At 68.7% G+C, this 113835-nt stretch carries 108 protein-coding genes (1 of these 108 only partly in view); 45 read left to right on the forward strand and 63 right to left on the reverse strand.

Annotated elements, in window-relative coordinates; genetic code table 11:
• Positions 1 to 119: 119 nt before the first annotated feature.
• Together EV137_RS14925 and EV137_RS14930 are read right to left on the reverse strand one after the other, a co-directional pair.
• The gene (locus EV137_RS14925) at positions 120 to 737 is read right to left on the reverse strand and encodes a RodZ family helix-turn-helix domain-containing protein (protein ID WP_134129630.1); all 618 of its coding nucleotides are present in this window, start codon (positions 735 to 737) and stop codon (positions 120 to 122) included.
• Positions 730 to 1218 carry a SigE family RNA polymerase sigma factor gene (locus EV137_RS14930; RefSeq protein WP_134012198.1) on the reverse strand — a complete coding sequence of 163 codons (489 nt, stop codon included), beginning with the start codon at positions 1216 to 1218 and terminating at the stop codon, positions 730 to 732. The genes EV137_RS14925 and EV137_RS14930 overlap by 8 nt, the downstream gene beginning before the upstream one ends.
• A 72-nt stretch (positions 1219 to 1290) precedes the next feature.
• Here EV137_RS14930 and EV137_RS14935 point away from each other — a divergent pair, with 72 nt between their 5' ends.
• Positions 1291 to 1800 (forward strand): DUF2207 domain-containing protein, encoded by a 510-nt coding sequence (locus EV137_RS14935; RefSeq protein ID WP_134129632.1) that lies wholly within the window; start codon positions 1291 to 1293, stop codon positions 1798 to 1800.
• A gap of 3 nt (positions 1801 to 1803) precedes the next feature.
• On the opposite strand, the gene purD is transcribed toward EV137_RS14935, so the two are convergent.
• Positions 1804 to 3081: a phosphoribosylamine--glycine ligase gene (purD, locus tag EV137_RS14940; RefSeq protein WP_134012194.1), complete on the reverse strand. Its 1278-nt coding sequence runs from the start codon at positions 3079 to 3081 to the stop codon at positions 1804 to 1806.
• 76 nt (positions 3082 to 3157) lie between these two features.
• On the opposite strand from purD, the gene EV137_RS14945 reads away from it, so the two are divergent.
• Genes EV137_RS14945 through EV137_RS14955 form a run of 3 tightly spaced genes read left to right on the forward strand, consistent with a single transcriptional unit; the run spans position 3158 to position 6332 of the window.
• Positions 3158 to 4075, forward strand: coding sequence for a carbohydrate ABC transporter permease (locus tag EV137_RS14945; protein ID WP_238175341.1), 918 nt, complete (start codon positions 3158 to 3160; stop codon positions 4073 to 4075).
• Positions 4072 to 4914, forward strand: a complete 843-nt coding sequence (locus EV137_RS14950; protein ID WP_134129634.1) for a carbohydrate ABC transporter permease — start codon at positions 4072 to 4074, stop codon at positions 4912 to 4914. Before EV137_RS14945 ends, EV137_RS14950 begins: the two co-directional genes overlap by 4 nt.
• Positions 4915 to 4928: 14 nt before the next feature.
• Complete coding sequence (locus EV137_RS14955) at positions 4929 to 6332, forward strand: ABC transporter substrate-binding protein (protein WP_134129636.1); 1404 nt, start codon at positions 4929 to 4931, stop codon at positions 6330 to 6332.
• On the opposite strand, the gene EV137_RS14960 is transcribed toward EV137_RS14955, so the two are convergent.
• Positions 6322 to 6648: a hypothetical protein gene (locus EV137_RS14960; RefSeq protein ID WP_238175342.1), complete on the reverse strand. Its 327-nt coding sequence runs from the start codon at positions 6646 to 6648 to the stop codon at positions 6322 to 6324. The genes EV137_RS14955 and EV137_RS14960 overlap by 11 nt on opposite strands.
• 11 nt (positions 6649 to 6659) lie before the next feature.
• The gene (locus EV137_RS14965) at positions 6660 to 7520 is read right to left on the reverse strand and encodes an alpha/beta fold hydrolase (protein ID WP_134129638.1); all 861 of its coding nucleotides are present in this window, start codon (positions 7518 to 7520) and stop codon (positions 6660 to 6662) included.
• Between the two features lie 80 nt (positions 7521 to 7600).
• Here EV137_RS14965 and EV137_RS14970 point away from each other — a divergent pair, with 80 nt between their 5' ends.
• The gene (locus tag EV137_RS14970) at positions 7601 to 7972 is read left to right on the forward strand and encodes an FKBP-type peptidyl-prolyl cis-trans isomerase (RefSeq protein ID WP_133785989.1); all 372 of its coding nucleotides are present in this window, start codon (positions 7601 to 7603) and stop codon (positions 7970 to 7972) included.
• 76 nt (positions 7973 to 8048) lie between these two features.
• Here EV137_RS14970 and EV137_RS14975 read toward each other — a convergent pair whose 3' ends face one another.
• On the reverse strand, positions 8049 to 11750 hold the full coding sequence (locus EV137_RS14975; protein WP_134129640.1) for a S8 family serine peptidase: 3702 nt from the start codon (positions 11748 to 11750) through the stop codon (positions 8049 to 8051).
• A gap of 93 nt (positions 11751 to 11843) precedes the next feature.
• Between EV137_RS14975 and EV137_RS14980 the strand changes: the two genes are divergently transcribed.
• Both EV137_RS14980 and EV137_RS14985 read left to right on the forward strand, forming a co-directional pair.
• A complete protein-coding gene (locus EV137_RS14980) occupies positions 11844 to 12875 on the forward strand; it encodes a hypothetical protein (RefSeq protein ID WP_134012182.1) in 1032 nt (343 codons plus the stop codon).
• 86 nt (positions 12876 to 12961) lie between these two features.
• On the forward strand, positions 12962 to 13612 hold the full coding sequence (locus tag EV137_RS14985) for a DUF2238 domain-containing protein (RefSeq protein ID WP_134129642.1): 651 nt from the start codon (positions 12962 to 12964) through the stop codon (positions 13610 to 13612).
• Positions 13613 to 13762: 150 nt separating this feature from the next.
• Here the strand turns inward: EV137_RS14985 and EV137_RS14990 are convergent, their stop codons facing one another.
• Complete coding sequence (locus EV137_RS14990) at positions 13763 to 18781, reverse strand: AAA domain-containing protein (protein ID WP_166679894.1); 5019 nt, start codon at positions 18779 to 18781, stop codon at positions 13763 to 13765.
• A complete protein-coding gene (locus EV137_RS14995) occupies positions 18778 to 19944 on the reverse strand; it encodes a M48 family metalloprotease (protein ID WP_166679895.1) in 1167 nt (388 codons plus the stop codon). Before EV137_RS14995 ends, EV137_RS14990 begins: the two co-directional genes overlap by 4 nt.
• Before the next feature lie 63 nt (positions 19945 to 20007).
• On the opposite strand from EV137_RS14995, the gene EV137_RS15000 reads away from it, so the two are divergent.
• A complete protein-coding gene (locus EV137_RS15000) occupies positions 20008 to 20718 on the forward strand; it encodes an MBL fold metallo-hydrolase (protein WP_134129648.1) in 711 nt (236 codons plus the stop codon).
• On the opposite strand, the gene EV137_RS15005 is transcribed toward EV137_RS15000, so the two are convergent.
• Genes EV137_RS15005 through EV137_RS15015 form a run of 3 tightly spaced genes read right to left on the reverse strand, consistent with a single transcriptional unit; the run spans position 20715 to position 23726 of the window.
• Entirely contained in the window at positions 20715 to 21620 is a 906-nt protein-coding gene (locus tag EV137_RS15005; protein WP_134129650.1) for an ABC transporter ATP-binding protein, read from the reverse strand. The genes EV137_RS15000 and EV137_RS15005 overlap by 4 nt on opposite strands.
• Before the next feature lie 4 nt (positions 21621 to 21624).
• Positions 21625 to 22662: a FecCD family ABC transporter permease gene (locus tag EV137_RS15010; protein WP_134129652.1), complete on the reverse strand. Its 1038-nt coding sequence runs from the start codon at positions 22660 to 22662 to the stop codon at positions 21625 to 21627.
• Positions 22659 to 23726, reverse strand: a complete 1068-nt coding sequence (locus tag EV137_RS15015) for a FecCD family ABC transporter permease (RefSeq protein WP_134129654.1) — start codon at positions 23724 to 23726, stop codon at positions 22659 to 22661. The genes EV137_RS15010 and EV137_RS15015 overlap by 4 nt, the downstream gene beginning before the upstream one ends.
• 115 nt (positions 23727 to 23841) lie before the next feature.
• Here EV137_RS15015 and EV137_RS15020 point away from each other — a divergent pair, with 115 nt between their 5' ends.
• Complete coding sequence (locus EV137_RS15020) at positions 23842 to 24648, forward strand: siderophore-interacting protein (protein WP_134129657.1); 807 nt, start codon at positions 23842 to 23844, stop codon at positions 24646 to 24648.
• 45 nt (positions 24649 to 24693) lie between these two features.
• Here the strand turns inward: EV137_RS15020 and EV137_RS15025 are convergent, their stop codons facing one another.
• The 3 genes from EV137_RS15025 to EV137_RS15035 form a co-directional block, all read right to left on the reverse strand.
• Entirely contained in the window at positions 24694 to 25881 is a 1188-nt protein-coding gene (locus tag EV137_RS15025; protein WP_134129659.1) for an alginate lyase family protein, read from the reverse strand.
• A 159-nt stretch (positions 25882 to 26040) separates the two neighbouring features.
• A complete protein-coding gene (locus EV137_RS15030) occupies positions 26041 to 26436 on the reverse strand; it encodes a PPOX class F420-dependent oxidoreductase (protein ID WP_166679896.1) in 396 nt (131 codons plus the stop codon).
• Between the two features lie 16 nt (positions 26437 to 26452).
• Positions 26453 to 27037, reverse strand: a complete 585-nt coding sequence (locus EV137_RS15035; protein WP_134129663.1) for a TetR/AcrR family transcriptional regulator — start codon at positions 27035 to 27037, stop codon at positions 26453 to 26455.
• 88 nt (positions 27038 to 27125) lie between these two features.
• On the opposite strand from EV137_RS15035, the gene EV137_RS15040 reads away from it, so the two are divergent.
• Positions 27126 to 27827, forward strand: coding sequence for an SDR family oxidoreductase (locus EV137_RS15040; protein WP_134012158.1), 702 nt, complete (start codon positions 27126 to 27128; stop codon positions 27825 to 27827).
• Here the strand turns inward: EV137_RS15040 and EV137_RS15045 are convergent.
• A complete protein-coding gene (locus tag EV137_RS15045) occupies positions 27816 to 28412 on the reverse strand; it encodes a DJ-1/PfpI family protein (RefSeq protein WP_134012156.1) in 597 nt (198 codons plus the stop codon). The two genes, EV137_RS15040 and EV137_RS15045, sit on opposite strands and share 12 nt — an antisense overlap.
• A gap of 176 nt (positions 28413 to 28588) precedes the next feature.
• On the opposite strand from EV137_RS15045, the gene EV137_RS15050 reads away from it, so the two are divergent.
• Together EV137_RS15050 and EV137_RS15055 are read left to right on the forward strand one after the other, a co-directional pair.
• Positions 28589 to 30586 carry a sialate O-acetylesterase gene (locus EV137_RS15050; protein WP_134129665.1) on the forward strand — a complete coding sequence of 666 codons (1998 nt, stop codon included), beginning with the start codon at positions 28589 to 28591 and terminating at the stop codon, positions 30584 to 30586.
• 65 nt (positions 30587 to 30651) lie between these two features.
• Positions 30652 to 32487: a serine/threonine protein kinase gene (locus EV137_RS15055; protein ID WP_134129667.1), complete on the forward strand. Its 1836-nt coding sequence runs from the start codon at positions 30652 to 30654 to the stop codon at positions 32485 to 32487.
• A 21-nt stretch (positions 32488 to 32508) separates the two neighbouring features.
• Here the strand turns inward: EV137_RS15055 and EV137_RS15060 are convergent, their stop codons facing one another.
• A complete protein-coding gene (locus tag EV137_RS15060) occupies positions 32509 to 33789 on the reverse strand; it encodes an adenylosuccinate synthase (RefSeq protein ID WP_134129669.1) in 1281 nt (426 codons plus the stop codon).
• A gap of 268 nt (positions 33790 to 34057) precedes the next feature.
• Positions 34058 to 34543, reverse strand: coding sequence for a VOC family protein (locus tag EV137_RS15065; RefSeq protein ID WP_134129671.1), 486 nt, complete (start codon positions 34541 to 34543; stop codon positions 34058 to 34060).
• Between the two features lie 57 nt (positions 34544 to 34600).
• Here EV137_RS15065 and EV137_RS15070 point away from each other — a divergent pair, with 57 nt between their 5' ends.
• Positions 34601 to 35419, forward strand: coding sequence for a helix-turn-helix transcriptional regulator (locus EV137_RS15070; RefSeq protein ID WP_134129673.1), 819 nt, complete (start codon positions 34601 to 34603; stop codon positions 35417 to 35419).
• On the opposite strand, the gene EV137_RS15075 is transcribed toward EV137_RS15070, so the two are convergent.
• From EV137_RS15075 to EV137_RS15085, 3 genes are all read right to left on the reverse strand, one after another.
• On the reverse strand, positions 35406 to 36611 hold the full coding sequence (locus EV137_RS15075; protein WP_134129675.1) for an MFS transporter: 1206 nt from the start codon (positions 36609 to 36611) through the stop codon (positions 35406 to 35408). The two genes, EV137_RS15070 and EV137_RS15075, sit on opposite strands and share 14 nt — an antisense overlap.
• Positions 36612 to 36783: 172 nt before the next feature.
• Positions 36784 to 37530 carry a 2-phosphosulfolactate phosphatase gene (locus EV137_RS15080; protein WP_202870998.1) on the reverse strand — a complete coding sequence of 249 codons (747 nt, stop codon included), beginning with the start codon at positions 37528 to 37530 and terminating at the stop codon, positions 36784 to 36786.
• Positions 37531 to 37573: 43 nt separating this feature from the next.
• The gene (locus EV137_RS15085; RefSeq protein WP_134012133.1) at positions 37574 to 37981 is read right to left on the reverse strand and encodes a DUF3151 domain-containing protein; all 408 of its coding nucleotides are present in this window, start codon (positions 37979 to 37981) and stop codon (positions 37574 to 37576) included.
• Positions 37982 to 38124: 143 nt separating this feature from the next.
• Between EV137_RS15085 and EV137_RS15090 the strand changes: the two genes are divergently transcribed.
• From EV137_RS15090 to EV137_RS15100, 3 genes are read left to right on the forward strand one after another with little or no spacing between them, the layout of a single operon-like run.
• Complete coding sequence (locus tag EV137_RS15090; protein ID WP_131335989.1) at positions 38125 to 38574, forward strand: HNH endonuclease; 450 nt, start codon at positions 38125 to 38127, stop codon at positions 38572 to 38574.
• A gap of 12 nt (positions 38575 to 38586) precedes the next feature.
• Positions 38587 to 39351: a GNAT family N-acetyltransferase gene (locus tag EV137_RS15095; protein ID WP_134012131.1), complete on the forward strand. Its 765-nt coding sequence runs from the start codon at positions 38587 to 38589 to the stop codon at positions 39349 to 39351.
• 45 nt (positions 39352 to 39396) lie between these two features.
• Positions 39397 to 40368, forward strand: a complete 972-nt coding sequence (locus tag EV137_RS15100) for a type IV toxin-antitoxin system AbiEi family antitoxin domain-containing protein (RefSeq protein WP_238175343.1) — start codon at positions 39397 to 39399, stop codon at positions 40366 to 40368.
• Positions 40369 to 40434: 66 nt separating this feature from the next.
• Here EV137_RS15100 and fbaA read toward each other — a convergent pair whose 3' ends face one another.
• Both fbaA and EV137_RS15110 read right to left on the reverse strand, forming a co-directional pair.
• On the reverse strand, positions 40435 to 41460 hold the full coding sequence (fbaA, locus tag EV137_RS15105; RefSeq protein WP_134129679.1) for a class II fructose-bisphosphate aldolase: 1026 nt from the start codon (positions 41458 to 41460) through the stop codon (positions 40435 to 40437).
• Between the two features lie 192 nt (positions 41461 to 41652).
• Positions 41653 to 42372, reverse strand: coding sequence for a GntR family transcriptional regulator (locus EV137_RS15110; protein ID WP_130388014.1), 720 nt, complete (start codon positions 42370 to 42372; stop codon positions 41653 to 41655).
• 139 nt (positions 42373 to 42511) lie between these two features.
• Between EV137_RS15110 and EV137_RS15115 the strand changes: the two genes are divergently transcribed.
• Together EV137_RS15115 and EV137_RS15120 are read left to right on the forward strand one after the other, a co-directional pair.
• Complete coding sequence (locus EV137_RS15115; protein WP_134129681.1) at positions 42512 to 43531, forward strand: SIS domain-containing protein; 1020 nt, start codon at positions 42512 to 42514, stop codon at positions 43529 to 43531.
• Positions 43532 to 43613: 82 nt separating this feature from the next.
• Positions 43614 to 44033: a VOC family protein gene (locus tag EV137_RS15120; protein ID WP_134129683.1), complete on the forward strand. Its 420-nt coding sequence runs from the start codon at positions 43614 to 43616 to the stop codon at positions 44031 to 44033.
• Positions 44034 to 44039: 6 nt separating this feature from the next.
• On the opposite strand, the gene EV137_RS15125 is transcribed toward EV137_RS15120, so the two are convergent.
• Both EV137_RS15125 and EV137_RS15135 read right to left on the reverse strand, forming a co-directional pair.
• Positions 44040 to 44975, reverse strand: coding sequence for a DUF1905 domain-containing protein (locus tag EV137_RS15125; RefSeq protein ID WP_202870999.1), 936 nt, complete (start codon positions 44973 to 44975; stop codon positions 44040 to 44042).
• Positions 44976 to 45039: 64 nt separating this feature from the next.
• On the reverse strand, positions 45040 to 45822 hold the full coding sequence (locus EV137_RS15135) for an IclR family transcriptional regulator domain-containing protein (RefSeq protein ID WP_134129685.1): 783 nt from the start codon (positions 45820 to 45822) through the stop codon (positions 45040 to 45042).
• A gap of 64 nt (positions 45823 to 45886) precedes the next feature.
• Between EV137_RS15135 and EV137_RS15140 the strand changes: the two genes are divergently transcribed.
• The 3 genes from EV137_RS15140 to EV137_RS15150 are packed head-to-tail and all read left to right on the forward strand — an operon-like array spanning position 45887 to position 49621.
• Positions 45887 to 47005, forward strand: a complete 1119-nt coding sequence (locus tag EV137_RS15140) for a maleylacetate reductase (protein ID WP_134129687.1) — start codon at positions 45887 to 45889, stop codon at positions 47003 to 47005.
• Between the two features lie 16 nt (positions 47006 to 47021).
• Positions 47022 to 47894 carry an intradiol ring-cleavage dioxygenase gene (locus EV137_RS15145; protein WP_134129689.1) on the forward strand — a complete coding sequence of 291 codons (873 nt, stop codon included), beginning with the start codon at positions 47022 to 47024 and terminating at the stop codon, positions 47892 to 47894.
• Positions 47891 to 49621 carry an FAD-dependent monooxygenase gene (locus EV137_RS15150; protein ID WP_134129691.1) on the forward strand — a complete coding sequence of 577 codons (1731 nt, stop codon included), beginning with the start codon at positions 47891 to 47893 and terminating at the stop codon, positions 49619 to 49621. Before EV137_RS15145 ends, EV137_RS15150 begins: the two co-directional genes overlap by 4 nt.
• On the opposite strand, the gene EV137_RS15155 is transcribed toward EV137_RS15150, so the two are convergent.
• The 3 genes from EV137_RS15155 to EV137_RS15165 all read right to left on the reverse strand — a co-directional run bounded on the left by EV137_RS15155 (position 49610) and on the right by EV137_RS15165 (position 51717).
• Positions 49610 to 49798, reverse strand: a complete 189-nt coding sequence (locus EV137_RS15155; protein ID WP_134129693.1) for a hypothetical protein — start codon at positions 49796 to 49798, stop codon at positions 49610 to 49612. The two genes, EV137_RS15150 and EV137_RS15155, sit on opposite strands and share 12 nt — an antisense overlap.
• 93 nt (positions 49799 to 49891) lie before the next feature.
• Positions 49892 to 51070 carry an alpha-amylase family protein gene (locus EV137_RS15160; RefSeq protein ID WP_134129695.1) on the reverse strand — a complete coding sequence of 393 codons (1179 nt, stop codon included), beginning with the start codon at positions 51068 to 51070 and terminating at the stop codon, positions 49892 to 49894.
• A gap of 20 nt (positions 51071 to 51090) precedes the next feature.
• On the reverse strand, positions 51091 to 51717 hold the full coding sequence (locus EV137_RS15165; protein WP_134130799.1) for a TrmH family RNA methyltransferase: 627 nt from the start codon (positions 51715 to 51717) through the stop codon (positions 51091 to 51093).
• A 60-nt stretch (positions 51718 to 51777) separates the two neighbouring features.
• On the opposite strand from EV137_RS15165, the gene EV137_RS15170 reads away from it, so the two are divergent.
• On the forward strand, positions 51778 to 52476 hold the full coding sequence (locus EV137_RS15170; protein WP_238175344.1) for a DedA family protein: 699 nt from the start codon (positions 51778 to 51780) through the stop codon (positions 52474 to 52476).
• Here the strand turns inward: EV137_RS15170 and EV137_RS15175 are convergent.
• The 5 genes from EV137_RS15175 to pyrE form a co-directional block, all read right to left on the reverse strand.
• Positions 52470 to 52880 carry a hypothetical protein gene (locus EV137_RS15175; RefSeq protein WP_134012113.1) on the reverse strand — a complete coding sequence of 137 codons (411 nt, stop codon included), beginning with the start codon at positions 52878 to 52880 and terminating at the stop codon, positions 52470 to 52472. The genes EV137_RS15170 and EV137_RS15175 overlap by 7 nt on opposite strands.
• 92 nt (positions 52881 to 52972) lie before the next feature.
• Positions 52973 to 55954: an AfsR/SARP family transcriptional regulator gene (locus tag EV137_RS15180; RefSeq protein ID WP_134129697.1), complete on the reverse strand. Its 2982-nt coding sequence runs from the start codon at positions 55952 to 55954 to the stop codon at positions 52973 to 52975.
• A gap of 217 nt (positions 55955 to 56171) precedes the next feature.
• The gene (locus tag EV137_RS15185; RefSeq protein ID WP_134129699.1) at positions 56172 to 57029 is read right to left on the reverse strand and encodes a LemA family protein; all 858 of its coding nucleotides are present in this window, start codon (positions 57027 to 57029) and stop codon (positions 56172 to 56174) included.
• A gap of 39 nt (positions 57030 to 57068) precedes the next feature.
• A complete protein-coding gene (locus tag EV137_RS15190) occupies positions 57069 to 57839 on the reverse strand; it encodes a hypothetical protein (RefSeq protein WP_238175345.1) in 771 nt (256 codons plus the stop codon).
• Positions 57839 to 58384 carry an orotate phosphoribosyltransferase gene (gene pyrE / locus EV137_RS15195; protein ID WP_134012107.1) on the reverse strand — a complete coding sequence of 182 codons (546 nt, stop codon included), beginning with the start codon at positions 58382 to 58384 and terminating at the stop codon, positions 57839 to 57841. The genes EV137_RS15190 and pyrE overlap by 1 nt, the downstream gene beginning before the upstream one ends.
• A gap of 149 nt (positions 58385 to 58533) precedes the next feature.
• Between pyrE and tdh the strand changes: the two genes are divergently transcribed.
• The 5 genes from tdh (at position 58534) to EV137_RS15220 (ending at position 63411) form a co-directional block, all read left to right on the forward strand.
• Positions 58534 to 59583, forward strand: coding sequence for an L-threonine 3-dehydrogenase (gene tdh, locus EV137_RS15200; protein WP_134012105.1), 1050 nt, complete (start codon positions 58534 to 58536; stop codon positions 59581 to 59583).
• Positions 59584 to 59594: 11 nt separating this feature from the next.
• Positions 59595 to 60767, forward strand: a complete 1173-nt coding sequence (locus tag EV137_RS15205; RefSeq protein ID WP_238175512.1) for a glycine C-acetyltransferase — start codon at positions 59595 to 59597, stop codon at positions 60765 to 60767.
• Positions 60768 to 60819: 52 nt separating this feature from the next.
• Positions 60820 to 61407, forward strand: a complete 588-nt coding sequence (locus EV137_RS15210; RefSeq protein WP_134129703.1) for a hypothetical protein — start codon at positions 60820 to 60822, stop codon at positions 61405 to 61407.
• 31 nt (positions 61408 to 61438) lie between these two features.
• The gene (locus EV137_RS15215; protein ID WP_134012099.1) at positions 61439 to 62524 is read left to right on the forward strand and encodes a winged helix DNA-binding domain-containing protein; all 1086 of its coding nucleotides are present in this window, start codon (positions 61439 to 61441) and stop codon (positions 62522 to 62524) included.
• A gap of 62 nt (positions 62525 to 62586) precedes the next feature.
• Positions 62587 to 63411 (forward strand): aldo/keto reductase, encoded by an 825-nt coding sequence (locus EV137_RS15220; RefSeq protein ID WP_134012097.1) that lies wholly within the window; start codon positions 62587 to 62589, stop codon positions 63409 to 63411.
• A 29-nt stretch (positions 63412 to 63440) separates the two neighbouring features.
• On the opposite strand, the gene EV137_RS15225 is transcribed toward EV137_RS15220, so the two are convergent.
• Positions 63441 to 64334: a LysR family transcriptional regulator gene (locus tag EV137_RS15225; RefSeq protein ID WP_166679897.1), complete on the reverse strand. Its 894-nt coding sequence runs from the start codon at positions 64332 to 64334 to the stop codon at positions 63441 to 63443.
• Positions 64335 to 64647: 313 nt separating this feature from the next.
• Between EV137_RS15225 and EV137_RS15230 the strand changes: the two genes are divergently transcribed.
• Together EV137_RS15230 and EV137_RS15235 are read left to right on the forward strand one after the other, a co-directional pair.
• A complete protein-coding gene (locus EV137_RS15230) occupies positions 64648 to 64902 on the forward strand; it encodes a hypothetical protein (protein WP_134129707.1) in 255 nt (84 codons plus the stop codon).
• Positions 64859 to 65758 (forward strand): LysR family transcriptional regulator, encoded by a 900-nt coding sequence (locus EV137_RS15235; RefSeq protein WP_134012536.1) that lies wholly within the window; start codon positions 64859 to 64861, stop codon positions 65756 to 65758. Before EV137_RS15230 ends, EV137_RS15235 begins: the two co-directional genes overlap by 44 nt.
• Here EV137_RS15235 and EV137_RS15240 read toward each other — a convergent pair whose 3' ends face one another.
• Positions 65759 to 66430, reverse strand: a complete 672-nt coding sequence (locus tag EV137_RS15240) for an NAD(P)-dependent oxidoreductase (RefSeq protein ID WP_134130800.1) — start codon at positions 66428 to 66430, stop codon at positions 65759 to 65761.
• Positions 66431 to 66529: 99 nt separating this feature from the next.
• Between EV137_RS15240 and EV137_RS15245 the strand changes: the two genes are divergently transcribed.
• Positions 66530 to 67168, forward strand: a complete 639-nt coding sequence (locus EV137_RS15245; protein ID WP_134129709.1) for a TetR/AcrR family transcriptional regulator — start codon at positions 66530 to 66532, stop codon at positions 67166 to 67168.
• On the opposite strand, the gene EV137_RS15250 is transcribed toward EV137_RS15245, so the two are convergent.
• Complete coding sequence (locus EV137_RS15250) at positions 67089 to 67886, reverse strand: SDR family NAD(P)-dependent oxidoreductase (RefSeq protein ID WP_134129711.1); 798 nt, start codon at positions 67884 to 67886, stop codon at positions 67089 to 67091. The two genes, EV137_RS15245 and EV137_RS15250, sit on opposite strands and share 80 nt — an antisense overlap.
• Positions 67887 to 67938: 52 nt before the next feature.
• Between EV137_RS15250 and EV137_RS15255 the strand changes: the two genes are divergently transcribed.
• The 4 genes from EV137_RS15255 (at position 67939) to EV137_RS15270 (ending at position 71821) form a co-directional block, all read left to right on the forward strand.
• Complete coding sequence (locus EV137_RS15255; protein WP_134129713.1) at positions 67939 to 68577, forward strand: pyrimidine 5'-nucleotidase; 639 nt, start codon at positions 67939 to 67941, stop codon at positions 68575 to 68577.
• 92 nt (positions 68578 to 68669) lie between these two features.
• The gene (locus tag EV137_RS15260; protein WP_134129715.1) at positions 68670 to 69368 is read left to right on the forward strand and encodes a FadR/GntR family transcriptional regulator; all 699 of its coding nucleotides are present in this window, start codon (positions 68670 to 68672) and stop codon (positions 69366 to 69368) included.
• Positions 69365 to 69796: a GNAT family N-acetyltransferase gene (locus tag EV137_RS15265; protein ID WP_134129717.1), complete on the forward strand. Its 432-nt coding sequence runs from the start codon at positions 69365 to 69367 to the stop codon at positions 69794 to 69796. Before EV137_RS15260 ends, EV137_RS15265 begins: the two co-directional genes overlap by 4 nt.
• A 72-nt stretch (positions 69797 to 69868) precedes the next feature.
• On the forward strand, positions 69869 to 71821 hold the full coding sequence (locus EV137_RS15270; protein ID WP_134129719.1) for a glycosyl hydrolase family 28-related protein: 1953 nt from the start codon (positions 69869 to 69871) through the stop codon (positions 71819 to 71821).
• Positions 71822 to 71842: 21 nt separating this feature from the next.
• On the opposite strand, the gene EV137_RS15275 is transcribed toward EV137_RS15270, so the two are convergent.
• Positions 71843 to 73402: an MFS transporter gene (locus EV137_RS15275; protein ID WP_202871002.1), complete on the reverse strand. Its 1560-nt coding sequence runs from the start codon at positions 73400 to 73402 to the stop codon at positions 71843 to 71845.
• Positions 73403 to 73496: 94 nt separating this feature from the next.
• On the opposite strand from EV137_RS15275, the gene EV137_RS15280 reads away from it, so the two are divergent.
• The gene (locus EV137_RS15280) at positions 73497 to 73928 is read left to right on the forward strand and encodes a MarR family winged helix-turn-helix transcriptional regulator (protein WP_134012077.1); all 432 of its coding nucleotides are present in this window, start codon (positions 73497 to 73499) and stop codon (positions 73926 to 73928) included.
• Between the two features lie 3 nt (positions 73929 to 73931).
• Positions 73932 to 75095 carry a pyridoxal phosphate-dependent aminotransferase gene (locus EV137_RS15285; protein ID WP_134129721.1) on the forward strand — a complete coding sequence of 388 codons (1164 nt, stop codon included), beginning with the start codon at positions 73932 to 73934 and terminating at the stop codon, positions 75093 to 75095.
• Here EV137_RS15285 and EV137_RS15290 read toward each other — a convergent pair.
• Both EV137_RS15290 and EV137_RS15295 read right to left on the reverse strand, forming a co-directional pair.
• Positions 75076 to 75426 carry an ArsC/Spx/MgsR family protein gene (locus tag EV137_RS15290; protein WP_134012073.1) on the reverse strand — a complete coding sequence of 117 codons (351 nt, stop codon included), beginning with the start codon at positions 75424 to 75426 and terminating at the stop codon, positions 75076 to 75078. The two genes, EV137_RS15285 and EV137_RS15290, sit on opposite strands and share 20 nt — an antisense overlap.
• A 14-nt stretch (positions 75427 to 75440) precedes the next feature.
• Entirely contained in the window at positions 75441 to 75905 is a 465-nt protein-coding gene (locus EV137_RS15295; RefSeq protein WP_134129723.1) for a hypothetical protein, read from the reverse strand.
• Between the two features lie 102 nt (positions 75906 to 76007).
• On the opposite strand from EV137_RS15295, the gene EV137_RS15300 reads away from it, so the two are divergent.
• On the forward strand, positions 76008 to 76559 hold the full coding sequence (locus EV137_RS15300; protein ID WP_134012069.1) for a dihydrofolate reductase family protein: 552 nt from the start codon (positions 76008 to 76010) through the stop codon (positions 76557 to 76559).
• A gap of 40 nt (positions 76560 to 76599) precedes the next feature.
• On the opposite strand, the gene EV137_RS15305 is transcribed toward EV137_RS15300, so the two are convergent.
• The 8 genes from EV137_RS15305 to dnaK form a co-directional block, all read right to left on the reverse strand.
• Positions 76600 to 79218 carry a hypothetical protein gene (locus EV137_RS15305; protein WP_134129725.1) on the reverse strand — a complete coding sequence of 873 codons (2619 nt, stop codon included), beginning with the start codon at positions 79216 to 79218 and terminating at the stop codon, positions 76600 to 76602.
• Positions 79215 to 79814 (reverse strand): hypothetical protein, encoded by a 600-nt coding sequence (locus EV137_RS15310; protein ID WP_134129726.1) that lies wholly within the window; start codon positions 79812 to 79814, stop codon positions 79215 to 79217. Before EV137_RS15310 ends, EV137_RS15305 begins: the two co-directional genes overlap by 4 nt.
• 239 nt (positions 79815 to 80053) lie before the next feature.
• Positions 80054 to 82633 (reverse strand): ATP-dependent chaperone ClpB, encoded by a 2580-nt coding sequence (gene clpB, locus EV137_RS15315; protein ID WP_134129728.1) that lies wholly within the window; start codon positions 82631 to 82633, stop codon positions 80054 to 80056.
• 162 nt (positions 82634 to 82795) lie between these two features.
• Positions 82796 to 83332, reverse strand: coding sequence for a GNAT family N-acetyltransferase (locus tag EV137_RS15320; protein ID WP_238175346.1), 537 nt, complete (start codon positions 83330 to 83332; stop codon positions 82796 to 82798).
• 205 nt (positions 83333 to 83537) lie between these two features.
• Positions 83538 to 83993, reverse strand: coding sequence for a heat shock protein transcriptional repressor HspR (locus tag EV137_RS15325; protein ID WP_134012059.1), 456 nt, complete (start codon positions 83991 to 83993; stop codon positions 83538 to 83540).
• Positions 83993 to 85156, reverse strand: coding sequence for a molecular chaperone DnaJ (gene dnaJ, locus EV137_RS15330; protein ID WP_134012056.1), 1164 nt, complete (start codon positions 85154 to 85156; stop codon positions 83993 to 83995). The genes EV137_RS15325 and dnaJ overlap by 1 nt, the downstream gene beginning before the upstream one ends.
• A 27-nt stretch (positions 85157 to 85183) precedes the next feature.
• Positions 85184 to 85879 (reverse strand): nucleotide exchange factor GrpE, encoded by a 696-nt coding sequence (gene grpE, locus EV137_RS15335; protein WP_134012053.1) that lies wholly within the window; start codon positions 85877 to 85879, stop codon positions 85184 to 85186.
• A complete protein-coding gene (gene dnaK, locus EV137_RS15340; RefSeq protein WP_134012050.1) occupies positions 85876 to 87744 on the reverse strand; it encodes a molecular chaperone DnaK in 1869 nt (622 codons plus the stop codon). Before dnaK ends, grpE begins: the two co-directional genes overlap by 4 nt.
• Positions 87745 to 88169: 425 nt before the next feature.
• Here dnaK and EV137_RS15350 point away from each other — a divergent pair, with 425 nt between their 5' ends.
• Positions 88170 to 88631 (forward strand): GNAT family N-acetyltransferase, encoded by a 462-nt coding sequence (locus tag EV137_RS15350; RefSeq protein ID WP_134129730.1) that lies wholly within the window; start codon positions 88170 to 88172, stop codon positions 88629 to 88631.
• A 175-nt stretch (positions 88632 to 88806) separates the two neighbouring features.
• Positions 88807 to 89721, forward strand: a complete 915-nt coding sequence (locus tag EV137_RS15355) for a DUF559 domain-containing protein (RefSeq protein WP_134129732.1) — start codon at positions 88807 to 88809, stop codon at positions 89719 to 89721.
• 17 nt (positions 89722 to 89738) lie between these two features.
• Here the strand turns inward: EV137_RS15355 and hutI are convergent, their stop codons facing one another.
• From hutI to hutH, 9 genes are all read right to left on the reverse strand, one after another.
• Positions 89739 to 90902 carry an imidazolonepropionase gene (hutI, locus tag EV137_RS15360; protein WP_134129734.1) on the reverse strand — a complete coding sequence of 388 codons (1164 nt, stop codon included), beginning with the start codon at positions 90900 to 90902 and terminating at the stop codon, positions 89739 to 89741.
• Entirely contained in the window at positions 90899 to 92209 is a 1311-nt protein-coding gene (locus EV137_RS15365) for a formimidoylglutamate deiminase (RefSeq protein WP_134129736.1), read from the reverse strand. Before EV137_RS15365 ends, hutI begins: the two co-directional genes overlap by 4 nt.
• A complete protein-coding gene (locus EV137_RS15370; protein WP_134129738.1) occupies positions 92206 to 93393 on the reverse strand; it encodes an allantoate amidohydrolase in 1188 nt (395 codons plus the stop codon). Before EV137_RS15370 ends, EV137_RS15365 begins: the two co-directional genes overlap by 4 nt.
• 7 nt (positions 93394 to 93400) lie before the next feature.
• Positions 93401 to 94324, reverse strand: a complete 924-nt coding sequence (locus EV137_RS15375; RefSeq protein WP_238175347.1) for an ABC transporter substrate-binding protein — start codon at positions 94322 to 94324, stop codon at positions 93401 to 93403.
• A gap of 80 nt (positions 94325 to 94404) precedes the next feature.
• Complete coding sequence (locus EV137_RS15380) at positions 94405 to 95055, reverse strand: ABC transporter permease (protein WP_134012038.1); 651 nt, start codon at positions 95053 to 95055, stop codon at positions 94405 to 94407.
• 1 nt (position 95056) lies between these two features.
• On the reverse strand, positions 95057 to 95713 hold the full coding sequence (locus EV137_RS15385) for an ABC transporter permease (RefSeq protein ID WP_134012036.1): 657 nt from the start codon (positions 95711 to 95713) through the stop codon (positions 95057 to 95059).
• A complete protein-coding gene (locus tag EV137_RS15390) occupies positions 95710 to 96708 on the reverse strand; it encodes an ABC transporter ATP-binding protein (RefSeq protein ID WP_134129742.1) in 999 nt (332 codons plus the stop codon). The genes EV137_RS15385 and EV137_RS15390 overlap by 4 nt, the downstream gene beginning before the upstream one ends.
• Positions 96709 to 96846: 138 nt before the next feature.
• A complete protein-coding gene (gene hutU, locus EV137_RS15395) occupies positions 96847 to 98502 on the reverse strand; it encodes a urocanate hydratase (protein WP_134129744.1) in 1656 nt (551 codons plus the stop codon).
• A 16-nt stretch (positions 98503 to 98518) separates the two neighbouring features.
• Positions 98519 to 100060 (reverse strand): histidine ammonia-lyase, encoded by a 1542-nt coding sequence (hutH, locus tag EV137_RS15400; RefSeq protein ID WP_202871003.1) that lies wholly within the window; start codon positions 100058 to 100060, stop codon positions 98519 to 98521.
• Between the two features lie 107 nt (positions 100061 to 100167).
• On the opposite strand from hutH, the gene EV137_RS15405 reads away from it, so the two are divergent.
• The 3 genes from EV137_RS15405 to EV137_RS15415 are packed head-to-tail and all read left to right on the forward strand — an operon-like array spanning position 100168 to position 102036.
• Entirely contained in the window at positions 100168 to 101064 is an 897-nt protein-coding gene (locus EV137_RS15405) for a GNAT family N-acetyltransferase (RefSeq protein WP_238175348.1), read from the forward strand.
• Entirely contained in the window at positions 101061 to 101252 is a 192-nt protein-coding gene (locus EV137_RS15410) for a hypothetical protein (RefSeq protein WP_134012028.1), read from the forward strand. Before EV137_RS15405 ends, EV137_RS15410 begins: the two co-directional genes overlap by 4 nt.
• A 25-nt stretch (positions 101253 to 101277) precedes the next feature.
• The gene (locus tag EV137_RS15415; RefSeq protein ID WP_134129746.1) at positions 101278 to 102036 is read left to right on the forward strand and encodes an IclR family transcriptional regulator; all 759 of its coding nucleotides are present in this window, start codon (positions 101278 to 101280) and stop codon (positions 102034 to 102036) included.
• Between the two features lie 96 nt (positions 102037 to 102132).
• Here EV137_RS15415 and rpmG read toward each other — a convergent pair whose 3' ends face one another.
• A complete protein-coding gene (gene rpmG, locus EV137_RS15420) occupies positions 102133 to 102300 on the reverse strand; it encodes a 50S ribosomal protein L33 (protein WP_134012024.1) in 168 nt (55 codons plus the stop codon).
• Between the two features lie 74 nt (positions 102301 to 102374).
• Here rpmG and EV137_RS15425 point away from each other — a divergent pair, with 74 nt between their 5' ends.
• The 3 genes from EV137_RS15425 to EV137_RS15435 all read left to right on the forward strand — a co-directional run bounded on the left by EV137_RS15425 (position 102375) and on the right by EV137_RS15435 (position 105318).
• The gene (locus EV137_RS15425; protein ID WP_134129748.1) at positions 102375 to 103454 is read left to right on the forward strand and encodes a GTP-binding protein; all 1080 of its coding nucleotides are present in this window, start codon (positions 102375 to 102377) and stop codon (positions 103452 to 103454) included.
• Positions 103451 to 103696, forward strand: a complete 246-nt coding sequence (locus tag EV137_RS15430; RefSeq protein ID WP_134129750.1) for a type B 50S ribosomal protein L31 — start codon at positions 103451 to 103453, stop codon at positions 103694 to 103696. The genes EV137_RS15425 and EV137_RS15430 overlap by 4 nt, the downstream gene beginning before the upstream one ends.
• Positions 103697 to 103896: 200 nt before the next feature.
• Entirely contained in the window at positions 103897 to 105318 is a 1422-nt protein-coding gene (locus EV137_RS15435; protein ID WP_134129752.1) for an aromatic amino acid lyase, read from the forward strand.
• Here EV137_RS15435 and EV137_RS15440 read toward each other — a convergent pair.
• The 7 genes in view from EV137_RS15440 to kdpF are tightly spaced (at most 56 nt apart) and all read right to left on the reverse strand, a layout consistent with a single transcriptional unit that may run on beyond the window.
• Positions 105315 to 106157 carry a hypothetical protein gene (locus EV137_RS15440; protein ID WP_134129754.1) on the reverse strand — a complete coding sequence of 281 codons (843 nt, stop codon included), beginning with the start codon at positions 106155 to 106157 and terminating at the stop codon, positions 105315 to 105317. The two genes, EV137_RS15435 and EV137_RS15440, sit on opposite strands and share 4 nt — an antisense overlap.
• A gap of 56 nt (positions 106158 to 106213) precedes the next feature.
• Positions 106214 to 106891 (reverse strand): response regulator, encoded by a 678-nt coding sequence (locus tag EV137_RS15445; protein WP_134129756.1) that lies wholly within the window; start codon positions 106889 to 106891, stop codon positions 106214 to 106216.
• Positions 106888 to 109467 (reverse strand): sensor histidine kinase, encoded by a 2580-nt coding sequence (locus tag EV137_RS15450; RefSeq protein ID WP_134129758.1) that lies wholly within the window; start codon positions 109465 to 109467, stop codon positions 106888 to 106890. The genes EV137_RS15445 and EV137_RS15450 overlap by 4 nt, the downstream gene beginning before the upstream one ends.
• 17 nt (positions 109468 to 109484) lie before the next feature.
• The gene (gene kdpC, locus EV137_RS15455; RefSeq protein WP_134129760.1) at positions 109485 to 110117 is read right to left on the reverse strand and encodes a K(+)-transporting ATPase subunit C; all 633 of its coding nucleotides are present in this window, start codon (positions 110115 to 110117) and stop codon (positions 109485 to 109487) included.
• Between the two features lie 13 nt (positions 110118 to 110130).
• The gene (gene kdpB, locus EV137_RS15460; RefSeq protein ID WP_134129762.1) at positions 110131 to 112152 is read right to left on the reverse strand and encodes a potassium-transporting ATPase subunit KdpB; all 2022 of its coding nucleotides are present in this window, start codon (positions 112150 to 112152) and stop codon (positions 110131 to 110133) included.
• Positions 112149 to 113810 (reverse strand): potassium-transporting ATPase subunit KdpA, encoded by a 1662-nt coding sequence (gene kdpA, locus EV137_RS15465; protein WP_134129763.1) that lies wholly within the window; start codon positions 113808 to 113810, stop codon positions 112149 to 112151. Before kdpA ends, kdpB begins: the two co-directional genes overlap by 4 nt.
• On the reverse strand, positions 113810 to 113835 hold the 3' portion of the coding sequence (gene kdpF, locus EV137_RS15470; protein WP_130388079.1) for a K(+)-transporting ATPase subunit F. 64 nt of this gene lie beyond the right edge of the window; only the last 26 of its 90 coding nucleotides appear in the window; the start codon falls outside the window, past its right edge — the gene reads right to left on this strand; its stop codon occupies positions 113810 to 113812. The genes kdpA and kdpF overlap by 1 nt, the downstream gene beginning before the upstream one ends.

A 113835-nucleotide genomic window follows, 5' to 3' on the forward strand; every position in this document is an offset into this window, starting at 1 on the left:
CGGAGTGCTGGGCAAGGCGGAGGAGGGAGGCAGGACGGAGTCCTGTCGACCGACGACAACGCCGCCCAGTGCCCGCGGGGCGGCGCGCAGCAGGCACCACCGCTCCGCGCGACCTCTTACTAGTTGACGGTCACCAGACCGCAGAGCAGCGAACCGGACAGGGTGCACACCCGGTACGAGCCCGACGGCAGGCCCTTCGGCATCGCCAGCGTGTACGGACCGGCGCCCTGGTACGACGGGATGCTCATCCCCATCTCACCTGTCATCCGGATCGCGTACGGCGTGGTCGCGTCCCCCGGGACCTTCGCGACCAACGTGTACAGCGCGACCTCCGGCTTGGACGCCGAGGACAGCGAGAAGGTCACCGCGCGGACCTGCTTGTCCGGAAACGAGGCGACAAACTGGCCGCCGGCTGCCTTGGTAAGCGCGGTCACCGACTTCAGGCCCAGCGGACCGGCCTTCTGGATCGCCGGGGCGGACGGCACCGACTCGACCGACGGCGGAACCACGGCGTTCGTCGGCACCGGGCTGTCGGCCACGGGCGTGTTCGAGGCCGGGCGAAGCGTCGGGACGATCGCGACGGCGCCGACCACAGCGGCCGCACCGATCACGGTCAGACCGGCGGTCCGGCGGCGCTTGCGGGTCTTGGCCGTGGTCAGAACGGAGTCGAAGTCTCCGGCTGACTCGGCGGCGCGGCGGTCGGCCAGCGCCTGCAGGTCCTCCTGCAGATCAGGCATGGTCGTCACTCCTCAACAGCAATGATTCGGACAGGGCGTCCCGGGCGCGGGACAGGCGCGACTTCACCGTGCCTTCCGCGATACCGAGCGTGTCCGCCACCTGAGCCACGCTCAGGTCACAGACGTAATGGAGGACGACGACCTGCCGGGTCGGCATCGGCAGGCCGGCGAGAGCCTGCTCGAGGTCACCGGCGTACCGGTCGGCGGGGTCCGGGACGTGTTCGGCCGGCAGCCGGTGGAACAGCTGTGTGAACCGATTTCCGTCCCGGTGCCTGTTCGCGGCCAGCCGCACGGCGACCAGGCGGACCCAGGCCTCCGGAGCGTCGTACCGCGACACCTTCTCCCAGCGGGGCACGAGCCGGACGAACGCCTCCTGGACGATGTCCTCGGCCTCGGCACGTGACCCGGTCAGCAGCGAGATCACACCCACCAGCCGCGGCTGGTGGGCGCTGTAGAACTCTCGCAGCCCCTCCGTCTCCATACCCACCAACACCCCCGACCCGGCGATCCGGTTCCCTGTTTTCGTGACCCTATCCAAAGTCACTGTGTGTACATGAACAAGTTGACCACGTATGAGGCCGCATGGCTGATCGGCGGCGCCGAGCGAGCAGCACTGGTCATCTTCGTGGCGCTCGCCACGGACTGCCGGCTGGAGGTGGCGGACAAGCGGCAGCGGGTCAAGCTCGTCCGCTCCGAGGCGGCGTACCCGGTGGAGGCGGCCGCGCTCGCGCTGGTCCCGGAGAGCGGCCTCGGCGTCGCGGACTTCCGCACGCGGATCGCGGCCACCGAGGCGGTCAAGGAGCTCGAGGCGGCCGTCCGCGCGAAGGGACAGCTCCGGATGCTCCGCTGGTTCAGCCCGACGTACCGCGACCTGTTGCAGCACCCTGGCACCGGCGTACGGCGGGTTGCGGTGCTCGGCGTACCGGGAATCGAGGACGAGCGGCTCCGGGACATGCTGGAGCACCCGTTGCCGGCGATGCCGAAGATCGATCCGTTCAAACCGGTGCGGGACAACACGATCGACGGCACGCTCGGCCCGACGACCGGGAGCGGGTACCTCTGAGGTTCAGACGGTGATCTCGCCGCGCTCGGCCTTGAGGGCGATGTCGGTGCGGTGCTGGGAGCCCTTGATCCGGATCTGACCGACGGCGGCGTACGCGCGCTGGCGGGCCTCGGCGAGGTCCTTTCCGACAGCGCTCACCGCGAGGACGCGGCCGCCTGCCGTGACCAGTTCCTCGTCGTTGAGCGCAGTACCGGCGTGGAAGACGCGGACGTCGTCGTTCTCCGCCTGCTCGACGCCCGTGATCGCGTCGCCCTTGCGCGGGCTGGCCGGGTACTTCTTCGCGGCGACCACGACCGCGACCGACGACGCGTTCCGCCAGCTCAGGGCACCGTGGTCGGCGAGCTTGCCGGTGGCGGCGGCGTACAGCAGGCCGCCCAGCGGGGTCTTCAGCATCGGCAACAGCGCCTGCGTCTCCGGGTCGCCGAAGCGGCAGTTGAACTCGATCACGCGGACACCGCGCGACGTCAGCGCGAGACCGGCGTACAGCAGGCCGCTGAACGGCGTACCGCGGTGGCGGAGCTCGTCGATCGTCGGCTGCAGGACGTGCTCGGTGATGTCGGCGACGAGGTCGTCCGGCGCCCACGGCAGCGGCGTGTAGGCGCCCATCCCGCCGGTGTTCGGGCCCTCGTCGTTGTCGCCGAGGCGCTTGAAGTCCTGCGCCGGCTGCATCGGCAGCACGGTCGTCCCGTCGGTGATCGCGAACAGCGACACCTCGGGGCCGTCCAGGAACTCCTCGATCAGCACCTGGTCGCACTCGGCCGCGTGCGCGAGCGCCGCCTCACGGTCGGAGGTGACGACCACACCTTTGCCCGCGGCGAGCCCGTCGTCCTTCACGACGTACGGCGGCCCGAACGCGTCGATCGCCGTCGCGGCCTCCTCGGGTGTGGTGCACACGTACGCCCGGCCGGTCGGCACGCTCGCGGCGGCCATCACGTCCTTGGCGAACGCCTTCGAGCCCTCGATCTGCGCGGCTTCCCGGGACGGTCCGAAGACCGCGAACCCGGCGTCCCGCAGCGGGTCGGCCAGGCCGGCCACCAGCGGCGCCTCCGGTCCGACGACCACCAGATCGACGTCCAGCTCCCGGGCCAGCGCGACGACCGCGTCGTGGTCGGAGATGTCCACCGGACGGCAAACGATTGTTTGCCCGTCGTACGCCGGACGCAACACGGCGATGCCAGGGTTGCCCGGGGCCGCGACGACCTGCTCGACCTCCGAATCCTGGGCCAGCGCCCAGGCCAGAGCATGCTCGCGGCCACCGGAGCCGATCACCAAGACCTTCACGGGCGCTCAGCCTAGCGTGCCCCGGGTACAGAGGCCTCAAGCGGTGCAAGACTGCGCTTTTACTGGAGGTGAGCGATTGACTACCAACTCAGTACCGGCGCGTGCCGGCCGCCGCCCGACACCGGTCTCTCTGGTGTCCTGGCTGATGCTCGTCCCCTGCCTGGTGGTGTTCGCGCTGTTCATCATCTGGCCGCTGGGCAAGTCCGTCTCGCTGTCGTTGCACGGCTCGGACCTGTTCGGCCGGCCGGACGCGTACGTCGGGCTGCAGCACTACAAGGACATGCTCGGCTCGGCCGAGTTCCGGCACATCCTCTGGGTGACGTTCGCATTCGTGCTGCTGACCGTGATCCCCGGCGTGCTCGGCGCGCTGGTCGTCGTACTGCTGCTCGAGCAGCACATCAAGGGCATCCGGATCTTCCGGACCGCCTTCGCGCTGCCGTTCGCGTTCTCGGTCGCCAGCGCCTCGGTCATCTTCGCCACCATCTACAACCCGGCGATCGGGCTCGCGAACGGCCTGCTCGGCCGGTTCGGCGTCGACCGGATCGGCTGGCTGACCGACCCGTCCTGGGCGCTGATCAGCGTCGCCATCACCACGGTCTGGATGAGCATCGGGTACAACGTGCTGGTCCTGTCCGCGGGCATCGGCGCGATCCCGGCCGAGATCAACGAGGCCGCCACGCTGGACGGCGCCGGCGGGTTCAGCGCGTCGCGCTACATCACGATCCCGCTGCTCGGCCCGCAGCTGTTCTTCCTGATCGTGATCTCCACGATCCAGTCCCTGCAGGGCTTCGGGCAGATCAAGATCCTGACGCCGGAGGGCGGACCGGAGCAGTCGACCAAGACGCTCGTCTACTCGATCTACCACACCGCCTTCGCGAACAACGCCAGTGACTTCGGCGCCGCGTCGGCCCAGGCGATCGTGCTGCTGGTGATCCTGCTCGCCTGTACGGCGATCCAGTTCGGCGTCCTGGAGAGGCGGGTGCACTACAAGTGAGAACAGGTCGTGTCGTCACCTACGTGGTGCTGATCGGGGCCGCGCTGCTGGTGATCTTCCCGGTGTACTACGTCATCGCCGGGTCGGTCATGTCCCCCGGCCAGATCTCGTCGTACCCGCCGGATCTCGTCCCGCACGGGCTCTTCACCGGCAACTACAAGGGCGCGACCTCGTCGGGTACGCCGATCGGGCAGCAGTACCTGAACTCGATCCTGCAGACGTCGATCATCACGTTGTCGCAGCTGATCACCAGCGTGCTGGCGGCGTACGCGTTCGTCTTCATGAAGATGTGGGGCCGCACCGTTCTCTTCGGGCTCTTCCTGGCCACGCTGATGGTGCCGTGGGAGTCGATCGTGCTGCCGAACTACCTGACGATCACGAGTTGGGAGCTCAACGGGCACGGACTGACCAAGACGTACGCCGGGACGATGATCGCGCTGGTGCTGCCGTTCCTGGCGAACGCGTTCGGGGTGTTCCTGCTCCGGCAGTCGTTCCTGCAGTTCCCGGTGGAACTGCGCGACGCGGCAACGATCGACGGCGCCGGGCACTGGCGGTTCCTCAGCCGGATCCTGCTGCCGCTGAACAAGCCCGCGCTGACGGCGGTCGGGCTGTACGTGTTCCTGTCCGCGTGGAACCAGTTCTTCTGGCCGTTGCTGATCGGCGACACGGCGTCCCGCCGTACCTTGCAGATCGGCATCAGCCAGCTCAACGACGCGGAGGCCGCCGACCCGGGACTCATCCTGGCCGGCGTCACGCTGTCGATCCTCCCCACGCTGGCCATCGTGATCTTCGGCCAGCGCTTCATCGTCCGCGGGCTGACCGCGGGTGCGATTCGCTAGAAAGGTTGGTTCTCATGAGATCCGTCCGACGTACGGCGCGTGCCGCGGCACTGCTGGCGGTGCTGGCTCTGGTCGCCGCCGGCTGTGGTGACTCCTCGGATTCCAAGGACTCCGGCAACGGCGGGCAGGACGTGCCCGACGCCAGCGCGCTCGACAAGGCCAGCGGGGTCACGAAGGTCACCTTCTGGCACGGCATGAAGGGCGCGAACGGCGCGGCCGTCGACAAGCTGGTGAAGGCGTTCAACGCCGCGAACTCCGGCAAGATCGAGGTCACCGCGGTCTACCAGGGTGACTACGACGACACGATCACGAAGTACAAGACCTCGGTGCAGCAGGGCAACACGCCTTCCGTCGTACAGATCTACGACATCGGGTCGCGGTTCATGATCGACTCCAAGCAGACCGTGCCGGTGCAGAAGTTCGCCGACAAGGACGGCTACACGCTGGACTCGATCGAGCCGAACATCGCGAACTACTACTCGATCGACGGCGCACTGAACTCGATGCCGTTCAACTCGTCGATGCCGTTGCTGTACATCAACAAGGAAGCCTTCGTGAAGGCCGGCCTCGATCCGAACAAGCCGCCGACGAACCTCGACGAGATCATGGCGGCGGCGAAGAAGCTGACCGTCAAGCAGGGTGGGAAGACCGTCCAGTACGGCTTCAACGCGGCGATCTACGGGTGGTTCGTGGAGCAGCTGATCGCCCAGTCCGGTTCGACGTACTGCGACAACGACAACGGCCGCAAGGACCTGGCGACGAAGGTGAACTTCGCCGACGAGCAGGGCGTGAAGATCGCGACCTGGTACCAGGAAATGGTCAAGCAGGGTCTGATGCCGAACACGGGCAAGAAGACCGACGACGCGCAGGCCGTCTTCAAGTCCGGTACGTCGGCGATGCACCTGGAGTCGACCGGTGCGCTGCGGGGCTACATCGACGCCGCGAAGGGCAAGTTCACGGTCATGACCGCGCCGTTCCCGCACCTGACCGCCTCTGACAGCGGCGGGCCGATCATCGGCGGTGCCTCACTGTGGATCGACGGCCCCGGCCACTCGGACGCCGAGAAGCGCGCCTCGTGGGAGTTCGTGAAGTTCGCCTCCTCCCCTGCCCAGCAAGCAGCCTGGCACACCGGAACGGGCTACTTCCCCATCAACAAGAAGGCGCTGGACGAGCCCGCCGACAAGGCGTGGGTGGCGCAGTACCCGCAGTTCACCACGGCGATCACCCAACTCCACAACACCAAACCGACCAACGCCTCCTCCGGCTGCATCCTCGGCGTCATGCCCCAAGCCCGCAAAGCCGCCGAAGACGGCCTGGAAAAAGCGGTCCTGGGCACCGACCCAGCCACCGCCATGAAGGCAGCCGCAGACTCCATCAAGCCCCAAATCGACCAGTACAACAAAACCGTCAAGAAGTAGCCCGAGCGGATGGCGGGTTGTTTGAGCGGTAGCGGGTAGCCGGCGGCGGGGATGGTCCACTTGACGTAGTGCTGGCGGCCGGCGTTGGGCGGGATGGGTTGCTGGTCGGCGGCCAGGCCTTCGGGTCACCCCAGGAGATGTCGGACTCCGTCGTACTCAACGGAGTCCACGCCCACTGCCCGGCCGCCGTCCCGCCGGCGAAGTACTGCCCGGCGGACTTCTCGAACATCAGCGAGTACTGCGCATAGGTCTCCGCCGGCGCCTGCGGTACAGGTGCCGTCGACAGCCCGATCACCACAACGAGCGCCCTGATCACAGAGCGCAACTCTAGCCGAGCACCTCGCGTAGCTTGGCGGCGAACTCGACCGGCTTGCCCGGCTGACCGTACTCGTTACCGAGGAAGCCACCGTGCCCACTCGGGAATACGACCGGCGTCAGCCCGAGCCTCTCGGCCACTGCCTTCCCGCCCCGACCCGCGAGCGCGTTGCCCGACTCCTCGCCGATCCCGATGACGATCCGGTCGGTCGCCTTGCCCAGGGCGTCGAAGTCCGGCTGGTACGACGTACAGCCGCGAAGGTTCTGCCCCAGCAGAGCATCCGTCCGCGTCCCGTCGTCCTCCGAGGGCAGGCCGAACATCGCCGGATCCGGCGCGGGCTGCTGCGTGTAGTCGGCCGGGATCTCGCCGTCGTACGACACCAGCGTGATGAACTTCGCCATCCCGGCCCCCATGCCGTCGCGCTGGTAGGTCTCGTACATGTCCGCGACCGCGGCCAGTGCTGCCTCGCTGTCCGGGAGGATCCCGGCGAGCGGTGGCTCGTGCGCGACCAGCGTGTTGATCAGGTCAGGGCGACGGGCTGTCAGCGCCAGCGCATTCACAGCACCGCCACTGCTGGCGAAGATGTCCACAGGCCCCGCGTCCAGGTGCTCGATGAGCGCGGCGAGGTCACCGGCGTGGTCATCAGGCGAGAGCTCACCCAGCTCACCACTACGGACGCTGCGCTCGACACCCCGCGGGTCGTACGTCACCACGGTGCGGTCCTCGAAATGCGAGGCCAGCGTCGGGAATCCGCTGGCGCCCATCGGCGAGCCGATCATCAACAACACCGGCCGTTGCGCCAGGTCACCGCGCACGTCGTACGTCAGCGTCGCCCCCGGTACGTCGAGCGTCTGCGTCACAGGCTCCGGCATCACAGCACCTCCAGGTCCGGCCCACCCCCACTGGTCGGCCTCATGATCGAGAGCCTAGGGCAATCTGGTTAGCTGGTGGCATGACTGAGAAGCCAGAGATCGACTTTCCGGACGGGCCGCCGCCGGCGGATCTCGAGATCACCGACATCACCGTGGGCGAGGGCGACGAGGCCAAGGCCGGTTCGCGGGTGAACGTGCACTACGTGGGCGTTGCCCACTCCACCGGCGAGGAGTTCGACGCGTCGTACAACCGCGGCGCCCCGCTGGCGTTCCAGCTCGGCGTGGGCCAGGTCATCCAGGGCTGGGACACCGGCGTCCAGGGCATGAAGGTCGGCGGCCGGCGCAAGCTCGTCATCCCGCCGCACCTCGGGTACGGCGACCGCGGCGCGGGCGGCGCGATCAAGCCCGGCGAGACCCTGATCTTCGTCGTCGACCTGATCAGCGTCAGCTGACGACCCACGCAGCACACCGGCAACAGCAGCCGGCGGTGACCAGGAACTCCTGATCACCGCCGGCTGGTTCATTTCGTCACCGGATCGCGGCCGCCCGAATCACTTCCTGGCTGACCTTGTTCCCGGCGTCGTCGGTGGCCGTCGCGCGCAGCGAGAGGTACGACGCACCCTTCGGCAGCCGTACATTCGCCGACCAGTCGGCACCGGTCCGCGAGAGCGGAGTCGCGCGCCAACTGGCGCCGTCGTCGTACGAGACCTCCAGCGTCGCGCCGTTGACCTTGCCCGCACCCTCGACGCCGGCGAACTGGAACGCGGACAGCCCGATGCGCTGCCGGCTGCCACCCGCGAACGCGCCGTTCAGGTCCGTCGCCAGGTGGTAGTCGAGCTGGATCAGCGGCAGGTAGACCCAGTCGCTCGACTCGGTCGTCTGGGCCCGGAAGTCCCACGCACTCGTCGTCTTCGTCCCGAGGCTCCACACCTCCGGACGAGCGGTGTCCATCTCGAACCGGTAGTTCGCCCAACCGGACGTCGCCGGTACGCCGGTCTGCACCGCCTGGAACGAACTCTTCCGAACCAGCCTCCCGTTCTGGAACAGCCGCGTCTCCACGGTCGACTCGTCGTCCATCGAACCGGTGACACCCTGGTCGCCACTGCTCGCCGTCGGCACGTTCACCGCGAAGAAGTCACCGCTGCGGCGCGGGTTCCAGTACCCCGAGCCGACCCGCGGCCGGGCGGCCGGAGCGAACCACGAGTTCGTCTGCAGAGTCCGCGGCTGGTAGGCGTGCTGCTCGCCCCGCTGCTCCCAGCCCCGCGGGCGGTTCGTCTGCTCGTACCAGTCCGTCCCCTCCTGCGTGGACACGTAGTCGATCCGCTGAGTCCCGAGGTGGATCGGCTCGGTCACCTGCAGACATGGCGGCCAGAACCCGATCCGGCAGTCGGCGCGGCTCTCGAACGCGAGCTCGCCGGTCGGCCCGACGAACCGGTTGACGACCGTGGCCAGCTCCCCGGCCCGCGGTGCGTACCGCAGGTCCGCGGGAAGCGCACCGGTGTAGGCCTTCACCAGGTCATACAGGTACGGCGGCGCCTCGGTACCCGTCACCCGCAGCCGAACGTTGCCTCCGGCACCGATCCGCGCAACCAGCGGACCACCCTCGGCGGCCGTCAGCGAGTACACGGGCAGATCGGTTCCTCCGGCGAGGTCGTAGTACTTGCCCGCACCGTTGTTCACCACGACGAGCAGCCGAGCTCCGGCATCGCGAGCAGCCGTCGCCCGCGCACTCGGCGGCACCGCATCGCTCGCCGTCACGAACACGGCCTTCCCTCGAACATCCTTGCCCACGTAGTTCGCCGCCGCACCAGCACCGACGTACGCCGCAGTCAGCGTCGCCTTGCCGTCCCAGCGCTTCGAACCGCGCTGCAGCAACGGGTGCAACTGCTTGTCGTCGACGGTCATCGACACGAGCGGCGACGTACGGCGCCAGCGGGACGAGAAGTCGTACACGCCACCAGCCACCGCGCCGGTCGGAGCGGCGTACACCTTGGTGACGAGCGGCGTCGGCACGTACTGGGTGAGGAAGGTCGCGTAGTCGCCGCCGATCCCCGAGTCGTGGTACCAGCCGGACCGGCGATAGACGTCATCGCCGGGCAGCGGCGTGCTGAGGGTGATCGGGTTCGCCTGGCGCGCGTCGAGCTCGAGGCCGGCGTTCTTCTCGATCACAAGGTGCGGGTTGCCGACCAGCGCGACACCGTCGCCTCCGTCGACCGGCAGCCAGGAGTACGCCGCGTACACGCCAGGCGTCAGGCGCTGGCCGGAGACGGTCCCGGTGGCGGGATCGATCTCGAACGTGTTCACGAACTGGTCGCCGTACTTGTACAGCGTCAGGAACCCACCCGCCGGCTTGCCGTCACGACCGGTCGCGTGCACGTCGAGGTCGTACCGCTCCCCTTCCATCACAAGGCCGACCGCTGTCTGCGCGATCTGCTTGCCGTCCTGCTTGGCGATGATCGTGCCCGAGTAGGTCAGTCCCGGCGTGGCCAGGTTCGGCGTCGCGGTGACGGTGACCGAGGCGGTCCCGTTCGCGGGCACGGTGACTTGGCCCGATCCGAGCGTGAACAGTCCGGCGGGCGCGGGCGTCGTACCGTCGCTGGTCACGTCGGCCGACAGGTCGAGCGTGGCCGGGGTATCGCCGAGGTTCGTGTAGGTGATGGTGCGTGCGACCGGCGCGTCGTCACCGTGCGGCCAGGCGTGGAACCCGAAGTCGCGGGTCGCGGTCGCGACCACCTTCCCGAACGCAGCCGCCGGTACGTCGAGCCGACCACCGCCGACCTGGTACGCCGTCTCGCCGGCAAGTGGCTTCGCCGTACTGACCAATGCGGCCTTGACCTGCTCGCCCGTCCAGTCGGGATGCTTCTGGACGAGCAGCGCCGCGGCACCGGCCACGTGCGGCGTCGCCATCGACGTACCGCTGAGCGACTTGTAATACCCCGTGCCCGAGGACTTCGCCGCGCGGGCCGCCAGCACGTCGACGCCCGGCGCCACGATCTCCGGCTTCACCGTGGCGTCGCCGAGGCGCGGACCCATGTCCTGGAAGTAGGCCCGCTCGTCGTTCTTGTCCACCGCGCCGACGGTGAGCGCGGACGCTGCCGCACCCGGCGAGCCGATCCCGCTGACCCGGCCGTAGTTGCCTGCGGCAATGACGAACAGCGCGCCGGTCTCGGCACTCAGTTCGTCGACCGCGAGCGCCATCGGGTCGGTGCCGTCGCTGGCCTCGGTGCTGCCGAGGCTCATGCTGACCACCTTGGCGCGGTGCGCGGCCCACTCCATCCCTTCGATGATCCAGGACTCGGCACCCGAGCCGCTGTCGTTGAGCACCTTGCCGATCGCGAGCTGCGCGGCCGGCGCGACACCCTTCTCGACGCCGTTCGACGCCGCGCCGGTACCGGCGACCGTGGAAGCGACGTGCGTGCCGTGACCGTTGACGTCGTCGGTGGTCTCACCCGGGACGAAGCTCTTGGTCTCGGCGATCCGCCCGGCTAGATCGGGGTGGGTCTGGTCGATGCCGGTGTCCAGGACGGCAACCGTCGTACCGGTGCCGTCGAGGCCCTGGGCCCAGGCGTCCGGCGCGCCGACCTGGGCGACGCTCTCGGCCAGGCTGGCTTCGACCTTCCCGTCGAGGAACACCTTCTGGATCCCAGCGCCGAACTGGCCCGGCGTCGCGGACCTAGCAGTGCTAGCGGACCTAGCGGTGCTAGCGGTGATTCCGGACCAGAACTGCGCGGCCTCCGCCTTGCGCGCGGACAGGCCGAGGCCGCCGATGCTCTCCAGCGTGGCGCCACGGTCGGCGTGCTGCGGGGTCGCGACGGCGGCACGCAGGCCCGGGCGGTACTGCACGATGAGCGGGATCGACTTCACCGAGGCGTCGTCGTACCCCTGGTCGACGAGCGACGTGACGTTGAAGAGTTCGGGGTCGAGACGGCCCGCAGCGAGGTACGGCAGCGCGACGTCCGGTACGACGTGCAGGTCGTCGCCGACCTGCTGGATCTGGACCCCTCCGGCGTTGCCGGCGGCCTGATCGACGGCGGCCGTCGGCGGCCCGCCCGCGGTTTCGGTCAGGGTGACCACGTCGCCAGTGAGAAGCGTGACGCGGTGGGTCGACTGGGTAGATGGTACGGCATCAGGTACGGCGGCACCGTCGGCCTGCGATGGAGTCGTCGTCACCGCGGCGAGGGCCACGAGTACGGCGAGCCCACCGGCGACGGCGCGGGCGGATCGGGACATGGGCGGACCCTTCCTGGGGGACCTGGCGGAACAGATGGCATGAACATGCCATGTGGCCGTAGACTGCTCAATGGCGGGATTGCGGCATGACAGGTGTCCGCCACGCTGTACGTCACCGACGGGCCCTCGAAGGAGCGCACGATGCTCGACGTGCTGGGATTGGATGCGATCGAGGAAGGCGCCTACCGGCGGCTGATCGCCCTGCCGTCGGAGTCGCTCGAGACCTTGGCTGCCGCGATGGAGGCGGAGGTCGCGGACGTCGCCGCTGCCCTCGACGGGCTCGAGGAGAAGGGCCTGGTGGCGCGGTCGACCGCGACGCCGGGTCATTTCGTCGCGTCTCCGCCGACGCTCGCGCTCGGCTCGCTGATCGTGCAACGCCAGGAGGAGATCCGGCGGGCGCAGCTCGAGCTCGGGCGGCTCGCGGAGCAGTACCGGGGCGTCATGGCCGATCGCTCCGACACCGACGTGATCGAGGTGGTCCGCGGCGCGCAGGCCGTGGCGCAGCGGTTCGGTCAGATGCAACGTGGGGCGTCGGAGGAAGTGCTGGCGCTGGTGAAGGCCTCGGTCGCGCTCGTGCCCGCGGACGAGAACGTGGACGAGGACGCCGCGCTGGCTCGGGGTGTCGCCTATCGGGTGGTCGTCGAGCGGGCGGCGTTCGCCAAGCCCGGATTCGTCGACCTGGTGGCCGAGTCACTCAAGGCCGGCGAGCAGATCCGGGTCACCGGCGATCTTCCGCTCCGGCTGATCATCGCCGACCGCTCGCTGGCCTTGTTGCCCTTGGCCCCTACTGCGGCGAATGCCGCCGGTGGCGCACTGCTCGTGCATCCGTCCGGGCTGCTGGACGCGCTCCTGCACCTGTTCGACCTGGTCTGGGCGACCGCCAACGAGGTGCTGCCCACCGCCGAAGGCACCACCGAGCTCGCCGCCGAACGCCTCGACGACATCGACGCCCGCATCCTCACCCTGCTGCTCGCCGGCCTCACCGACCACGCCATCGGCGGCCAGCTCGGGATGTCGCTCCGCACCGTCCAGCGCCGGGTCAGCCAGCTCATGGACCGGGCGCAGGTCGTCACCCGCTTCCAACTGGGCCACGAAGCCTCCCGCCGCGGCTGGCTGGGCGTCTAGGGTCCTGTCTGGTAGTCCAGCCAGGACCCTAATCATCGCGTAGTTGTACTCATCCGCCGTACGCCGCGGCCCGATTGACTGGTGGTATGACGACAATGGTTGCGAGATCGGCGCCCGGAGTGCGGGTGCAGTGGACGCGGTACGCCGCCCTGCTCGCGAAGGTGCTGCTGCTCGGGTTGTTGCTTTCGGCACTGATCTGGCCGGACCTCAGCGGCATCAAGGGGAAGGCGTCGACCGCTCGCCTGATCGTGTACCCGCTCGGCGGGATGATCCTGCCGCTGTGGTGGTGGGCCTACGGACGAACGCGGAGCAAACTGCACCGCACGTTCCCGTGGGCGGCGGATCTGCTGATGACGCTGCCCTGGTTGATCGACCTGGTCGGCAACCGGCTCAACCTGTTCGACACCGTCAACTGGTGGGACGACGCCATGCACTTCGTCCTGTGGGGCTTCCTCACCGGCGGCGTACTGCTGGCGTTCGCACCCCGCGACCTCACCCGCGCCCTGACCACCTTCGTCGCTCTCGGCTTCGGCACCACCGCCGCGGTGGTGTGGGAGGTCGGCGAGTACGTCACCTTCGTCCGCAACTCACCCGAACTCCAAACCGCCTACACCGACACCCTCGGCGACCTGACGCTGGGCACTCTCGGCGCGCTGCTCGCCGGCCTCCTCGTCCACCAAGTGACCAAGGCTGATGCACTGCCACTGGCAGGTAATGTCACCGATAGCCCGCTATAACCCGCCAGTGCGCAAACACCTCGCGATCGATGCCCTCAGCAACCATCGGCCGGCGTTGGGGAGTTCTGCTGGTCGTTCCAGGTGGGTAGGAGTCCCCGAACCGGGCGTCACCTGCGCTCGCGGGCGTGGACCAGGCGCACGTGGTGGTCATTAGGCGTCGACCGGGCGGCGCAAGGCGTCCATCAGGTGGGTGATGACGGTGTCGGGTGACCGGATCCAGTCGGTGGTCAGGACGTGGTGGACTCGCCAGCCTGTGGTGCTCAAGGCCGTGGGATGGGTGGTCAAGCGTTCCAGGAGGGTGTCGGCCGCGACTCGTTCGGGCGTGTCCACGAGGACCGCGAGGCGATACCCCGTATCCCCGGGGACCTTCAACGCGAGGTCACATCGGAACACGGACTCGCCGACCGCGAGATCGACTTCCACGCCGCGAGCCTCCAAAGCGGCGGCGAGTTGTTCGACGACCGGAGTAGGACGCGTGCCGGCCGCGCGCGTGGTCCTCAGGTTGTACGACGTGAGCGCGGACTTCGCGGCAACCTGATCTCCTCGGGACACGGCAGCGGCGTACCCGAGGAATCGGCGCAGCGTGTTCGCGCCGTCGTTGTAGGTGTTGGTGATCGCGTCGGGCTCGATGCTGCTGACGATGACCATGTGTTCGCGCGCCCGGCTGAAGATCACGTTCAGCCGCTTCTCGCCGCCCGACGTGTTGATCGGGCCGAAGTTCATCAGCATCCGGCCGTCGGGGCCGGCGGCGTAGCAGACGCTCATCAGGATGATGTCGCGCTCGTCACCCTGCACGTTCTCCAGGTTCTTCACGAACAACCCGGCGTCCTGCTCGCCGTGCGTGCGCACCTGCTCCGCCTCGTACAGCGCGGCGAACGACGGGTCGCGCTCGGCGAGTTCGTCCAGCGCCCGCTCGATCTCGCCCTGCTGCGCCTCGGAGAACGCGACGATGCCGAGACTCTTACCGGTCCCCCGCACCAGCAACTCTTGCACCAGCGAAGCAATCCAGCGCGCCTCGGCCGGATTGGTACGCCGGACGTACACCCCGTCGACGAGCCGAACCGCCGTGATGCTCCCAGCCAGCACGCTGTCGCACACCTCGGACACCGGTGAGTCGGCCCGCAGCGTCCACGGCGGCGCGGTATTCGGCGGCAACCGATCGGGAACCGTGGCCAGCTTGCCCTGGTAGAACGCCGCGTTGCTGAACGAGATCAACGCCTCCGAGCGACTCCGGTAATGCCAGGTCAGCATTGTCGACGCGAGCCGCAACGCACTGATCGAGAGGAAGCTGTCCTCGGTCAACGCGATCCCGACCTGTTCGGCGGCCTCCTCGTCCGCCTGGAGATCATCGGTTTCGCTCCGCACCCGGAAGTACGTCGTCGGTGGCAGCTGCATCTGATCGCCGACGACGATCACCTGCGGCGCACGGTGCAGCGCCGGGATCGCCTCCTCCACAGGGATCTGACTCGCCTCGTCGTACACCACGACGTCGAACGAAGTGGTCAACGGCAACGTGTCGGACACCGAGGACGGGCTCATCAACCACACCGGCCGCAGGACGGACACCACCGCGCCGGGGGCACCGGACGCCACGTCGCGGATCGACCGGTACCGCATCACCTTGCCGAACTCGTGTTCCAGCTCGCGCCGCCCGGTCGCGAACGTCTTCTTGCGTTCGCGGTCCTCCGGCGACATGCCGGTCACGCTGCGCTCGGAGTGGTCGACCTCGGCGAGGAACCGGCGCCGGACCTGGGCGACGACGACCTCCGCGTTGAGCGCGGTGAGGTCGTCGTACACCATGCTCAGCTCGCCGACGATCGCGTCGACGCGGTCCGAGGACAGCTGCAGCGGGGCAGCCGAGCGGGCGCGATCCCATTCCGCGGCACATACGGCGTACTCGAGCTGGTCGGGCGTCGCATGCAGCCGGCGGAGAGCGGTGAGCGCGGCAGGCGTCAGCTCCCGAAGCTTGGGGCCGACAGCACGTACGACGGGCCCCTCGGACGCCAGCCGATCGGCGAGGTCGCGGAGACCGTCGACTGTCAACGTGTCCCAGTGATCGACCAACAGGTCGCTGGTGACTTCCGAGGCGTCGTCGAGGGCATCCGCCAAGCGCGCGAGCTCGGCCGGGGCGCCGTCGTCGAGGACGAACCGCCAGTCGGGGATGCTCTTGCGCGCGGCGGCGAGTTGGTCGATCAGCTCGCGCGGGTCGTCGGCCGCCCAGTCGTGGCGGGTCTGCTCGGTGTGTTCCGCGACGGCGGCCGAGGCGGACTGGGCGGCGACCAGGTCGGTGAGGATCTCGGTGACGGACGGCTGCACGGAGCGCACCGTACTGTCGAAGCGGCTGCGGACAAGGGTCTTCACGCGGCGCCAGTCGCCGCTGAGGAACGAGAAGGCACCACCCTCCTTGCTCTGGGCAACCTTCAAAGCCGATCGCGCGTCGGCCGGTGCGAGCGGCTCCTGCCAGCCCGCGGCCTCCTTCCACGCGGCCCGCTCGGCGGCGACGAGGTTCTTGCGCTCCGCGCCGGCTGCCGACAGCTCGCGAGCCGTCGCCGACCTCGGAACGATCGCCTCCACCTGGTCCAGCGCAGCCAACGGCTCGACCAACCGTCCCAATCGAGCCAGTGCCCGAACGTCCCGCACGGTCGCCTGCTCGACCGCGGCCTCCGGCCTCGCGGACTCGCCCAGCGGCACGTCCACCAGAGCGGCTGCGACCGCATCCCACTTCGCACGGAGCTCCCTGGCCGCCTGGCTCACGTCGGAGTCCCACCGCGCAAGGAAGGCGAGCGGGCTCCGCGCCAACACCCCACCGGTCGAAGGGTCGGCCGCCGCCAGCGCCTGCGCAACCTCCCGCACAGCTCCCTCGGCCGCGAACCACTCATCCACAGCAGGCAGCTCGGATCCCTCAGGCGGGTTCCACGCGTGATCGTGCAGCGAGGCGAGGCGGTTGACGAGGTCTCGGAGGCGTGGACTGCCGGTCGCCAACTGTTTCTCGAAGGCATCCACAGTGGCCAGCAGACGATCGACGCGCGCGACCAGCTCAGCACGCCGCTCAGTCAACGCGTCCAGGTCGTCCTCTCCGGACAGCCAGGACTCGTAGGTCTCCCGCAGACCGTGGATGAACGCCTTCTTGTCACCCTGCGAGTCGTGGATCAGCGCACACAGCCCGTCCAGGCGCCGACTCGCCAACCGCGCGTGGACGACGTCCAGCGCCGCCCGCTTCTGGCACACGAACAGCACCCGTTTCCCGCGTGCGACGAAGTCCGCTATCAGGTTGGTGATCGTCTGCGACTTCCCCGTCCCCGGCGGCCCCTGGATCACGAAGCTCTCGCCGCGTCGCGCCCGCGCGATCGCCGCCACTTGCGAGCCATCAGCAGGTACGACGAGATGCCGGTCGGCAGGAGGCAGCTCCGGCAGCGCGCTCCCCACTGGTCGCGGCCGATCCGAGAACAGCTGGTCGAACGACGCCGCGGACTCCCCGGTCGTCAGCAGCTCGTCGTAGTCACGAACCAGCCCCAACGTCCGGTAGTTGAAGTTCGCCAGCGACACCGCGCAGAGATCGACGTCCCACGAGTACGGTCCGCCCTCGGTGTCGAGCGAGTACACGTCGGTCTCGAGCGCCCCCGGCCGCCGCGGCTCCGCACCGAGCGCGATCCCGAGCGGCAGCGACTGTTGCGCGATCTGGGTCCGGAAGATCTGCACCCCGAGCGGCTGATAGTCCGTACGCCGGTACGAGTACGGGTACTGCTTCCCGCCGAACCCGGTCGCCACGTTCCCATGCCGCCGCCGGTTGTACGTCCGCAGCCGCGTCATCGCCCGCTGCCGCACCAGATCGATCCGCGGCTTCTCGCGCAGATGCAGCTGCAGCCCGGGCTCGGTCGCCTGGATCTCCTTCGCCAGCCGCTCGTGCAACTCCCGCAGCGCACCAGGAGCCGACAAGTCGACAGTTTCCGGCAACGAGATCCCGTACAGCTGCCGCAGACTGTGCCGCAGTGTCGGATTCACCTCGGCGATCGGATCAGTGACTCGCAACGTATAGGAGTCGCGCACACCACGCTTACGAGTCAGCTCCACCTTCGCCAGCACCAACGGCGACGCCAGCCGGGTGTCCCGGTCGTTCTTCAGATCGTGCCAACGCAAGAACGCCGGAACCAGCCGCAGCTGATCCTGCCCGTAGTCGGCGCGGTCCCGGCGCGCCGTGGAGATCAGCTTGTCCAGCGTGTTCGCGGCGTACGGCGCCTCGTCGTACCGGATCCACTTGCCCAGCGGCTGGGCCTTCTTCAGCAGATGTTCCGCGATGTCGTCGCGCCAGGTGAACAGTTGCTCCGAGCGAATCGTCCGTACGTCGAGCATCAGCGGCACCGAGACCTCGGTGAGGTTCAGCGTCTGCGCGGTGGGGCGGAAGTTGATCAGCCGGTTCCGCCGGGAGAGGTCGAAGAGCCGGTCGCGGAGCGCGCCGAGCACCGCCGTACGCCGGTCCGCGGCGCCTTGGACGATCGCCTCGACATCGAAGTCGAGCGGCTGGTCGCGGTAGTTCTCCAGCTGTTCGATCAGCGAATGCAGGTCCTGCGCGCGCCGGTGCCGGTCGGGCTCGACCATCTGCGCGGCGACCGAGACGATCACCGGGTGCAGGTCGGGATCCAGCCGGTACAAGTTGCCTCGAGCCTCGATCAGGGACGCGACATCCGATGTCCTGGACAGGTCGAGACCGCAGCCGAGCGCGAGCAGCAACTGCCCCAGACTGAAGGTGTCGGTGAGCTGATCGTGGTGCCCGACCACGTGCTCCCAGCTCTGCCACCCGGCCACCAGCGTCGGTGCCGCGATCGCGTCCGGAACCGGCTCGGGTACGACGGTGGTCTCCTGGCCGCCGCTCTCCCCCAGATCGATGTCGGCCTGTCGATGCGCCACAACCTCAACAGCTGAAGGGCGTTTCCCCTGCCGGGTATCGATCTCCTGAGTGGCCAGCGTCGGCCGGCCCGCGTCCTCCGGCGCGAATCCCAGCCTGTTCTGCTCGTCGACGACGATCCGATCCAGACCGCGCAGCGGCGCGACCAGTCCACGCTCGTGCACTGCCGCTGTCTCGTGGAACAGCGGCAGCACCGCCGCCAGCAACGCGTCGTTGCCCAGACCGCCCTGCGAGACGGCCAGCGCGACGAGATCCTCCGCGCTCATCCGACAACCTCCGCGGCGGCCTGCACGAAGCGTCCGCGTTCTTTGTCGCTCCATCCGAGCTCGTCGTCCGCGACGTCGACGTACCCCGGTAATCCGAATCGTCGCGCAACAGCCAGTGACGCGATCAACCCGGCATCGCCGACGTCGGGATCAGCCGTGGCGAGATCGAGCAGCAGGTAACACAGATAGCGTTTCGTGGCCGCGGTCAGCGGGCGTGGTCGCGGCAGTGGCGCCCCATCGACCGGTCGCACCGCCAACGGCTCGTCGAAGCGCACCGCTCCACCAGGCACGCCGAGAGGTCCAGGCGGATCCGCGAAGCCCGCGGCCGCCGTGGCGATCGCATCGGTCCGCAGACCGTCTGTCTGCGCGATTACCGCGGCGAAGTCCCGGCTCAACTCACGCAACAACACAGCGTCGAGCAGGTCCGGCGCGTCCACGTCGAGCGGACCGGTCACCAGGACCTCGACGTCCTCGCCGTCGAGCCAGTTCTTCAACGCCCACGCTCGTCCGACGGCCTCCGGGTGCGACGTCCCTCGACTGCCGGAGCGGAGATCCAGCGACTCCGCCTGCCGCAGGTACGCCGCGGGATCCGCCGTACTCAGGCCCGTCTCCAGCTTCAGCAACGCGCGGATCGCCGTACTCAGATCACCGCACGCCGTCAGCGCTCCCCGGTCCGCGAACAGCTCCGTCGCCAGCGACCAGCGCCGATGCGTCTCGAGGTACTGCGAGGGCGTCCGAGCGTCACCTGCCGCCGCGTCGAGCAGGCGATCGACAGCGAGGTACCCACCGTCCTCGGCCTGCCACAACAGCCGATGCGCCAACTCGTGCCCGATGACCGCCGTCAGCTCGTCCTCGTCCAGCCGGTCGAGCAACGCCCCTTGAAAGAGGATCGCCGCCCTGCCGGCCTGGTGCCGGTACGACGCATTCGGCTCGCCGTTCACCTGGTAGAAGTCGACACCCTCGTCCAGCCCCAACGCACGAGCCGCCCGCTCCCCTGCCCGGAAGACATCCGGATGCGCGTCGGCCTCCAAGCGGTACGCATTCCGCAGCAAAAGCTCGTCGAGCGACCCTTCGGGCCCACCGTGCAACGCCGCCCAGGCGCGCTCGTCCACCTGGCGGACAACCGCCAGGACGGACCGGTGGTACCCGAGCGCTGACAACATGCCCGCAACCATAACCACCCCCACCGACGAAAACAGACCCCCAATCTCTGAGACTGTGGACAAGTGGACGTGACAGTCGTCGGTAGCGGAGACGCGTTCGGATCGGGCGGGCGTTTCCAGACCTGTATCGCGATCGGTACCCAGACGCTCGTCGACTGCGGCGCGACCAGCCTGACCGCGCTCCGTCAGCAGTCCATGGATCCGAACGAGATCCGCACGATCGTGATCACCCACCTGCACGGCGATCACTTCGGCGGACTGCCGTTCCTGATCCTCGACGGCCAGTTTCGCCGCCGCACCGAGGATCTAACCGTCGTCGGCCCACCCGGCACCCAGGCCCGTCTGACCGCCGCAATGGAGACGCTCTACCCCGGCTCGTCCGAAGTACGCCGCCGCTTCGACGTACACGTCCTCGAACACGCCGACCGCCGTCCACAGCAGCTCGGCGACCTGACCGTCACGCCGTACGAGGTAAGACACGCGTCCGGTGCACCGGCGTACGCCGTGCGGCTCCAGACGCCGGACCGCTCGATCGCCTACTCAGGTGACACCGAGTGGACCGACGCGCTCCTGGAAGCGGCGGACGACGTCGACCTCTTCCTATGCGAGGGCTACAGCCCCACACCGATCCGCTGGCACCTCGACCTGACCACGCTGAGTCAGCAACGCGACAGATTCACCAGTCGGCAACTGGTGCTCACCCACCTCTCACCAACTGCGCTGGCAGCAGACCTGGGTGACTGGGCCGTCGCGTACGACGGCCTGCGGCTCTAGCGGTCTGAAGGACGGCAGACCCCGTTGGCCGCCGCACTGGCGGCCAGAGCCGCAGCCACGGGGCTGGTCCTGGTCGGCGTGTCCTGCGCCGAGGTGTGTCGGCCGATCGGGACCACCATCGGGGTGCCGGCGACCGGGTCGGGGACGACCTTGACCGCCAGCCCGAACACGTCCTGGACCACGTCCTCGGTGATCACCTGCGACGGGTTGCCCTCGGCAACGATCGCGCCGTCCTTCATCGCGATCAGGTGGTCGCCGAACCGGCAGGCCTGGTTCAGGTCGTGCAGCACCAGCACGATCGTCCGGTCCTCCGACCTGTTCAAGTCGACCAGCAGGTCGAGCACCTCGAACTGGTGCGTCAGGTCGAGGAACGTCGTCGGCTCGTCCAGCAGCAGGATGTCGGTCTCCTGCGCCAGCGCCATCGCGATCCACACCCGCTGCCGCTGCCCGCCGGACAGCTCGTCGATCGGCCGGTCCGCGATCGACAGCACGTCGGTCGACGTCATCGCCTCCGCGACTGCTTCGTCATCGGAGCGCGACCATTGCCGGATCCACCTCGTCCGCGGGTACCGTCCGCGCCCGACCAGGTCCGCGACCGTGATCCCTTCCGGTGCGGTCGGCGACTGCGGCAGCAGGCCGAGCTTGGTCGCCACCTCCCGCGTCGGGATCTGCTGGATGCTCTTCCCGTCCAGCAGCACCGTGCCGCGCGACGGCTTCAGCAACCGCGCCAGCGCCTTCAGCAGCGTCGACTTGCCGCAGGCGTTGGCGCCGACGATGACCGTGATCTTCCCGGTCGGGATCCGCACCGACAGGTCGTGGATGATCTCCCGCTGGTCGTACCCGACCGCGAGACCGTCGGCTGCCAAGCTGTGCTGTGTCACGGGTTCCACAGGGTTCTCCATCTTTTCAGCCACCACTCCCGACACGATTGGCCCGCGCCAGCAGGAACATCAGGTACGGCGCCCCGACCACGCCGGTCACCACTCCGACCGGCAACTGCGTCTCTCCGAAGGCGTGCTGCGCGACGAGGTCCGACAGCCCGACCACGAGCGCCCCGAGCAGGCCGGACGTGATCATCGCCGGCCCCGGCGACCGGGTCAGCCGGCGCGCGATCGGCGGCGCGACGAACGCCACGAACCCGATCGGCCCGGCCGCCGCCGTCGCCACCGCGGCCAGCAGTACGGCGACCACGATCAACCCGAGCCGCGCCACCTCGACCCGAAGCCCGAGCCCGTACGCCGTCTCGTCGCCGAGCTGCAGGATCCGCAGCTGCCGCACCAGGAACGCCATCACCGGCAGCAGGACGACGAACGTGATCGCCAGCGACCGTACGTTGGACCAGTCCCGCCCGTTCAGGCTCCCGGTCAGCCAGATCAGCGCCTGCTGCGCGATCTCCACCCGGGCCTTCGTCAGCAGGTACGACGTGATGCTGGTGGCGATCGCGCCGATGCCGATCCCGATCAGGATCAGCCGGTAACTCGACACCCCGTGCCGCCACGCCAGCACGTACATGATGAACGCGGTCAGCACCGCGCCGACGATCGCGAACGCCGACACCGCGACCCCCGTGAGCCCGAGGGTGACGATCGCGAAGACGGCGAACGCGCTGGCTCCGTACGTCACGCCGATGATGTCCGGGCTCGCCAGCGGGTTGCGGGCGATGCTCTGGAAGATCGCGCCCGACAAGCCCAGCGCCGTACCGACGAGCAGGCCGGTCAGAGCCCTGGGCAACCGCAGCCGGTTGACGATGAACTCGGTCGCCCGGTCGCCGCCGCCGAACAGGGTCTTCACCACGTCGATCACCGGGATATTGAAGTCCCCCAGCGACAACGACACGCAGAAGATCGCGAACACCACGACCGCGAGCACGACGATGACGACCAGCGAACGCGTCTGCCGTGCCCTGCGCGCCTGCGCGATGACATGGACTGCTTCAGCGGTCATAGATCGGCCAGCTTTCGGCGTCGTACCAAGGCGATGAAGAACGGGGCGCCCAGGACCGCGGTCACGATGCCGACCTGCAGTTCGCCGGGCTGCGCGACTACGCGGCCGATCACGTCGGAGCCGAGCAGCAGGATCGGCGCGAGCAGCATCGAGTACGGCAGGATCCACCGGTAGTCCGGGCCGGTCACGAGCCGCGCCACGTGCGGGATGGTCAACCCGATGAACCCGATCGGCCCGGCCGCTGCGGTCGCCGCACCACAGAGCAGCACGACGACCACCGCGACGAAGGCGCGGGCGAGCCCCACCCGCTGACCGAGTGACTTGGCCACGTCATCCCCCAGCGACAACGCGTTCAGCACCCGCCCGCAGAACATGGCCAGCACGATCCCGACCAGGATGAACGGCGCCACCTGTTTCGCGATGTCGGGGCCGCGACCGGCGAACGATCCCACCGACCAGAACCGGAACTGGTCGAACGTGTCGACGTCCCCGATCAGCAAGGCGGTCGTCAGCGACCCGAGCATCGCGGTCAGCGCCGCACCGGCGAGCGCGAGCTTCACCGGCGTCGCCCCCTCGCGCCCCATCGAACCGAGCAGGTAGACCGCGACCGACGCCGCCGCCGCGCCGAGAAAAGCCAGCCAGACGTACGCAGTCAACGACGACAACCCGAACCAGTAGATGCCCCCGACAACGAACAACGCGGCGCCACCGTTCACCCCGAGGATGCCCGGATCGGCCAGCGGGTTCCGGGTCACGCCCTGCATCAGCGCCCCGGACAGCCCGAGCGCGGCGCCGACCATCAGACCGATCAGCGTCCGCGGCACGCGCAGTGACCGGACGATCACGTGGTCGGTGTCGGACTCGTTGTAGTGGCGCAGGGCATCGATCACCGTGGACAGCGGGATCTGCTTGGACCCGATCGCGATGCTGAGCAGCGACACGAGGACCAGGAGGACGACGCACCCGAGCAGCCCGAGGATCAGCGTGGTCCGCCGGGCCCGGCGTGGACGCGAGGGCGCGACGGTGTCCGGGCCGGCGTCGGCCGTGGCAGTGGGCGGGGGCATTGGACTTTCGGGATCCTCTTAGGTAAGGCTAACCTCTAGACACCTCAGAATAACCCGGCCGCCCATGGGTCTGCACGTGAGGCTCCCCTGCCAGAGTTTATGGAGAAACCACAGCATGACGACTGTGCTCGAGCGACCGATCGTGTTCGACTCGCTCCTGGCCACCGTGGCGGCCGTCGAGGACCTTAGCCCGCACCTGCGCCGCGTGACGTTCGTCGCACCGCGGATCGCGGAGGCGGTCACCGCCGGCCCGGACCAGCGCATCAAGGTCCTGCTCACTCCGCCCAACGGCAGCGCGATCAAGCTGCCCTCCGGACCCGAGTGGTACACCGAGTGGTGCGCCCAGCCGGAAGAAGAGCGCTTCATCATGCGGACCTACACCGTGCGAGCGCTCCGGCCGGAGGTGGCCGAGCTGGACGTCGAGTTCGTACTGCACGGAGTGAACGGACCTGCGTCGGCTTGGGTGAGTGAAGCCGAGCTGGGCGACCAGGTGGGTCTCCTGCTGCCGTTCGCGGTCGACACGACCAGCACGAAGGGCCTGCTGCATTCTGGCGTCGACTACGTCCCGCCGACGACCAGCGTGCGCCGGATCCTCGTAGCGGACGAGACGGCGTTGCCGGCACTGGCCGGGATCCTGGAGGAGCTGCCGGCCGCAGTACAAGCCGCGGTGTTCATCGCCGTACCGGATGCTGCTGACGTGCGTCCGCTGGCCGGCTCGGCTGAGGTCACGTGGGTGACGGACGGCTCGTTGGTGGATGCGGTGAAGTCAGGAGCGCTGCCTTTCGACCCTGACTACGCGTGGGTCGCGGGTGAGTCGTCGATGATCAAAGAGGTACGTCGCCATCTCGTGAACGCCGTCGGGATGCCGAAGTCGGCGATCTCGTTCCAGGGCTACTGGAAGCGCGGCGAGGCGCACTGCTGATCCGGGAGAGCCGGAGGGCAGAGTTCCGGCCCCCCGGAAGTTCTCCTAGGACGGGTTCTCCGCGTGGGTCAGCGTCTCCCACGCGACGAACAGGTTGTTGGAGCCCGCCGGCCGGCGCGACTCGGTCAGGGCCTGGGTGTTCGTCATCGCGATCCCGAGGCGGGTGTGCAGTGCGTTGTAGCCGACCTCGGTGATCGGTCCGAGCCCGCGATTGAGCGTGCCCTTGCAGAGCCACGACGGTACCGGCTCCAGGTTGCGCTCCCACTTGGACTGGAAGCCGAGCGCCTGACGGAGCCGCTCCCCGAACTCGGGGTACATGTCGATGCCCTGGATCCGCGCCGTCTCCAGCACGTGGGAGATCGACGAGATGCCGTAGCCGGTGTGGGTGAAGTCGCGGCAGGTCTCCTGAGTCAAGCCTGTCACGAAGGTCCCCTGGCCCTGCCAGTAGCTGACGATCTTGTCGCGGGTGTTGAGGTTCTGGCTCGGCACGGTCTTCGGCAATGCGCCATCGGACTCCAGATACACGTACGCCGGTACGCGCAGCCGGTAGAGCGCGATCGCCTTGTCGTAGATCGCCTTGTCCTCGAGGAACACCCCGATGCCCTGTAGTGCCTCGATCATGCTCAACTCCCAGTTCCCGTTGGAGTTCGAGCCGTTGATGATCTCCGGGACGTAGACATTGCGGAGCATGGTGGCGAAGCGGCCGGAGTTCGGCCAGTTGCCGTACACGTGCTTGATGATCTCCGCGGCCTTCGGCCACGAGGACGCGGACCAGGCTGTCTGCAGGGGTGCGTTGCTGTTCGTGTGGTCCTGGATGGCCGCGGACCACGCATCCATCAGCTGGATGGACTTCTGCGCGTACCGGTCGTCGCGAGTCAGGTACCAGAGCAGTGCGTCGGTGTACGCCGCGATGGCGTCCTCACGTTCGTCGGTGCAGCCGTAGTTCGGGTTCGAGTACGGACCGCACTCCACGACCGCGCGTGGTTTCGGCGTACGGGACAGGGACGCGTACGCGCTGTTCTTGGCCTGATTGAAGGCATCGGTCCACGGCTGCGCGCCGGCCTGCACCTTGGCCCGGACGAAGTCGAGCTGAGCCTGACTCGACCCGACGCCGGGATGGGTGAACGTCGCAGGTGCGTCGACCGACTGAGACGAAGCGGCCGCCGGACCGCTGAGGGTCCCGGCGACCAGCGCGGTGCAGGCGGCGGCCAGGACGAAGGGCATCTTTCGCATGGGCGGTGTCCTGTCTTCGGGGGCGGTAGGACAGCGGTTTCCACCGCAGTTTCACGACGCCCGACGACCACGGTCAAGACCTCGCCGGTACCGGAACTTCCCTGGAACACAGCGCTCTTCTGTCCCATTTCCCATGGAACAAAAGGCGTTCCCGTCCCATCAGTGACCGAGTTGGCTGGTGATGCGGTCGACGATCACGCTGGTCGCGAACCGCGCCGTACCCGGCGGCTCGACGTCCGACCAGCTGCCGGTGTACTTCCGCGCGATCGCCTGCTCCAGCGCGAACTCCGGATCGGCGACCAGCTCGTCGATCCGGCCGCGCAGCTCGACGTAGTACGTCGGCCGCGCCGGATCGACGACCACCACCGAGATCGCCGGATTCCGCCGCAGGTTGCGCAGCTTCTGCCGCCCGTCCACCAGGCTGATGCGGACCCGCTCGCCGTCCCACAGGAACCACAGCGGCGTCACCTGCGGCTCGCCGCGCTTGCCGATCGTCCCCACCAGCGCGATCGCCGTCGAAGCCAGCAGGTCATGAAACTCGCCAGGAATCTCCACGATGGCGAGAATAAGCTCAGCTGAGGGCGAGCTCACCCGCCTGGACACCGGCCGCGTCGAGCAGGGCGGCCGCGGTGGTCGCACCGATGCCGCCGAGCGGCTGCGCACGGACGACCGCACGGGCGGCCGCGCCGTCGAAGATCATCGTGAGCTGGACGGCCAGCATGGCCGGATCCTCCGCGCCGGCCTTCACCAGCTCGCGGTGGAAGAAGTCGGTGAGCTGCTGCTTGAAGTGCCGCGCCACCACGGACCCCGGGTGCTCGGGGTTCTTCAGCTCCACCGCCGTACTCACATAGGGGCAGCCAAGGTAGTTGCCCGCCGCAACCATGGCGTCCTGCCGGTCGAACACGGTGAGGATCCGCTCCCGCGGCGGGCGGTCGTCCTCGGCCCCCGGGTGCAGCATCGTCTGGTACGCCGGACCGCGGCTGGCCAGGCTCTCCGCGATCAGCTCGTCCTTCGACCGGAACAGCTGGTACATGGACTTCTTCGACACCCCCGCCGCCTTGCAGAGCGCGTCCACGCCGATGTTGACTCCGTCGCGGTAGAAGAGTTCGCCCGCGGCGTCCAGCAGCCGCTCACGGGGAGTTGCGGAAGTGCTCATGTCATCGAGGGTACCGGCTGGATTTGAAATCAGAAACCGATCGGTTTACTGTGCTGGAAACAGATCGGTTTCCATGAAGGAGTTCCAGATGACCACACTCGAAGGCGCCGTCGTCCTCGTCACCGGCGGGCAGCGCGGGATCGGCAAGGCGATCGTCGACGACCTGCTCACCCGCGGCGCGGCCAAGGTCTACGCGACCGCCCGTGATCCCCGCCCGAGCACCGACCCACGCGTCGTACCGCTGCCGCTCGAGGTCACCGACCAGGCCTCGATCGACGCGCTGGCCGCAGCCGCACCGGACGTCACGGTGCTGATCAACAACGCCGGCGCGAGCTCGCCGGACACCTACCTCGACGCCCCGATCGAGGACGTCCGCGCGGTCTTCGAGGCGAACTTCTTCGGTCCGCTCCAGCTCACCCGGGCGTTCGTCCCGATCATCGAGCGCAACGGCGGCGGCCACCTCCTGAACGCCCACTCGGCCCTGTCCTGGGTCGCCCGGCACGGCGCGTACTCCGCGACGAAGGCGGCGTTCTGGCTGCAGACCAACGCGATCCGGCTCGAGCTGCTGAACCGCGGCATCGGCGTCACCGGCCTGCACATGGGGTACGTCGACACCGACATGGTGACCGCTGTGACCGCACCGAAGTCCCGCCCCGAGGACATCGCCAAGCAAGCCCTCGACGGCATCGAGTCCGGCGCGTACGAGGTTCTCGCCGACGACACCGCCCGCGGCGCGAAGGCCGCCACGGCCCTCGACCTGACCGCCGTCTATCCCGAGCTAGCCGGCTGACACGTGGACGTCGCGGTCGCGGGTGTACTCCATGGCACCCGCGATCCCGTCGGCCACATCGGCGCCGAGTTCGCGCTCGACGACGTACAGCGCCAGATCGATCCCCGCGGTGATGCCGCCGGCGGTGACCAGCGTGCCGTCGTCGACGACGCGGTTGGTCTTCAGTTCGGCGCCGAACGCCTCCAGTTCGGCCCACGCGCCACGGTTCGTCGTCGCCGCTCGACCCTTCACCAGGCCGGCCTCCGCGAGCAGCATCGAGCCGGTGCAGACCGAAGCGATCCACTGCAGCGACGGCGCCAGCTCGGCGATCCGCGCCGGCATCACGCCCCGACGTGCCTCGGCCCACGCGCCCTTCTCGGCGCGATTCATCCAGCCGCCCCCCGGAACGAACAGCGCCTCCGGCTGCCCGAGACCCTCAGGCGCCTTGAACTGCAGCCCGTGCAGCCCGGTCACCTCGGCCGGACCGTCCAGCCCCACCAGCGCCATCTCGAACCCGGGCCGCCGCGACGCGTGACTCCACACCTCGAACGGCCCCATCACGTCCATCTCGTCCACACCGTCGAACACCAGAACCTCGATCCGCATACCTCAACCCAACCGGAGGGCGCGGAGGGGAGCCAGTGGCCACGAGGCCGGTGTTCGCAAGGTTCTGGCCAACCTCTCGGCGCAGGGTTGGCACCGCTGAGCGCTTGCCGCTCGCACTTGGGGTGATCGGACCGCTACATGTGGAGAAGACACCCCCGCCGCCCCGGAGGTCCACAGTGAGACGTCCTGCCGCTGTTGTCCTGACTCTGCTCGCCGCATCCCTTGTCATCGTTCCGACACCCGCTGGTGCAGCCACTGCGTGTGATGCCGCAGCCGCCGGGTTCACACCCGTCCTGCAACTGGATCTGCCCGAACAGGCCAACTACCTGAACACGACCCCGCCCTACAGCCTCGATCGGACTGCGGAGATCGGGTCCAACTTCGACCGTGTCGGCTACTGCCTGGAACTCGACGGCCAGTGGGTATGGACCGCGATGGAACCGTTCAGCACGGATGCCCGCCGGATCGGCCTGCCGACCCGGCCGGGCGAGATCGTGCGCCAACGCGTCGGCGACCTCGAGGTGCGGTCCAATGTGCCCGGCGTGACCGAAGGCACGGGTCAGTCCGGCTACCTGGAGATGTGGCCGAACCAGTACGCGAAGACGGCGAGTGCCCAAGTGGCGAACGCGTCGGCGACTTCGTACGACGCCGACGACAGCCCGACCACGCCCCTCGGTTACGGCTCGTTCCAGGTCTCGCAGGTTGGGCCGACGCGGCCGTCGACCGTGCCCGCGAAGCCGGTGCTCGCGATCAACACCTTCACCCAGTCGGACACCAGTCTGCTGTCGCTCGGCATCGGCGCGAGGCCCACTGCCGATCCGGACTGGACATTCGCCGGCAACGCAGCGCAGTACACCCAGCGTCGGCTGACGGCGTACGTGCGCACCTCGATCGTCACACTGACCGAGTCGCCTCAGGACCGTCAGTTGGTGCCGCGTGACAGCAAGGGTGGCGCGACGGTGCCTGTGGCGGGTCGCATGACGGATCCACGGGTCAAGAGCGTGCAGTTGGTGGTGACCAGCAACGGCAAGACGGACCTCTACACCTCGGCGTCGAGGCAGTTCCGGTTCACGCCGCGGATCCGTGCTGGGTTGCGCGAGTACACGTTCGAGCTGCGGGCGCTCGGCCGGGTGGTGGCTCGCCGCGAGGGCATCGTGTCCGGTGATGCGTACGTCGTCCAAGGGCAGTCCAATGCGGAAGCGTCGATGTACAACGGCGCCGCGAGTGGCGAGGAATCGCCGTACCTGCGCAGTTTCGGCAGTCCGGTCTCCGATCCGACGATCTCCGCCGCGGACCGCGTGTGGGGCTACGCGACCGGCGACGTGTCCCGGCAGTCCGGCTCGGTCGGGCAGTGGGCGATCCGGATGGGCAGGCAGCTCGTCGACAAGTACAAGGTCCCGATCGCACTCGTCAACGGCGCGCACGGCGGTCAGCCGATCAGCTTCTTCCAGCGCAACGACGCGAACCCTGACGACATCGCCACCAACTACGGCCGGCTTCGGCAGCGCCTGACGGCCGCAGGCGTCATCGGGCAGCTCCGCGGCGTTCTCTGGTACCAGGGCGAGTCCGACAACGACAACGCGGCCGTGCACGTCAGCGGCTTCACATCACTCTTGCAGGACTGGCGCTCCGACTTCGGCACGACACCGAAGTACTACGTCTACCAAGTCCGTACGTCGCCCTGCGGGAACTCGACCAGCACGAGTCTCCGCGAGGCACAGCGTGAGATGGGTGACACGCTCGGCGTCACCGTGCTGTCGACCACCGGGCTGTCCGGTCACGACGGCTGCCACTACGCGTACGCCGGTGGATACCGCGACATGGGTGACCATACGTACGCCGTACTGGCTCGCGACCTGTACGGCGGACCGTCCGCCGGCGTGGCTCCGCCGAACCCGCGCAGTGTCACGGTCAGTGGCTCACAGCTCACGGTCCAGCTGCGATCAACCGATCCGCTCACCGTGGAGGAAGGTGTTGCCGCTGACTTCCGAGTGGATGGCGCTGCGGTCACAGTGACATCTGTCGCGTACCAGCCGGGCAAGCTGGTGCTGCAGCTGTCCGGTCCGCCAACCGGAGCGACTGCCCTCACCTATCAGGCTCATCTGCGTGCGGGCCCGTGGATCACGAACACCATCGGAACGGGTCTACTGACCTTCACCCTGCCGATCAGCTGACCTCAGCGAAAGGGCGGCCGGTGCACCGGCCGCCCTTGGTCTGATGTCGACGTACCGTAGAAGGCATGTCAGTGACAGGGGGGCCGCCTTCCACCCACGAAGAGGAGGTGGAAGAGCGGGTCGGGCCGTACCGGCTGATCCGACGGCTCGGACAGGGTGGCATGGGTGTCGTCTACCTGGCCGAGGGACCCGAACACCAAGAGGTGGCGCTGAAGGTACTGCGCTCGCACGTGGCGCACGACCCGATCGCACGGGCCCGGTTGCAGCGCGAAGCGACCACACTGCAGAAGGTGAACCACCCTGGCGTGGCAGGCATCCTCGACCACGATCTGGAGGGTGAGCGGCCGTACCTGGTGACCCGCTTCGTTCCTGGTCGCCCGCTGGACGAACAGGTGGACGAGCGTGGACCGCTGACCCCGCGCAAGTGGCTCCCACTGGCCGGCTGCCTCGCCGAATCGCTCCAGGCGATCCACGCGGCCGGAGTGATCCACCGCGACCTCAAGCCCGGCAACGTGATGATGTGCAACGGCAAGCCGGTGATGATCGACTTCGGCATCGCCCAGGCCGCCGACGACCTGCGGCTCACTCAGACCGGTCTGGTGATCGGTACGCCGGGCTACCTGGCACCTGAGCTCATCGAAGGCGAGATGGTGTCGCAGTCTGCGGACTGGTGGGGCTGGGCGGCCACTGCTGCGTTCGCCGCGACCGGACGCCGGCCGTTCGGCAAGGGGCCGTTCGAGGCGGTCCTGGCCCGGGTGCACTCGGGACAGGCCGACCTGGAAGGGCTGGACCCGCGGCTGAAGTCACTGCTCGCCGCAGCGCTCTCACCGAACAAGGCCGACCGGCCGACGCAGGAAGAGATCATGACCGGCCTCAGCCGGTACGCCGAGGGTCGCGACGCGCTCCCGCCACGTGAGGCTCAGACCGTGGCCGCCGTACCGCCGACCAAGTTGGTGACGCGGCTCATGCCGACGGAGGGGCCCGCGGTCGAGGAGCCGACAGGCCCGACGCCGACCGAGGTGGCGCAACTGGTTCCGCCGGTGATTCCGCCGCTGTCCGCGTTCACCCCGATCCGGGACAAGATCCGCGACGCTGCCGCGAAGAAGCCAGTTGCTGAGGCACCTCCGGCGCAGCCTTACGATCCGTATGCGCCCTATCAGAGTGCGCCGCCGTACCAGAGTGGTCCGCCGGTGCCCTACCAGCAGCCTGCTCAACCGGTGCCTGTCCAGCCGGCCCAAGCGGTCAAAGCTCCACCGACTGGTCGGCGTACTGCGATCATCGTCGGCTGCATGCTCGCGCTCACCGGCCTGGTCGCTCTGACTCCGGGCTTCGGCACAGTTGTGGCCATCCTGCTGCTGGTGCTTGCCCGGACGGTCGATCGCTCGAGTACGGCGCTCATGCGGCGCCGTCAGATCCGTGGCCGGTCCGGGAAGTCGGACGGCCTTGTCGCGCTGGCCGCCAGCCCGGTACAGCTCGCCACGGCAGCCCTGATCACGCTGCCGTGCCTGATCCTGCCGCTGCTCACGGCGGTTGTTGTCGGCGGCATCGTCACCGGCGTCGCCGCCTCGGCGTACGGGCTCGAGTGGGAGCCGCTGTCGGCCGTCGGCTTCGGTACGGCGGCGTTGACCGCCCTGTTCTGTTGCTGGTGGGGTCCTGGCGGCAGCTCACTGCGCCGCGGTGCGCACATCACGGCACGCAACACGTTCCGGGCGCACTGGTTCTCCGGCCTGATTGCCGTCGTACTGCTGGCGATCGGCGGCCTGACGTTCTACCTGGCCACGCAGGGCGAGGGCGCCGGCTGGGCGCGGAGCCCGATCCAGACGCCGAACATCGAACGTCCGACCCTCGGCGACCTGCGCAACGCCCCGTTCATCCGGGACCTCCCCATCATCGGCAACTGACGGGGAGGTCCTCGGCTCGTCTCAGAGCTGGACGATCTGGCTGCGCTCCGGACCCACGCCGATGGCGGAGATGCGGGCGCCGCTGAGCGACTCGACCGCGCGGACGTAGGTCTGCGCTTGTTTCGGCAGGTCGTCGAACGCGCGGCAGCCGGTGATGTCGTCGGACCAGCCGTCGAACTCCTCGTAGACCGGGACCGCGTGGTGGAAGTCGGTCTGGGTCATCGGCATCTCGTCGTGCCGGACGCCGTTCACGTCGTACGCGACGCACACCGGGATCCGCTCGCGACCGGTGAGGGTGTCGAGCTTGGTGAGGACGAAGTCGGAGACACCGTTCACGCGGGCGGCGTACCGGGCGATGACGGAGTCGTACCAGCCGCAGCGCCGCGGACGGCCCGTGGTGACGCCGAACTCGGCGCCCTGGGTCCGCAGCCATTCGCCGTCCGCGTCGAGCAGCTCGGTCGGGAACGGCCCCTCGCCGACGCGGGTGGTGTACGCCTTCACGACGGCCATCACGCGGTCGATCCGGGTCGGCGGGATGCCGGTGCCGGTGCAGGCGCCCGCGGAGATCGCGTTCGAGCTGGTGACGAACGGGTAGGTGCCGTGGTCGACATCGAGGAGCGTGGCCTGACCGGCCTCCATCAGCACGGTCTTGCCGTCGTCGAGCGCCTTGTTCAGCAGCAGGCTCGTGTCGGCGACCATCGGCCGCAGGCGGTCGGCGTACGCGAGCAGCTCGTCGAGGACCTCGCGGATCTCGACGGCGCGCCGGTTGTACACCTTCACCAGCAGCTGGTTCTTCTGCTCCAGCGCACCGGTGACCTTCTGCTCGAGGATCTTCTCGTCGTACAGGTCCTGGATCCGGATCCCGATCCGGTTCATCTTGTCGGCGTACGTCGGACCGATGCCACGGCCCGTCGTACCGATCCGGCGGCTGCCGAGGAACCGCTCGGTGACCTTGTCGAGAGTCCGGTTGTACGGCGGGATCACGTGTGCGCTCGCACTGACCACCAGCCGGGATGTGTCCACTCCGCGCGCCTGCAGCGCGTCGAGCTCCTCGAACAGCACGCTGAGGTCGACCACGACCCCGTTGCCGATCACCGGGGTGACACCCGGTGTGAGGATGCCGCTCGGGAGCAGGTGCAGCGCGTACTTCTCGGACCCGATCACGACCGTGTGGCCGGCGTTGTTACCGCCGTTGAACTTCACCACGTAGTCGATGACCTCGCCCGTGTTGCCGAGCAGATCGGTCGCCTTGCCTTTGCCCTCATCGCCCCACTGGGCGCCGACGAGCACGATTGCGGGCATCTCAGCCCTCCTGTGCTTTGAAACGGTGAAGCCCGGAGACGTTCACCGGACATTCATCCGGCAACGCATCCAGGCTCTTGCGACCAAAGCCTACCGGACCGGAGCTCACTCGTTACGGGCTTGTCCACAACCCTCCAGCGACCGTTTCAAGTCACTGTTTCATCAGGTGACGGGTTGCCAATTTCCGTGATCGCGTGCACACTCTTAGTCAGCGGCCCGCCGAAACTGCCGCAGGGGACGGTTCCGGCGGGCCGCTTCCTCTTTTCGGCTAGTCCAGGCCCTCGGGGTTGGAGGCCAGCCACTCCTTCACCCGCCGGTCCGCTTCCTCGCGCGAGACGTCCTCGACCTTCGTCAGGATCGCCCACCGGTGGCCGAACGGGTCGATGACCGTGCCGAACCGGTCGCCGGTCATGAACGTCTGCACCTCTTCGACCGGCTTCGCCCCGGCTGCGACGGCCTTCGCGTACGTCGCGTCCACGTCCGGGACGTAGTGCACCAGCGAGGAGTGCACCCACTCGCCGTTCGGTGCCCGCAGCCCGATCTGCGGCATCTGGTCGCTCAGCTGCAGCATCGAGTTGCCGAACTTGAGCTCCGCCTGACCGACCCGCCCGTCCGGCATGTCCTGCCGGCTGATCACCTCGGCCCCGAAGACCGACTGGTAGAACTCGATCGCCTTCGGCCCGTCCGCGACGGCGAGGTACGGGGTCAGCGAGTGATAACCGTCGGGGATGGGGTTTACCGTGTTCGTCGTCATGACTCCTAGTCAATCCGCCGACCGCCGGACGGTCTTGTAAGAAAGCGACAGCCCGCGTTGACCCAGCCAGCCGACAGCGAGAAGGGCATCCTGCATCCGCGCGAGCAGGCCCGCCATCGTTCGCTGAACCGGCTCGCGCCGGGGCCGGAGGCAGGGCGGTTCGTCGAGTGGTACTGGATCGTGGAGTGGGATCTCGACGAGCCGTACACGGCCGAGGTGCTGCCGTTCCCGGCGGTGAACGTGACGTTCGAGCAGCCGGGCGGCGCCTTCGTGAACGGCGTCTGCACGCGCAAGTTCGAGCGGGAGCTGCGCGGTCGCGGGCGTGCGTTCGGGGTGAAGTTCTGGGCCGGCGGCTTCGGCGCGATCACCGGTCTCGACGTCGGCTCGTTCCGCGACGAGGTGCTGCCGCTGACCGCGGTCTTCCCGGACGGCGATCGGCTCGCGGACCTGATGTTCGAGGCCGAGTCCGACGTACGGCGGCGCGCGGTGTTCGAGGCGTTCCTCCGCGATCACCTGGCGCCGCCCGATCCGTCGTACGAGCTGGTCCGGGAGATCGTGTCGACGATGGCGGCCGACCGCTCGGTGGCCCGCGTCGACGAGATCACCGAGCGTTTCGGCGTACCGATCCGCACACTGCAGCGGCTCTTCCGGCGGTACGTCGGGGTGGGTCCGAAGTGGGTGCTGCGGCGCTATCGGCTGCACGACGGCGCGGAACTGCTAGCCCAGGGCGAAGTCGCCGAGCTCGCGGAGCTGTCCGCATCCCTCGGCTACTTCGACCAGGCCCACTTCTCCAAGGAGTTCAAGCAGCAGATCGGACTGACGCCGGCCGAATACGCAGCACGCGCCGCAGCCGAACGCCAGATCACCTACCGCTGAGCTTCACGGTCACCGCCATCGTCGTTGCCATCAGGGCCGCTCCGAGTGCGACGGTGAAGCCGTGCTGCGGGCTGTGCCCGTCGACGACCCAGCCGGCGAACGCCGAGCCGAGCGCCATGCCCGCGGCGCCGCCCGAGTTCACCCAGGTGAAGGCCTGGGTCAGCACCGCGGATTCGACCGCCGACTCGGTCAGCACCGCCGACAGGGTCTGGAACGGCGCTATCGCCAGGCCGGGGAGCGTCAACGCGAAAGCTGCGGCCAGTGGGCTGTGCACCGCGATCAAGGGCAGACAGCTCAGGGTCAGCCAGACGAAGGCGATGACGAACTGCGTCTCCGGAGCGATCCGCCAGCGCCTCGCGCCGTACAGGAGACCGGCGAACAGACTCACCAGGCTGGTGATGCTGTAGAGCGGCCCGGCGATGCCCGGCGTACCTCGTGCGACTGCGAACGCTGTGACCGAGACCTGCATGCTGCCGAAGAACAGGCCAATGCCGACGTTCGTGCCGACCAGGCCGACGAATCGCTTGTGCAGCAAGCGTTTGGGACTCTGATGATGACCTGGCGCGCTCGGCGGCGGCGCAGTACCTCGCTGCACTGCCAGGAGGAAGCCACCGGACAGCAGGAGACTCGTGGCGAGGACCGAACCGATGGCCGGGCTGGTGGACGAGCTCACGATGCCGACCAGTCCAGGGCCGACCATGAAGGCGACGCCGACGCTGAACGCCTCCAAGGCGAACGCTGTGGACAGGAGCGGCGTGTCCCGGAGTGCGTGCGACCAACGGGCCCCAGTCTGCGCACTCAGCTGCGGTAGCGATCCGCCGGCGAGGACGCCGGCCACGACAAGTGACCACAGGGAGGCGTGCGAGACCGTGAGGCCGATGAGCAACGCCATCGTCGTGGCGTGTGCCAGCAGTGTCACGGGCAACATCCGGGTCTGACCGAAACGGTCGATCAGCCGGGCGACCTGCGGTCCGGCGACCGCTTCGGCGACGGCGAAGCCGCCGGTGACGCTACCTGCCGCGGCGTACGAGCCGGTCGATCCGTGGACCAGCCAGACGATTCCGAGGCCGGTCATGGCGATCCCGATCCGCGCCGGGGCCGCTGCTAGGTAGAACTTCCACGCGCCCGGAGTACGCAGTACCGCTGCGTAGGTGTTGGTGGGCGTGTCGATCCGTCCGGTGAGAGCCGGCACGGTGAGACCTTCCGCTGCCCTGTTGGGGCGGGGACCCGACCGTGGGCGTCCAGCTTCGCCGGTCTGTCCGTCCGCCAAGAACCGTCCATGTTCGGCAGACAGTTTCCCTTCGAGAGGATGGGGGGACGCTCACCGCCTGCCGGCACTGTCAACGGGCAGAAACCTCGATGGTTCAAGTTGACCGGAACATCATACCGTCCCGGAGCACGGGCACACTGCGACTCTCATCCACCTCGGCCGCGATCGCGACGTCCTCCGGATAGCCGTACTGCGTGAGTTCGCGACCGCCGGCGCACTCGTGCAGCAGCCGCGGGAGCTCACCCGCCGCCGCGTCGTACGCCGCAACTGCCGCCCGTGCTTCCGGGGAAAGGTTGTCACCCTGGAGCGCACTCAGGAACCCACCGGCACCCCAGAGGTCCTCGACCGCGGGTCTGAGCGACCCGTCCTTCCATCGCTCGCCCGCGGCAATCGCCACGACCTTCGCCGTCGGCCGCTCGCTCAACTGCTTCGTCACCCACTCAGCAGCCGCGGCTCGGTTACGCAGCGACACCGCAACCACCACAGCACCGCTGTCACTCAACTGCTTCGCGATGGTCGATCCGTTGGGCGAGGGCAGCACCAACCTGGTGATTCCCGTCACTTGCCTGATCGACACCGGCGAGAGGCTTACGTCGTCAGGACCGGCCGCAGAGCGCCCGACCGCGAGCGTGGCGCCGTACTGCTCGGCGTACGCGACCGCCGTCTCGTCGCGCCATCGATATGGATAGACGTCGATCCCGAGGTCGGCCGCGACGGTCACCGCTGTGGTGAACGACAGCACGTCGACGACCGCGACGATGTCGCCGGAAACGACCCCGGCGCCGACCGGCCCCCATTCGAACCCGATGCCGAATCCGGCCTGCGCGTAAGGGCTGGTCACCCGGCAGATCATTCCGCCGGGCGTCCAACCCCACAAGCAGGTTTCAGCGCAGAGCGTCGGCAGCAGCCGGCGACGAGTCGCGCAGGAACGTGGCGCAGCGCTCGGCCTCGTCCTTCTCGTCGATGAGCGCCGCGGCCTTGCCCAGCGCCGCCAGCGCGCGCAGGAATCCACGGTTCGGCTCGTGCTCCCACGGCACCGGCCCGTGGCCCTTCCAGCCGTTCCGGCGGAGCAGGTCGAGGGCCCGGTGGTAGCCGGTGCGCGCGTACGCGTACCCCTCGATCGTGCGCCCGTCCGCGAGCGCCCCCTCGGCGAGCACCGCCCAGGCCAGCGACGACGTCGGGTACTTGGCCGCGACGTCGGCCGGAGCGGCCCCGTCGGCGAGTTCCGCCGCGGCCGGGTCGACCGGTAGTAGTGTCTCGGGTGGACCTGAGAGCAGATTGTTCAATTCCATAAGCACATCTTCGCCGATCACGCAGCCGTACCGGCACGTGACCGTCTGGCGAAATCCGTTGACCGTTCACCCGGCGGCCACGGATGCTTGAGACCCTGCATCAACCGCCGTGGTTCCCAGCTACGGCCGGAAGGAGGCACCGGATGAGCGTCATAGTCCTGAACGCGTCGTACGAACCGCTGCACACCGTCTCGATCCAGCACGCCATCCGGATGCTGGTGCGGGAGGTCGCAGTCGTCGAAGAGTCGCACGGAGAGCGAACTATCGGCCCGTTTCCGGTTCCTCGAGTCCTCCGCCTGGTCCGGTACGTCGTGACCCACTGGCGTTACGCGGCCGGCCGGATGAAGTACAGCAAGCACGGCGTCCTGCGGCGGGACAAGTTCCGGTGCGCGTACTGCGGTCTCGAGAACGCCGACACCATGGACCACGTCCAACCCAGGTCCAGAGGCGGCCGCACCGAGTGGCTGAACGCTGTCGCCGCCCATGCCTCCTGCAACGAGCGGAAAGGCAACCGCACCCCGTCCGAGGCCGGCATGCCCCTCCTCTGGCAACCCTGGGTACCAACCCGCGCAGAGCTCGTCATAGACACATGACGGGCCTTTTTTATGCCCGCTTCCAGGCACCGGCTGCCCTCCGGGCGCACCCTCGAGATCACCACCGTCGCTGACCGCCCGGACCTCGCCCACGCCGACATCGACGTGGGCGACTGGCCGGCCTTCATGCGCCACAACCGCGTCTCCGAGGCCTACTTCGCCCAGACGGTCGAGACGTTCGCCGAGACCTGCCTGATCGCCACCTCGGACGGCAAACCCGTCGGCGATGCCCACGCCGTCCAACTCTCCGACGGCAACTTTCCCGCCGGAGGCTGGGAACAGTCGGTCGTTCGCGCCTTCACCGACGTCCGCCACGGCGTCCAGCCTGACACCGCCTGCGCCCTGAACATCAGCGTCGCCCGAAACTTCCAGGGCGAGGGCGTCGCTGCCCTCCTCCTCACCGCACTCCGCGAGGCAGCCGCTGGGCTCGGCCTCAACGCTCTCGATGCGCCAGTACGCCCGACGCACAAGCATCTCGAGCCCTCGGTCGCGATGGACGACTACGCCGTCCGCACCCGCCCCGACGGTCTCCCCCTCGACCCATGGCTGCGCACCCACGTACGCGCCGGCGGCCGAATCGCCGGCGTCGCACCGGCATCGTGGGTGATCGCGGGATCCCTGGCGGAATGGCGCTCCTGGACCAGGCTTCCGTTCGACCGCAGCGGTCCCGTCGAAGTACCGGGCGCGCTGGTTCCGGTGGAGTGTGACGTCGTCGCCGATCGCGCGGTGTACGTCGAGCCGAACGTCTGGGTGCGGCACGAGTTCTCCACAGGTTGAAAGTCGTGGGTCCGAGCGGGGTCGGATCGCGGCACGTTCTTGGGCATGAATCCTCAACTTGCCGTGATGGCGTCGATCCGGGGTGGCGTGTTCACCCGGGCCGACGCACGTGCCTCCGGTTACCACGACGCTGATATCGACTCCCTGCTGCAGTCCGGCTCCTGGCGACGGATCCGGCGCGGGAGCTATGCCGCTCACCGTTCACTCATGCTCGTCACCGACGAGGTGCTCTACCTGCGCCGGATCTACCAGGTCCTGCGCGCCAGCGGCTCCGGCGTGTTCGCCAGCCATCAGTCGGCCGCGGCTCTGCATGCCTTGCCTGTCTGGGGTCTCGACCTCACCCGCGTCCACGTCACCGCCTCGGACGGTCGCTCCGGCCGGCTACGCGGCGTCCACCGCCACATCCGCGACCCAGTGGGCCCGGGCGTCCAACTCTGGAACAGGCTGCGAATGGCCTCGCCCGCCCGGGCAATCGCCGAGGTGGCCGCGACCGCACCACCCGCGCCCGCGATTGTGCTCGCCGACGCCGCGATGTACGCCGGACTCGTCAACCGGCGCACGTTGAACCGTGAGGTCGCGACGCTCGACCACGGTGCCAGACGGGCCTCCAGAGTCCTCGACCAGCTCACCGGATCGGCCTCGATCGCCGAGTCCCGCCTGCGCGTCATCCTCGCCGACGCGGGTCTTCCCGCACCCAGCTCGTCACCACCACCCGATTCCGAAGCAGCTGATCCCGACGGATCCGCAGCCGAAGGTCTGTGGTTCCCCGACGAGCGCACCGTCGTCGAGTTCGAACCGCGTTTCCCCTTCTGGTGCGAGGAATTCGAGCCTTCCGCCGAGGAGCCGGTCCCCGAGCCGGCCGCCGCCGACCCCGACGGACCGCAACCCGTCGAGCACTGCTGGATCTCCTGGGCCGACCTCGCCGACCCACCGACCGTGGCCGACCGCATCCGTACCACGTTCACCCGAGCCGCCCGCCGCACCGGAGTCCGGCATTTCGACTTGGCCCGGATGTGACAGAAGGGCCCACCGCCCGATGGCGGTGAGCCCTTCGCAGACCCCCTACAGGAGGACCAGATGATGTCAGGCGTTCAGCGACGTGCCCGTCGAGCGAAGGTCCTCGCACGCCTCGGCGACGCGCTTCGCCATACCTTCCTCGGCCGCCTTGCCCCACGAGCGCGGGTCGTAGGCCTTCTTGTTGCCGACCTCGCCGTCGACCTTCAGCACGCCGTCGTAGTTGGCGAACATGTGACCCGCCGCCGGCCGGGTGAACGCGTACTGCGTGTCGGTGTCGACGTTCATCTTGATGACGCCGTTGTCGACCGCTGCCCGGATCTCCTCGAGCGTCGACCCGGATCCGCCGTGGAACACCAGGTCGAACGGGCGCTCCTTGCCGACCTTGGCGCCGACCGCCTCCTGGATCTCCGCGAGGATCTCCGGCCGCAGCTTGACCGCGCCCGGCTTGTAGACGCCGTGCACGTTGCCGAAGGTCAGCGCGGTCAGGTAACGGCCGTGGTCACCGGTGCCGAGCGCCTCGACCGTGGCCAGGCCGTCCTCGACGGTGGTGTACAGCTTCTCGTTGATCTCGTTGGCGACGCCGTCCTCCTCGCCGCCGACGACGCCGACCTCGATCTCCAGGACGATCTTCGCCGCGGCCGTCTGGGCCAGCAGATCCTTGGCGATCTCCAGGTTCTCGGTCAGCGGCACCGCCGAGCCGTCCCACATGTGCGACTGGAACAGCGGGTTCTCGCCCCGGGCGACGCGCTCGGCGGAGATCGCCAGCAGCGGCCGGACGAAACCGTCGAGCTTGTCCTTCGGGCAGTGGTCGGTGTGCAGCGCGATGTTCACCGGGTAGTTCTTGGCCACCTCGTGCGCGTAGGCGGCCAGGGCGACCGAGCCGGTCACCATGTTCTTCACGGTGGAACCGGACAGGTAGTCGGCACCGCCGGTGGAGACCTGGACGATGCCGTCCGAGCCCGCCTCGGCGAAACCACGGATCGCGGCGATCAGCGTCTGCGAGGAGCTGACATTGATGGCCGGGTAGGCGAAGCGGTTCTGCTTGGCCTTGTCCAGCATCTCGGCGTAGACCTCAGGGGTTGCAATAGGCATGTCTCGCGGTACTCCTCACAACACAGTTCTCGGGGGTTCGGCTCCAGTATTGCCGCTGGGTGCTTCGTCGGATCCGGCGGCCCACCTGCCGAGCCGGCCCGGTGGCCGGGGAGCGAACGGCAGGGATGTAGACCAGTTGATGAACAGGACAGGTCCAGTTCGTTGCGGCCCGATGACGACCGCGCGTCGGACTCAGGCCGACCCGGTGCGCGGGCCGCGGGGGGTCAGGGCCATGTGCAGCCGGTAGCGGTCAGCGCGGTAGGCCGACCAGGACAGTTCGACGACCTTGCGGCCGGCGAAGGTGGTGCGCTCGAGGACCAGCAGGGGTGCCCGCCGGGCCACGCCGAGCACCCGGGCGACATGACCGTCGGCGTTGTCCGCCCGGACGGTCTGCTCACCGGAGGTGACGACGACGTCGTACTCACTGGCAAAGACGTCGTACAGAGTGCCGAGCTCACGGCCGAGCAGGCCGGGGAAGAGCGCGGACGGGTAGTAGCCGACCTCGTAGGCCATCGGCGACGCGTCGGCCGTGCGGAGCCGCTCGACCCGGATCACCTTGGTGCCCTTCGCGACCCGCAAGCCCTTCGCGGTCTCGTCGGAGGCCTCGATCTCGCTGGCCGACAGCACCACTGTCCCGGGCTCGAGCCCACGGGCCCGCATCTCCCGGGAGAACGAGGTCAGGTGCAGTTGCGAGTCGACCTGCGGACCGGTGACGAAGGTCCCCTTGCCGTGCACCCGTTCCAGGGCGCCGGACTCGACCAGGTCGCTGATCGCCTGCCGGACTGTCACCCGGGAGACGTTCAGCTTGTCCACCAGGGCCCGTTCGGAGGGGATCGGGTCCCCGGGATGCAGCTCGACGTCGATCAGCCGTTCCAGCACCGATCGGACCTGGGCCCGCTTCGTCGCCACCATGGAATCTCGATCCTCCAGACCTGGGCGGGTCTCGGGGGTGCCCCGGGACGCCGCTCACTGCTATCGTGCGCAGCATACCTGTTAAGACCAGATAGGACCAGTGATCGTAGTGGTGTCTGTCCCCGCCCAAGAGACCCGGATGGCGGCCGAGATCGCCGAGCAGCCGGCCGCGCTCGCCGCGACTTTCGAGCATGTCCTGCCGCTGCGGCACGACATCACCCGGCTGGCCGCCGGGCGCCGGAACGTGATCTTCGTGGCGCGCGGATCGTCCGACAACGCGGGCGTCTACGGCCGCTACCTGACCGAGATCCACGCCGGCCGGCAGGCGTCGCTGGCCGCTCCTTCGGTGGCCACGCTGTACGGCGCGAACCTGGACCTCTCGAACTCGCTGGTGGTCGCCGTCAGCCAGTCGGGCGCGACCCAGGAGATCGTCGACACGGCCGAGTGGGCGAAGCGGAACGGCGCGGCGATCGTCGGCATCACGAACGACGGCAGCAGCCCGCTGGCCTCGACGGCGGACGTCGCCCTGATCACGCAGGCGGGCCAGGAGCTCGCCGTACCGGCCACGAAGACATACACGACGCAGCTGGCCGCGATCACGGTCGCCGTGGACGCGCTCGCGCCGCGGCCGGGGACGCTCGACGCCGACATCGCGCGAGTCCCGGACGCCGCGACCAAGATGCTGTCGGGGTCGGTCGAGGCGGCGGCGGACCTGTTGGCGGCGGCGCACGACGTGCTCGCGAGTGGTCGCGGACTGACGTTCGGCACGACGCTCGAGGTCGCACTGAAGCTCGAGGAGACCTGCCTGCAGCCGGTCCGCGGACTCTCGTACGCCGACCTGAAGCACGGCCCGATCGCGGTCGTCGACTCCGACCTGGTGACGATCCTGGTCGCGGCGGGCGAAGGCCCTGCGCTGGCCGGTATGACCGAGCTGGCCGGCATCGTCCGCGAGAAGGGCAGCAAGATCCTCGGCATCGGCGGCGACCCGACCTTCGCCTCCCGCTGCGACGTGAACTTGACCGGCCCCGACCTCCCTGAGACGCTGGCGCCGCTCGCCCTGGTCATCCCGGCCCAACGCGCCATCGAGCTCCTGGCCCGCAAACTCGGCCTCGACCCCGACGCCCCCCGCGGCCTGCGCAAGGTCACCCAAACCGACTGAACAAAGTGCTCACTCGGTGAGCACTTTGGGTGGAATCGTGGTGGTCATCAACCGGGGCAACACCTGAGAGAGGACCACCACGATGTTGCGAGGGCTTGCGACTGTCAGCTTCTACGCGGGCGACGTGAAGGCGGCACGGACCTGGTACGAGGAGTTGCTGGGGATCGAGGCGTACTACGCCGTGCCGACCGCGGAGGAGCCGGCGTACGTCGAGTTCCGGTTCGGGGACTTCCAGTGCGAACTGGGAATCATCGACGCCAAGTACGCGACGCACCAGGTCGGGCCGGTGGCGGCCGGGGCGATCGTCAACTGGCACGTCGACGACCTGGAGGGCACGCTCGCGCGGCTGCTCGAGCTCGGGGCGACGCTCAACGAGGGAATCGTTGAGCGAGGCAACAACACGGGCTTCCGCACCGCGTCGGTCGTCGACCCCTTCGGCAATCTCGTCGGCATCATGAACAACCCGCACTACCTGCAGATTCTCGAAGAACTGAAGGCCTGAGGCTGTTCAGAAGTCGATCCGCAGGACAGCGCGGCGTTTGCCCGGGCGGCTCACCTCGACGAAGCCGGCGTCGGCGAACGTGCCGAGAGTGCCGACCGATCCGCCGTCGACGAAGTCCGGGTAGCCCTCCACGGCGCGGGCGCCGCGTTCACGGGCGAAGTCGGCGGCGGCTCGGGCGAGCGCACGACTGATGCCGCGGCGCCGATAGCCCACGCGGGTGACGAAGCAGGTCACGGCCCAAACAGTCCTGTCGGCCTTGTCCTCGTTGCGGCCCAGCCAAGGGACACGGTTGTCGCGGCGCAGCCTCGGGTGGTCGGCGCGCGAGGCGACGGCGCACCAGCCGACGGGCTCGCCGTCGAGATACGCGACCAGGCCGCTCGTGGTCTTGGCCTCGGGGTTTCCGCAGGCGGTCTGGTCGCGCAGCCGGGCGGCGAGCTCTTCGGGTCCTTCCGAGGCCCAGGACTCCTTGGGCAGCATCCGGAACCGTTGGCACGAGCAGCGTGCGGTGTCTCCGCTGGTACCGAAGATCGCCTTGAGATCCTCGGCGGTCGCCTGGTTCGCCGGGACGATCGTGAGTTGTTCCGCGGCGATCGGTTCTCGGGAGCCCGATGGGCGGGGCATCCGTGGAGGTGCGGGGCGTTTCTCCCTCTCGGGCAGCGCGTCCAGCATGAGCCGGACATCCACGGTGTCGCCCGCGTCCAGTCCGTGCGGCTTGCGTACTGCGTCCTTCAGCGGGAGCAGGTAGCTGCCGTCCTTCGGGTACAGGGACGTCTTCCACTCGGTGCTGCCGATCCGGGCGCGGATCGGCAGCATTCCCCAGCCGTAGCTGGCAGCTGAGGCGACGGCTCGTAGCGCGTCGCCTTCCTCCTCCGGCACGGGGACGAAGAAGTACGGCGCTGGACCGCGCCACTCGATGACCTCGCCGCTGAACGACTGATGCATGGGTCAGATGCTAGGCCGGGTTCCGGACAGCCCGCTTCCGGATTCGGCACCGATTTCCGGTCGATCAGAAGTTGCCGCGGTGGGTCAGCGCCGTAGTGATCTGGGTGGCGGCTTGCTGAAGGTGCGGGAGGAATTCCTCGCAGAGGGACGTCGGGGTCGATCGGGAGGCGTGCGCGGAGACGTTGAGTGCGGCGATAACGCGGCCGCGGGAGTCGTGGATGGGGGCAGCGATGGAGCGGAGGCCGAGTTCGAGTTCCTGGTCGACAAGGGCGTAACCGTCGGCGCGGGCCTGGGTGATGCTGGCGCGCAGCTCGCCCGGGGCCGTGATCGTGCGATCGGTGAGCGGCTCGGCCTGCAAGGTTTCGAGGTACGCCGTCAGCTCGTCGTCGGGCAACGCGGCCAGGAGAACACGGCCCATCGAGGTCGGGTACGCCGGCAGCCGGGCGCCGACTCCGAGCGCCACTGTCATGATCCGGCTGGTCGGCACGCGGGCGACGTACACGATGTCCGGGAGGTCGAGGGTTGCGATCGAGCAGGACTCGCGGGTCTTGGCGCTCAGTTCCTCCATGAACGGGCCGGCAAGTTCGCCGAGGTCCAGGGAGGAGAGGTACGCCCAGCCGAGGGCGAGGACGCGCGGGGTGAGGGAGAAGCGGCGGTTGTCGCTGCGTACATAGCCGAGTTCCTCCAGCGTGAGCAGGATCCGGCGCGCTGTCGCGGGCGTGATGCCGACTGCGCGCGCCACCTCGCTGAGGGTCAACGACGGCGCCTCGGTGGAGAACGCGCGGATCACCGCGAGGCCTCGCTCCAGACCCTGCAGAAACGTGCCTGTAGACGCGTCACCCGGCATCGGCTAGCCTACTTTTCGTTGAAAGAAGAACTATTCGCTGAGCGAAATCCTAGCGGAGCTGCCGATGCCACGTCCAGTCGAGCCTGAGGCGGCGCTTGGCGCTGGGTTCGTGCACACCTTCCTGCCCGGGCGGGTGGTGTTCGGAGCCGGCGCGCTCGACCGGGTCGCGACCGAGGTCGAAGCCCTCGGGGTACGGCGGGTGCTCGTGATCGCGACGAACTCCGCGCGGGCTGCGGCTGACGTGGTCGAGGCTCAACTGGGTGACTTGTTCGCCGGCCGGATCGACGGCGTGGCACAGCACGTCCCCACCGAGGTGGCCGAGGACGCGCGGGCGAAGGCACGCGAGGCCGGAGCTGACGCGGTCGTCGCCATCGGTGGCGGCTCTGCAATCGGCCTCGCCAAAGCAATCGCCCTCACCACCGCCGCCCCACCCGCAAGCGAGGCGGTCGACGGGCGTGCGGTGGTGGTTGTTGCTGTGCCCACGACCTACGCAGGGTCTGAGATGACGCCGGTGTGGGGCGAGACGACAGATGGCCGTAAGAGCACCGGGACTGATGTGCGGGTGTTGCCTCGGGTGGTTGTTTACGACTCGGTGTTGAGCCGGGAGTTGCCGTTGAAGGTGACGGCGGCGAGTGTCGCGAATGCGATCGCGCATTGTGTGGAGGCGGTCTGGACACCGAAGGCCGATCCGATCACCGAGCTGACCGCGGTGGAAGGGCTGCGGGCGTTGAGCAACGGAATGCGGGACGTGTTGCGAGCGCCCGGCGACTTAGATGCTCGAAGCAACCTTCTGTACGGCGCCTGCTTGGCGGGCTCGGCATTGGCGACAGCTGGGACCGGCCTGCATCACAAGCTGTGCCATCTGCTGGGTGGCACCTACAACCTGCCGCACGCAGAGACGCATGCGGCGGTACTTCCTCAGGTTGCTCGCGTCAACGCTTCCTCAGTTCCACAAGCGAAAACACGGCTGGAAGCCGCACTGGGCACAACAGATCTGGCAGGCGGACTGTTCGACCTGTTTCAGGCAGCGGGAGTGCCGACAAGTTTGCGGGAGCTGGGCTTGACCGAGGCGCAGGTCGCGGAAGCAACCGCGGCGTTCAAACCCACGGACAATCCGATCCCGGTGACGGAGGACCTGGTGCGGGAAATCCTGACCCGCGCCTGGTCCGGTACACGACCTTGATGAGCGAGGAGACCGGATGGACCTGCAAGGCGATGATCTGACCGCAGCCGTGGTGGCCAGCTTCGGGGACAGCCCGAGCGACCGCTACCGGGAGGTGATGAGCGCCCTCGTGCGCCACCTGCACGCGTTCGCACGCGAGGTCGACCTCACCGAGGACGAGTACTTCACCGCGATCGACTTCCTGACCCGGACCGGTCAGACCTCAACCGGCACGCGACAGGAGTTCGTGCTGCTGGCCGACGTACTCGGGCTGTCGATGCTCACCGTCGGTCTGGGGAACCGGAAACCGCCCGAGGCCACGCAGTCCACGGTGTTCGGGCCGTTCTTCGTCGAGGGATCTCCCGAAGTACAGCTCGGCGGTGACATCTCGAACGGTGCCCCTGGACAGCCGTGCCTGGTGAGCGGGCGTGTCCTCAACATCAAGGGCGAGCCGATCCCGGGCGCGCTCGTCGAGACCTGGCAGGCCGACGAGGACGGGTTCTACGACGTACAGAAGGAGCTCGACGGCCCGCAGAACCGCGCCCATCTGACGACCGATGCCAACGGCCACTACCGGTTCTGGGCGGTCAAGCCGGTCGCCTATCCGATCCCCGACGACGGTCCGGTCGGCGAGCTGCTACGCGCCGGCGGTCGCGGTCCGATGCGCCCGGCGCACATCCACTTCATGGTCACGGCGCCTGGTTACAGCCGCCTGATCACGCACGTCTTCGCGGCAGGCGACGAATACCTCGACACCGACGCGGTTTTCGGCGTCAAGCAGTCACTCATCGCCGACTTCACCGAGCACCCGCCCGGCACCGAGGCCCCCGACGGCAGTACGCCGGACCAGCCCTTCTACACCGTCGACTACGACCTGGTGCTCGCCACCACCCAGGAGGCCCAGCAATGATCACCACAGACGTTCTTGTCGTCGGTAGTGGCCCGGCCGGTGGCGCCGCCTCCCTCTTCCTGTCCACGTACGGCGTCGACAACATCGTCCTCACCCGGTACGGCTGGACCGCCAACACGCCCCGCGCGCACATCACCAACCAGCGCACGATCGAGCTGATGCGCGACGTAGGCATCGAGGACCAGGTGACCGACAAGGGCACCCCGCACGACCTGATGGGTCAGACCGCGTTCTGCACCAGCCTGGCCGGCGAGGAGATCGGCCGGATCCGCACCTGGGGCACACATCCACGCCGTCTGGCCGACTACACAGAGGCAAGTCCCTGTCTCCCCATGGATCTCCCCCAGACGCTGTTCGAGCCGATCCTGGTCAGTACGGCGGCCAGTCGCGGCGCGCGGCTCCGCTTCGACACGGAGTACGTGAGCTTGGAGCAGGACGACGACGGCGTCACCGCCACGGTGCGGGACCGGCTGAGCGACACGACGTACCAGATCCGCGCCAAATACCTGATCGGCGCCGACGGCGGGCGGAGCAAGGTTGCCCAGGACCTCGAGTTGCCGATGGCCGGTGCGATGGACATCGAGGGCTCGATGAACATCGTGTTCGAGGCCGACCTGAGCCGGTACGTCGCGCATCGCCCGAGCGTTCTGTACTGGGTACTGCAGCCCGGTGCGCAGATCGGCGGGATCGGCGCGGGCCTCGTCCGGATGGTTCGCCCGTGGAACGAATGGCTCGTCGTCTGGGGCTACGACATCAACCAGCCCGCCCCGGTCGTCGACGAGGCGATGGCGACCGAGATCGTGCACAACCTGGTCGGCGACGACACGATCGACGTGAAGCTGAAGAGTACGTCGGTCTGGAGCGTCAACCACATGTACGCCGAGAAAATCTCCAAGGGCCGCGTGTTCTGTATGGGTGACGCGATCCACCGGCACCCGCCGAGCAACGGGCTCGGGTCGAACACCTCGATCCAGGACGCGTACAACCTGGCCTGGAAACTCGCTCTGGTCCTCAAGGGCCAGGCCGCGCCCGAGCTGCTGCAGAGCTACGACGCCGAGCGTGCCCCGATCGCGCGGCAGATCGTTGACCGCGCCAACAAGAGCCGCAACCAGTTCGGCCAGATCTTCCGGGCGCTCGGCATGACGCCGGACGCGCCGGCCGGGCGGACGATCGAGTCGCGCAAGGACGACACCCCGGAGGGCGCCGCGCAGCGCGAGGAGCTGCGGAAGGCGATCGAGCTGAAGGACTACGAGTTCAACGCGCACGGTGTCGAACTCGGGCAGCGCTACCGCTCGTCTGCCGTGGTCGACGACGGTACGCCGGAGCCGCCGTACGAGCGGGATCACGAGCTGTACTACCACCCGACGACCTGGCCCGGGGCCCGGATCCCGCACTGCTGGCTGACGCGCGGATCGGACACGGTGAGCACCCTGGACGTGGTCGGGAAGGGCCGGTTCACTCTGCTCACCGGCATCGGCGGCGACGCGTGGGTGAAGGCGGCGCAGTCCGTGTCCGAGCAGCTCGGCGTACCGATCGAGCCGTTCGTGATCGGTCCGGGTCGTGAGCTGGACGACCTGTACGGCGACTGGGCGCGCGTGCGCGAGATCCCGGACGAGGGCTGTCTGCTCGTCCGGCCCGACGCGCACATCGCGTACCGCGCGTTCGACCAGCCCGACGATCCGACGGAAGCGCTCCGGCAGGCGGTCGATGCGGTATTAGGCCGCTGAAGAGGCAGCGTCCTCGCGGAGGATGCGGTCGAGGATCGCCGAGATCTCCGCGGTCTCGGCGTCCAGCAAGGTGATCAGCGCGACCCGCGAGGTCTCCGACCGCGCCTCCAGAGCTGCGGCGCTCAACGCGCGCACGGTGCCCAGCTCGTGTATCAGTTCGTCCCACAGAGCGTTCATCAGCAAACCCCCATGTGTCCCGTCACCAGAACCAGCGCGACGAGAAGCCTCACTTCTGTCTCACCAAGAACAACGGGCGCAAGGGGAGGAAGGTTACGGACCTGTCAACAATTCCCAGCTGTGTGCCGGGACGGGTGGGGTGTCCGCGAGCGAGAACCGCTGCTCCTGATCGGAGATGTTCAACAGCAGGAGGACCGACTCCTCACCGTGCGTGCTTCGCAGCGCGAGTGACTCGTTGGTGAGATGCTCGACAGTCGTCCGCGCCCGGGTCAGCCACGGATGCCGCCGCCGTACGCCGATGAGTTCCTGGTGCAGGCGGTACGTCGGCCTTCCGTACGCCGCCAACTCGTCGGGCGACCCCGGGAACGCCGGCCGGATGGCGTCGTCCCCGCCGGCGCGGTCCTCCTTGAGACCGCGGAACGCTTGCTCGTCGCCTGAGTAGACGCTCGGTACGCCGCCAACCGTGAACAGGATCGCCAGCGCATGGCCGAGATGGCGTTCGTCCTCGAGCCGGGTCGCGAGCCGTGTCACGTCGTGATTGCCGACGAACGTCTGCGGGACGAACGTGTCGAGCAGCGCGTTGTGCCGGCCGAGCGCATACGAGAGCTCGTAGAAGTTGCGATCGTTGAGCGAACTCCAGATCGCCTTCCAGAGCTCGTACTGCGTGACGGAATCGAGCCCGCTCTTCTCGACGTACGCGGCGTAGTCGCCGTGGATCACCTCACCGAAGTACCAGGTGTCGCGGTCCTGCGGCAGCGCATCGCGCCAGAACTCGGGCGGTACGGCGTACGCCGCGTCCAGGCGCCACGCGTCGACACCGCGGTCGTTCCAGAACCGCACCACGTCACCGACGTACTGCGCGACCTCGGGGTTGCTGTGGTCGAGGGCCACGAGATGTTCATGACCCTCGAAGGTGTCGAGACCACCGCGGCGGAACCATTCCGGATGGGCGAAGGAACGCGCGACATGGTTGAAGACGCCGTCGAGGGCGACTCTGAGGCCGCGGGAGTGCGCCTGGGCGATCAGGTGGTCGAAGTCGGCGTCGTCCCCGAGACGCGGGTCGATCCGGAAGTGGTCGACCGTGTCGTAGCCGTGCGTTTCGGAGGCGAAGACAGGTCCGAGGAGGATCCCGTTGCAGCCCAGGTCGATCGCGTAGTCGAGCCAGTTCTCCAGTTGCGGCAGGCGATGCACGACCGTCTGCTGGGCCGTCGCCTCAGCCGCAGTGAAGCCCAGCGGGTAGATCTGCCACCAGATCGCATTATCAGGCCACATGTCGCCTCCTCGGATAACGATCAGCTGTTCGGCGGCTGGGCGAAGGTGTGGCGGCGGATCCAGGCGTGCATCGCGATCGCGGCCGCCGCGCTGGCGTTGATGGAGCGGGTCGAACCGAACTGGGCGATGGAGAGCACGGCCGTGCAGATCTGGTGCGCGTCCTCGGTGAGCCCAGGCCCTTCCTGACCGAAGAGCAGGATGCACTCCCGGGGCAGGTCGTAGGTCTCCAACGACACCGAGCCCGGCAGATTGTCGATACCGATCACGGCCAGCGAGCGCTCGGCGGCGTACGACGCCAGGTCCGCGAGCTGCGGGTGGTGGCGGACGTGCTGGTAGCGGTCGGTGACCATCGCGCCGCGCCGGTTCCACTTCCGGTTGCCGACGATGTGGACCTCCGACGCGAGGAAAGCGTTGGCGGTCCGGACGACCGAGCCGATGTTCAGGTCGTGCTGCCAGTTCTCGATCGCGACGTGGAACGGGTTGCGCTGCCGGTCCAGGTCCTCGACGATCGCCTCGAGCTTCCAGTACCGGTACTTGTCCACGACATTGCGCCGATCCCCGCCCGCGAGCAGCTCCGCGTCCAGCCGCGGATCGTCCGGCCAGTCGCCCTCCCAGGGCCCGACCCCGACCTCGCTCGGGCCCACCATGTCCGCTCCCCGGACGTCGCTGCTCAGCTCATGCACAGGTCGGGACGCTACCCTGTCCGCGTGCTTCCTCTTGTCGCGATGCTGATGCCGAACTGGATGGACCCTGAGTACCTCCTGCACTGGATGGGTAACTGGGCCCTCTGGGGCACGCTGCTGGTGGTGTTCATCGAGTGCGGGGTGCTGTTCCCGATCCTGCCCGGTGACTCACTGCTGTTCGCCGTCGGCCTGTTCATCGCGCAAGGCTCCATCGACGTACCGCTCTGGCTGGCCTGTGTGCTGCTGACCGTTGCCGCGTTCCTCGGCAACGTCTCCGGCTACTACATCGGCCGGGCCCTGGGTACGTCGTTGTTCCGCAATCCGAACGCCCGGTTCCTGAAACCGAAGTACATCGAGCAAACGCATGAATTCTTCGAGCGGTACGGCCCGCGCGCGCTGGTGATGGCGCGCTTCGTGCCGATCGTCCGGACGTTCATCACGATCGTGGCCGGCGCCGGGAAGATGGACCCGAAGAAGTTCTTCCTCTGGACCGGGGTCGGCGCGGTGATCTGGGCACCGGGCATCACGCTGCTCGGCCACGCGCTCGGCAACGTGCAGTTCATCCACGACCACCTCGAGTCCGCGCTGATCCTGCTGGTGCTGGTCTCGCTGATCCCGATGGTCGTCGAGTACTTCCTGGCCCGGCGTCGCAACCGCAACGGCAAGTCCGGCGACGCCCCGAAGCACGCGGCACCGAAGCACCCGGTGAGCAACGGTCAGTGACCGAACGGAAAATGCGGCTCCGACCAGACCCAGTCGGTGCTGAGTAACGACAACTCGGCGGCCTCGACCGGTCCGGTCGGCAGTGGGCCGATCACCTGACCGGAGCCGAGTGAACAAGCCACCCGGATCCGATCTGCCGCCTGGTACCAGACCAGCGCCCCCCGTGGCGCTGCCCCTTCACGGAGCAGGGTGTGGTGGTCGAGCCACCGAACCGCGTCGGCCGCGTCGTGCCAGCCGCTGTCGTGCGCATAACCGAAAGCCATCCGCTGGAACTTCAGCGGCCAGTCCAGCCAGGCCGCCGATCCGACCCGCTCCAACTGCCAGTTGAGCGCCGCCTCGGTGTCCCGCGGGTTTGCCACCCGCGGGACGTTCCGGCGATCCACGACTACGTCCCCCCAGGCCATAGGTCCTCCCCGATCCCCCGTCCTCGGCCTACGTGCCGTGGCATGGTGAGAATGCTGCCGAACCCGAATACAGCCGCCGTACATTCGCGGCGTCAGCCGGCCGCGGCCCCGGCCTCGAACCCGGCGAGCATTCGGCGGCATTCAGCAGCCGCTCCGTCGTTCCCGGCCTGCTGCCACACGCGTGCAGCGCGTTCGAGCGTACGACGGGCGTTGTCCAGGCTGCCTGTGGACAGGTAGAGCTCACCGAGGTGCTGCGCTGCCTCGCCCTCGACGCTGCGATCACCCAGCCGGTGACCGATGTCGATCGCGTCCAGCAGGGTCTTGCGCGCCGCGGCCACCTCACCACGCTCCATCAGCGCCTGCCCGAGCAGCGCCCGGGTGTACGCCGCACAGTGGTCGTCACCCATCCCGTCGAAGATCGCCAGCGCCTTCCGCAGTTGGCGGACCGCCTCGTCGTGTCGCCCTTGATGTACGCGGAGCGCCGCGATACGTCGGCGTACCTTGGCCTCCCGGTGCGCGTCCGCCCGTCGTACGGCGATCAGGAACGCCTGGGCCAGGTACCGCCGGGCGGTGGCCAGGTCACCGCGGATCAGGTAGACGTTCGCGGCGGCGGTCCGCGCCAGGGCCTCGGCGTTCGCGTTGCCGTCCTCGACGAAGGCCTCGATCGCCTTCTCGTACTGCTCCAGGCCCTTCTCCCGCTCGCCGCGTTCCCGCAGCCAGGTACCAAGGCCGACGGCAGCGACACCCTCACCGAGCCGGTCGCCGACCTCCGCGAACACCTGCGCGGCCGCGTCGAAGTGCCGGCGCGCGTTCTCCCAGTCGTCCTGGTACAGCGCGAGTTGGCCGAGGTTCCGGTGCATGATCGCCTCGCCGCGCCGGTTCCCACACGCGATCGCGCTCTGCAGCCCCTGCTGGTGCGAGCCGTTCCAGTCGTCGAACCCGGCCCGCAGATCAAGGTACGGTCCCCAGGCCGCCGCGATGCGCCACGCGTGCTCGTGCAACCCGTTCTGCGCCGCGGCGCGGATGGCCGGCACGAACGTACTGCGCTCGCTGTCGAACCAAGCGATCGCATCGGTCTCGGTGAACGGCGACGGGTCCGGCGCCGTCAACGGCCCGGTGTGCTCCAGTACGCCGAAGTACTCGAAGGACAGCGCATTGTTGGCGCGCCGGATCTTGTTCAGGATCGCATCGACCACAGCCTCGACGTCGCGGACCGCCTGCGCCTTCTGCTCGTCGTCGCCGACGCCGAGCGCGTGCAACCGCAGGAGGTCGTGGACGCGGTAGCGCGCCGTACCGCGCTCGTCGACCGAGCTGATCCGGACCAGGTTGACCTCGATCAGCCGATCCAGACTCCGTCGTACGGCGGCCGGTGACGCGACCGCCTCGAGCGCACGCGCGGAGAAGACCCCGACCGCGAAGTGACCGATCAGCCGGTACAGCCGGGCTTCCTCGGGACTCAGCGCGCCGTAGCTCAGGTCCGCACTGGACCGTACGGCGAGCTCACCGATGCTCAGTTCGTCGAGCCGCGACGCCTCGTCCCGCAACCGCCGCGCCAGCTCACGGGCACTCAGATCGGGGCGCTGCGCCAGGCGGCTGCCGACGATCCGGATCGCCAGCGGCAGGTTCGCGCACGCCGCCAGGATCTCCTCGGCCTCGGGAGAGGACGGATCGATCCGGCCGGATCCAGCGACCGACGACAGCAGAAGGGCTGCCTCGCGGTCGTCGAACGTGTCGAGCGGCGTACTGTCCGCACCTGCCAGGTCCATGAGCCGGTTGCGACTCGTCACGACCACAGCCGACGCGCCGGTACCTGGCATCAGCGGAGTCACCTGACCTGCGGTCGCCACGTCGTCGAGGATGATCAGCACGCGGCGGCTGGCCAGCTCGGAGCGCAGCATCGCGGACCGCCGCTCGGGGTCGGTCGGGATCGCATAGTCGGGCAGGTTCAGGCTCAGCAGCAGATCGGTCAGTGCAGCGGCCGGGTCACGCGGGTGTGTCGCGCCGTGCATGTCCAGGTAGATCTGCCCGTCGGGGAAGTACTCCCGGACCAGGTGCCCGAGCCGAACGGCCAGCGAGGTCTTCCCGGTCCCGGGCGCACCGGAGATGACAGCGATCGGCGGCCGCACCGGGTCGCGGCCGCAGACCAGGTCGCGCAGCTGGTCCAGGAGCTCCTGCCGGCCGCTGAAGTCGGCCAGGTCCAGCGGGAGCTGGCTCGGCGGCCGCAGCGGATCGGTCAGCTCGGGCGCGGCCATCGGGCCGGGTTGCGCGGTCGGTCCCGGCCGGTCCGCCGTACGGTCCGCTGGGATGCCCGGGTTGGGCCAGTTCGCCGAGCGGCCGTTCTCGGCGCGAGCGCCGGCGGCCTCCAGTTCCGGACCGGGCTTGATGTCCAGCTCGTCGGCCAGCGTCTGCACTGCCTTCGCGTACGCCGCTCGCGCCTCACCCACTCGCCCCGCGGCTACGAGTGCGTCGACGAGCCGCCGCCAGAGCTGCTCGTCGTACGGGTCCTCGGTGAGGCGTGCGCTCAGCAGTACGGCGGCGCCACTCACGTCGCCGTACTCGAGCCGCAGGTCCAGCAGTCCGTCGACGAGCCCGCGGTGCTGCGCCTCCAGGCGGGCGATCGAGCCCTCCCATGCCGCGGGCATCGGCAGGTCCTCGAGCGGGCGGCCGCGCCAGAGCGAGTACGCGCGGCCCAGCACCTGCATGGCCTGCCGCCCGTCACCCTGGTCGCGCAGGTGGCCACCCTCGGCGAGCAGCGACTCGAAAAGGCTGGCGTCGAGCTCGTCGACACCGACCTCGATGCTGTAGCCGGCAGCTGAGGTGTCGATCGGCGCGGGCAGCCCGGCGTCCTGCAGCACGCCGCGGAGCGCCCGGACGTACGTCCGGATGTTCGCGGTCGCGGACCGCGGCGGGGTGTTCTCCCAGAGCGCGTCCGCGATCAGGTCCGTGGAGACGAACCGGTTCGGGTGCAGCAGCAGCGTTGCGAGCAACTGGCGCGGTTTGGCGGCCTTGAGCGGCTGGCCCGGGACGTGAACGAGTCGCAGAGGTCCGAGGATCCCGTACCTCAGACTGTCCACTCGCCCGACCTCTCCACTCTTGAACTGCCCCATCGTGGCATCCGGCTGTACGCGCCGGGAAGCCCGATGTACGCCGGATGTATCTCAATCCGGCACTGTTGACACAGGTACCGGGGGGAGGGCAGGCCCGGAGGTGGCGACTTGACCGCCGTCACACCGGGCCTGGCACTGGGAGTGAGTCCGGGATCGGGGGACCTGGATCACGGGGAACCGGTGCCTACTGGCCACCGGTGAATGGCGGCTGTCCGTCCTGTGGCGCGGGGGAACCCGCAGGCGGCCCGCCCACCGGTGGCTCTCCCTGGTACTGCCCCGGCGCGGGGTACTGACCTTGGCCCTGACCCGGCTGGCCCTGGTACGGCGGCTGCTGCGCGGGCTGCTGGTAACCGCCCGGAATCTGCTGCGGCGGGTAGTTGCCCTGATCCCCCGGCATCTGCGGGTGGATCTGGCCCGACGACGGCGCACCCGGCTGCATCTGCGGCGGCGCCTGCTCACCTGCGACCGAGCCGATGGTGCCGAACGAGACCTGCGGCACCGCACGGACCTGCTCGTCCTTGACCTCGAAGTAGCCGGCCTTCTCGAACTTGAAGCCGCCCGCGATCAGGTTCGACGGGAACGCCTCGATCCGGGTGTTGTAGTCGCCGACGTTCGCGTTGTAGAACCGGCGGCCGGCCGCGATCCGGTCCTCGGTGTCGGTCAGCTCGCGCTGCAGACCGAGGAAGTTCTGGTTCGACTGCAGCTGCGGGTACTGCTCGACCGAGATCATCATCTGACGCAGCGCGCCGGACAGCTGACCCTCCGCAGCGGCTCGCTGCTCCGGGTTGGAACCCTGCACGTTCACCGCCTGGGTGCGCAGCCGAGCGACCTCCTCGAACACGTGCCGCTCGTGCGCCGCGTACGCGCGCACGGTCTCGACCAGGTTCGGGATCAGGTCGTACCGGCGGTGCAGCTCGACGTCGATCTGCCGCCACGACTCCTGGATCAGGTTCCGCTGCTTGACGAACCGGTTGTACGACGTGATCAGCATGATCGCCAGAATGACGATCACCGCGACGATCGCGATGATGACCCAGACCATTTCCCAGCTCCCGAGTAATTGGCAGTGCTGGGAGCGACTCTACGGGTAGGTGGGTCCGCCCGCGGGTGGCTGCTGTGGGTAGGCGGACGGCTGCTGCGGGTAAGCCGGCTGCTGCCCGCGGGGGTCGACGCCCGCGTAGTCGCGCCAGACGTACGGCGGGACGTTCAGCGCGACCTGTTCGAGCAGCGCGAGGCGGTTCAGCACCTCGTTCGGGTTGTGCGCGCCGTTGTCCCAGCCGACCAGCGAATTCCCCTCGAAGCGCCAGCCGATCTCGCCTCGGGCCAGCAGCAGCTCCATCATCCGCGGCGTCACCACCGCGTGCCCGAACCGTTCGTCGTCGGCCTTGACCCGGAACGCCCGGTTGAACTGATCGCTCTCGAACTGGATGTCTCGGAAACCGAACGCGTTGGCCACCGCGCCGCCGAAGATCCCCTCGTGCGTCACCTCGAGGTGCGGCAGCGCGCCCGGCAGCTGCAGCACGACGACACCGAAGTTGTGGGTGGTGGTGCGCCGCTGACCTTTCCCGTTCGTGGTGTGGGTCTGGTAGCTGTAGTCGAAGGCAACCATCTGGTGGCCGTTGTACGGTCCGGACAGCACGTTCTTGACGCGCCAGTTGTCGCCGGTGCGGAACGGCGTACCGGCCCATTGACCGGCCAGCGAGTGGTTGGCCGGGACGTACGACCAGCCGTGCTGGGCAGCGAACCCGGCGAACATCTCCCGGCGCTTCTTCGCCCGGTAGTAGTTGAAGTAGACGAGGCCGACGCCGACGACGATCGCCAGCAGGATGTACAGAAGGGTGCTGCTCTGCATCAGCCGAGCCCCAGGTCCTCGAGTCCGAACACGGACCGGTACTCCAGGCCCTCCGCCTCGACCCGCTCCTGCGCGCCGGTCGACCGGTCCACGATCACCGCTACGGCGACCACCTCGGCCCCGGCCTCGCGCAACGCCTCGACCGCCGTGAGCACCGATCCCCCGGTCGTCGAGGTGTCCTCGACCGCGAGCACCCGGCGACCCTTCACGTCCGGACCCTCGATCCGCCGCTGCAGACCGTGCGTCTTCTCGGCCTTCCGTACGACGAACGCGTCGAGCGCCCGCCCTTCCTGGGCCGCCGCGTGCAGCATCGACATCGCGACCGGGTCCGCGCCGAGCGTCAGCCCGCCGACAGCGTCGTACTCCAGGTCCTTGGTCAGCTCGAGCATCGCCGGGCCGATCAACGGCGCAGCGGCCGCGTCGAGCGTGATCCGGCGCAGGTCGACGTAATAGTCGGCTTCCTTGCCCGAGGCCAGCGTCACCCGGCCGTGCACGATCGCCTTGCTCTTGACCTGCTCCAGCAGTCCGTCCCGGTCGTAGCTCATGAGCCTTGAGCTTAGATCACGGCCGGGGCGCTCCGACTTCTTGCTCACCTGGCTACTCCCCGCACACGGACGAGTATGCAGTTGACCTGTAAAGGCTGTGTACGACGTGTCGATGGACGGCGATGGTTGCCCGGGACGACGATGTGGGCATGAAGGCGCTCGTGAAGGCTGAGGCCAAGCCCGGTCTGTGGTTGCAGGAGGTCCCGGAGCCGAAGATCGAGGCCGACGAGGTCCTGATCAAGGTGCTCCGCACCGGGTTGTGCGGCACCGATCTGCACATCCAGAGCTGGGACCACTGGGCGCAGAAGAACGTGCCGGTGCCGATGGTGACCGGGCACGAGTTCTGCGGTGAGGTGGTCGAGGTCGGCGTCGGCGTCCGTGACGTCGCGGTCGGCGACCTGGTCAGCGGTGAGGGACACCTGGTCTGCGGCCGCTGCCGCAACTGCCGGGCCGGGCGCCGCCACCTGTGCATCAAGACGCGTGGCCTCGGCGTCCACGTGCCGGGCGCGTTCGCGGAGTACGTCGCTCTGCCGGCCATGAACGCCTGGGTTCACAAGGACGCGGTGGACCTCGACGTCGCCGCGATCTTCGACCCGTTCGGCAACGCCGTACACACCGCCTTGTCGTTCCCGCTGGTCGGCGAGGACGTGCTGATCACCGGGGCCGGCCCGATCGGGGTGATGGCCGCGGCGGTCGCGCTGCACGCCGGCGCGCGGAACGTCGTGATCACCGACCTGTCGGAGTACCGCCTGGACCTGGCGCGGAAGATCGGCGTGACCCGCGCGGTGAACGTCGCCGACGAGACGATCGCGCAGGCGCAGCAGAGCCTCGGGATGCGTGAGGGGTTCGACGTCGGGATGGAGATGTCCGGGCAGCCGGCCGCGCTCCGGGACATGCTCGCGAACATGACGCACGGCGGGAAGGTCGCGATGCTCGGCCTGCCGTCGGACGAGATCGCGATCGACTGGGGCACGGTGGTGCTCAACATGCTGACCATCAAGGGCATCTACGGCCGGGAGATGTTCGAGACCTGGTACTCGATGTCGGTGATGCTGGAGCGCGGACTGGACCTGACGCCGGTGATCACCCACCGGTTCGGGTACGGCGACTTCGAGCGGGCCTTCGACGTGGCGCGCCAGGGGCAGTGCGGCAAGGTGATCATGGACTGGACGGCTGAGACGCTGGAGGAGAAGCACTGATGTTCGGGCGGATGCGGGACGACCTGACGACGACGATCGGCGAGATCCGGGACGCCGGGCTCTACAAGTCCGAGCGGGTGATCACCTCACCCCAGCAGTCCTTGATCTCGGTTGCGTCGGGCAACGAAGTACTGAACTTCTGCGCGAACAACTACCTCGGCCTGGCCGACCACCCCGAGGTGATCGCCGCGGCCCGGGACGCCTTGGACCGCTGGGGTTTCGGGATGGCCTCGGTGCGCTTCATCTGCGGGACGCAAGCGATCCACAAGGACCTCGAAGGTGCCCTGAGCAACTTCCTCGGGACCGAGGACACGATCCTCTACAGCTCCTGCTTCGACGCGAACGGCGGCCTCTTCGAGACGCTGCTCGGGCCTGCGGACGCGATCATCTCCGACGAGCTGAACCACGCCAGCATCATCGACGGCGTCCGGCTCTCGAAGGCCCGTCGGTACCGGTACAAGAACCGGGACATGGCCGACCTGGAGGCCCAGCTGAAGGACGCCGCCGACGCGCGGTACCGGTTGATCGCCACAGACGGCGTGTTCTCGATGGACGGATACGTCGCCCCGCTCGACGAGATCTGCGACCTGGCCGAGCGGTACGACGCCCTGGTGATGGTCGACGACTCGCACGCGGTCGGTTTCGTCGGACCGGACGGCGCCGGCACCCCGTCGCTGTTCGGCGTGAAGGACCGCGTCGACATCGTCACCGGAACGCTCGGCAAGGCCCTCGGCGGCGCGTCCGGCGGCTACGTGTCCGCCCGCCGCGAGATCGTCGAGCTGCTCCGCCAGCGCTCCCGCCCGTACCTGTTCTCGAACTCGCTGGCGCCGTCCGTCACCGCCGCCTCGCTGAAGGCACTGGAGCTGATCGGCACCTCGAGCGACCTGCGCGACAAGCTCGCCGCCAACACCGCACTCTTCCGCACCAAGATGACCGCGGCGGGCTTCGACGTACTCCCCGGCGACCACCCGATCTCCCCCGTGATGATCGGCGACGCCGCGGAAGCCGGCCGCCTGGCCGACAAACTCCTCGACCTCGGCATCTACGTCATCGGCTTCTCGTACCCCGTCGTACCCCAGGGCAAGGCCCGCATCCGGGTCCAGCTGTCCGCAGCTCACTCCACAGAGGACGTGGAGCGCGCCGTCGCTGCGTTCGCCGAAGCTCGCGCCGCCCTGGCGGGATAGTTCGAGCCGGACGCCGCTAGGGTTGTCCGGTTCGCACTGGGTGAGGAGCTTTATGCGCCAGATGCTGGCCGTTGTCGGAGTACTGGGTTTGGCGTGCGTTGCCGGATGTGGGGCGGACGGCGGGCCGGTGGCTACGGCGCCGTCGCCGGCCTCCTCGAGTGCGCCGCCGGTGACACCTTCGGAGCCGGCTGGGGCGTACACGCCGCCGACGCCGGCGCGGAGCGTTCCCGTTGTGCGGACGACGCCGACGATGCTGAGTCTTTCTGCTGCGGGCACCAAGTACCTGCAGATCACCCGGCCGTACAACGTCGCGCTCGAGCGGTTCGAGAAGGCGGCCAACGAGAACATGTCGCTGACGACCCTGCAGGCCAGGGCCAAGGCGGTGGCCGCGGCGAACCTCGCCGAGTACGGCGCACTGAGGTCGACCGTCTGGCCCGCCAAGGTCTCGACGCAGATCCGGGCACTGGCGAAGGCGGATGCCGCCGCCCGGCCACACTGGCTCCTGGCCGCCGCGGCCGACAGCAAGTCCGAGATGGCCGACCACGTCCAGCGCGCCTCAGCCGCCGGCGGCAAGTCCCCCTCCACCCAGATCCGCCAACTCCTGGGCCTCCCCAAGTACAACGAGAAGGACTACAGCTGACGTTGTCGGTGCTGTGCGCGAAGATGCGTGCATGGTGGTGATGAGTGGGCGGGCGGTTAATCGGGCGACGTTGGCTCGGCAGGTTTTGCTGGGGCGCGAAGCGGTGCCGGCGGTTGACGTGGTCGGCCGGCTGGTGGGGATGCAGGGGCAGGAGGCCAAGCATCCGTACGTCGGGTTGTGGTCGCGGATCGACCACTTCGCGGAGTCCGAGTTGGATGATGCGGTCCGGGAGCACGACGTCGTACGGGCAACGCTGTTTCGCGGGACGTTGCATCTGGTGACTGCGGCGGATTACCTGCGGTTCCGCGCGACCGTGGCGCCGGTGCTCGAAGCGGGATTGAAGGTTCTGGGGGAACGCGGCGCGGGGCTCGAGCCGGAGAAGGTCGTGGCCGCGGCGAAGAAGTTGCTGACCAAGGAGCCGTTGACGTTTACCGAGGTGCGCGACGCGTTGCAGCAGCAGTTCCCGGACGTGAACGAGCGCGCGCTCGGGTTCTGCACGCGGATGCTGGTGCCGTTGGTGGTGTACCCGACAGACGTCCGCTGGTCCTGGACGGCGAACTCCAGGTTCACGCCGGCCGAGAAGTGGATCGGGAAGAAACTCCACCAGCGCTCGGAGACCAAGGAACTCATCACCCGCTACCTGCAAGCGTTCGGCCCCGCCACGCCGGCGGACTTCCAGACGTGGTCCGGTTTGCAGAAGGCGAAGCCGTTGTTCGACGAGCTCGAGCTCGAGACGTTCAAGGACGAGGCCGGCAAGACGCTGTACGACGTACCGGACGCGCCTCGCCCCGACCCGGACACGCCGGCGCCGGTGCGCTTCCTGCCGGAGTTCGACAACGTGCTGCTGTCGCACGCGAAACGAGAGCGGATCATCGCCGACGAACACAAGCCGGCCGTGTTCACGAAGAACCTCCGCGTCAAAGCGACGTACACCGTCGACGGCCTGGTCGCCGGGCTGTGGACGACCGAGAAGAAGCGTGGTGTGGCCACTCTCACGCTGACTCCGTTCGGCCGGACGCTGAAGAAGACACAGGCGGAGCTGGAGCGGGAAGGCGACGGGCTACTCCGGTTCCTGGAGCCCGATGCCAAGTCCTATGAAGTGGTTACTACCGGTTAATGAGGTTGTTGTCACACGTCGGATGACTGGGCCAGAAACCCTTCGCCGGGTGGAATGGGTAGATGAACACAGTCCCCTCCATCACTCTGGACAACGGCGTCGAGATCCCGCAGCTGGGCCTGGGGGTCTGGCAGGTCGAGGATGCGATCGTCACCGACGTCGTGGCCGCGGCGTTCGAGACCGGCTACCGGCACATCGACACCGCAGCGATCTACGGCAACGAGTCCGGCGTCGGCCGGGCGATCGCGGCGTCGGGTCTCCCGCGTGACGAACTGTTCATCACCACCAAGCTGTGGAACTCCGAGCAGGGGTACGACAGCACGCTGAAGGCCTTCGACGCGAGTCTGGAGAAGCTCGGCCTCGAGTACGTCGACCTGTACCTGATCCACTGGCAGTCGCTGCAGCGGGACCTGTACGTCGAGACCTGGAAGGCGTTCGAGCAGCTGTACGCCGACAAGCGGGTGCGTGCGATCGGCGTCTCGAACTTCCACGAGCCCGCGCTGCGGCGGATCTTCGAGGAGACCACGATCCGGCCCGCGGTGAACCAGATCGAACTGCACCCGGCGCTCCCGCAGGACGAGCTGCGCGCGTTCAACGCCGAGAACGACATCGTCACCGAGGCGTGGAGCCCGCTGGCGTCCGGCGAGCTGCTGGCGAACCCGGCGCTCGCCACGATCGGCGCGAAGTACGGCAAGTCGGCGGCCCAGGTGATGATCCGCTGGCACCTGCAGCTCGGCAACGTGGTGATCCCGAAGACGGTGACGCCGAGCCGGATCAAGGAGAACTTCGAGGTCTTCGACTTCCGGCTGGACAACGACGACATGGCCGCGATCGCGGACCTGGAGACCGGCGTCCGCACCGGCGGCGACCCGGACGTCTTCGGCTAGGTCCTGTCTGATGGATCACCAGACAGGACCTACACCAGTTCGAGGAAGCGCGTCAGGACGGGCGAGTGGTTGTCCGGGGACCAGGCTACGGAGAGTTGCCACGGTGGTAGGTCGTCGGACAACTCGCGGTAGACGACCGTGTCGGGATTGGACGGCGGGGTCGGGCTGATCAGCAGCGAGATCCCGAGTCCGGCCGCGACCAGCGACACGATCGTCTGTACGTCGGCCGCCTCCTGCTCGATCCGCGGTGTGAATCCGGCATCCCGGCAGTACCCGACGATCGTGTCGTGCACCGCCGGGCCGCTCGGCCGCGCGTAGAACACGAACGGCTCCTCCGCGAGCTCGGCCAGCCGCAGCCGTTTCCGCCGCGCCAGCCGATGCCGGGCCGGCAACGCAACCACCAACGAGTCCTCGGCAACCACCCGCGACGTCAACTTGGGCGCGAGCTGTACGACGGCACTCGCACCCGCCGGCGTACTGGGCCGCAGCAGCCCGACGTCGATCCGCCCGTCCCGGAGCGCCTCGGTCTGCCGCAACGTCGTCCACGACTCCAGGTCCAGCACCACCTCGGGATACGCCTGCCGGAACGCACCCAGCAGCCGCGGCAACGTATCGAACGTTGCCGACTGCACGAATCGCAGCCGCAACGTCCCGAGCTCACCGCGCTGCGTCCGTTGCGCCGCGCGGACCGCCTCGTCCGACCGCCGCAGCAGGTCCTGCGCGTCGGCGAGGAACGTCGCGCCCGCGGCCGTCAGCACGAACCGCCGCTTCACGCGAGCGAACAGCTCGACGCCGAGATCGTGTTCGAGCGCCGCGATCTGGCGACTCAGCGACGGCTGGGTCAGGTGCAGCCGCGTGGCCGCACGCCCGACGTTCATCTCCTCGGCCACCACCACGAACGACCTGAGCTGGCGCAGTTCCATACCCACATCATGCACCAGGCACATCAACTCCGCCCAGAACTTTCATTGGACGTATCAAGGTCCCGGTTCCTACTGTCGAAAGCAGAGGAAAGGAAAACCGATGTACGTCTTCCCGACAGAAGTCATCAAGAAGGTCCACAACGAAAACCGCTCGGCCTGGCCCAACGCCCCGGTCGTCCCGCACCGTCCGCCTCGCCGTCCGCTGCGCGGCTTGCTGCGGCCACTCCGAGCAGTACGCCGCAACGCCGGGACGCGTCCGGTCACCAACACGTGCCAACCCACGCCCTGTCTCAGAGACGTTGCGAGCTGACGCATGTACATCCCCTATACCGTGATCAAGTCGATTCACGAGCAGACCCACTCCGCCGTGTCGGATGCCCCGGTGCGCCCCTATGTCCCGAAACGCGACCCGATCCGTGACGCCGTACGCCGGTGGCGGGAGCGCCGTACGCCGGACCGTCCGGCCGTCGAACTGAACCTGCTCCCCGGCGAGCTCAATGACGACCTGTGCCAAGCTGAGCTTCGTGATCGAGGTACGACGCCTGCGGGTGTTGCGCGCGCTTGCTGACCACGGGACTGTGACCGCGGCCGCCGAGGTGCTGCATCTGACGCCCTCGGCGGTCTCGCAGCAACTGGCGGCCCTGGAGTCCGAGGTAGGCCAGGAACTGCTCGAACGCCGCGGCCGCCGGGTCGCGATCACCTCGGCCGGCCGGCTGCTCCTCGCCCATGCCGACACCATCCTCGCCGAGGTCGAACGCGCCGAGGACGCGATGCGGCTGCACGCGAGCGGCGCGAACGGCGAGGTCCGCGTCGTCGCCTTCGCGACCGCGATCACCTTGCTGGTCGCACCGGCGCTGACCAGACTCCGCGAGACCAGCCCCGGCCTCTCCCTCGTCGTGCGCGATGCCGAGGGACACCAGGGCATCACCCATCTGCTCGACGGCGACGCCGACCTCGCGATCGCCGTCGAGCACCGCGGCTCCCCGCGGCACGACGACCAGCGACTGGTCCGGATCCCGTTGTACGCCGAGCCCTTCGTCGCCGTCCTGCCGCCGACGCACCCGGGCGCGGACCACGACACGATCGAGCTGGGCATGCTCGCGGACGACGACTGGGTGATGACCGCACCGGGCAACCCGATCCGCGACGTCGTACTGCTCGCGTGTGAGCAGGCCGGGTTCCAGCCGCGGATCGTCCACCAGTCCGACGATTTCCGCGCCGTCGCGGCACTGGTCGCGGCCGGTGGCGGCGTCTCGCTCGTCCCACGCCTCGCCGTACCCGAACCGACCCTCGCCCTGATCCGCCCACTCCCGGCCCCCGCGCCGACCCGCCGCGTCTACGCCGCCGTCCGCAACAGCCGAGCCGACCACCCCCTGATCACCGCAACCCTCACAGTCCTCACCGAGGTCGCGGAGAAGCTGTAGTCAGTTGGAGATGACTACGGTCTTCCGAACAACCGCCGCGTCGTCGATCGCGTTCAGCAGGTAGGTGGCGACGTCCGCGCGGGTCATGGTGAATCCGCCGCGAACGGTGCCTTCGGTGTTGCTGCGGAAGGTGCCTTTCGCAGCGGCGTTGGTCAGACGCGGTGGGCACGCGATCGTCCAGTCGAGGTCGCTCGCCCGGATCAGCTCCTCCATCTGACGGGCGTCGGCGAACGACTCCCGGAGGATGCGTTGCAGGATCGGCTTCACGACGTACTTCGTGAACACGTCGTCGCCACCGCTGTGGATGCCGGCCACACTCACCACGAGGAAGCGTCGTATGTCGGCATCGCTCATCGCGTGCAGGATGCTTCGCGCGCTGCTCGTCAGCACATCGCTCGGCCCCTTCGGCCGCGGACCGAGCGCGGACAGTACGGCGTCGTGGCCGGCCACGACCGGCGTGATCGACGCCGGGTCCATCACGTCGGCTGTCACCACTTCGGTCAGCCCGCCGGCAACACCGGCGCGCGCCGCGACCAGCCGGAGCTCCGGCAGCGGCACCTGGAGACTCGACCCCTCGCGTACGACGGCCGTGACGGCGTGCCCGGCCGCCACCGCCTGCTGCACCACTTCGGTCCCGATCCGTCCGGACGCCCCGAACACCACCAGCTTCATCGTCACCCCTCCAGGTTAGTAAACGCTCACTCACTATGGTTAGTAAACACTCACCAACCTGTCAAGGTAGAGTTCGGCGCGGACGAACGGGAGGACGGGATGGGGACCAGGGACGAGATCCTGGACGCGGCCGCGGAGGTGTTGCGGACGCAGGGGTTCGCGCGGGCGACCACCAAGTCGATCGCCCAGGTCGCCGGGTACTCGGAGGCCGCGCTCTACAAGCACTTCGCAGACAAGGCCGCGATCCTGCTTGCGGTCATGCACGAGCGGATGCCCGAACTCCCCGGCTCCTTGAAGGAACTGCTCGGCAACCCCGGCAGCGGAACGGTCCGCGGCAATCTGACCCAGCTGGCGCGCACCGCGATCGACTTCTACGTCGAGGGCTTTCCGATCCTGGTATCACTGTTCTCGTCGCGGGAGTTGCTCGCCGCGCACCGGCTTCGTCTGCAGGAGCTGAACGCCGGGCCGCACAAGGCGCAGGAGGGCCTGATCCGCTACCTCCGCGCTGAGCAGAAGCTCGGGCGTGTACGGCGTACCGCTGATGCCGGCGCCGCGGCCGCGTTGTTGTTCGGGGCGTGCTTCCAGCGCGGGTTCGAGGTCAACTTCGCCGGGGTCACACCGCCCGGCGAGGAGCACGACAAGTACGCCGCCGCTCTCGTCAAGACTCTCTACGAGACCCTGCAGCCGACCAAGCCGGACGGCGGCCGTCCAGGCCCACGGTCGACACGCGCGCAATGAGCGCTCGGGGTGTGAAGCGCGCGGCGAGCATCAGGAGCTTGTAGCGGCGGCTCGGGATCGAGATCGCCTTGCCTCGCATCAGGTCCTTCCAGGCCGCGGCGACCAGTTCGTCCGCGTCCAGCCACATGAAGGACGGGATGAGCGTCTTGTCCATCCCCATCCGCTCGTGGAACTCGGTGTGCACGAACCCCGGGCACAAGGCCATCACTGCCACACCTTGCGCGTGCAGCCCGGTCGCCAACCCGGCGGAGAAGGTCGTCACCCACGCCTTGTGCGCGCTGTAGATGTTGCGCTGCAGGAACCCGGCCACCGAGGACACGTTGATCACCGCACCCGAGCCGCGCTCGATCATCGGAAGTACGGCGGCATGCGTGAGCCGCAGTACGACGCGGACCAGCAGATCGAGCTGCTTCTCCTCGACCTCGACCGGGTTCTCCCAGAACGGCTTCTTCTGGCCGAAGCCGGCGTTGTTCACCAGCAGTTCGATCGGGCCGGTCCGGAACCGCTCCTCGACGCGCGCCAGATCGGCCGCGTCGGTCAGGTCGGCGGCCAGCACCTCGCACTCGACGCCGTGCAGCCGCGTGATGTCGGCGGCGACCTCCTTGAGGCGCGCCTCGTCCCGCGACACCAGCACCAGGTCGTACCCCTCGAGCGCGAGCTTGTCCGCGAACGCCCGGCCGATCCCGGTCGCCGGCCCGGTGACGAGCGCAGTCGGCATCGTGCAGTCCTCCCGTCGGTGACGCCACCAGTGTGTCACCTACCCTGATCTGGTGCTGGCGGACATCGACACCTGGGTTCTGGATCTCGACAACACGTTGTATCCGGCCGAGACCGGACTGGCCGGCCAGATGAACGTGCGGATCCGGGCGTACCTGTCCAACCTGTTCGGCACCGACGAAGCCGAGGCCCTTCGGTTGCAGGCGCAGCTCGTCGCCGAGCACGGGACGACCCTGCGCGGCCTGATGAACACCCGGTCGATCGACCCCCACGACTACCTCGCGTGGGAGCACACGATCGACTACGCCGTACTGCGTCCCGATCCGGCGCTGGCGGAGGTTCTCCGCGGGTTGCCCGGGCGGCGGTACCTGTACACGAACGGCTCGGCGTACCACGCCGAGCAGGTGCTAGGTCGCCTCGGACTGACCGAGTGCATCGACGGCGTCTTCGACATCCTCGCCGCCGACCTGATCCCGAAGCCGTACGACGAGAGCCTGGACGCGTTCCTGGCGTCGTTCGGGATCGACCCGGTGCGGGCCGCGATGTTCGACGATCTCGAGGTGAACCTGACCGGGCCGCACGAGCGCGGTATGACGACGGTCTGGGTGACCGGCGGGACGCCGTACGAGCGGCTCGGTGACCGGCGCTGGCGGGCGGCCGACCTGCCCGGCTTCCTCCGGGCAAACATCTGATGAATTACGGATTGGCTCGGTCGGACAGGGCTGCGCATGGGCAATGTGACCATGAGTGGTCTGAGGACTTACGCTTCGGAGGGAGGTGAGGGATGGCTGCTACGGACAAGGCACTGGCCGGGTTGCGGCAGATGATCGCGTCCGGGGAACTCGGGCCGGGGGCGAAGTTTCCGCCGGAGCCCGAGTTGTGCGACCACTTGGGCGTGTCCCGGAGCTCGCTGCGGGAGGCCGTACGGTCGCTCGGCGCGCTCGGGGTGATCGAGTCCCGGCACGGGTCGGGCACGTACGTCTCCGCGCTGGACCCGGCCGCGATCATCGGCAGGTTCTCGCTGTCGGTCGAGCTGATCCCGCTCGAAGGAGTGCTCGAACTGCTGGAGGTACGCCGGGTGCTCGAGGCGCACGCCACCGCTGCCGCGGCCGCCCGCCAGGACCCGGAGCTCGCAGCGCACCTGAGCGAGGTCCTCGATCGGCTCGAGTCGACCACCGACGCGACCGAGATCCAGCACCTGGACGCCGAGTTCCACGGCCTGATCTGCGCGGCCGGCGGCAACCCGACCGTCACCGCGCTCACCGGCGTGATCCGCGGCCGCGGCGGCCACTACCGGATCTTCGAGCCCGGCGCCGACTTCGACGCGATCAAGCAGACGAGCGACCGCGGCCACCGCGAGATCCTGGCCGCGATCACCACTCGCGACCCCGCGGCCGCCGCCACCGCCGCATCCGCCCACATCGCCCAGACCGAACTCTGGCTGCGCGCCCTCCGCCCCATCCCGCAACCGGCGCTGCCATGAGGTGGACCTTGCGGCCCGCGACGGCGAACGACCTCGAGGATCTCGTCGAGCTCCGGGCCGTGGCCATGCGCCCGGACCTCGAACGCCTCGGGCGGTACGACGACCATCGCGTCCGCCAGCGCCTGCGGGACGCCTACGCTCCCGAGCACACCCGGATCATCGAGGTCGACGGCGAGTTCGCCGGGTCCATCAGCATGCGGCCGGCCGAGGACCGCCAGTGGCTCGAGCACTTCTACCTCGCCCCGCACCACCAGGGCCGCGGCGTCGGTTCCGCCGTACTGCGTTCTGTCCTGGACGAAGCCGGCGGCGCGACCGTCGCGCTGAACGTCCTGCAGGGCAGCCCGGCCCGGAAGCTGTACGAGCGCCACGGCTTCGTCACCGAGGCCGAGGATCCCGTCGACGTCTTCATGGTTCGGAAATTTCTCTGACCTGTCGAGATCTTGCGCGCCGATCGTCGGGTGCATAACCTCCAGACAATTCGTCCGGGAGGGGATCCGCCGATGTCCCGTTCGCACTTGATCGCGGTCGCCGTGTCGACCGCGCTGCTCGGTGCCGTGCTCACGTACCAACCAGCCGCCGCGAGCCCCGCGCCGCGCATCACCCGTGCGGGCCTCGATCCAGCCTTGGTGACCGGCCGCGGCGCCGACGTACCGTTCGTCGAGCAGGAGGCGGAGAACGCCGCCTTCACCGGCGAGCAACTCGGCCCGGGACGGGAGGCGTACACCCTCCCGGCCGAGGCCTCCGGGCGTACCGCCGTACGGCTGCAGCCCAAGCAGTACGTCGAATTCACGCTGACGCAGCCCGCGAACGCGTTCACGCTGCGGTACAGCATCCCGGACGCACCGGCCGGCGGTGGGATCACCGCGCCGCTCGACGTGAGCGTCAACGGGAAGCACCGGCAGACGATGACGCTGACATCGCAGTACGCCTGGCTGTACGGCATGTATCCGTTCTCCAACGACCCGAACGTCGACCCGATCCCGGGCTGGTGGAAGCCCGAGCCGGATCCGGTCGCGAAGCCGTTCCGGCCGAACCACTTCTACGACGAGCAGCGAGTGATGCTCGATCGGACGTACCAGGCCGGCGCGCGCATTCGGTTCGCGGTACCAAACGCGACTGCGGCGGCGTGGACGGTGCTCGACGTCGCGGACTTCGAGCTGGTGAAGGCCCCGTTGAAGCAGCCGGCCCGGTCCCTCGACGTGCGGTTGTTCGGCGCCGATCCGACCGGGCGACGGGACGCCGCGCCCGCGATCGAGCGCACGATCGCGGCCGCGCAGCGGATCGGCTGGTCGGTGTTCATCCCGGCGGGGACGTTCCAGGTCAACCGGCACATCGTCGTCGACCGGGTGACGATCCGCGGCGCCGGCAACTGGTGGACGATCATCAAGGGCAGGGTCCTGCCGCTCGCGGAGCCTGCGCCGGACAAGTCGGTGCACAGCGCACCCGGCTTCTACGGCAAGTACGCCGCCGACGGCGGGAGCACCGGCGTACATCTGTCGGACTTCGCGATCGAGAGCGACGTCCGCGAACGCATCGACACCGACCAGGTGAACGGCATCGGCGGTGCGATCGGCGGTGGCTCCACGATCCAGAACCTGTACCTGCACCACACCAAGGTCGGCATCTGGCTCGACGGCCCGATGGACGGCCTGCTGATCCGCAACAACGTCATCACCGACGCCGTTGCCGACGGCATCAATCTGCACCTCGGCGTCTCGAACGTCAGGGCCACCAACAACTTCGTCCGGAACAGCGGCGACGACGGGCTGGCGATGTGGTCGGAGGCGAACCCGTCCGGTGTGGTCAATCACGACAACGTCTACGACCACAACACCGTGCAGACGCCCGTGCTCGCGAACAACATCGCGATCTACGGCGGCCGCGACAACGCGGTCACCGACAACCTGGTAGCCGATCCGATCCGCGAGGGCAGTACGTTGCACGCCGGCTCGCGCTTCAACGCGACCCCGTTCGAGGGCACGCTGAGGTTCGCCCGCAACACCACGGTCCGCGGCGGTCCGCGCGATCTAAACTGGAACATCGGCCTCGGCGCAATCTGGCTGTACGCGTTGCAGTCCACGATGTCGGCCCCGATCGAGATCGTCGACAGCTCGTTCCTGGACTCGACGTACAACGCGATGATGTTCGTCGTCGACTGGCCGGTGAAGGACGACTACGCGATCACCGGCGTCGTCGTCCGCAACGCCCACGTCGACGGCACCGGGACCAACGTGGTGAACGCCCGGGTCGGCGGCTGGGCGACCTTCGAGAACGTCGACGCCCGCAACGTCGGCGCGCCGTTCGTCAACAACTGCGGCACGTTCCACTTCAACGGCCCGCCGGAGTTCGACGTACGCCTGCTCGCCGGCAACGACGGCGGCTGGACGAGCGCAACCTGGTGCGAGGATCGCCCCACCGTTGTCCCGCCACCGCCGCCGTCTCCGTGGAACTGACGGTTCCCCAGGCCATCACAATTAACCGATGCCGGCGCGCTCCGGCGTAGTTGCTTGCTGATTCGGCGATTGTGATGGCCTGGAGGTCCGGAAGGCGGCCGTGAGGACGATCGCGCCGAGGAGGACGATGGCCGCGGCGACGCCGGCCGCGGTGTGCATGGCGTGGACGAAGGCGTCGTTCGCGAGTTGCACCAGGTCGGGGCGATGCAGCGCGCCGGCCGCGTGGCGGGTCGCCTCGGCCGACGTGCCGATCGCCTCCTCGTTCGGCAGGCCGGTCAGCGCCGGCGCGATCCGGTGCTGGTACGTCGACGACACGACGGTCCCGAGTACGGCGACACCGAGCACGCTGCCCACCTGACGCAGAGCGTTGCTGACCGCGGAGCCGGCTCCGATCCGATCCATCGGGAGCGTCGCCATCACGGCCGCGGTCGTCGGCGCGACGGTCATGCCGATCGCGAGCCCGGCGAGGCCGCCGATGATCCCGATCACCACGAGCGACGTGCTGACGTCGTACGTGAGGTTGAGCGCGAAGCACGCCGCGAGGGTGAGGACCGCCGTACCCGACACCTTGGCGACGCCGAGCCGTGCGGCCAGCCGGGCACCGAGCGGGGCGCCGACGATCACACCCATTGCCCCAGGCAACGACATCAGACCGGCGTCCAGGGCGCTCATTCCGCGGGCGCCCTGGAGATAGAACGCGAGGTAGAAGCCCTGCCCGGTAATGGTGAGGAAGACCGCCGCCAGCGAGAGGTTGCCGGCCGCGAAGCGGCGATTGCGGAACAGGCGCGGGTCGAAGCTCGGCTCCGGTTCACGCCACTCGGAGTAGAGGAAGCCGGCGAGCAGCACGAGACCGGCACCGATGCTTGCCCAGACCTGCCAGCGATCCCAGCCGCCCTGGTGACCGCCTTCGATCAGTCCGTACGAGAGGCCGAGCAGGCCGAGCGTGGACAGGCCGAGGCCGAGCGGGTCGAGCCGGCGGCGCTGCGGGCTGCGCGGGTTCGGGAGTACGACGGCGGCACCGATCAGGCCGAAGGCGACGATCGGCAGGTTGATCGTGAAGACCGACCCCCACCAGAAGTGATCGATCAGCACCCCGCCGAGCACCGGCCCGACGGCGACGCCGACACCGGCCGACGACGACCAGACCGCGATCGCACCGGCCCGGCGCTCCGGCGGGAAGGTCCAGCCGATGATCGCCATCGACGTGGGCATGATCAGCGCGCCGCCGAGGCCCATGGTGGCGCGGGCGAGGATCAGGCCGACCGGGTCGGTGGCCCAGGCGGCCCAGGCGGAGGCGATGCCGAAGATCAGCAGGCCGAGCATCAGGATGGTTCGGTGGCCGTAGCGGTCGCCGAGGGCGCCGGCCAGGAACAGGGCGGTGGCGAACAACAGCGAGTAGATGCCGACGGCCCACTGCAGCTGGCCGGGCGTGGCACCGAGACCCGCCACGGGATCGGCGAGGCGTTCGAGAGCGATACCGAGGACGGTCGAGTCGATCCAGATCAGGACGGCCGAGACGACCAGGATCGCGAGTATGCGGCGCTGGTGAATTGGACCTTGCGGGGGGTCGATCACAGACACGAGGTCTCCTATAATTGACAGGACCCTGACGAGGTTTCCCATCCTCGTAGATTGACAGGTTCCTGTCAATCTCTTTTTCGGCAGAATGTGATGCATGGACCCCAATGACGAGACCGGCTGTGTGACGTTCCTGGTGCGGCATGCCTGGCTGAGCATGCGATCTGCACTCGCGGTCGCGCTCGACGAGCACGGGCTGTCGGTCCAGCAGTACGGCACGTTGCTGTGCGTCCGCGAGGCGCCGGGACTCACCGTGGCCGAGGTCGGCCGCGTGGTCGGTACGACGCGGCAGTCCGCGAACGAGCTGATCACCGGGATGGAGCGGGCCGGCCTGGTCGAACGGCGGCCGAACCCGAAGGACCGCCGTACCCAGCAGGTGCACCTCACCCCCGGCGGCGAACGCCGGCTGGCCGAGGCGGCCCCGGCGATCCGCAAGGTCGAGAACGACCTCGAGGCCGCCTTCAGCCCGGCCGACCGCGCCACCGCGCGCGCCTGGCTTGCGCACATGGTCACGGCCGTCGAGGGTTGAGGGATGCGCGCACACGCTGAGCGGTTGAACGGCCTGGGTACGACGATCTTCGCGGAGATGTCCGCGCTGGCGCTGGCGACCGGGTCGGTGAACCTCGGCCAGGGCTTCCCGGACCGCGACGGGCCGGACTCGCTGCTCGAGGACGCGATCGCGGCGATCCGGGCCGGCGCGAACCAGTACGCGCCGGCTCGCGGGGTGCCCGCGCTGCGGCAGGCGATCGTCGACCACCAGAAGCGGTTCTACGACCTCTCGTACGACCCCGACACGCAGGTCCTGGTCACCACCGGCGCGACAGAGGCGATCGCGGCCGCGCTGCTGGCGTTCGTCGAGCCCGGCGACGAGGTGATCGCGCTGGAGCCGTACTACGACTCGTACGCGGCCGACATCGCCTTCGCCGGGGGTCGGCGCGTACCCGTGACGCTGCGCGCACCGTCGTACCGCCTGGACCTCGACGAACTGCGCGCCGCGGTCACGCCGCGGACGAAGGTCCTGCTGATCAACTCACCGCACAACCCGACCGGGACCGTCCTCGACGACGAAGAACTGCGCGGCATCCGCGACGTCGCCCTCGAACACGACCTGATCGTGATCACCGACGAGGTCTACGAACACCTGGTGTACGACGGGATCCACCGGCCGCTGGCGTCGTACGACGGGATGGCGGACCGGACCGTGTCGATCAGCAGCGCCGGGAAGACGTTCGCGGTCACCGGATGGAAGATCGGGTGGGTCACCGGGTCACCCGAGGTGGTGACGGCGGTCACCACCGCCAAACAGTTCCTCACCTTCACCTCCGGCGCCCCTTTCCAGCCGGCCGTCGCGAACGCTCTTGCCCTGGGCAACGACTACTACGACGCCCTGCGCGCCGACCTCCAGTCCCGCCGCGACCTCCTTTCCGACGGCCTCGCCGACCTCGGCTTCGAGGTCCACCGCCCCGCCGGCACCTACTTCGTCACCACCGACATCCGCCCTCTCGGCCACACCGACGGCATCGAATTCTGCCGGATGCTCCCCCAACGAGCCGGCGTTGTAGCCATCCCCCACCAGGTCTTCTACGACAACCCCGAACCAGGCCGCCCCTTGGTCCGCTGGGCCTTCTGCAAACAACCCGAGGTGCTACAGGAGGCCCTGGAGCGCTTGCAGAAGCTCAGGGGAGGAACTTCCTGAGCGTCTCGGGGTCGCGGGCGATGGCGGTGGTCCGGTCGTCGGCGGTGATGATGGGGCGTTGGATGAGGATGGGGTCGGCGACCATCGCGTCGATCCATTCGCTGCGGTGATCGGCGTCGCGGGGCAGGGCTTTGAGGGGCTTCGCGGCGGGTTCGTTGTGGCGGACGATGTCCCAGGGTTCGAGGTTGAGGCGGGTGAGGACGGCGGTCAGTTCTTCGGCGGTGGGCGGGTCGTCGAGGTAGCGCCGTACGGTGTAGTCGATGCCGGCCTCGTCGAACGCCGTGGTGGCGGCTCGGCATTTCGAGCAGGCGGGGTTGATCCAGATCTCCACAGGGTCTCCTGGAGTCAGCGGTGGTTGAACCAGAGTCTGGTGGGGCGTTGGAGCATGAGGGTCAGCAAGGTGACGTGGATGGCCAGGCCTAGGAGGCTTGCTGGTAGGGCCATGACGCCGCCTGCGATGCCGAGGACTGCTACGGCGATCAGGACGTAGCGCGACCAGGGGCGGCCTTTGCGGAGGTAGAGGGCGGGGACGAGGTAGACGACGGCGCAGACAAGCGCGGCCGCGACCGCGACCGGGGTGTTGCCACGGGACCCGGTAAGCACCTCGGAGATCTGGCCGCCTGCAGACGTCAGGGTGAGCGCCGCCAGCAGCAGGCACATCGCGCCCAGCCCGGCGGAGATGACCGCGGCGACCGTCACCTGCTTGGGCGTCGCCGCCTCATAGCTGTGCGTGTCCGGCACCGCACCGAACAGCCCGCTGTACGGCCCCGGCCCACCATCGACCGGCTCGTCGCCACGCTGCTCAGCCATCCGCTTCCTTCCACGACCCCCGCCCCGATCCTCCCAGATCACCAAAACCGATTCCTTTCGCACTCGCGGCCGGTCTATTCACCAAAGACCGGAAGGAGCAGCATGCGCAAGATCATCGCCTCGGCGCTGATGACGCTCGACGGAGTCGTAGAGGACCCTGGAGGCTACAGCGGTACGGCGTACGGCGGCTGGGCGCAACCGTACTTCGGTGAGGAGTCGGTGCGCCTGTCGATCGAGAAGCTGGCGACCTGCGACTACTTCCTGTGCGGGCGGCGTACCTACGAGATGTTCGCCGCCGCCTGGGGAAACGCCGACGGGCCGTACGCCGATCGCCTGCGGAGCCTGCCGAAACTCGTTGCCTCCAGCACCTTGACCGGGAAGCTGACGTGGAACGCGACGCTCCTGGAAGGCGATGCGATCGCTGCTCTCCGGGAGATCAAGAAGGAGGACGGCGGCGACATCATGATGTACGGCAATCCGGCGCTCCTGCACAGCCTGCTGGAGCACGGGTTGGTCGACGAACTGGAGATCATGCTGCACCCGCTGGTGCTGGGCACGGGCCAGACACTGTTCGCGGAACGCACCGAACTGAAACTGGTGCGTCAGAAGACGCTGCAATCAGGCGTCCTTGTGTTGACCTACGAACCCGCATAGACGAATGGGGCCCGGTCAGAGTGACCGGGCCCCAACACGCCTAGATGGCGCGCCTGCGGAGGAGACTGGTGGCGCCGACGGCGACCCCGAAGACCGCCAGGCCGGCAAGAAGGCGGATCCAGCTGCGGTCGCCTTCACCGGTGGCCCCGGCCAGCTTGAGCGAGTACGCCGTTGCGCCGGTCGAACCCTCGGGAGCACCGAACGGCATCGACTCGGTCTTGGCGCGGTCGGCGGCGGCGGAGAGCAGGCTGTAGCGGCGGCCGAAGTCGCGTGCGGTGTCGGCGCCGTTCTTGGTCAGCACCTTCGCACCTTCCTTCGAGAGTCGGCCGGCGCCGTCAGGGATGGCGGGCGCTTGCTCGGTGGCGGTGGTGAGACCGTCCGCCAGCTTGCCCGAACCCTCGGCCGCGGAGCCGATGCCGGTCGCCAGGTCCTTGGAGCCCTGGGCCAGCTGGTCCGAGCCGGTCTTGGCCTGGCCGACGCCGTCGGCCAACTTGCCCGTACCGCCGGCCAGCAACCCGAGCCCGTTGCCGAGCTGCCCGGTGCCGTTCGCCAGCACGCCGGCGCCCGCTTTGAGCTTGCCAGTGCCGGTGGACAGCGCACCCGCACCCGTGTCGAGCTGGTCAGCTCCGTCCGACAGCTGGGTGAGGCCGGCCAGCAGCGTTTTACCACCTGCCTGGATCTGTCCGATGCCACCCTGCAGCCCGTTGACCCCACCACGCAGGGTCTTGTTGGCCGGCGTGTCCTTGGAGGTGCCGATGCCGCCCTGGACACTGGCAACCACGCCGGACACCAGCTGAGTCACGCCGGCATCCACCGCCGCGAGCCCCTGCACCAGACCAGGCTCCGAGTCCGGGCAGCCCGAGACCCGGTTGTCGAGCCCGCACTGCAGCTGCGCGATACCTGGTACGGCGCGCTGCGTCAGCCGGCCCTTCAGATAAGCGAGCGCAGCCTGCAGTTCGGCGGAATCCGGCAGCGGCTTGTCCAGATCGGGCACCGGGTCACCCATCGAGCCCATCCGGGCGATCACCGAGTCGAGGATCATCTTCTTGACCGGATTGGTCTCCGGCCCGACGTTCAGCGCCCCGGCCGGCCCGTTCAGCTGCGCGGCAGCGGCGCCATAGCAAGCCTCGTCGTACGTTCCGGCCGGCTTGCCTTTGCTGACTGCGGTGAGCGCGTCCGCCGCACAGTGCACGCCACCGCGCATCTTGTCGATTCCCGGACCGGCGGCCGCGAGCTGCTTCTTCAGGCTCTCCAGTCCGCCGAGCAGCGTTCCCTCGGCTCCGACCGAGCCGATCCCCGCGCGGAGCTGCGCCACGCCGTCGTGCAGGGCTTTCGCTTTGACGGGCAGTTGGCCGACGCCGCCGTACATCTGACCGAGCCCGTCCTCGACGCTCTTCAGTCCGCCGCTGACCTGGTTCAGGCCGTCGATCAGGGCAGGAGCTTTGCCGGCGGCCTCGTCCAGGCCGGAGGCGAGTTTGCCGGTGCCGGTCTTCAGCCGCCCGGCACCTGCTGCGAGGTCCTTCGCGCCTTTCTGCAGCTCACCCGCGCCCTTGTCCAGCTTGTTCGCACCCTTGGCGGCCTCGCCGGTCTTCGTGCGTAGGAGAGATGCACCTGACTCGAGCTCACCCAGGCCGTCGGCCAGCCGCGCCGCACCGCCGGAGAGCTTCGTGGCACCAGGAGCGGCCTGGTTGGCGAGGCCTTCGTTCAGGGTCTTCGCGCCGGCGTTCAACTGGAGCAGGCCGGTCAGCAGCTTCTGAGCGCCGTCCCGCAGCCGGATCAGGTTCGAGTCGAGCGTCGTACCGCCCTCGACCAGGTCGGCGCCCTTCTCCGCGCCGCTCTGGTAGCCGGACACCGCGGTCTTGAACGATGGGCTTTCCAGCGGGCTGACCGGCAACGCGGTCAGCTCGGCCTCGGGGACGATCGCGTCCCTGACCTCCGCCGCCCAGCCGAACTCCGCGGTCGCGGCACCGACGGGCGGGAACAGCGTCGCGGTGAAGCTCAGCTTCGTACCGCCCTTGCCGTCGCCGGCCTTGTTCGCCTCGGCCGAGGTGACATCAGCGAATTCGGGCGGCAGCACAGTCGTCAGCTGACCGACCATCGGAATGACGACGTCGGCCTCCTCGACGACCTGCTTGCCGTACCCATCGGTGATCGTCACCGACTCCGTCTTGGCCGAGGTGTTCTCCACGACGTAGTGCGCCTCCAGCCGACCCTTCTTGCCGACGACGTCACTGGGCTTGGACAGCTTCTTGCCGTTCAGGGTGTAGGTGACGGCGACCTTGATCGGCAGCTTCTTCTTGTCGAAGTCGCTGACGGTACGAATCCGCTGCTCGCCGTCCACCGACAGGTCGACAGCCATCTTGCCGTCCTTGACCGAGAAGCCGCCGAAGCTGTCCAGGTTGCGCAGGCTGTCGGTCGAGACCGGGTTGGCGAGCTTCACCTTTCCGGTGCCGGCAAAGGCGAGTTGCTCGTAGATGCGGGCGCCTTTGACCTTGCCGCTGGGATCGAGTCTGGCCTGAACAGTCTCGGTGTTGGTGACCGTGACAGGTCCGGCGGAGAGTGCGCTCGAGGTGGCCAGTGCCTGGGACGTCGACAGGACGAAAGCGGAGGGGACGGCGATGGCGACAGCCAATCCCCGGGTGATGCGTCGGGCGGTCACGCACGGTCTCCTTCGGTCGAGGCAAGCTCACGGGTGTCGTCGGCGGGAACCCAGGTGTCTTCTTCGGCAGGCTCGTCGGGTGGAAACTCGGAACGCTCAGCGGCCGGCGCCGGTCGCGGCCACTGGAGCGAGGTCGCCAGGAACCCGATCCCGGCCGCCAGCAGTACGCCGGTGGCCGCCGACGGCGACTGGGCGAGGAAGGCCGGGCTGTCCGCGGTATAGGTCTCCTCGTACACGGCGACCATCGCGGCCGCACCGAGCAGCAACGTCCACAACGGGATCCGGTCGGCCGAGCCTGCCGTGAACGCCACGCACACGGCCACCACGGCGACGGCCGCGACGGCCCGGCCGGAGGCCGAGTCCGGCAGATAGAGCGCCCGTACGGCGAATCCGAGCCAGGCGACGAACAGCCCGATCAGGAAGCCGGCCGCGCGCAGCGCCGGGGTGCGGTCCTGCACCAGCCCCACCACACCGCCCAGTGCCCCGCCGACCAGTGCTATGTGCTGCGTATCCAGACCGAGGGCTTCCCCGACCAGACACAACAGACCCGCGACGACGGCCAGCAGTGCACCGGATAACAGGGTGCTGCGCTGCATTGAGTCCTCCACTCACTGTGGGACTCCGGGGACCCCCCGCCGGAAAATCCAAGTTTCAGGTACTTGAACTACTGTTCAGTACCTTGCTGACGGACGTTCCTACCAAGCAGTAACCACTGGTTTCAAGAGCGGAGAGATACCGACTGCCAACTGCTGGAAGTTCAAGTGTTTGAAGGCATTCGGGGCCAATGCAAAAGCCGGGCCGGTCAGGGAGACCGGCCCGGCTCGAGCAGTGATCGTCAGGCAGCGACGTCCAGCGCGTCCTTCGACTCGTTGAGGGTTACCTTGACGGTTTCGCCGTCGCGGATGGTGCCGTTGAGGAGGCCGCGGGCGAGTTCGTCGCCGATCGCGGACTGGACCAGGCGGCGAAGCGGGCGGGCGCCGTACACCGGGTCGTACCCGGTCAGCGCCAGCCACTCCATCGCGCCCTCGTCGACGTCCAGCGTGATCCGCCGATCGGTCAGCCGCCGCTGCAGTGCGGCGATCTGCAGGCCGACGATCTTCGTCAGCTCCTCGGTCCCGAGCGCGTCGAACAGCACGATCTCGTCCAGCCGGTTGATGAACTCCGGCTTGAACGACTGCCGCACCACGGCCATCACCTGGTCGCGCTTGGCCTTGTCGTCGAGCGTCAGATCGGCCAGGTACGCCGAACCCAGGTTGCTGGTGAGGATCAGGATCACGTTCCGGAAGTCGACCGTACGACCTTGGCCGTCGGTCAGCCGGCCGTCGTCCAGCACCTGCAGCAGGATGTCGAAGACCTCGGGGTGCGCCTTCTCCACCTCGTCGAGCAGGATCACCGAGTACGGCCGGCGGCGTACGGCCTCGGTCAGCTGGCCGCCCTCCTCGTACCCGACGTACCCGGGCGGTGCGCCGACCAGCCGCGCGACGCTGTGCTTCTCGCCGTACTCCGACATGTCGATCCGGACCATCGCCCGCTCGTCGTCGAACAGGAAGTCCGCGAGCGCCTTCGCCAGCTCGGTCTTACCCACACCGGTCGGGCCGAGGAACAGGAACGAACCGGTCGGCCGGTCCGGGTCGGAGATGCCCGCGCGCGCCCGCCGTACGGCGTCGCTCACGGCCTTGACCGCCTCGCGCTGACCGATCAACCGGCGCCCGAGCTCGTCCTCCATCCGAAGCAGCTTGCCGGTCTCGCCCTCGAGCAGCCGGCCGGTCGGGATGCCGGTCCACATCGCGATCACCTCGGCGATCTCGGTCGGCCCGACCTCTTCGTTGACCATCGCTTCGGGGCCTTCGGCGACCTCTTCCTCGGCGTCGGCCTCCTCGAGCTCCTTGGTCAGCTGCGGAATCTCGCCGTACAGCAGCCGGGACGCGGTCTCCAGGTCCCCGTCGCGCTGGGCGCGCTCGGCCTGGCCGCGCAGCTCGTCGATGCGTTCCTTGATCTCGCCGACCCGGTTCAGGCCGGTCTTCTCGCGCTCCCAGCGGGCCTCCAGCGCGCGCAGCTCCTCCTCGCGGTCGGCGAGGTCGGCGCGCAGCCGCTCCAGCCGTTCCTGCGACGAGGCGTCGTCCTCGCGGGACAGCGCGAGCTCCTCCATCTTCAGCCGGTCGACGGTACGCCGCAGCGAGTCGATCTCGACCGGGGACGAGTCGATCTCCATCCGCAGCCGGGACGCGGCCTCGTCGACCAGGTCGATCGCCTTGTCGGGCAGCTGCCGACCGGAGATGTACCGGTTCGACAGCGTCGCCGCGGCGACCAGCGCGGAGTCGGAGATCGCGACCTTGTGGTGCGCCTCGTAGCGCTCCTTCAGGCCACGCAGGATGGCGATCGAGTCCTCGACGGACGGCTCGCCGACGAACACCTGCTGGAAGCGGCGCTCCAGGGCGGGGTCCTTCTCGATCCGCGTCCGGTACTCGTCCAGGGTGGTCGCACCGATCATCCGCAGCTCACCGCGGGCCAGCATCGGCTTCAGCATGTTGCCGGCGTCCATCGCGCCCTCGCCGGACGCACCGGCGCCGACGACGGTGTGCAACTCGTCGATGAACGTGATGATCTGACCGTCGGACTCCTTGATCTCGGTCAGCACGGCCTTCAGCCGCTCCTCGAACTCACCGCGGTACTTCGCACCCGCGACCATCGCGCCGAGGTCCAGGCTGATCAGCCGGCGGCCACGCAGCGACTCGGGCACGTCACCGGCCACGATCCGCTGGGCCAGCCCCTCGACGACGGCGGTCTTGCCGACGCCGGGCTCACCGATCAGGACCGGGTTGTTCTTGGTACGGCGGGACAGCACCTGGACGACGCGCCGGATCTCGGTGTCCCGGCCGATGACCGGGTCGAGCTTGCCGTCCTTCGCGCCCTGTGTCAGGTCGACGCCGTACTTCTCCAGGCTCTTGGTGGTGCCCTCGGCCTCCGGCGAGGTGATCCGGCGGTTGCCGCGCATCTCGTCGAACGCCTTCAGCAACGCGTCCGGCGTCACGCCGAGCGCGCTCTGCGCGGCTCCCTCGACGGTCGCGAGCGCGATCAGCAGGTGCTCGGTGGAGACGTACTCGTCCCCGAGCCCGAGGGCCCGCTGCTCCGCCTGGTTCAGCACGTCACCTGTCTTCGGCGACAGGCTCGGCGCCTGCACACTGCCACCGCTCGCCTTCGGGAGCCGGCTCAGCTGCTCGGCGGTCTTCCGGCGTACGGCGTCGACGTCCCCGCCGGCCGCTTCGAGCAGGCCGATCGTGGTGCCCTCGGGCTGCGCGAGCAATCCGGACAGCAGGTGAATCGGTTCCACGGTCGGGTTGCCCGCCGCGGAGGTCTGACGGATCGCGACCGACAGGGTTTCCCGGGCCAGCGTCGTCAACCGCTGAACGTCCATCTGGTTTCCAGCCTTTCAGTTCCAGCAACAACAGTCACTGAGTACAACTTATCCAAACTTGAGTCCATTCCACTCAACTCTGGAAATTCCCAGGGACAAGTCAGGGTCCCGGGGCATGCCTGAGGGGTGGCACCGGTGCGGCGCCACCCCTCGCAGACAGGTTCAGGCGGTGAACTCCGAGGCGCGGATCCGGTACACCTGCAGATTCAGGTTGTAGTACTTGTCGGTCTCGCCGACCCATTCCATGCCGAGCCGTCGCGCGGTGGCGATCGCGCGCTTGTTGGCCGGTCGCGCGACGGCGAACAGTTCGTCGACCTCGCCGTCGTCGAACGCCCAGCCCATCAACGCGTGGCTGGCCTCGGTCGCGTACCCGAAACCCCAGGCGCTCGGCCGCAACTGCCAGCCGATCTCGAGATCCTCCTCGTACGGCGGGAGCAGACGGATCAGCAACGCGCCGACGACCTCACCGTCGTCCCGGCGCGTGATCGCCCAGCGGCCCGCGGGTACGACGAAGTTGGGCTGGGCCTCGATCCAGGACTGCAGGATCAGCCGCATGGTCGCGGCATCCGGCACCTTGTCGATGGCCGGTGACAGCCAGGGCGCCACGTCGGCGGAGCCAAAGATCTCCAGCGCGGCGTCGGCGTCGTCTTCCTCCCAGTCCCGGATCAGCAGCCGGTCGGTCTCCAGCTTCAGGTTCACCTCGCCAGCGTACGCGCCGGGACACAACAGAAAGCGAACCGCAGGGCGGTCCTGGAACGGACCACCCTGCGGTGGCCGAAGGGCGCTGGGGGGATAGCGCACCTTCGACTTGCGGAGGCGTCGTGGGGGAACGACGGCCTCCACCGAACCGGAGGCCCCGAGGGGGATCAGAACACTCCGGTGCTAGGAGATGTACGGCGGAGGATCAGCGAGGACCGAGTTCCAGGGGCTGGGTGCGGATCCATCGCGTCGTGGTCTGCTGCCGGCCCATGGCGATCACGTCGCCGGCGGGACCGGCCGAGAAGACCCGGCTGGCGGCAGGGCGCCGGGAGGCGCCGACACCGCGCTGGACTTCGGCCAGCAGCTGGTTGACCCGCTGACGCAGGTCCTCCACCTCTGACTGTAGCGCGAGAATGTGCCGGATTCCCGCGAGGTTGACGCCCTCTTCCTGGGACAGGTGCTGCACGTAGCGCAGCCGCGCCACGTCGTACGCCGAGTACCGCCGGCCGCGGCCGGACGCCCGGCTCGGCACTACCAGGCCGAGCCGGTCGTACTGGCGCAACGTCTGCGGATGCATGCCGGCCAGCTGGGCCGCCACCGAGATCACGTAGATCGGGGTGCGGTCGTCCCAGGTCGGCACCTGGCTGAACGGGATGCCCATCACGAGCTCCCGAACAACCCGGCCCGCAGATCAGGCTGATCCGACGCGGAGTTGAACTCCTGCAGCTTCTCTTTCTGCTCGTCGGTCAGCTCGTGCGGGACCTGCACTTCGAGCGTGAGCATCAGGTCGCCCTTGGTCCCGTCCCGCCGGACCGAACCCTTACCGCGGACGCGCAGCTTGCTCCCGTTCGCCGTACCTGCTGGGATCCGGACCGTGACGGGCAGGCCGTCCAGGGTCGGAACCTTGATCTCGGCACCCAGCGCCGCCTCGGTGAAGCTCACCGGGACGCTCAACGTCAGGTGCTCGCCCTGCCGGCCGAAGATCCGGTGCGGCTTGACGTGCACGGTGACGTACAGGTCGCCCGCGGGGCCACCCCGTTCGCCGGCCGCGCCCTTGCCCTTCAGCCGGATCCGCTGACCGTCCTGCACGCCCGCGGGGATGCGGACCTGCATGGTCTTGCTCGACTGGCCGCGGCCGGAGCCGTGGCAGGTCTCGCACGGCTGGTCGACGACCAGACCGCGACCCTTGCACTCGGTGCACGGCTCGGTCATCGCGAACACACCGCCCTGCACCGAGGTCTGCATGCCCGTGCCTTCACACTTCAGGCAGACCTTCGGCACCGTGCCGTACTTCGCACCGGTCCCGCGACATGTCGGGCACGGGGCGTCGCTGGTCATCCGGAGCCCGACCGTGACACCGTTCACGGCCTCGGCGAACTCGATCGTCGCCTCGGTCTCGATGTCCTGGCCGCGCCGCGGACGGGCCGTGGTGGTGGTCGTGGTCCGGCCGCCACCGCCGAACATGCCGCCCAGGATGTCGCCGAGCCCGCTGCCGCCGCCTTGGCCGCCGCGGTTGAACAGGTCACCGACGTTGAAGTCGAAGCCCCCGCCCTGACCGCTGCCGCTCGGCATCCGGAAGCCGCCGCTGCCGAACAGCCGACGTGCCTCGTCGTACTCCTTGCGCTTCTTCGGGTCGCCGACGACGTCGTACGCCTCGGAGACCTCCTTGAACTTGGCCTCCGCCTTGGTGTCCCCGGCGTTGGAGTCCGGGTGGTACTGCCGGGCGAGCTTGCGGTAGGCCTTCTTGATCTCGTCGGCCTCGGCGGTCTTGGAGACGCCGAGAACCTTGTAGAAGTCCTTCTCGATCCAGTCCTTCGTACTCATCTGGCGCCTCCCCTCCCGTCGTACCGATTACTCCGCGGACTCGTCCGCGGCCTTGTCGTCATCAGTGCTCTCCACCGGCGCGTCGGCCTTCGCAGGCTCGCCCGGTAGTTGTTCGGTCGGCTCCGACACGGCCACGCGCGCCGCCCGCAGGATCCGCTCACCGTGGCGGTAGCCCGGCTGCATGATCATCGTCGCGGTCGGGCCGTCGACCTCGTCGGAGTAGTTGTGCAGCAAGGCCTCGTGGATCCGCGGGTCGAAGGGGTCGCCCTTCTCGCCGAACTTCACCAGGCCGAGCTTCTCGGTGACCCGCTCCAGCGACTCGGCGACGGCCTTGAACGCGCCCTCGAGCTCGCCGGCTTCGCGGGCCCGGCCGACGTCGTCCAGGATCCCGAGCAGCTCGGAGAGCACCGTGCCGATCACCAGCTCGCGGGACGCTTCCCGCTCCCGGTCCACGCGGCGCTTGTAGTTCACGTACTCGGCCTGCAGTCGCTGCAGGTCCGCCGTACGCTCCGCGAGCGCCTCGGTCAGCAGGGCCTCCTGAGCGGACGGACCGATCAGGTCGGACGGGTCCCGGGGCGGCTGTCCGCTCGGGGCCTCCGCCGCGGGAGCCGCGGACTGCTCCGCAGGCTCCCGCAGCTTGCCGGTTTCCGGGTCGATCCGGCGCTTGTCGCGGATGACGGGCTCGCCGTCACCGAACTCGCTGCCAGTCGGTCGATCCGTCACTTGTCCTCCGTCTTGTCCTGCGGCCGGTCCTCGTCCACGATCTCGGCGTCGACGACGTCGTCGTCGTTGCTGCTGCCGCCGGTCGTGTCCTCGGAGGTGGCGCCGTCGTCGGTGGAACCGCCGGCGGCCTGGGCGTTCGCGTACATCGCGGCGCCCATCTTCTGGCTGGACTGGGCGAGCTTCTCCGAGGCGGCCTTGACCGCGTCGGCGTCGTCACCCTCGAGGGCCTTCTTCAGCTCGGCAACGGCGTCCTTGACCTCGGTCTTGACGTCGTCCGGAACCTTGTCCTCGTTCTCCTGCAGGAACTTCTCGGTCTGGTAGACGAGGCTCTCCGCCTGGTTGCGGTTCTCCACCGCCTCGCGGCGCTTGCGGTCCTCCTCGGCGTACTGCTCGGCGTCGCGGACCATCTGGTCGATGTCGGTCTTCGGCAGCGCGGAGCCACCCGTGACCGTCATCCGCTGCTCCTTGCCGGTGGCCAGGTCCTTGGCGTTCACGTGCACGATGCCGTTCGCGTCGATGTCGAAGGTGACCTCGATCTGCGGCACGTTCCGCGGCGCCGGCGGCAGGCCGGTCAGCTCGAAGTTGCCGAGCGACTTGTTGTCGCGGGCCATCTCGCGCTCGCCCTGGTAGACCTGGATCATCACCGACGGCTGGTTGTCCTCGGCCGTGGTGAAGATCTCCGAGCCCTTGGTCGGGATCGTGGTGTTGCGCTCGATGATCTTGGTGAACACGCCGCCCTTGGTCTCGATACCGAGGCTCAGCGGGGTCACGTCGAGCAGCAGGACGTCCTTGACCTCACCCTTCAGCACACCGGCCTGCAGGGAGGCGCCGACCGCGACGACCTCATCCGGGTTCACGCCCTTGTTCGGGTCCTTGCCGCCGGTGAGCTCCTTGACCAGGTCCGCAACGGCGGGCATCCGGGTCGAACCACCGACCAGGATGACGTGGTCGATCTTCGACACGTCGATGCCGGCGTCCTTGATGACGGCCTTGAACGGAGCGCGGGCGCGCTCGAGCAGGTCGTTGGTCATCTTCTGGAACTCTGCCCGGGAGAGCTTCTCCTCCAGGTGCAGCGGGCCGGACTCGGTCAGGCTCAGGTACGGCAGGTGGATCGTGGTCTCGGCCGCGGCGGACAGCTCGATCTTCGCCTTCTCGGCGGCCTCGGTGAGGCGCTGCATGGCCATCTTGTCGCCGGACAGGTCGGTACCGTTCTTGTTCTTGAACTGGGTCACCAGCCACTGGACGATCCGGTTGTCCCAGTCGTCACCACCGAGGTGGTTGTCACCGCTGGTCGCCTTCACCTCGAAGACACCGTCGCCGATCTCCAGCAGCGAGACGTCGAACGTGCCGCCGCCGAGGTCGAAGACCAGGATGGTCTGCTCGGTGCCCTTGTCCAGGCCGTAGGCGAGCGCGGCCGCGGTCGGCTCGTTGACGATCCGGTGCACCTTCAGGCCCGCGATCTCGCCGGCCTCCTTGGTCGCCTGGCGCTGCGCGTCGGAGAAGTACGCCGGCACGGTGATGACCGCGTCGGTGACCTGCTCCCCGAGGTACGCCTCGGCGTCCCGCTTCAGCTTCTGCAGCACGAACGCGCTGATCTGCTGCGGCGTGAACTTCTTGCCGTCGATGTCGACGTTCCAGCTCTCGCCCATGTGACGCTTGACGGAGCGGATGGTGCGGTCGACGTTCGTGGTGGCCTGGCGCTTCGCCACCTCGCCGACCAGGACCTCGCCGTTCTTGGCGAAGGCCACCACCGAGGGCGTCGTGCGCGCTCCCTCGGCGTTGGGGATGACGGTGGGCTCGCCACCTTCCAGTACGGCGATGACGGAGTTCGTCGTACCGAGATCGATTCCGACCGCGCGGGCCATGCTTTACCTCCACACTGAGTGAGTCCGGGGGACGACCCCCGTAACCCCCGGAAACTTGAGTGATGCAGACTCAATGTTGCCGTTCGTCCGCCTCGGATTCAAATCCGTGACTGAACAAACTTGAGTTCACTGGACTCAACATTGCACGACGGTCAGGTCATTCCCAAGAGCAGCCCCCGATTTCGGGGTCCGGGCCAGGGTGCGGCCAGGGTCCTGCCTGGTGATCCAGCGCCGTCGCGAGGAGGTGCTCGGTGCGGTGCATCGGCGTGCGGGGGCGAAGGTCTCGATGCGGAGCATCGTGGCCTTTGCACCCGTGCGGCGAGGTGCCGTGCCGAGTGCCCCGCAGTAGGCGATGGATCACCAGGGAGACCCCTCCCGATGCAAACGTTTACCGTGCGATCCTGCTCAGTGTGAAACTCCGCCCGATGACCGCAGCCGACCTCGGCGCGGTCCTCGCGCTGAACGGCACCGCGGAAGGTCTTGTCGAACCCCTCAACCCCGACCGTCTGGACTGGCTCCGGCTGATCGCCGCACACGCCGTCGTCGTCGACCTGGACGGCGTCCCCGCCGGGTTCGTGCTCACGTTCACCCCGGGCTCGGCGTACGACGGACTGGCGTTCGAGGCGTTCACCCGGACGTACGCCGACCGCTTCCTGCTCGTCGAGCGGATCGTGATCGCCACCGAGCACCGGCGTACCGGCATAGCGACCCAGGTCTACCGCGCCATCGAACGAGCCGCCAAGCCCTTCGACCGCGCCGTCGCCTCCGTCCCCACCGACACCCCAGCCCTCACCTTCCACAAGACCCGCGGCTACGAAGAGGTCGCCAAACAACACCACCCCAACGGGAGCATCACCACCCTCGTCTCGAAGGAACTCTCGGACTAGGGCAGCGCCCGTGGGTGGTTCATGTGGTTGGGGCGGACCGCCAGGCCATCACAACTGAACGTCGTTCGCCCCGGTCACGCCTGCACTGCCAGCGGGCCGTCGATTGTGATGGCCTGGAGATCCGCCTGTGGACAACGGCCGACGCCACCTGGCACAGGTGCGCCACCATGAGGACGTGCCCGAGGTCACCGATGTGCTGCTGCGCCGCGACGGCGTGGCGACATACGGAGAGCTGCGGACGATCGTGTCCGGGCGCGCGATTCGCGCCGCCTTGGTCGACGGATCGATCCGCAGGATCGCGAAGGGCGTCTACGCGCTGCCGATCGCGCCCGATCCGATCGCGGCCGCCCGTGCTCAAGGCGGGCTGGTGTCGCATCTCAGCGCCGCCGTGCTGCACGGATTCGACGTACTGGAGTTGCCGGACCGGCCCCACATCACCGTGCCGCGTGGGCAGCACCGACGGCTGAGTCCGGTGAAGTGCGAGCTGCACTGGGCCGACAACGTGCCGTCCGACGGCCCGTGCACCACCCGGCTCCAGACGGTCCTGGACTGTGCGCGGACCTTGCCCTTCGCCGCCGGCCTCTCGATCGCAGACTCCGCGCTCCGCGGTCGTGTCCTGGACCGCTCCCAACTCATGGTCGCCGCCGCGGAGCTGAGCGGACCGGGCTCTCGACGGGCGCGGCGGGTGGCGGCCGCGGCGGACGGACGGGCCGAGTCACCGCTCGAATCGGTGCTTCGCGCGATCCTGATCGAGGCGGGCATCATCGGGTTCGAGCCGCAGGTCGTGGTGCAGGACAGCACCTTCTCGGCCCGGATCGACCTGGCCAACTCGACGCTGATGATCGCGCTCGAGGCCGACAGCTTCGCCCACCACGGGACTCGTACGGCGCTCGTCCGCGATTGCCGCCGGCATGTGAGCCTCACGGTTCGCGGCTGGCGGCTCCTGCGGTTCTCCTGGGAGGACGTGATGTTCGACCGAGAGTGGGTGGTCGCCGCGATCCGCGCCGCGGTAGCCGGATCTCCAGGCCATCACAATGCTCGGGAATCGCGTCTGGCCACGCTTGGAGCGGTTGGCCAAGGGCAATTGTGATGGCGTGGGGGTCCGCCCTACACCAGTCGTCCGCCGACGAACGTCTGCGTCACCAAAGGGACCGCCGGGCGGTAGGCGAGGTGTAGGTAGGAGGGGGCGTCCAGGACGGCTAGGTCGGCTTGGGTGCCGGGGGTTAGGTGGCCCAGGTCGGGGCGGCGGAGGGAGGCGGCTCCGCCGGCGGTGGCGGACCAGAGGGCTTCGGCCGGGGTCATGTGCATTTCGCGGACTGCGAGTGCGATGCAGAAGGGCATGGAGGACGAGTAGCCGGAGCCGGGGTTGCAGTCGGTGGCGAGGGCAACGGTGACGCCGGCGTCGAGGAGGCGGCGGGCGTCCGGGTACGGCGACCTTGTGGAGAACTCGATCGCGGGCAGGAGTCCGGCGACGACTCCAGTGGACGCGAGCGCGTCGACGTCGGCATCGGTGAGATAGGTGCAGTGATCGGCCGACGCGGCGCCGACCTCGGCGGCGAGTTGGACACCAGGCCCCTCGCCGAGCTGGTTGGCGTGCACTCGCGCCTGCAGGCCGCGCGCGATGCCGGCCCGGAGGATCGCCCGTCCTTGGTCCGCGTCGAACGCGCCACGCTCCACGAAAACGTCGATCCACTTCGAGTGCTTGGCCGCCGCGTCGAGCATCGGCCCGGTCACGAGCGACACATAGCCCGCCACGTCGTCGGCGTAGTCGGCCGGTACGACGTGCGCGCCGAGGTACGTCGTCTCGTCGGTGAACTGCCGCGCAATCTGCAGCCCGCGCGCCTCGTCCGCAACCGTCAGCCCGTACCCGGACTTGATCTCGACAGTCGTCGTCCCCTGGCGGCGCATCTCCGCGACCAGCCGGGACACGTTCGCGGTCAACTGTTCGTCGGTGGCCTCGCGGGTCGCCGCGACCGTGGTGCGGATGCCGCCGGCGGAGTACGGCGTACCGGTCATGCGGGCCGCGAACTCCTCGGCCCGATCGCCCGCGAACACCAGGTGGGAGTGCGAGTCGACGAACCCCGGGATCACCGCCCGCCCGCCGAGGTCGATCGCGCCGTCGGCCGCCGGCGCCTCGCGCCGCGAGCCGACCCACGCCACCGTGCTGCCGTCGATCACGAGCGCCGCGTCGTGGAGCTCCCCGAGCAACCCACCATGGGCGGGGTCGTTGGTCACCAACGACCCGATACCGGTCAGCAGAAGCGAGCTCACGAGGTCACCGCCGCGATCGAGGTGGACAGGGCGGACGGTACGTCGATCGCCGAATGCTTGCCCGCAGCAACGACCCGCCGGCCGGAGACAACGACGTCGGTGACGTCCGCGGCCGTTGCGGCGAATACTGCGGTCTCCACAGTGCCACCGGTCCCCGCCGTACGGGCGCTGTCGAGGCGGATCGCGACGAGGTCGGCGCGGGCACCGGGCGCGATCACCCCCGCGTCCTCGAAGCCGATCGAGCGGTGGCCGTCGACCGTTGCCGCCTTCAGGAGCTCCGCCGCGGACCAGTGCCCGCGCTCCTGCGACGCCAACCGCTCGTCCAGCTCGACGGCGCGCATCTCCTCAAACAAGTCGATCACAGCGTGACTGTCCGAGCCCAGCGTCAACGGCGACCCCGCATCCCGCAGCTGCACCGACGGACCGATCCCGTCCGCGAGATCGCGCTCGGTGGTCGGGCAGAAGCACGAGTACGTCGCGGAGCTCCCGAGCAGCCCGATGTCGACCGAGGTCAGATGCGTCGCATGCACCGCACTGGTCCGCCCGGACAGGAAACCGGCCTCGTCGAGCACCTGCGTCGGGGTCCGGCCGTACGCCGCGAGGCAGGCCTCGTTCTCGGCGACCTGCTCGGACAGGTGGATATGAAGCGGTACGTCGGGAAACGCCGAGGCGACCGCGCCGAGCTGATCCTGCGGAACGCCCCGCACCGAATGCGCGGCCGCACCGATCACGACATCGTCCGCGCCGGCGAGCTGCGCGACCCGGGAGGCCCACGCGGTGGCGTCGCCGTCGCTGAAGCGTTGCTGGACCTCGTTCAGCGGCTGGTCGAACCCTCCGGCGAGGTAGCAGGTGTCGAGCAGCGCGATCCGGAGGCCGGCATCACGGGCCGCCGCGATCAGCGCCGTACCCATGGCGTTCGCGTCGTCGTACCGACTGCCGCCGGGCGCGTGATGCAGGTAGTGGAATTCGCCGACCGCGGTGATCCCGGCGAGCAGCATCTCGGCGTACACGGCCTTCGCGAGCTCGTAGTACGTGTCGGGGGTGAGCGCAGCGGCGACGGCGTACATCTGCTCGCGCCAGGTCCAGAACGTGCCGCGCTCGGTCTGCGTGCGGCCGCGGAGCGCGCGGTGGAACGCGTGACTGTGGCAGTTCGCGAGACCGGGCACGACGAGGCCGTTCAGCACCTGGGCGTCGCCGGGGTCGACGCCGGATTCCACTGAGGCGAAGCGACCGTCGACCACAGACACCAGAACTCGCCCGGTGAGACCGTCGGGGAGGAGAGCGGTCTCGCACCAGTACGACGTCACTTCGCAAGGTCCTTCAGTACGGCGGCCAGCGCTTCGACGCCGGCCAGGCAGTCGTCCATCTCGGCGTACTCGGCCGGCGAATGCGAGATGCCCGTCGGGTTGCGGACGAACAGCATCGCGGTCGGGATCCCGGCATCCGAGAACACGCCCGCGTCGTGCCCCGCGCCGGTCGGCAGCACCGGTGCGCCGTCGAGCACGTTCACCAACCGGTCCCGCAGCCCGGCCGGGAAGTCGACGATCGGCGACACCGACTCAGGTGTCACCTCGAGCGTCGTGCCGTCCCGGTCAGCCCGTTCCGTCGCCTGCTTGGTGATTGCTGCGAGCAACGATTCGAGGGTGGCGGTGTCGGCGGCCCGGGCGTCGAGCCAGGCGGTGACCTGGGACGGTACGGCGTTCGTCCCGTTGGGCTCCACCGAGAGCCGGCCGAACGTCGCGCGGGCGCCGGCGAGCCGGGCCTGTTTGTTGGCGGCGAGGGCGGTCATCGCGTACGTGAGCATCGGGTCGTGGCGATCCTCCATCAGCGTGGTGCCGGCGTGGTTGGCCTCACCGCCGAACGTGAACCGGAACCGCCCGTGCGGCCAGATCGAGCTGGCCACGCCCACCGGCGCGGTCAGACCGCGCCCCTGCTCCACGTGCAACTCGACGAACGTCCCCATCCGTCGCAGCAGCGGCGACGGACCAACCGCGGCAGGGTCAAGGCCGGCGTTCTCCAAGGCCTCCCCCAGCCCGACGCCGGCCCGATCCTTCAATTGCAGCGCCTTCTCGGCGGGCAACACCCCGGCCGCGACCCGGGACCCCAGACAGGGCATCCCGAACCGCGCCCCTTCTTCTTCTACGAATGCCCCGATACCGATCGGCACCCCGGGCTCGAATCCCTCGGCCCGCAACTGATCCACAGCCGCAAGCGCCGACACGACACCGAGCGGCCCGTCGAACGCTCCGCCGTCGATCACGGAGTCGAGATGGCTACCGGTGACCACCCCAGGTCCGTCCGAGGCGCCCCACCACGCGATGAGATTGCCGATGCCGTCGGATTCGACGGTCAGGCCGCGGGCGGCGCACTGGTCCAGGAACCAGTGCGTCGCCTCGCGTTCGGTGGGAGACCAGCCGCCGCGGGTGTAGCCGCCGGTGTCGGGGCTACGGCCGATGGCGGACTCTTCCGCCCAGAGGGATTCGAAGCTCAAGACAGGCTCACGACAGGGGGTTCTTCGACAGCCAGTCCTTGGCGACCGCGTCCGCGCTCTCCTTGCCGACGTCGATCCGCTTGACCAGGTCGGTCAGTGCGTCCGTGGTGAGCTTGGCGTCCACCGCGTTGAGCGTCGCGCTGACGTCGTCGGACTTGTGGTCGGTCCGGATCAGCGGAACGATGTTGTTCGGCGGCAGGATCTTCTCCGGGTCGTCGAGCTGCACCAGGCCCTGGTCCTTGATGACCGACTGGGTGGTGAACAGGTTCGTCACCTGGACCTGGTTGTCCAGCAGCGCCTTGATGCTCAGCGGACCACCCGCGTCCAGCGTCTTGTACTCCTTGAACTCGACGCCGTACTTCTCCTTCAGGCCCTTCAGACCCGCCGACCGGACCTTGAACTCCGAGCTACCGCCCGCGACCAGGTTCTTGCCCTTGAGGTCGCCCAGCGACTTCAGGCTGTACTTGTCCGCGGTCGCCTTGGTGACCACGATCGTGTCCTCGTCGGTGGCCGGCGACTTGTCCAGCACCTCGAGCCCGGAGGGCAGCGCCTTCTTCAGCGCGTCGTACGCCTTGTCGGGGTCGGTCTCGGTGGAGTTCTTGTCGAAGTACGCCAGCGCGGCGCCGGTGTACTCCGGCACCAGGTCGACGGACCCGTCCTTGATCGCGGCCATGTAGGTCTCGCGGTTGCCGATGTTCGGCTTCTTCTTGACCTCGATGCCCTTGGCCGCCAGCGCCTGGCCGTAGATCTCCGCCAGCAGCTGGCTCTCGGAGAAGTCGGCCGAGCCGACGGTGATGCTCGAAACCTTGGACGGTGCGGGCGAGGATCCCGCGTCCTTGTCGCCGAGTTGGTCGCCCCCACCCCCACAGCCGGCCAGGCCGAGCACCGCCATCCCGGCGATCGCAGTACGGATGAGTGTGGATCTCAACACGAGAGCCTCCAGTGTTCTCGTTCAGCCATCGGCCGGTGCCGATGGATGGTGCAGCAAGTTCATCAGGTACAACCGACAGTTCAGCCGATTTTCAGCCCGGGCGACACGGTGATCCGGCCGATCAGCGCGAACACCGCGTCGAGCAGCAGGGCGAGCAGCGCCACCAGCAGGGCACCGGTGAACATCTGCGGGAAGTCGCGGAGCTTCAGCCCGTCGACCACGTAGCGGCCGAGACCGCCGAGCGACACCAGTGCGGCGATCGTCGCCGTGGACACGATCTGCAGGGTCGCGCTCCGGACGCCGGAGATGATCAACGGCAGCCCGATCGGGATCTCCACCTTGGTCAGGATCTCGCGGCCCGTCATCCCCATCCCCCGCGCGGCGTCGATCGTGGCCGGATCGACACCCGACAGACCCGCGTACGTCGAGGCCAGGATCGGCGGGATGCCCAGCGCGACCAGCGCGATCAGCACCGGCAGGAAGCCGATCTGATCGGTCAGCAGCACCGCGATCATCAGCAGGCCGAGGCTCGGCAGGGCGCGGGCGGCGTTGCCCAGGTTGATGGCCAGGAACGCGCCGCGCCGCGTGTGGCCGATCCGCAGACCGATCGGCAGGGCGATCACGACGGACAGGCCGAGCGCGGCGAACGTGTACCAGAGGTGCTGGACGATCCGCGCCCAGATCCCCTCGTTGCCGGACCAGTTGAACGGGTCGGTCAGGTATTCCCACATGTCACGCCACCTCCGCCACGGGCGTCGCGACCCGCGCCCAAGGAGTCAGGATCCGCTGCAAGGTGACCAGGATGACGTCCGCGATCAGCGCCAGGGCCAGCGACAGCACCACCCCGACCACGACCGGGGTGAGGAAGTCCTTCTGGAAGCCCAGCGTGAACAGCTCCCCCAGCCCGCCGATGCCGATCACCGCGCCGACGCTCACCATCGAGATGTTCGCGACGGTGACGACCCGCAGACCGGTGAAGATCACCGGTACGGCGATCGGCAGATCCACCGCGACCACCCGGTGCAAGGCGCCGTACCCGACCGCGATCGCCGACTGCCGGACGTCGGGCGGCACGGAGCGGAGTCCGTCGATCACGTTGCGGATCAGCAGGGACACCGTATAGATGGTCAGCGCCACGATGATGTTGACCGTGGACAGCACCTTGGTGCCGAGCACCGCCGGGATCACGATGAACAACGCGATCGACGGCAACGAGTACAGGATGCCGCCGAACGCGATCAGCGGGTTCGCCAACCAGGCGTAGCGCGTTGCGACGTACCCCAACGGCACCGAGATGATCAGCCCGAGAATGACCGGAAGGATCGCCAGATAGAGGTGCTCGCGCAACTGTTCCCAGATCAACCCGAGGTTGTCGCCGATCCAGCTCATGAGCGCAAGGCTTCCGCGACCGTGGATTGGTCGATGACGCCGACGGCCTTGCCGTTGTCGTCGACGCAGACTCCGCAGCCCGTCGGTGAGGTGAGTACGGCGTCCAACGCCGCGCGCAGGGAATCACCGCGCTTGAAGACGGCGCCGAGCGGCAGCAGCTCCTCGGACCCGTTGCGCCATCCGACCGGTACGCCGTCCTGCAACGCCAGCTCGTCCGGCAACGGCTTCACCGGCAGCTCGTCGGGGTGTACGAACGTAAGAGCCCGGTAACCCCGGTCCTGCCCGACGAACCCGCGGACGAAGTCGTCGGCCGGATTGGCAAGCAGCTCGGCCGGCGGCGCGAACTGGGCGAGCTTGCCGCCGACCCGCAGTACGGCGACGTTGTCCCCGAGCTTGATCGCCTCGTCGATGTCGTGGGTGACGAACACGATCGTCTTGCCGATGTCGCGCTGCAGCCGGAGCAGCTCCTCCTGCAACTGGTGGCGGACGATCGGGTCGACCGCGCTGAACGGCTCGTCCATCAGCATGATCGCCGGATCGGCCGCCAGCGCGCGGGCGACGCCGACTCGTTGCTGCTGGCCCCCGGACAGCTGGGCCGGGTACCGCTCGGCCAGCTTGACGTCGAGGCCGACGCGTTCGAGCAGCTCCATCGCCGTACCGTGCGCCTTGCGCTTGTCCCAGCCGATCAGCTTCGGCACGGTGGCGACGTTCTCCACGACCGTCTTGTGCGGGAACAGGCCGGCGTTCTGGATCACGTACCCGATCCCGCGGCGCAGTGTCACGGCGTCGTGGGAGTTGATGTCGTCGCCGTCGATCGAGATGGTCCCGCTGGTCCGCTCGATCGTGCGGTTGATCATCCGCAGCGACGTGGTCTTGCCGCAGCCGGACGGGCCGACGAACACGGTGATCTGGTTGCTCGGGATCCGCAGGGACAGTTTGTCCACGGCGACGGTGCCGTCCGGATACCGCTTGGTGACGTCCTCGAACTCGATCATGGCGCCCCTTCGCGCTCGTCGTCGGTCGCCCGATCGACCCTAGCGGACCGGGCGATCTATTCCACGTGATCGCACAGTTTCCCGGTCCGTGAGAAAGTGCACCGTAGCAGTACAGATTGCAACGGTCGCACTCCGCAGTCAGGACTCCCGCATCGGGATCCTGACACCCTTCTGGTCAGCAACTTCCACTGCCTTGTCGTAGCCGGCGTCGACGTGGCGGATCACACCCATCGCCGGGTCGTTGGTGAGCACCCGCTCCAGCTTCTGCCGGGCGAGGTCGGTGCCGTCGGCAACCGACACCTGGCCGGCGTGGATGGACCGGCCGATGCCGACGCCGCCGCCGTGGTGGATCGACACCCAGGACGCGCCACTGGCCACGTTCACCATCGCGTTCAGCAACGGCCAGTCCGCGATCGCGTCCGAGCCGTCCAGCATGCCTTCGGTCTCCCGGTACGGCGAGGCCACGCTGCCGGTGTCCAGGTGGTCGCGGCCGATCACGATGGGCGCCTCGAGTTCACCGGAGGCCACCATCTCGTTGAACCGCAGCCCGGCCTTGTCCCGCTCGCCCTGGCCGAGCCAGCAGATCCTTGCCGGCAGCCCCTGGAACGCGACCCGCTCGCCGGCCATCTTGATCCACCGGCCGAGGTGCTCGTTGTCCGGGAACAGGTCCAGGATCGCCTGGTCCGTCTTCGCGATGTCCGCCGGATTGCCGGACAGCGCCGCCCACCGGAACGGGCCCTTTCCTTCACAGAACAACGGCCGGATGTACGCCGGCACGAATCCGGGGAACTCGAACGCGCGGCTGTAACCCGCCTTCCGCGCCTCGTCCCGGATCGAGTTGCCGTAGTCGAACACCTCGGCGCCCGCGTCCTGGAACCCGACCATCGCCGCGACGTGCCGCGCCATCGAGGCCTGCGCGCGCTCGGTGAACCCGGCCGGGTCCTTCTCCCGCGCGGTCGCCCAGTCCTCGAAGTCGATGCCGACCGGCAGGTACATCAACGGGTCGTGCGCCGAGGTCTGGTCGGTGACGATGTCGATCGGCGCCCCGAGCTCGAGCAGTTCGGGCACGATCACCGCGGCGTTGCCGAGGACACCGATCGACAGCGGCCGGCGCGCCCTCTTGGCCTCCTCCGCCAGGCGCAACGCCTCGTCCAGGGAAGACGCCCGTACGTCGAGGTAGCGGTGCTCGATGCGCCGGTCGATCCGCGTGGAGTCGACGTCGACACAGATCGCGACGCCGTCGTTCATCGTGACCGCCAGCGGCTGCGCGCCACCCATGCCGCCGAGGCCGGCGGTCAGCGTGACGGTGCCGGCCAGCGAGCCGCCGAACTTCTTGTCCGCGACCGCGCCGAACGTCTCGTAGGTGCCCTGCAGGATGCCCTGCGTGCCGATGTAGATCCACGACCCGGCCGTCATCTGGCCGTACATCGTGAGCCCCATCGCCTCGAGCTTGCGGAACTCCTCCCAGGTGGCCCAGTCGCCGACCAGGTTCGAGTTCGCGATCAGCACCCGCGGCGCCCACTCGTGGGTCTGCATCACGCCGACCGGGCGTCCGGACTGGACGAGCATCGTCTCGTCGTTCTTGAGCGTGGTCAGGGTGCGCACCATCGCGTCGAACGAGTTCCAGTCGCGGGCGGCCTTGCCGGAACCGCCGTACACGACGAGTTCGTCAGGGTGCTCCGCAACCTCGGGGTCGAGGTTGTTCTGCAGCATCCGCAGCGCGGCTTCCTGCTGCCAGCCGCGGGCGGTCAGGGTGGTTCCGCGAGGCGCGCGTACGGGACGGGGTCCGGACATGGGTGATCCAGCCTTTCTAGGAGAGCGGGCCGGTGACGGCCTCGGCGGCGGTGACATAGGTGCCGTCAGCAACAAGCTGGACGGAGTGCTCGATCTCGGGAGCGAGGTGCCGGTCGGTGCCCGGGCCCTCGACGTACTCCCGCAGGGCGGCCCGGACGGCGGCGGTGGCCGGTGCCGGGTCGAGCGGAGCGCGCAGGTCGAGTGCCCGCGCGGCCGTGAGGATCTCGATCGCCAGCACCCGCTGCAGGCCGTCGACGGACTTGCGCAGCTTGCGCGCGGCGGACCAGCCCATCGAGACGTGGTCCTCCTGCATCGCGCTGCTCGGGATCGAGTCGACACTGGCGGGTACGGCGAGGCGCTTGAGTTCGGAGACGATCGCGGCCTGGGTGTACTGCGCGATCATGTGGCCGCTGTCCACGCCCGGATCGTCGGCCAGGAACGCGTTCAGGCCGTGGTTGCGGGCGACGTCCAGGAAACGGTCGGTACGTCGTTCGCTGATGCTGGCGAGGTCCGCGACGGCGATCGCGAGGAAGTCGAGCACGTACCCGACCGGTGCGCCGTGGAAGTTGCCGTTGGACTCGACGCGACCGTCCGGCAGCACGACCGGGTTGTCGATCGCGGCGGCGAGCTCGCGGCCGGCGACGCTCGCGGCGTGCGCGGCGGTGTCGCGGGCGGCGCCGTGGACCTGGGGCGAACAGCGGAGGGAGTAGGCGTCCTGCACCCGGTTGCAGTCCGGGCCGCGGTGGCTGGCGACGATCGCGCTGTCCTTGAGGATCGCGCGCAGATTGGCGGCGGACGCGGCCTGGCCGGGGTGCGGACGCAGAGCCTGCAGGTCCTCGGCGAACACCCGGTCGGTCCCGAGCTGGGCCTCGACGCTCATCGCCGCGGCGAGGTCGGCGGACTTGAAGAGCCGGTCGAGATCGGCGAGCGCGAGGAGCAGCATGCCGAGCATGCCGTCGGTCCCGTTGATCAGCGCGAGGCCTTCCTTCTCGGCCAGGACGACCGGCGTGAGGCCGTGTTGCTGGAGTGCCTCGCCGGCGTCGAGAAGGTTGCCGTCGGCATCGCGAACCTTGCCTTCGCCCAGGATCGCGAGGGCGACATGGGACAGCGGGGCGAGGTCGCCCGAGCATCCGAGGCTGCCGTATTCATGGACCACCGGCGTCAGGCGCGCGTTGAGCAGACCGGCGTACGCCTGGGCCGTCTCGACCTTCACCCCGGTGCGGCCGGTGGCGAGGGTCGACAGCCGGAGCAGGGCCAGCGCCCGGACGACCTCGGTCTCCACCTCGGGGCCGGAGCCGGCCGCGTGCGAGCGGATCAGGCTGCGCTGGAGCTGCGCTCGGAGGTCCGGCGCGATGTGCCGCGTGGCGAGCGCGCCGAACCCGGTCGAGACCCCGTAGTGCGGGGTGTCCGCGTGGGCCAGCGCCTCGATCGCGGCGCGCGACTTCGCGATCTCCTCGAGGGCCTGGTCGTCGATCCGTACCTGCGCGCCGTACCGTGCGACCGCGACCACTTCGGCCGGGGTCAGCGGTCCGGCGCCGACATCCACTGTGTGTTCCACCCGAACATTGCACCGCGCCGGATCGCTCCTGGACAGCAGCGCCGTACCACTATCCGTCTCGGATCTGAGACAGCCGTCGCGACCCTCGGTAGCCGTAGAGTCCTGCCATGGTGTTCGAGATCCGGACGGGGCGTCCGGAGGATGCGGTGGGGATCGCCCAGGTCTGGGCCGCGGCGGTGCCACATCTGGTGAAGACCGCGGGGGCGATCGAGCTGCAGTTGAGGCACGGTCGCAGCCAGGAGGTGCTGATCGCCGTCGACGGACGGGACGTCGTCGGGTACGCGAACATCTACCTGCCGCCGGCGGACGCCGAGGCGCCGCGGGTGCGGGTCACGATCCAGGTGCCGCCGGAGTACCGCGGGCGCGGGATCGGGAGTGCGTTGACGTCCAGGGTCACGCAGCGGTGCGCGGAGCTCGGCGCCGGGCGGTTGCTGGTGGTCGTGGGTGACGACGCCGACTCGCAGGCCTTCGCGACGAAGCGCGGGTTCACGATCGGGCGGCGGATGTCGCACTCCGCCGCCGACCTGACCGCGGCGCGCGAGCCGCTCGCCCCGCCGGAGGGCCTGCGGGTGGCGACGTACGACGAACTGGATCCGAAGCAGTTGTACGACGCCGAGGTCCAGGTGCGTGACGACGACCCCAGCGGGCTGTCGGGCGGACCGGCGTACGAGGAATGGGTGCGTGCGTCGTGGTCGAACCCGGACAACCGGTACGACCTGAGCATCGCCGTACTGGACGGGGACCGGGTGCTGTCGTTCGTGACCACGACCGCGGATCCGGACCGGAAGCTGATCTGGTCGAACCTGACCGGGACGATCCCCTCGGCGCGTGGCCGCGGGCTGGCGAAGGTGGTGAAGTCCGTGGCGCTCGCCCGGTCCCGGGATGCCGGGTTCACGGTCGCGTCGACCGGGAACGACGCGGCGAACGAGCCGATGCTCGCGGTGAACCGGTGGCTCGGATACCAGGAGACCGGGGGCGCGTGGACCGCGGAGAAGGCCCTGTGAAGCGGCTCGCGATCTCACTGACGTTCTTCCTGGTGCTGGCGCTCGTCATCGGGTATGTGCTGTCCGGGCCGTCGTTCATGGACTGGGGCGTGGCGGGCGGGCTGTTCGCGGTCGCGGTCGCCGGTGAGTGCTTCCGGTTCTGGCTGCGGAAGAGCCGCGCGAAGAAACGCCAAACGACCGGGATCTGAGGCGGGGCGGAGTTACAGTGCGGTTGTGAGCGGCAACGTTCCCGCTTCGACCCGAACCCTGCGGGTCCTGACGTTCCTGGCCACGCAGCCCGGTCCCGTACCGATGGAGCGCATCGCGTCCGCGGTCGGGTTGCCGCGCTCGTCGACGTACCACTTGCTGCGGGCAATGATCGACGAGGGGTTCGTCGTGCATCTGCCCGAGGAGAAGCGGTACGGGCTCGGGGTGGCGGCCTTCGAGATCGGGTCCGCGTACCTGCGGCACGATCCGCTCGAGCGGTTGGCCCGGCCGTTGCTCGCGCAGTTGGTGCACGAGGTGGGGCAGACGGCGCATCTCGGCGTACTGCATGGTCGGGAGCTGGTGTATCTGCTGAAGGAGCAGCCGCCGCGACCTGTCACGTTGGTGACGGATGTCGGCGTACGGCTGCCTGCCACGCTCACCGCGTCCGGTCGCGCGCTCCTGGCCGAGTTGCCGCCGGCTCAGGTACGGGCGTTGTTCCCGACACCGGAGTCCTTCGTACGGCGCACCGATCTAGGACCGCAGACGCTGACCCAACTGCGCCGCCTCCTCGCCGACGAGAAACGCCAAGGCTTCGCCGTCGAGGACTCCTTCATCACCCCAGGCGTCGCCTCGGTCGCCAGCGCCGCCGTCGACCACGCCGGCCACCCGGTAGCCGCTATCAGCGTCACCTTCCGCACCGACGCGGTCCCCGCCACCGACCGCCCCCACCTGGCCCACAAAATCCGCCAAGCCGCCAAAGCCCTGACCCGCCGCCTCCACGGCTGAACCTGCCACCGACTGGCGGGGTGTTTGATGGCTGGCCTGTTGGAGCGGGTCAGCGGTGAAACAAGCCGCCAGCCGGCTACCAGGAGTGATGGCCGCTTAGCGCTCTTCGCGGAAGTCGGTGTGGTGGCGGAGTTTGGGGTCGTACTTGCGGATCACGAGGCGGTCGGGATTGTTCCGGCGGTTCTTGCGGGTTACATAGGTGAAGCCGGTACCCGCCGTACTGCGGAGCTTGACGATGGGGCGGAGGTCGTTGCGCTTGGCCATGCTGTCCTTTCACTGACCGGGGACCCATAGGGTACTTTGTATTGGTTATCGTTTTCAACAAGACAGGAGCGCAGATGATTCCGGTGACCTTGCTGACGGGGCTCGACGACGGGTTCCGCGGCGCCGTCGCGGGGAATCTGCTGGCCGCCGCCCCGCGGGGCGTCCTGGTGGAGTACGACGTGAGCGCCCTGAGCACCGGCTCCGTCGTACGGATCGCCCGCACCGCCACCGGCATGATCGACCGCGAGGTGATCACGATGGACCACCCGTGCGTGTCCTGTGCGATGCGCGGATCGCTCGTCCAGCTGCTGGCGAGCATCGCCGCTGTCGAGCGGTACGACGTCGCGATCGTCAACGTCCCCACCGCGGGTGACACGCACGCGATCGCGACCGAGATCGACCGCGACACCGACCTCCGCGTCGACGCGGTCATCACCACCGTCGACACGACGACCGCTACCGCCGACCTGACCGGCGAAGAGCTGGTCCGGGAACGCGCCATCCCGACCGCTGCGGAGGACGGCCGCGCGATCGCCGAGATCGTCGTACGGCAGCTCGAGTACGCCGACGCAGCCGTCCTCACCACCGACGACGAGAACACCCGCGCGCTGGTCCAGGCGATCAACCCGAGACTCCTGGTCAGGACCAGTCCGGCCGGCCTGCTCGGCGTACGGCTGCATGTTCCCGGCGCCACCGTCGAGCCCGGCTCGATCGCAGCGCCATTGGAGGGCCGGACCTTCGTTTGGCAGTCCGCCCGGCCGTTCCACCCCGAGCGGTTGTACGACGCCCTCGAGGACCTGGTCGCCGGCACGGCCCGCGGCCGCGGCACGCTCTGGATCGCGACCCAGCACCGCAACCGGCTCAGCTGGGACAGCTTCGGCACGAACGTCTCGATCGGCGTCCTCGGTCCCTGGCTGGCCGACCTCCCCGCCGATCGCTGGGCCGGCGTCGGGCAGCAGCACCAGGCGCGGTCGGCCCTCGAGTGGCACCCCGAGTACGGCGACCGCGCGTCGTACCTCTCACTGACCGGTGCCGACCTGGACGTCCGGGAATTACAGGAGCGCCTCGACGGTTGTGTCCTGCGTGCGGACGAAGCGGTCCACCCCCTGACCGATCCGTTCGCTCCCTACTTGGAAGGAAGTACCGCAGCATGAAGAAGGACATTCACCCCGACTACCGCCGGGTCGTCTTCCGGGACAAGTCCGGCGACTTCAGCTTCCTCACCGGTTCGACCCGCGAGAGCAGCGAGACCATCGAGTGGCACGACGGGAACACCTACCCGGTCGTCGACGTCGAGATCTCGTCCGCGAGCCACCCGTTCTACACGGGCCAGCAGCGCGTCATGGACACCCAGGGCCGCGTGGAGAAGTTCCGCAAGCGCTACGGCCAGAAGTAACCCGCCGTACCCCAACGGCCCGCTCGATCTTCGAGCGGGCCGTTCGCATGCCCACCCGATGCCAACTTTGAGAAGCCACCAACCGTTCTGAGCCCGCGACGATGATCGGTGGCTTCTCAAAGATGGGTTGTCTCGGGTTCGAGACGGGAAGACGGCGGGGGTTGTGGGAGTTCGGGGGTGGGGCGGATCACACTGTGCGCATGGAGCCGGTTGAACTGACGGGCGCGGGGCTGTCGCCGTTGGAGGCGGTGGCGCTCGGGCAACGGCGTACGGCGGTGCGGTTGAGCGACGACGCCCGCAAGCGGATGTACGAGTCGGCGCAGGTGGTCGCCGAGGTCGCGGGGCGCCGGCCGGTGTACGGGCGGACCACGGGCGTCGGGGCGAACCGGGACGTGCTGACGTCCGACCCGGAGCACGGCGCGCGGTTGCTCGGATCGCATTCCACCACCGGTACGACGTCGTACCCGAAGGACGTCGTACGGCTCGGGCTCCTCATCCGGGTCAACCAGCTCGCGGCGGGCGGATCCGGGCTCGACCCAGCGGTGGCAGACGCGATCGTTGGCCTGCTCAACGACGACGACCTGCCCGACCTGCACCGCGGCGGCGCGATCGGCACCGGAGACCTCGGCCCGCTCGCCGAACTCGGGCTCGCGCTCGGCGACGTCATCGACGGCACCAGCGCCCTCCCGCTGCTCTCCAGCAACGCGCTCACGCTCGCGGAGTGCTGCCTCGCGTACGTCGAGGCCGCCACGCTGATCAACGTCGTACCGCTGGTCGGCGCTCTCTCCCACGTCGCGCTCCGCGGCAACGCCGAGGTGTACGACGTCCGCGTCCACGAGGCCCGCCCGCAGCCGGGTCAGATCCGGGTCGCGCGCCGGATGCGTGAACTGCTCGAAGGGCTCCCGCTGAAACCGGCCCGGGTCCAGGATCCCTTCGGGTTGCGGGCTTTCGCCCAGGTCCTCGGCCCGGCCGTCGACCATGCCGATGCCCTGGGCAACAGCGTGCGGATCGACATCAACGCGGCGGCGGAGAATCCGCTGGTGGCCGGCGACACCGTGCTGCACAACGGCAACTGGCACGCGATGCCGATCGCCATCGCCCTCGACTCGCTCCGGCTCAGCCTGCACAGTGTCGCCACGCTGTCGACGACCCGGGTGGCGAACCTCGTCGACCCGGAGTACACCGGCCTCAGCGTGTTCCTGGCCAGCGGTGCGGAGGCGAGCTCGGGCGTGATGATGATCGAGTACGTCGCCCACGACGCCCTCGCCGCGGTTCGCTCGGCCGCGCAACCCGCGACTCTCGGTACGGCGACACTGTCCCGCGGCGCCGAGTTGCACGCCAGCTTCGCGCCGCAAGCCGCCGTACTGACCAAGCAACTCCTCGACGCACTCCGCGAGGTTCTCGCCAGCGAACTCGTCACCGCCGTCCGCGCGATCCGTCTGGCCGGCCTGACCCCGGACGATCTGGCCCCGGCACCCGCCGCCCCGTGGCTGACCGACGCCCTCGCAGCCCTGCCGGACGACCTGGCCGACCGATCCCTCCGGGAAGACCTGGAGATCGCCCGCGGCCTCCTCACCCAATGGGGCGACCGCCAGGTCGAACACCCCGCCGAGTCCGGCTAGAGGCGGTTGTACGCCTTCAGGGTGCGGAGGGCGGCGATGGTGACGATGCCGCGGTACTCGAGGGTGGCGGCGGGTCCCGGCGGTTCCCAGGTGATGGCCCAGCCGCCGTCGTCCTGCTGATCCTCCACCAGGCGGTCCAGGTGGGCGTCGAGCTGGGCGTCGGTGAACAGCGGGCGCCAGAAGCTGTCCGGAGTCGGCGCGAACTGCAGCGGAGTCACGCCGTACGTCGGATCCGCGGCGTCGGCACGGTAATGCGCGAGCTTCGGGAGCCACTCGCGGATGCGGTCGAAGTCGACGTCACCGGTGTGCTCCAGGAACTCGAGCGCCTCGTGCATTCCGTGAGCGTCCTCCGGGAACCCGTTCGCCAGCTGGGCGGCGCACCAAACGGCGGCCCGGTCACGCCACGGGTGCTCGATGTCGAGCTTGTGCAACCGGCCGACCAGGCCCGCGGTGGGGTTGATGTCGGGTTGGTAGGTCCATTCGGTGATGTGCTCGGCGCGCGGATAGCCCTCCACCGCCGGGCCGCACAACGGTACAGCGCCGTCGGCCGTCGCGATCTGGTCGAGCCAGTCAGCCGCTCGCCGAATCACCTCCTCGTCCCGGGCTCCCGCAGCGAGCATCGTGTCGAACGCGACCTCGACGTCCAGCGGCAGGCTGTCCGGACACCGCTTGTCCGGCTCCAGCCCGTGCCCGAACCCGCCGTCGGCGTTCTGGAACCCGCGGAGCGCGTCGACCACCCCCTGCGGATCAGCCCCCTCGAAAACCGCCGCGAAGAGCCGCCGCTCGAGCACCCGCGCATCCCGCCGTACAAAGTCCCGACCTGCCGTGAAGATGTCCATACCCGTACCCTTACCCATCCCCACCGCCAGGTCTTGAACGAATCGGACAACCCTCGTCACGGCTCGAAGCGGTAGCCCATTCCTGGCTCGGTGAGGAGGTGTTTGGGGCGGGCGGGGTCGGGTTCAAGTTTGCGGCGGAGCTGGCCCATGTAGAAGCGGAGGTTGCCGCCGGCGGTCTCGTAGCCGGGGCCCCAGACCTCGGTGAGGAGCTGGCGCTGGGACATCAGCTTGCCGGGGTTGCGGACCAGGACCTCCAGCAGGTGCCACTCGGTCGGCGTGAGGCGGACGTCCTCGCCGCTCTCCAGGGTGACGCGCTTCGCCGCCAGATCGACGACGGCGCCGCCGACGGTCACGACCGGCTGGTCCTGGGCTACGTTGCTTCGGCGGAGTACGGCGCGCATCCGGGCCAGCAGCTCGTCGATCCCGAACGGCTTCGTCACGTAGTCGTCCGCGCCGGCGTCCAGCGCCTCGACCTTGTCGGTCTGGTCGGTCCGCCCGGACAGCACCAGGATCGGCGCGTCGGTCCAGCCACGCAGTCCGCGGATCACGTCCACGCCGTCGAAGTCCGGCAGCCCGAGGTCGAGGATCACCAGCTCCGGCGGATGCTGCGCGGCGACCTTCAACGCCGACGTACCGGTGCCGGCCAGATGCACTTCGTACCCCCGCGCCTTCAGGTTGATCTGCAACGCCCGCACGATCTGCGGCTCGTCATCAACCACCAGAACCCTCGTCACGAGGCGCCCTCCTGTTGGGATCGTTCGCGGGTGCCGGGTACGGGGACGTCGGTGGGGCGCACTGTCGCGGCCGGGATCGCGACCACCATGGTCAGTCCACCACCTGGAGTGTCCTCAGGCTGCAACGTGCCGTGCATCGCCTCGGCGAGTCCTCGGGCCAGTGCCAGCCCGAGCCCGACGCCGACGGTGTTGTCCGTGTCGCCGAGTCGCTGGAACGGCGCGAACACCCGATCCCGTTCCTCGCGCGGGATCCCCGGTCCGCGGTCGATCACCCGGATCTCCACGGTGTCGCCGAGCGCGCTCCCGGTGACCAGCGGTGCCCGTCCGGCCGGCGAGTAGCGGATCGCGTTCGCCAGGATGTTCGCCACCACGCGCTCCAGCAGCGCCGGATCCGCCTCGACCAACGGCAGGGTGTCCGGGACGTCGACCGTCACCCGATCGGCGTCGTCGCCCAGCTCGGCCAGTACGCCGGGGAGGATCTCGTCGAGCGCCATCGGACGCGTGAAGACCGGGAGTACGCCGGCTTGCAGGCGACTGAGGTCGAGCAGGTTGTCCACCAGCCGCGACAACCGGTCGAGCGACTCGTCCGCGGTCTCCAGCAGCTCGGCCCGCTCAGACTCGCTCCACTCCACATCATCGCTGCGCAGCGAAGTCACCGACGCCTTCGCCGACGCCAGCGGCGATCTCAGGTCATGGCCGACAGCGCGAAGCAACGCCGTACGCAGCTTGTCGGCCTCCGCGAGCGGCTTCGCCTCGGCGGCCGCCTCGCTCAACCGAGCCCGATCGACCAGCGCCGCCGCATGCGCCGCGAACGCCCCGACCAGTCGCCGCTCGTCCGCCTCCAGCCGATGCCCCTGCAGCACCAGCACCAGATCGTCGCGGGCCGGGATCTCCGCGTCGGCCTCCTCCGGCCGGGTGCAGGTCAGCGTCCCGGCCGAGGCGACCGGTCGCCAGACCTCGGTCAGCTCGTCGTCGTCCACGCGCTCCATCAGGCACGCTCCGGTCATCCCGAACGCCTCGCGGACCCGCTCGAGCAGGGCGGGCAGCGCCGTCTCGCCACGCAGTACCGATCCGGCCAACGTCGCTAGCGTCTCCGATTCCGCGGCCGCCCGGGCGGCTTGTCTGGTACGTCGTGCCGCGCGGTCGACGACCGTACTGACCATGGCCGCGACCAGGACGAAGATCAGCAACGCCAGCGCGTTGTTCAGCTCGGCGATCGTGAACGTCCGCTTCGGCGGGGTGAAGAACCAATTCAGCACCAGCGACCCGGCGATCGCGGTCACCATCGCCGGCCACATCCCGCCGACCAGCGCCACCACAACGACAGCGAACAGGAACGCCAGCACGTTGCTGGTCAGATTGAGCGTGTCACCGCCCAACCCCAGGACCAGCGCAAGCACCGGCGGCAGAAGGACGGCCAGCACAAAGCCTTGGATCTTCCGTTTCCGGGACAGGCTGCCCCGGAGCCTGGGCAGCCGGCCGCGGCCCATCAGCGAATGCGTGACGAGGTGTACGTCGATGTCGCCGGAGTCGCGGATCGTCGTCGACCCGATGCCCGGGCCGGTGAGCAACGTCGACAGCCGGCTCCGGCGCGAGCCGCCGAGGACGAGCTGCGTGGCGTTCTCCGCCCGCGCGAAGGTCAGTAGCGCGGTGGGGATGTCGTCGCCGACCACCTGGTGGTAGGTGCCGCCAAGCTGCTCGACCAGGTTCCGCTGCTCGGCGAGCTTGCTCGGGTTCGCGCCGGTCAGCCCGTCGGACCGCGCGACATGGACCGCGAGCAGATCGCCGCCGGACGACCGCGCCGCGATCCGGGCGGCACGCCGGATCAGCGTCTCGCCCTCGGGACCGCCGGTCAGCGCGACCACCACGCGCTCCCGGGCCTCCCAGGTGGAGTCGATGTCGTGCTCTGCCCGGTACTGCTGCAGACCAGCGTCTACCCGGTCGGCGAGCCAGAGCAGTGCGAGCTCCCGCAGTGCGGACAGGTTCCCGACCCGGAAATAGTTGCCCAGAGCAGCGTCGATCTTGTCGGCGGCATACACGTTCCCATGTGCCATCCGGCGGCGGAGCGCCTCCGGTGTCATGTCGACGAGCTCGATCTGGTCCGCAGCCCGCACCACCCGGTCCGGGACCGTCTCCTGCTGCGGTACGCCGGTGATCTTCTCGACCACGTCGTTGATCGACTCGAGGTGCTGGATGTTCAGCGTCGAGATCACGTCGATCCCGGCGTTCAGCAGCTCGTCGATGTCCTGCCAGCGCTTCTCGTGCCGGCTGCCCGGCACATTGGTGTGCGCCATCTCGTCGATCAGCACGACGTCCGGCCGCCGGGCCAGGACCGCGTCGAGGTCCATCTCGGTGAAGCTGGCGCCGCGGTAGTCGACGATCCGCCGTGGCACCGTCTCCAGGCCGTCGAGCATCTCGCCGGTGTACTTGCGGCCGTGGGTCTCCACGAAACCGACCGCGACGTCGGTTCCCCGGTCGCGCCGGCGGCGGCCCTCGCCCAGCATCTTGTAGGTCTTCCCAACGCCGGGCGCGGCCCCCAGATAGATTCGCAGATGCCCGCGGCCGCTCTTGCTCATACCCTCATGCTCTCAGCTCAGCCCAGCGCAGCCATTGCGGCGTTGAGCTTGACCACGTTCACCCTGGGCTCGCCGAGGAAGCCCAGGACCCGACCCTCCGTGCTGTCCTTCACCAGCTTGTGCACCTGTTCGACGCTCAGGTCCCGCTCACGGGCGACCCGATTGACCTGCAGAGCGGCGTACGCCGGGCTGATGTTCGGATCGAGACCGCTGCCGCTGGCCGTGACCGCGTCGGGCGGGACTTGGGACGGGGCGACGCCTTCCAGCGCCGCGACCGCCTTGCGCCACTCGTCGATCGCGGCGAGCAGGTCGGCGTTGTTCGGCCCGAGGTTCGAGCCCCCGCTGGCCTTCGCGTCGTAGTCGCTCGCGGACGGGCGGGTCTGGAACCACTTCGGGTCGGCGACCATGATCGCCTTGCCGTCGGAGTCCAACTTGCCGCTCTCCATCGTGTACGCCTGGCCGATCAGATCGGACGCGACCTCCTTGCCGTTCACCTTGATGATCGACCCGTTCGCGTTGCCGTGGAACAGCGCCTGGGCGACTCCGGTCATCACCAGCGGGTAGACGATCCCGAGGACCGCCGTGAAGACGAGCAGCGCCCTGAGCGCCACTCCGAGCTGCCGGACCGAGCCGGGCAGATTGCTTGCCATCAACAACTACCTTTCAGCGCAATCCTGGGATCAGTGAGATCACCAGGTCCAGGAGCTTGATTCCGACGAACGGGGTGATGAGACCACCGACGCCGTACACCAGCAGATTCCGGCGCAGCATTGCCGAGGCCGACGACGGCTTGTAGCGGACGCCCCGCAGCGCGAGCGGCACGAGCGCGACGATGACAAGGGCGTTGAACACGATGGCGGACACGATCGCCGACTCCGGCGAGTGCAGCCCCATGATGTTCAGCTTGTCCAGACCCGGGTACGCCGCCGCGAACAACGCCGGCAGAATCGCGAAGTACTTCGCCACGTCGTTCGCGATCGAGAACGTGGTCAGCGATCCGCGGGTGATGAGCAACTGCTTGCCGATCTCGACGATCTCGATCAGCTTGGTCGGGTTGGAGTCGAGGTCGACCATGTTGCCGGCCTCTTTCGCGGCCGACGTACCACTGTTCATCGCCACGCCGACATCGGCCTGCGCCAGCGCCGGAGCGTCGTTGGTACCGTCACCTGTCATCGCGACCAGGCGGCCGCCCTCCTGCTCCTGCTTGATCAGCGCCATCTTGTCCTCGGGCGTCGCCTCGGCCAGGAAGTCGTCGACCCCGGCCTCCTCCGCGATCGCCTTCGCGGTCAGCGCGTTGTCGCCGGTGATCATCACGGTCCGGATGCCCATCGCGCGCATCTGGTCGAACCGCTCCCGCATCCCCGCCTTGACCACGTCCTTGAGATGGATCACGCCGAGCGCCCGCGCCGTACCATCGATGCTCTCGGCAACAACCAGGGGTGTGCCGCCGGAAGCCGAGATCCCGTCGACGATCTCGCCGAGCCGCGCGTCCGTCGTACCGCCGTGCTCACGGATCCACGCGTTCACCGCACCCGCGGCGCCCTTGCGGACCTGCCGGTTGTCGACGTCCACGCCACTCATCCGGGTCTGCGCCGTGAACTCCACGAACGTTGCGTGCGGCAACTCCCCGGTGTGCCGCTCACGCAGCCCGTAGCCGGTCTTCGCCAGTACGACGATCGACCGCCCCTCCGGCGTCTCGTCGGCGAGGCTGGACAGCTGCGCCGCATCGGCCAGCTCGGTGTCGCTGACGCCTTGGACCGGGATGAACTCGGACGCCTGCCGGTTGCCCAGCGTGATGGTGCCGGTCTTGTCCAGCAGCAGCGTGTTCACGTCGCCGGCTGCCTCGACCGCGCGACCGGACATCGCCAGCACATTGCGCTGCACCAGCCGGTCCATACCGGCGATACCGATCGCGGACAGCAGCGCACCGATCGTGGTCGGGATCAGGCAGACCAGCAGGGCCACCAGGATCACCAGACTCAGGCTCGTGTGCGCGTAGGCGGCGAACGTCGGCAGGGTGGCCGTCGCGATCAGGAACACGATCGTCAGGCTCGCCAGCAGGATGTTCAGGGCGATCTCGTTCGGGGTCTTCTGCCGCGAGGCGCCCTCGACCAGCGCGATCATCCGGTCGATGAAGCTCTCACCGGGCTTCGTGGCGATCTTCACGACGATCCGGTCGGACAGCACCTTCGTACCACCGGTGACCGCACTGCGGTCGCCACCGGACTCGCGGATGACCGGAGCCGACTCCCCGGTGATCGCTGACTCGTCGACACTCGCGACGCCCTCGACGACGTCACCGTCGCCGGGGATGATCTGGCCGGCCTCTACGATGACGAGGTCGCCGAGCCGCAACTGGGTGGCCGGAACCTCTTCCTCGTCGCCGCTTGCGGTCAGCCGGCGCGCGGTGGTCTCGGTCTTGGCACGGCGCAGCGTCTCGGCCTGGGCCTTGCCGCGGCCTTCGGCGACAGCCTCTGCGAGGTTCGCGAAGATCACCGTCAGCCAGAGCCAGACCACGATCCACCAGACGAACGTGCTCGAGTCGGTGAAGGCCAAGATCGTCGATCCGGCAGCCCCCACCTCGACCACGAACATGACCGGGTTCTTCCACATCACCCGCGGATCGAGCTTCCGAAGCGCGTCCGGCAGCGACGTGAGCAACGTCTTGGGCTTGAACGTGGTCACAGTCCCTCCGCGAGGGGTCCGAGAGTCAGCGCGGGGAAGTACGTCAGGCCGGTCACGATCAGGACGACACCGACGAGCATCGTGACGAACAGGGCCTTGTGGGTGGGCAGCGTGCCCTGGGTCACCGGGACCGGGTGCTGCCGCGCGAGCGAGCCGGCCAGGGCAAGCGCGAACACGATCGGCACGAACCGGCCGAGGAGCATCACCAGCCCGAGAGCGGTGTTGTAGAACGGGGTGTTCGCGCTGATACCGGCGAACGCGCTCCCGTTGTTGTTGCCGGCCGACGTGAAGGCGTACAGCACCTCCGAGAAGCCGTGCGGGCTGTCGGTGTTGAGGATCGAGGCGCGCGCCGTCGCCAGGCCCATCGCGATCGAGCTCCCGACGAGGACCAGGGTCGGCGTGGTGAGGATGTAGAGCGACACCAGCTTCATCTCGCGCGCGGTGATCTTCTTCTTCAGGTATTCCGGCGTTCGGCCGACCATCAGGCCCGCGACGAAGACCGCGAGCACGGCCAGGATCAACATGCCGTACAACCCGGTCCCGGTACCGCCGGGCGTCACTTCGCCGAGCATCATGTGGAACAGCGCCGTACCGCCGCCGAGTGGGGTGAACGAGTCGTGCATCGAGTTGACCGCACCGGTCGACGTACCCGTCGTGGAAACCGCGAACAGGGCCGACGCCCACTCGCCGAACCGTGTCTCCTTGCCCTCCAGCGCGGCGCCGGCGGCTTGGGTCGCGGAACCCGCGCCCTGGACCTCGAAGAGCGTCGCGAGGACGACGAAGGCCGACCAGATGGTCGCCATCACGCCGAGGATCGCGTACCCCTGCCGCCTGTCCTTCACCATCAGGCCGAAGGTCCGGGTCAGGCAGACCGGGATGACCAGCAGCAGGAAGATCTCGAACAGGTTCGACAACGGGTTCGGGTTCTCGAACGGGTGCGCGGAGTTGGCGTTGTAGTAGCCGCCGCCGTTGGTGCCCAGCTCCTTGATCACCTCCTGGCTGGCGACCGCGCCGCCCGGAAGGGTCTGCGTCTGGCCGACCACCGAGGTGACCTCGTGACCGCCGGAGAAGTTCTGTACGACGCCCATCGCGACCAGCGCCACAGTCCCGAGCACAGCGATCGGCAGCAGTACTCGCAGTACGGTTCGGGTAAGGTCGACCCAGAAGTTGCCGAGCCGGTCCGTCGTCGACCGGGAGAAGCCGCGGAGCAGGGCAATCGCGACCACGATGCCGACGGCTGCGGACAGGAAGTTCTGCACCGCGAGACCGGCGAACTGGACCAAATGGCCCATGACCGCCTCGGGCACGTAACTCTGCCAGTTCGTGTTCGACACGAACGACGCGGCGGTGTTGAAGGCCAGCCCCGACTCCACGTTCGGTAGCCCGAGCGAGAGCGGCAGCCAGTGCTGCAGCCGCTGGAGCAGGTACAGCAGGACGACGCTGAGCGCGGAGAACGCGATCAGCGAACGGGCATAGACTGCCCAGGTCTGATCGGCCTTCGAGTCGACGCCGAGGAGTTTGTACGTCGCGCGCTCGATCCGCAGGTCGTTGTCGGACGTGTAGACCCGAGCCAGGTACCCGCCGAACGGGCGGTACACGGCCGCCAGGCACGCGAGGAGAAGGCCGACCTGCAACAGGCCGGCCGCAGTGTCGGACATCAGAACCTCTCGGGAAAGACCAGGG

Source organism: Kribbella pratensis (assembly GCF_004366075.1).
Taxonomy (GTDB): Bacteria; Actinomycetota; Actinomycetes; order Propionibacteriales; family Kribbellaceae; genus Kribbella; species Kribbella pratensis.

Coding starts and splice junctions, on each gene's coding strand:
- EV137_RS14925 (WP_134129630.1), bottom strand. CDS start 737: ATGCCTGATCTGCAGGAGGACCTGCAGGCGCTGGCCGACCGCCGCGCC.
- EV137_RS14930 (WP_134012198.1), bottom strand. CDS start 1,218: ATGGAGACGGAGGGGCTGCGAGAGTTCTACAGCGCCCACCAGCCGCGG.
- EV137_RS14935 (WP_134129632.1), top strand. CDS start 1,291: ATGAACAAGTTGACCACGTATGAGGCCGCATGGCTGATCGGCGGCGCC.
- EV137_RS14955 (WP_134129636.1), top strand. CDS start 4,929: ATGAGATCCGTCCGACGTACGGCGCGTGCCGCGGCACTGCTGGCGGTG.
- EV137_RS14965 (WP_134129638.1), bottom strand. CDS start 7,520: ATGCCGGAGCCTGTGACGCAGACGCTCGACGTACCGGGGGCGACGCTG.
- EV137_RS14970 (WP_133785989.1), top strand. CDS start 7,601: ATGACTGAGAAGCCAGAGATCGACTTTCCGGACGGGCCGCCGCCGGCG.
- EV137_RS14975 (WP_134129640.1), bottom strand. CDS start 11,750: ATGTCCCGATCCGCCCGCGCCGTCGCCGGTGGGCTCGCCGTACTCGTG.
- EV137_RS14985 (WP_134129642.1), top strand. CDS start 12,962: ATGACGACAATGGTTGCGAGATCGGCGCCCGGAGTGCGGGTGCAGTGG.
- EV137_RS14990 (WP_166679894.1), bottom strand. CDS start 18,781: ATGAGCGCGGAGGATCTCGTCGCGCTGGCCGTCTCGCAGGGCGGTCTG.
- EV137_RS14995 (WP_166679895.1), bottom strand. CDS start 19,944: ATGTTGTCAGCGCTCGGGTACCACCGGTCCGTCCTGGCGGTTGTCCGC.
- EV137_RS15005 (WP_134129650.1), bottom strand. CDS start 21,620: ATGGAGAACCCTGTGGAACCCGTGACACAGCACAGCTTGGCAGCCGAC.
- EV137_RS15010 (WP_134129652.1), bottom strand. CDS start 22,662: ATGACCGCTGAAGCAGTCCATGTCATCGCGCAGGCGCGCAGGGCACGG.
- EV137_RS15015 (WP_134129654.1), bottom strand. CDS start 23,726: ATGCCCCCGCCCACTGCCACGGCCGACGCCGGCCCGGACACCGTCGCG.
- EV137_RS15020 (WP_134129657.1), top strand. CDS start 23,842: ATGACGACTGTGCTCGAGCGACCGATCGTGTTCGACTCGCTCCTGGCC.
- EV137_RS15025 (WP_134129659.1), bottom strand. CDS start 25,881: ATGCGAAAGATGCCCTTCGTCCTGGCCGCCGCCTGCACCGCGCTGGTC.
- EV137_RS15035 (WP_134129663.1), bottom strand. CDS start 27,037: ATGAGCACTTCCGCAACTCCCCGTGAGCGGCTGCTGGACGCCGCGGGC.
- EV137_RS15040 (WP_134012158.1), top strand. CDS start 27,126: ATGACCACACTCGAAGGCGCCGTCGTCCTCGTCACCGGCGGGCAGCGC.
- EV137_RS15045 (WP_134012156.1), bottom strand. CDS start 28,412: ATGCGGATCGAGGTTCTGGTGTTCGACGGTGTGGACGAGATGGACGTG.
- EV137_RS15055 (WP_134129667.1), top strand. CDS start 30,652: ATGTCAGTGACAGGGGGGCCGCCTTCCACCCACGAAGAGGAGGTGGAA.
- EV137_RS15060 (WP_134129669.1), bottom strand. CDS start 33,789: ATGCCCGCAATCGTGCTCGTCGGCGCCCAGTGGGGCGATGAGGGCAAA.
- EV137_RS15065 (WP_134129671.1), bottom strand. CDS start 34,543: ATGACGACGAACACGGTAAACCCCATCCCCGACGGTTATCACTCGCTG.
- EV137_RS15085 (WP_134012133.1), bottom strand. CDS start 37,981: ATGGAATTGAACAATCTGCTCTCAGGTCCACCCGAGACACTACTACCG.
- EV137_RS15090 (WP_131335989.1), top strand. CDS start 38,125: ATGAGCGTCATAGTCCTGAACGCGTCGTACGAACCGCTGCACACCGTC.
- EV137_RS15095 (WP_134012131.1), top strand. CDS start 38,587: ATGCCCGCTTCCAGGCACCGGCTGCCCTCCGGGCGCACCCTCGAGATC.
- EV137_RS15100 (WP_238175343.1), top strand. CDS start 39,397: ATGAATCCTCAACTTGCCGTGATGGCGTCGATCCGGGGTGGCGTGTTC.
- fbaA (WP_134129679.1), bottom strand. CDS start 41,460: ATGCCTATTGCAACCCCTGAGGTCTACGCCGAGATGCTGGACAAGGCC.
- EV137_RS15110 (WP_130388014.1), bottom strand. CDS start 42,372: ATGGTGGCGACGAAGCGGGCCCAGGTCCGATCGGTGCTGGAACGGCTG.
- EV137_RS15115 (WP_134129681.1), top strand. CDS start 42,512: ATGGCGGCCGAGATCGCCGAGCAGCCGGCCGCGCTCGCCGCGACTTTC.
- EV137_RS15120 (WP_134129683.1), top strand. CDS start 43,614: ATGTTGCGAGGGCTTGCGACTGTCAGCTTCTACGCGGGCGACGTGAAG.
- EV137_RS15125 (WP_202870999.1), bottom strand. CDS start 44,975: ATGCATCAGTCGTTCAGCGGCGAGGTCATCGAGTGGCGCGGTCCAGCG.
- EV137_RS15135 (WP_134129685.1), bottom strand. CDS start 45,822: ATGCCGGGTGACGCGTCTACAGGCACGTTTCTGCAGGGTCTGGAGCGA.
- EV137_RS15140 (WP_134129687.1), top strand. CDS start 45,887: ATGCCACGTCCAGTCGAGCCTGAGGCGGCGCTTGGCGCTGGGTTCGTG.
- EV137_RS15145 (WP_134129689.1), top strand. CDS start 47,022: ATGGACCTGCAAGGCGATGATCTGACCGCAGCCGTGGTGGCCAGCTTC.
- EV137_RS15150 (WP_134129691.1), top strand. CDS start 47,891: ATGATCACCACAGACGTTCTTGTCGTCGGTAGTGGCCCGGCCGGTGGC.
- EV137_RS15155 (WP_134129693.1), bottom strand. CDS start 49,798: ATGAACGCTCTGTGGGACGAACTGATACACGAGCTGGGCACCGTGCGC.
- EV137_RS15160 (WP_134129695.1), bottom strand. CDS start 51,070: ATGTGGCCTGATAATGCGATCTGGTGGCAGATCTACCCGCTGGGCTTC.
- EV137_RS15165 (WP_134130799.1), bottom strand. CDS start 51,717: ATGGTGGGCCCGAGCGAGGTCGGGGTCGGGCCCTGGGAGGGCGACTGG.
- EV137_RS15175 (WP_134012113.1), bottom strand. CDS start 52,880: ATGGCCTGGGGGGACGTAGTCGTGGATCGCCGGAACGTCCCGCGGGTG.
- EV137_RS15185 (WP_134129699.1), bottom strand. CDS start 57,029: ATGGTCTGGGTCATCATCGCGATCGTCGCGGTGATCGTCATTCTGGCG.
- EV137_RS15190 (WP_238175345.1), bottom strand. CDS start 57,839: ATGCAGAGCAGCACCCTTCTGTACATCCTGCTGGCGATCGTCGTCGGC.
- pyrE (WP_134012107.1), bottom strand. CDS start 58,384: ATGAGCTACGACCGGGACGGACTGCTGGAGCAGGTCAAGAGCAAGGCG.
- tdh (WP_134012105.1), top strand. CDS start 58,534: ATGAAGGCGCTCGTGAAGGCTGAGGCCAAGCCCGGTCTGTGGTTGCAG.
- EV137_RS15205 (WP_238175512.1), top strand. CDS start 59,595: ATGCGGGACGACCTGACGACGACGATCGGCGAGATCCGGGACGCCGGG.
- EV137_RS15210 (WP_134129703.1), top strand. CDS start 60,820: ATGCGCCAGATGCTGGCCGTTGTCGGAGTACTGGGTTTGGCGTGCGTT.
- EV137_RS15215 (WP_134012099.1), top strand. CDS start 61,439: ATGGTGGTGATGAGTGGGCGGGCGGTTAATCGGGCGACGTTGGCTCGG.
- EV137_RS15220 (WP_134012097.1), top strand. CDS start 62,587: ATGAACACAGTCCCCTCCATCACTCTGGACAACGGCGTCGAGATCCCG.
- EV137_RS15225 (WP_166679897.1), bottom strand. CDS start 64,334: ATGGAACTGCGCCAGCTCAGGTCGTTCGTGGTGGTGGCCGAGGAGATG.
- EV137_RS15230 (WP_134129707.1), top strand. CDS start 64,648: ATGTACATCCCCTATACCGTGATCAAGTCGATTCACGAGCAGACCCAC.
- EV137_RS15240 (WP_134130800.1), bottom strand. CDS start 66,430: ATGAAGCTGGTGGTGTTCGGGGCGTCCGGACGGATCGGGACCGAAGTG.
- EV137_RS15245 (WP_134129709.1), top strand. CDS start 66,530: ATGGGGACCAGGGACGAGATCCTGGACGCGGCCGCGGAGGTGTTGCGG.
- EV137_RS15250 (WP_134129711.1), bottom strand. CDS start 67,886: ATGCCGACTGCGCTCGTCACCGGGCCGGCGACCGGGATCGGCCGGGCG.
- EV137_RS15260 (WP_134129715.1), top strand. CDS start 68,670: ATGGCTGCTACGGACAAGGCACTGGCCGGGTTGCGGCAGATGATCGCG.
- EV137_RS15265 (WP_134129717.1), top strand. CDS start 69,365: ATGAGGTGGACCTTGCGGCCCGCGACGGCGAACGACCTCGAGGATCTC.
- EV137_RS15270 (WP_134129719.1), top strand. CDS start 69,869: ATGTCCCGTTCGCACTTGATCGCGGTCGCCGTGTCGACCGCGCTGCTC.
- EV137_RS15280 (WP_134012077.1), top strand. CDS start 73,497: ATGGACCCCAATGACGAGACCGGCTGTGTGACGTTCCTGGTGCGGCAT.
- EV137_RS15285 (WP_134129721.1), top strand. CDS start 73,932: ATGCGCGCACACGCTGAGCGGTTGAACGGCCTGGGTACGACGATCTTC.
- EV137_RS15295 (WP_134129723.1), bottom strand. CDS start 75,905: ATGGCTGAGCAGCGTGGCGACGAGCCGGTCGATGGTGGGCCGGGGCCG.
- EV137_RS15300 (WP_134012069.1), top strand. CDS start 76,008: ATGCGCAAGATCATCGCCTCGGCGCTGATGACGCTCGACGGAGTCGTA.
- EV137_RS15310 (WP_134129726.1), bottom strand. CDS start 79,814: ATGCAGCGCAGCACCCTGTTATCCGGTGCACTGCTGGCCGTCGTCGCG.
- clpB (WP_134129728.1), bottom strand. CDS start 82,633: ATGGACGTTCAGCGGTTGACGACGCTGGCCCGGGAAACCCTGTCGGTC.
- EV137_RS15325 (WP_134012059.1), bottom strand. CDS start 83,993: ATGGGCATCCCGTTCAGCCAGGTGCCGACCTGGGACGACCGCACCCCG.
- dnaJ (WP_134012056.1), bottom strand. CDS start 85,156: ATGAGTACGAAGGACTGGATCGAGAAGGACTTCTACAAGGTTCTCGGC.
- dnaK (WP_134012050.1), bottom strand. CDS start 87,744: ATGGCCCGCGCGGTCGGAATCGATCTCGGTACGACGAACTCCGTCATC.
- EV137_RS15350 (WP_134129730.1), top strand. CDS start 88,170: ATGACCGCAGCCGACCTCGGCGCGGTCCTCGCGCTGAACGGCACCGCG.
- EV137_RS15380 (WP_134012038.1), bottom strand. CDS start 95,055: ATGTGGGAATACCTGACCGACCCGTTCAACTGGTCCGGCAACGAGGGG.
- EV137_RS15385 (WP_134012036.1), bottom strand. CDS start 95,713: ATGAGCTGGATCGGCGACAACCTCGGGTTGATCTGGGAACAGTTGCGC.
- EV137_RS15390 (WP_134129742.1), bottom strand. CDS start 96,708: ATGATCGAGTTCGAGGACGTCACCAAGCGGTATCCGGACGGCACCGTC.
- hutU (WP_134129744.1), bottom strand. CDS start 98,502: ATGTCCGGACCCCGTCCCGTACGCGCGCCTCGCGGAACCACCCTGACC.
- EV137_RS15405 (WP_238175348.1), top strand. CDS start 100,168: ATGGTGTTCGAGATCCGGACGGGGCGTCCGGAGGATGCGGTGGGGATC.
- rpmG (WP_134012024.1), bottom strand. CDS start 102,300: ATGGCCAAGCGCAACGACCTCCGCCCCATCGTCAAGCTCCGCAGTACG.
- EV137_RS15425 (WP_134129748.1), top strand. CDS start 102,375: ATGATTCCGGTGACCTTGCTGACGGGGCTCGACGACGGGTTCCGCGGC.
- EV137_RS15430 (WP_134129750.1), top strand. CDS start 103,451: ATGAAGAAGGACATTCACCCCGACTACCGCCGGGTCGTCTTCCGGGAC.
- EV137_RS15435 (WP_134129752.1), top strand. CDS start 103,897: ATGGAGCCGGTTGAACTGACGGGCGCGGGGCTGTCGCCGTTGGAGGCG.
- EV137_RS15440 (WP_134129754.1), bottom strand. CDS start 106,157: ATGGACATCTTCACGGCAGGTCGGGACTTTGTACGGCGGGATGCGCGG.
- EV137_RS15450 (WP_134129758.1), bottom strand. CDS start 109,467: ATGAGCAAGAGCGGCCGCGGGCATCTGCGAATCTATCTGGGGGCCGCG.
- kdpC (WP_134129760.1), bottom strand. CDS start 110,117: ATGGCAAGCAATCTGCCCGGCTCGGTCCGGCAGCTCGGAGTGGCGCTC.
- kdpA (WP_134129763.1), bottom strand. CDS start 113,810: ATGTCCGACACTGCGGCCGGCCTGTTGCAGGTCGGCCTTCTCCTCGCG.